This window comes from Tropicimonas sp. IMCC34043, assembly GCF_003390845.1.
Lineage (GTDB): Bacteria > Pseudomonadota > Alphaproteobacteria > Rhodobacterales > Rhodobacteraceae > Tropicimonas.
In genome coordinates, this window is sequence record NZ_QMEK01000001.1 from 1,246,431 (window position 1) to 1,358,848 (window position 112,418).

The window sequence follows — 112,418 nt, forward strand, 5'->3', positions numbered from 1 at the left end:
CCGCCTCGGTGCTGGCAGTGACCGTGGTCGAATGGCTCGCCACCGGCCGCGGCATCGGCAGCCTGATGGCCCTTTCGGCCTCGCTGTCCGATTATGACCTGCTGTGGAGCTCGGTGGTGATCGTCGCGCTGCTGTCGGTCCTCGGCTATGCCGGGATCGGCGTCATGGAACGGCGTATTCTGGCGGTCTACGCGGCCGAGCAGGTCACGCGATGAGGGCGCCTGCGGCCTTTGCGATACCGGGCGACATCGATACGCTGACGGGCGGCTACATCTATGAGCGGTCCCTTCTGGAAGGGCTGAGGGCTGTCGGCCATGATGTGCTGCACCTGCCGCTTGGCGCCAGCTTCCCCGAACCCTCGGACGCGGACATGGCAGAGGCCGTTGCGGCCCTCGCCGCCGTGGACAAGGACTGCCCGCTGATCCTCGACGGGCTTGTCTTTGGCGCAATCGACACGGCCGGGCTGGCGAAGGTGACGGCACCGATTGTCGCCATGATCCACCACCCGCTCGCGCTCGAAAGCGGACTGTCCGAGGACCTGCGCGACCATCTGTTCCGAACCGAATGGAACAACCTTCGCCTCGCAGACCATGTCCTGGTGCCAAGCGCCCACACCCGCTCGATCCTGATCGGCCGGTACAACGTGGAACCGGGAAAAATCACCATCGTCCGGCCCGGCGTGGTGCCGCCGTCGGGGCCCTCGATCCCCGTCGAACCGCCGCTGATCCTGTCGGTCGGCATCCTACATCCGCGCAAGGGGCACGACATCCTGATCGAGGCGCTCGGCCGGATCCGGCACCTCGACTGGACTGCGGTCATCGTCGGCAGCGCCTGGGATGCCGCACATGCCGAGGATCTGGCGCGCGAGGTGGCCCGCTTGACCCTTGGCGACAGGGTGCACCTTGCCGGCCGGATCTCGACAGAGGATTTGCAGGGCCTCTATCGCGCCGCGAGCATCTTCGCGCTGGCCACGCGCTACGAGGGCTATGGCATGGTGTTCGACGAGGCCGTGAGCTACGGCCTGCCCATCGTCTCCTGCCGGACCGGCGCCGTTCCCGACACCGTGCCGCGCGACGCGGGGCTGCTGGTACCGTCTGACAATCCCGTGGCATTCGCCGACGCCATGGCACGCCTGCTTGGGGATGGGGACCTGCGTCAGTTCATGTCCGATGCGGCCCTTCGTGCCGCCGCCAAGGCCCCGGACTGGGCCCAGCAATCGAGCATCGCCAGCAAGGTTCTGGACGGGCTGGCCGCGAAGGGCCGGTGACCCCTGCCCCGCACCTGTCCCGCGGGGACGTTAGAAGACCGCATGTGCGCCCCGGTCGTCCGGGAGATCTTCGGTGGCAAGTCGCCTGTAGTGATCGGCGAGCGTTTCGCTGCCGAACTCGGGAGTTGCATCGGCATCGTATCTTCCGGTCGCCTCGTTCCAGACCAACATGGATTCGGTGGCATAGTAGCGGCCGATGCGCGCCAGTTCGGCCTTGTCGCGAAGCCGCGGAGAAAACGTCCCCAAAACCGAGAGGCCGGCGATGATCGCCGACATCATCGCGACGGGCACATGTTTGAACCGCGGCGTCAGACCCAGGGCCTGAAACAGCATTTCGCCCTGCGCGCGCGGGGTGATGGCAGGCCCCGGACCACCGATCGGCAGGATGCGGTTCTGCAGATCGGGATCGGCCAGGCATTGCACCAGATAGCGTGCCAGATCGTCGTCGCCGATCGGCTTGCAGGCGGTCAACGCGCCATTGCCGAACAGCAGAAACGGCTTGCCCGCACGCAGACGGTTCAACTGGCCCGAGAGCGACTTGAAGTAGGCGGTGGGGCGCACGATGGACCAGACAATCGGCGCGGCCTGCAGCTCGGCCTCGAAGGCGAGCTTGGCGTGCTGGAAGGCCAGCGCAGGTTTCTGCACGCAGATCGCGGACAGAAGGACAAACTGCGCGACCCCGGCGCCTTGGGCCGCGCGCAGGGCTGCGCTGTTGAGGTGGTGGTCGACGGCGCGCGCCTCGGCCGGGGCGCCGCTACGCGACGCCAGGCAAGAGATCACGGCATCGCAAGCATGCTCTTTCATCAAGGTCGCAAGGACGGGTTGTGTCAGCGCGCTGGGGACAGATGACGGCAGGGCGCTGGTGTCAGCGCCCGGACGCACCGGCGCGATGACCCGGTGGCCAGCCGCCGTCAGGGCCTTGGCTGTGGCGCGGCCAATCGTTCCGGTAGCCCCGAGCAACAGCACCGATCTGGGTGAAGGTGTCATGCCGGCGACGCTACCTCAGACCCTTCACGCGGGACATGCGGGTTTTTCGCACCGAACTCAGAAGACGTCCGTTCGCCGCGGGCTCTGATCCCGTCACCGCACCCCGGCGGCGTCGACGTGCCCGCAAGCCGCCGCCCCAGGCAGCATGTCATTGCCGGCCATCCGATCACGATTGCGGTCGCTGTCCGGCTTCCCGGCATCCGCTGGACCCTCCGCACCAACCGCCAAGGCGGTCTCTCGACAGTACCTGCCGGGGTTGCAGCCCGCGGCGCATCAAGGCAAGGATCGCGGAGCCGTGAGGAGACCACCATGATCGAGACAGCCCAACACAGCCCCCGCGGCCTGCGCCTGAGCGGCCACATCGATGTGCCTGCGGCGCGGCTTGCGGCCGTAACGGCCGCGCTGCCCGATCATATCCGGCTGAGCCGTGCGGAACCGGGATGCCTGCTGTTCGATGTCACGCCCGATCCGGCCCGACCGGGACGTTTCAACGTCTCGGAACGTTTTGTCGACAGGGCTGCCTTCGAGGCGCACCAGGCCCGCGTAGGTGCATCGGACTGGGGAAAGATCACCGAGGGCCTGCCCCGCAGCTACCGGATCGAGGAGGACCGGGCATGAGCGCGACCCTGCGCGCCGCGCTCTGGATGGTCGGCGGCATCGCCTCGTTTTCGTTGATGGCGGTCGCTGGCCGGGTGCTGTCCTCGGCGCACGACACGTTCGAGATCATGCTCTATCGCTCGGTCGTCAGCTTCGTGATCCTGCTGGTTGCGGCGCGGGTCCTTGGCTCGCTCGGCCAGGTCACGACGCGCAAGATGGGGCTGCAGCTGACCCGCAACCTGTTTCACTTCGTGGCCCAGAACCTGTGGTTCCTGGCGCTGGCGCTGATCCCGCTGGCGCAGGTCATCGCGCTCGAATTCACCTCGCCGATCTGGGTGGCGCTGATGGCGCCGCTGGTGCTGGGCGAACGGCTGACCCGGGTGCGGGCGCTGGCTGCCGTCATCGGCTTTGCCGGGGTCCTGATAATCGTCCGCCCCGATGTCGGTGGCATCAGCCCGCCGATGTTGGCCGCAGCCTTGGCCGCCGTCGGCTTTGCGGCCTCGGCCCTGTTCACACGCAAGCTGACACGGACCGAGACCGTCACCTGCATCATGTTCTGGCTGACCTCGATGCAGGCTGTCATGGCGCTGATCTGCGCGGGCGCCGACGGACAGATCGCGCTGCCTCCCGCCTGGGCCCTGCCCTGGTTCCTGATCATCGGAGCGACCGGACTTTCGGCCCATGTCTGCCTGTCCTCGGCGCTGGCGCTCGCCCCGGCCGCCGTCGTCATGCCGATGGATTTCCTGCGGCTACCGGTAATGGCGCTGATCGGCGCGCTGTTTTTCCACGAACCGCTGCAGATCACCGTCCTGATCGGCGCCGCGATCATCTTCGGGGCGAATGCGCTCAATTTGCGATCTCGGAGTCCGGAGGATATGCCGCAAGGTCATGTTGGCAAAACATAACTTGACAGCAAATCACCTCCCCGTGCCAAAGTGTCTCTGCGTAGAAAATAATCCCGATGATGAGTGTTTCCAACATTTCGGAACACAAAATCAGGTATTCAGGGGCACAAAGAGACGGCTGCGCATTTTGCGGGGGACAGAATACCATGAAGATCATTATCGCCAGCGTGTCAGCGGCCCTAGTGACGGCAGGTGCAGCATCTGCCGGCGGACTCGACCGGACCGGACAACCTATCGGTGTTCTTTTCGAGGATGGCGGGGCGACGGGCGGATATGCCGAGATCTCGTTGTCCTTCACCAACCCCAGCGTTTCCGGAACCGGCGAGGGCGTGCCAGCGACCCCGCCGTTTCTGCCGGGCAACGAGGCGGGCTTCGACTATGACGACATGGTCAACGATTTCTACACTGCCGGCGTTGCGCTGAAATTCAGGTTCAGCGACGCGTGGTCAGGCGCGCTGATCTTTGAAGAGCCCTTCGGTACCGACCTGCTTTACAACGGCAATCCCGCGACCACCGACCTTGGCGGCACCAAGGCCGACGCCGAAACCTCGACCCTCACCGCCCTGTTGCGCTACAAGTTCTCCGACAACTGGAGCGCCTATGGCGGGGTGCGGATCCAGCGGATCAAGGGCCAGATCTCGCTTGGCGGCCAGGCCTATGGCTATGTCAACGGCTACAACGTCGATCTCGATGGCAGCACGGCGGCCGGTTACGTCATAGGCGGCGCCTACGAGATCCCCGAGATCGCGCTCCGGATCGCGCTGACCTACAACTCGGCGATCACGCACAGCATGAACACGACCGAATCGGGCCCCGACATCCCGGTCGCAATTCCGGGCTACGGCGTCGTGATGGCCGATCTGCTGAACGGATCGTCCGTTACCGAGGTCAAGACGCCACAATCGATCAACCTCGACTTTCAAACCGGTGTCGCCCGCGACACGCTGCTGTTCGGCTCGGTCCGCTGGGTGGACTGGAGCCAGTTCCTGGTCGACCCGGTGCTGTTCACCTCTGTCACAGGCGTTGGCCTGGTCGAGATCGAGGATACCACCACCTACACGCTCGGCGTCGGGCGGCAGTTCACCGACAAACTCGCCGCCTCGGTCTCGGCCAGCTACGAGGCCAGCGCCGACGAGATGATCTCGCCGCTGCAGCCCTACACCGGGTTTTTCGCGCTGGCGCTCGGCGCCTCTTATGACGTCGGGGATTTCGTTATCTCGGCCGGGGTCCGGCACGCCTGGCTTGGCGACGCCAAGCCCTCGACCGGCGATCCCCTGGTCGCCCGCGCGGTGTTCGAGGACAATACCGCCACCTCCTTCGGTTTCCGCGTCGGCTATAATTTCTAGGCGCGGCGTCCGGTCGTCGCCTTGTCCTTCAGCGGCCTGCGATCCTTCCGGATCCTGCGCTGTGGCGCCCGCCCGCGAGCCGCGGGATTTCGCCGCTGCAGTGCGGCAGGTGTCGCAACCCCCCTAGTGAATCCCGCGTGGCCCGGCTACCACCGGGGCATGAGCTTCGTCCCACGCCTTTACCCCGATGCGGCCTCCTGGCATGCCGCGCCCGAGAAACGGATCCTGCTGTTCGGCATGTCCGGCCTTGGCAAGACACACGCGTCAACCATGCTGCGGGCTGGTGGCGACTGGTTCCACTATTCCGTCGATTACCGGATCGGCACCCGCTACATGGGCGAGCTGATCGCGGACGATTTCAAGCGCGAGGCGATGAAAGTGCCGCGCCTGCGCGAGTTGTTGCTGTCGGATTCGATCTTCATCGGCTCCAACATCACTTTCAACAACCTCACGCCGCTGTCCAACTATCTGGGCAAGCCCGGCGATCCGGCCCTGGGCGGGTTGCCGATCGACGAATACCGTAAGCGCCAGGATCAGCACCACACGGCCGAGGTTGCGGCCCTGCTCGACGCCCCGCGCTTTATCGAGCGCGCCGACACGATCTATGGCTATCCGCATTTCGTCTGCGATTCCGGCGGCTCGATCTGCGAGGTGGTCAACCCCGACGATCCCGAGGACCCGGTGCTGCGCGCGCTTGCGGGCTCGATGCTGATGGTCTGGATCGAAGGCTCCGAAGCGCACCGGCAGGAGCTGATCCGCCGTTTCGACCGGGCGCCGAAACCGATGTGCTATCGCCCCGAGTTCACCGACGCCTGCTGGCAGGACTACCTGAAGGAAAGCGGCTCCGAGCCGGAGGCCGTCGACCCCAATGCCTTCGTGCGCTTCGCCTATGGCCGCGCGCTTGCCGCCCGCCAGCCCGCCTATGCCGCCATGGCGCGCAACTGGGGGGTCAGCCTGCGCGCCGACGAGGTCGCGGCCGCACAAACCGCCGGGGCCTTCCTCGACCTGATCGGCGAGGCCCTCGACCGGTTGTGATCGCCCGCGTCCGCTGACGTCGGGAGGCAATGGTGCTGCGACTGTCGCCTGCGCAGTCCTGGCACGGACCGCTGTCGATTCCCGCACATGCGCTTGCGCTTGAGAACCGTTCGTGACTGACCTATGTCTGCGATCTGTTCAAAAGGACCTTGACGATGCCGATAACCCTGCCTGAAAACCTGCCCGCCTTCGACGTTCTGCAGAACGAAGGCGTGATGGTCATGGGCGAGGGTCGTGCCGCGCGCCAGGACATCCGCCCCCTGCGCATCGGGCTGCTGAACCTGATGCCCAAGAAAATCCAGACCGAGACCCAGTTTGCCCGGCTGATCGGCGCGACGCCGCTGCAGATCGACCTGAAACTGATCCGGATCTCGAGCCACGAGACCCGGAACACCGCAGCCGAGCACATGGAAGAATTCTATCGGCCCTGGACCGAGGTCGCCGACGAGAAGCTTGACGGGCTGATCATCACCGGCGCCCCGATCGAACACCTGCCCTACGAAGAGGTCACCTACTGGGACGAGATGAAGCAGATCTTCGACTGGACCCAGACCAACGTGCATTCGACCGTCGGTGTCTGCTGGGGCGGCATGGCGATGATCAACTATTTTCACGGTGTGCCGAAACATCTGCTGGACCAGAAGGCGTTCGGCTGTTTCCGGCACCGCAATCTTGCCCCGGCCTCGCCCTATCTCAGCGGCTTTTCGGACGACCTGCTGATGCCGGTCAGCCGCTGGACCGAGGTGCGCCAGCACGAGGTCGACGCGGTCGCCGACCTGATCCCGCTGATCGGCTCGGACGAGACCGGCCCGGCGCTGGTCTCGGATCCGGGGCGCCGTGCGCTCTATGTTTTCAACCACTTCGAATACGACAGCAACACGTTGAAGGAAGAATACGACCGCGACGTTGTCGAGGGAAAGGCGATCTCCGTGCCGGTGAACTACTATCCCGACGACGATCCCGAACTGCCGCCGACCAACCGCTGGCGCAGCCACGCTCACCTTTTCTATGGCAACTGGATCAACCAGATCTATCAGAGCACGCCGTTCGACATGGAACGGATCGGGCTCGAATCGATGTGAGGGTGTGATGGGACGACGCACGGCGCGCACCACGAGGCACCGCCCGTGACCGGATCGAAGGCCGAACAGGACTATCCGCCCGAGGGCGAATTCCTGACCATCGACGGCCGGCGGCTGCATGTTCTGGTGCAGGGCAGCGGCCCCGACGTGGTGCTGATCCACGGCGCCTCGGGCAACCTGCGCGATTTCACCTATGACCTCGTGGACCGGCTGGTACCGCGGTACCGGGTGATCGCCGTCGACCGGCCGGGACTGGGACATTCCGACCGGTTGCACGACGACGGCGAAAGCCCCGCCGAACAGGCCGCAGTGCTCGACCGTGCCGCGGCGATGCTGGGCGTCGAACGCGCCGTTGTCGTCGGCCATTCCTATGGCGGGGCGGTGGCCCTGTCCTGGGCGCTCGACCATCCGGACCGCGTCGCCGCCGTCGTCTCGCTGGCCGGCGCCGCAATGCCCTGGCCGGGCGAGCTTGGCCCCTGGTACCGCGTCGCCTCGACCGGGATGGGCGGGGCGACGCTGGTTCCCATGGTCGCGGCATTGCTGCCATCCGTGGTTGTGCGCCGGCTGATCGGCAAGATCTTTTCGCCGCAGGATGCGCCCGCCGGCTATGCCGACCATGTCGGCGTCGATCTGAGCCTGCAGCCCGACGTGCTGCGCGCGAATGTCCGTCAGGTCGGCACGCTCAAGGACCACCTTGCCGTCATGGCGCCGCGATACCCCACGCTGCGGCTGCCGATCGAGATCCTGCAGGGCACGGCCGACACGATCGTGCCCGCCGTTGTCCATGCCCGGCCGCTGCGCGAGATCGCTCCCGATGCCCGGCTGACCGAACTGCCCGGGGTCGGCCACATGCTTCACCATGTCGATCCTGCGGCCACGGTCGCGGCAATCGACAATGCGGCACGACGGGGCGGATTGAACTGACCGGGTCCTCCTGCCAAGATCGGTCCGATACCGGAGGTACCTACGATGAATATGCCATTCGATGGTGCGATCAGCACCTTCTACAAGAAAAAGGCACCGAAGGATGTCCGCGAGGCCATAGATGAGGCCAAGGGGCACACGATCCTGAACGGCAGCTATCCCTACAAGACGCGGATGGATGCTGACGACTATGAAAAGACGCTGCTTTTGCTGCAGATCGAACTGGTCAAGCTGCAGGCCTGGGCACGCGAGTCCGGCGCCAGAATCGCGATCCTGTTCGAGGGTCGCGATGCGGCCGGCAAGGGCGGCACGATCAAGCGGTTCCGCGAACATCTGAACCCGCGCAGCGCGCGCGTGGTCGCCCTGCCCGCACCCTCGGACCGCGAGGCCTCGCAATGGTATTTCCAGCGCTATATCGAACACATGCCGGCAGGCGGCGAGATCGTCATGTTCGACCGGTCCTGGTACAACCGCGGCGTGGTCGAACCGGTGTTCGGATTCTGCACCAAGCCGGAACGCCAGGCGTTCTTCAAGCAGCTTCCGGATTTCGAAAAGCTGCTGGTCGAGGACGGGATCACCCTGTTCAAGATCTGGCTGAACGTCGGCCAGGCCGAACAGCTCAACCGGATGCTGGCACGCGAAAGCGATCCGCTCAAGCAATGGAAGCTGAGCCGTATCGACGTCGAAGGGCTGAGTCTGTGGGAGGAATACACCCAGGCCATCACCGAAACGCTGCACCTGAGCCACGAAATATACGCCCCCTGGACGGTCATCCGCTCGGACGACAAGCGCCGGGCCCGGATCCAGGCCATGAAACAGGTGCTGAGCCAGATCGACTACAAGGGCAAGATCGACAAGGTCGTGGGCGAGATCGATCCGCTGATCTGCGGGGGTCCTGCCCTGCTTCATGCCTAAGCGCGGCTATCATCACGGCAACCTGCGCCAGGCGCTGGTCGATGCCGCGCTCATCCTGATCGAGAGCAAGGGCCCGCAGGGCTTCACGCTGACCGAAGCCGCCAAGGCGGCGGGCGTCACGCCCGCTGCGGTATATCGCCATTTTCAGGGCCGCGAAGAGCTGATCGCCGAGGCGGCGCACCAGGGATTCGAGATCTTCGGCGACCTGATGGAATACGCCTTTCAAAAGGGACAGCCCTCGGCGCTTGCCAGTTTCGAGGCCACGGGGCGCGCCTATCTGGCCTTCGCCGAAAAATATCCCGGTCATTATCAGGCGATGTTCGAAAGCGGCATCCCGATCCGCGCCACGCCCGAGCTTGCCTCGGTCGCCGACCGTGCGATGGGGGTGCTTGAACGTGCCGCGCGCGAGCTGTCGGCCCATATCCCGGCCGACAAGCGGCCGCCCGCACAGATGGTCGCGGCGCATATCTGGGCAATGTGCCACGGCGTGGTCGAGCTTTATGCCCGTGGCAGCCCCGGCCGCCGCACCCCCTTTCCGCCCGAGGATCTGCTGGAAAGCGGCATCGGCATCTACCTGCGCGGCCTCGGCCTGCTGCCTCCCGACGACTGATCGGCGCCGCCCGCGTGGGCAAATGCGCAACACATCGGCATTCATCCAATCCGCCCCCAGACACCGGCAAAATTCCGCTCAAATGCAGCAATTCTGACGGCCCGGGCGGCTGTTTTTACTGGAAGAACTTCGCCAGAATCGCCACGCTGTCACTCAGTTGAGTTCTTTGTTTGCCAGTGTGTCGTGCGACCCCGCCGGATCGCGCCCCGTTTTGTGGCGGCGCAGGTGCCGGCCAGAACAGAGGATCATACGGATGACCTGGAGCGATATCCTGACGGAATGGACCGACCACCTCGCGCAACTCGGTCAGATCTTTCCCCATGCCGACGCTGCCGCTTTGGCACGGTTTCGCGGCAACAAGCTGCTGCTTGCCGAATATATCGCCGACACCCATGATCTGACGTTCCGCGAAGGGCTCGAAGCTGTCGAGATGCGCCTGCTTCCCTGCGCCCGCCCGCTGCGCGACGCCGCCTGAGCGGCACAGCCCGCAAATCGTTCCTGTCAGACCCACAAAGGCGGGATAAGGCGCGCTATCCCGGGCTCATTCCATGGGTGAAAGGATCTCGACTTCGTCGCCCTGACGGATCGCAGTATAGAAGCAGCTGCGGCGATTGGTGTGGCAGGCCGGACCGCTCTGATGCACCAGAACCAGCAGGCAGTCGCGGTCGCAATCGACGCGCATTTCGACCAGCTCCTGCACATGCCCCGAAGTCTCGCCCTTGACCCAGAACGATTGTCTTGATCTAGACCAATATGTTACACGGCCTTCTTCATGCGTTTTCTGAACGGCCGCGGCGTTCATCCAGGCCATCATCAGCACCTCGCCGGACTCGGCGTCCTGGGCGATGGCTGGGATCAGCCCCTGTGCATCAAAGCACAGGCTTTGCGGATCGAAGGCCATGGCTGCTCCTTTTCTTTGCCGGAAGGCGCTACTATGTTTGTCGCTATTGTCTCTGAAGACAGTCTGAGGACGGACAGCAAATGGCCAGCGATATCGACCTCGTCAAGCTTTATTCCGGGCGGATCCTTGCGCTTGCGGCCGAGATTCCGCATCTCGGACGGATCGAGCGGCCCTCGGCCACAGCGCGCCGCCGCGCACCGATGTGCGGGTCGACCGTGACGGTGGACCTGGTCATACGCGACGGCCGGATCGCCGATTTCGCTCAGGACGTGAAGGCCTGTGCCCTGGGCCAGGCGGCAGCCTCGGTGCTGGGTGCCCATGTGATCGGGCGCAGCCGGGCCGAGGTCGAGGCGGCGCGCGACCAGTTGCACGCCATGCTGACCGCCGAAGGCCCCGTGCCCGACGCGCCGTTCGAAGACCTTGAGGTGCTGCTGCCGGCCCGCGAGTTCCGCAATCGTCACGGCTCGATCCTGCTGGCCTTCGATGCGACCGCAGAGGCGATGGCCGAGGCCGAGAAGGCCGCCTGACGCCACCGTCTCCGCCCCTCCCCCAAACGGCGATTTTTCCCGGCCGACCGGGCCGGTGCGACGGGTTTTGTCCGGTTTCGTCATATCCGTTTCACATGCGGGGTCTTGGATCGCCCTGCGGGGTCGCCTGTACCCCGGAGTGAAACAAGGAGCCTCCCCGAAATGCGAATGATCCTCGCCGCCACCGCCACCGCCATTGCCGTTCTGACAACCGGCGCCCATGCCGAGGTTCCCGCCTTCGATGCCCAGTGCCCGGGCGGCGTCAACGTGCGTGCCGAGGCCGGTGGCCCGGTCACCTTCGACGGCCGCGCGGCCGAGGTCGAGATGACGGGCGATACCACCTATGAGGCGACCCGCAAGAAGGACACCGCTACCATCACAGTCCATGAAGACGGCTCGGCCGCGGTTTCGTTCGAAGGCGGGCACACGATTGGCGGGGCCTGCACGCTCATCCGTTCTTCATCCCCGACAGAGAGCGACAGCTAGGCACCGTTCCTGAAGAACCCCCTGCGCGGCGCAGTCGCTGCCGGGATGGGCCTGCCCGAGGACTGGTCCCGGGCGATCCGGCGAGCCATGGACGCGCCACGGGTCCGAGCGACCATGGTGAGGAATTGATCCGATCGCTTCATGAGGGCCTTCTGGCGGACGCAATCGCGGTGCCGCTGACCAAGCTCTGCGCGTGGTTCGGTGTTCCGTGTCGGACGGTCTACTACAGGCCGAGCAAGGCGGCGGCGAAGGTCGATCCCCGCTTCGCAGACCCTATCAAGGCAATGATCGAGGCGGAGCCGTCTTGGTTTCGGGACGACCGCATGGCTGCTCGGGCTGAACAAAAATACGGTGCCGCGACTATTCCAGATCAAGGGCTGGCAGGTCAGGAAACGGGCTGTCGGCATGCGCCCAGGTATCCAGGCCGTGCCTTCTGTCGCGTCGCCACTGTCGCTCGGACCAATGGCACAATCATGGCGACCGCCGAATGAACGTTGGTCCACTGATCTGGCGCGCGTCTGGACCGGAAAGGATGGCTTGGCCTCGCCGGCTCTGGTGATCGACTGCCACACAGGCAAGCTTCTGGGCCGGCACCTGTCGCGGTCCGGAAAGGCAACCGCGGCAAGCGCAGCCCTCGAGCATGCCCTGAATGCCAGGGTCGGCGCTCTCCGCCGGGTCGCGGAAGAGTTCCTTCTGAGGTCGGGCAATGGGCTGGTCTTCGCAAGTCGCCACTTCACGGCCATCGTCCGCAGCCATGGCCTGAAGCAGGCGTTCATCACGCTGCACTGCCCCCGGCAGAATGGCATGGTCGAGCGCGTGATCCGGACCCTCAAGGAACAACGCATCCACCGTCATCGCTTCGAGAGCATCCGACACGCAACCCGCATCAACGGCGACTGGATCAGTTTCCTCAACAACCGCCGCCCTCATCAGGCTCTTGCCATGCGCAGGCCTGCCCGGGCATTCAGATTGGCGGCTTAACCCGCGCGGAGTCCGCTGGGCCGATACAGAATTGCATCCTCAGACCGGGATCAAATACCTAATAGGCGCGACGCGTGTCGAGCAGGCTGATCGGCGTTCGCAGCAGGATCATCAGGTCAAACCACAGCGACCAGTTCTCGATGTAATAGATATCATGGGCAAATCGCGCGCGGAGGCTGTCGGGATCGTCCACCTCCCCCCGCCAGCCATTGATCTGCGCCCAGCCGGTGATCCCCGGCGGCATCCGGTGGCGCGCCGAATACCCGTCCACGATCCGGTCGAACGCCTCCTGCCGCGAGGACCGCGCCGCCACGGCATGCGGGCGCGGCCCCACCAGCGACAGCGTCCCGCCCATCACGTTGAAGAGCTGCGGCAGCTCGTCGATCGAGGTCTTGCGCAGAAACCGCCCGACCCGCGTCACCCGCGCGTCGCCCCTGACCACCACCTGCGCTGCCGTCGGGTCGGTCTGGTCGGCGCGCATGCTGCGGAACTTCCATACCCGGACCGGATGGTTGTTGAACCCGTACCGCTCCTGCCTGAAAAAGACCGGACCGGGGCTGTCCAGCCGCACCGCCAGCGCAGCAACCAGCATCACCGGCGAGAGCAGCACCAACAGGACAGCCCCAAGGCAGAGATCGAACGCCCGCTTCACCGCCCGCCGCTCCGGCTGGAAACTTGCGGGCAACAGCGCGCTCAGGCCCTCCGGTCCGTCTTCGAACCGGAAGTCCTGACTGAAGGCCGACAGGTGCACCGGCACCGGCAGAACCCGAAACCGTGCCAGCAACTGAGCGATCCGGGTCGCTGCCTCGGGCGGGAGCGTCACGATGATCAAATCGACCTCCGCCTGCCGACAAAAGCCGACCAACTCGGCAAAGCGGCCGATCTTCGGCACGTCGAGCACTAGGTCGGGCGACCGGTCGCGACCGCGGTCGTCGAAGATCCCGCAGATCCGGATGTCGTTGCCGGGCCGCTGTGCGAGCCCCCGGATCAACGCCGTGGCCCCCGCTCCGCCGCCGACCAGCACTGCCCGCCGTTCCGTCAGGCCTTGCTGCACCGCCCATTTCGTTGCACTGGCCAGCGCCAGTCGAAGCACAACCAGTGCGGGCACACAGGCCACCGCAATGACGACCCCCGGCCCGTCCGCGAACCAAACAAGCGCCGTGCCCGCCGCAAGCCCTGCGAGTGCGGACAGCACGCCCCGCCGGACATGCAGCATCCTGTCCAGCCGGTAGCCCCTGAGCACCGCGGTCAGCGGCACGGCGCACCCCGCGACCAGCAGCGCCAGGAGAAGACCATGACCGCCGGAGAACTCATACACCACAGCATATTGCGCGAACCACGCGGCCAGCACGATCGCCGACGCCTCTGCCCCCGCCGCCAGAAGCGCGATGCGCACCGGCGCAAGCGATGACCGTCGCATCCGCCAGGCGACGTTCCGTGCAGCCTCGGTCAGTCCTTTGTCCAATGACGCCTCCAGGCGAGATCACAGGGTTCCGGTTTCGACACCGCGTTCAGATCCGGGCAGGAAGGGTCAGGCATGGGACCTGACCGGAGTTCCCGCAGTGGGGCGCCCATACTTGCACGTGGGGTCTGCCTCGTCCGCTCGGATCGGGCCGCCGGGTATGCCGCAAAAGGCTCGAACGCTGAAGTCCCCGGAGCCCCGGGACGGGTCATATTCGCGGTCGACGCGCTCGGGCCGACCTTCGAGCCGGTTGCGGTTGTTGTCGTCGGTCCCGGTGGGTTTCCCTCAGCCAGAAAATTCGACGCTCTCAAATCCCCACCACATTGCCGCCCCGACCGAAGGCCGCCACGCCAGCAGCGTCCTGCGCCTTGAAGATCTTTTCGACCTCGCTGTTCGGGCGGGGTTTGCTGAACAAGAGCCCCTGGTACAGGTTGCAGCCTTCGCTGGCGATGATGGCGCGTTGCTCCTCGGTTTCGACGCCCTCGGCGATGGTCGCGATGCCCAGGCTGCCGCTCAGCCCGACGACCGCCCGCACAATGGCGAGGCTGTCTTCCTTGCGCGGCAGATCATGTATGAAGGATTGATCGATCTTGATTGTGCTGAACGGGAAACTCTGCAGGTAGCCCAGCGAAGAATAGCCCGTGCCGAAATCGTCCATCGAGATTCGGATCCCCAGATCGCGGAACCGATGCAGCGTGGCAAAGGCGCCGTCGCGTTCGTCGATCAGCACAAGTTCGGTTATTTCGAGTTCAAGCCTGCTGGCCGAAAGCCCCGATTCCGCAAGCGCGTCCTCGACAGATTGCACGAGGTTCCTGTTTTTGAATTGAACCGGCGAAAGATTGACTGCGACCGAGAAATGCTTTGGCCACCGCGCGGCGTCGGCACAGGCTTGCCGCAATACCCAATCGCCCAAAGGCACGATCAGCCCTGTGGCCTCTGCCACCGGAATGAAGACGTCCGGCATTACCATTCCCCGCTCGGGGCTGCGCCAGCGCAGCAATGCCTCGCAACTGACGACCTTGCCGGTTTTGACATTGACCACCGGCTGGTAGAGCAATTCGAATTCGCCGCCGGCATGGAGCGCCCTGCGCAGGTCGAGCTCGATCCCGAGCCGGGCCTGCATGCGCGCATCCATTTCCGCCTCGAAGAAGCGGCAGACACTGCCCCCGTCGGCCTTTGCGCGATAGAGCGACAGATCGGCGTGCTTCATCAGGATATCGGGCGCCGTGCCGTCAACGGGCGCGACGGCAACACCGACGCTGACCCCTATGATTACCTGACGGCCGTCGAAATCATAAGGCGCCCCGACAGTCTCTATCACCCGATTTGCAAGTGCGGTGATATCCGATGCGTCCCCAGCCGGGATCTGGAGGATGGCGAACTCGTCGCCGCCCAGCCTTGCGGCAATGTCCCCCTTGCGCAGACAGCTTCGAATCCGCGCGGCCGCTTCCTGCAAAAGCCGGTCGCCGACGGGATGCCCGAATATATCGTTGACAGCCTTGAACTTATCCAGATCCAGGCTCAGCACGGCGACGGATTCTGCGCGCCGCCGGTGCTTCATGGTGACGTCTATCTGTTCGTAAAAGCTCGCGCGGTTCGGCAGGTTGGTCAGGGCATCGAAATTGGCCATGTGCCGGATCTTTGCCTCGGCGGCGAGCCGCTCGGTAATGTCCTCGAACGTTAGCACGAGTCCGCCGCCGGCAATCGGCCGATAGGAAATGGCAATGCTCCGGCCGTCGCTCAGATTCTGGATGTGGGATCCTTCGGTTTGCTGAATGCGGGCAGTCCTGATCTTGGTGAGCGTGCCCTCGCCGTCCAGATCGTCCAGGCCAGAGTGTGAAACCGAGATCGCCATGAGATCCTGCGCTGTCATGCCCAGCACAACCTGCTCGGGGGGCAGGCCGTAAATCTCGATGTAGCGAGGATTGAACAGCACCAGCTTGGCCTCTGAATCAATCGTCATGAGGCCATGCGACATGTTTGCCAGCGTGGTCCTGAGGTTCGCTTTCGAGGCCAGGAGGGCCTGCTCCACCGACTTCTGCCTGGTTATGTCCTGATTGACGCCATACGTCTTTATCGCCCGCCCTTCCGCGTCCTTGACGATGACGAGACGTACCGCAACAAAGCCCGGCGTTCCGTCACCGTAGGACATGCGGTGCTCGAACGTGCGGGCGCCGTCGGGAACGGTTGCCTCGAAAGCTGCCTTCACTTCAGAGTCCACATAGTCCACGTCTTCAGGATGAATGAACCTTCGGTCGAAGTCGGCGGAACTCAATGTATAGCCGCCGACCGCCGCAGCGGTCGTGCGGTATACGTCGTAGAACATGTCGTTCAAGGTGAAGCGGTCCGTCGCAACGTCATATTCCCAGCCGCCGGCCCCCATGATTTCGAGCGCAATCGCGTATTTGGCCTCGCTGGCGCGCAGGTCGTTTTCCACCTGCTTACGGTCGCTGATGTCGATCATCACACCGACGACGGCAGGGTCTCCTTGAAAATTTCCGACGAAGGCATTGACGAGAAGGTCGACGGTCTTGCCGTTTTGGTCAACGATCGCGCTCTCGAACTGAACGGAACGGCGCTCGCCGGATACCAGGGTCTGCAGGATTCTGGCATCGGCCACCTTGTTGCGATCCGAAACGAAATCGAAAAGACGCTTCCCTAGCAGGTCCTCCGGCGAACCGCCGATCAGGTTGGCGAAATAGGTGTTGATATGGACGATGGTGCTGTCACTGCGGACTATGACCACGCCGACGATGCTCTGGTCGAACTGGTCATAGCGTTTTTTTCCACCCCAGAATCGCGTTCTCTCAACGTTCGGCAAGGACCGAATCACCTTCGCAGGCCGTGAATTTGGCCCCTTGGGTCGATTGCCCCCACCGGATTCCGTCATGTGCCGCCCCTCCTTATGCCAGGTTAAAAGATCGCCGTTTTTCAGCCTCTACGTATTACGCTCCGATTTGAACCGATTTAGACCGCATTAAACCCGGACGCTTCCGGCAAAACCATGCAGCGCGCGGTCGTCATTCTCGCCGCGCGCGGTCGTCATTCTCGGGCAATGCAGAAATTCATCCATAACAGGACTGCCGTCCCGTACTCTAATTGTTCCGTTAGCGCCCGACAATGATACAGATTGGAGTGCAGCCTGCATTCCCCACAGCCGCGTCGACAAAAGAGATTCACGTCGGGCGGCGGCCGTTGCTCTGCCCCTGGAAACTGGAGCGCCTGAAGTTCGAGGTTTCCTCGATCGCCTTGAGACGTCTGGCATCCGAGACCTCAAGCCCGCCGAACCGAGCCTTGTATTTGTCGAACGTCGCCGTGCTGACCCCGTGCTTGCGGCAGACATCGGCCGTCGCATGCCCGCCTCATGCTCCTTCGGCATCCCGATGATCTGCTCTTCCGTGACCCTTGGTCGCTTCATCGTCCGTCTCCTGGTTGGGGCGGACTCTACCTCAAGAGGGAGGAAGAAACGGGCCGCAGGTCAGGTGCTACCATCATTCACGAAGGATCTCGCAACGCACAGGCAACTCAGGTTTGAAGGGTTTCTCGATCCCTGTCGGTTCGGATCGCTCCTCAGGACAACCTTGTCGGGTGTTCGGTCAATTTCCACCAAGTTTGATTATTGCCCAATCCGGCACGCTGAGGTTCCATCGAATTGCGGCAGCTCGAATTGCAAAAATGATCAGGGCGCAAACGGTGCCGAGGGCGACCTCGCTTTCCGGGAAGTATGGCAGTGCCACGACATAGATCACGGTGCCGAGCGTAACGGGCACGGCGTAAAGCTCCTTCTTCATCAGCAGGGTTTCGTTGCCCGACAGCACATCCCGAATGAGCCCGCCACCGATGGCGGTGACGATACCGAGAAGGATCGGGGCGAGCGGTACGCCGAACTCCTGCGCGACCACCTTGGACGCCGCCTGGATTGCAAACATCGCGACCGCAATGCCGTCGAGATAGAGCATGAGGCCGTAGACATGCTTGCTCGCCATCATTTGCTGGGCGTAATAGGCGATCACGCTGGCGCCGAGCGCAACCCAAATATAGCTCAGGTCGCTGGCCCAGAAGACGGGAACGTCGAGGATCACGTCTCGGATCGTCCCGCCACCCACGGCGGTAATGATTCCCATGATGCAGGCGCCGAACAGGTCGATGCCTTTGGGCGCGACAGCCAGAACGGCGGTCACGGCAAAGGCCACTGTGCCGCCCATGGCGATCCACACCACGAACGCATTCAGGGCCGGACTGATTTCCTGCATGATCGGGGGCTTCCTGTATCGGCAGAGGAGCTTGCTTTGCTTCGGTGATCGGGGGCTATCTGAAGGCACGGCGCATCATCTGTCCACTGACCGTCAGGGAACCAGAGGCCGCAAGTTGGCGGATCAAAGACCATCCCGACATCGCGGCCATGTTCCGGAACAGTTTCAACAGCCGCTGTCAGAAATCGACAGCGATGGGCTGTTTGAGGTCCCACCCCGTTCGTTGCTTTCACTCTTGCGTCGGCACGCCTTGGCAGGCGCTGAGTTCGATGCGTTCATTTCTTTGCAAGCGTCTGGACGATCGCGCGCGCCATGATCTCTTCCTGCTGCTTGCCGGTGCTGAACCACACGACCACCGTGTCGGTCGAAGGCGAGATATAGATGCCCTGACCGCCGACACCGCCCTTGTAGAAATCGCCATCGGGGAAGACGATGTCCCACTGATAACGATTGGCGAGCCCCTTGATGTCGGGGAAGGACGCCTGCATTTCCCTGCCGACGAAGCCATTGAGATAGATTTCCGGCTTGCCGCCGTTCTGGATCGTATCGATCAGTGAATCCGGAATGATCTGTTCCTTGCTGACCTTGTTCCAGCTGGGCGAGAACAGCATGGCGAACCGGCCCATGTCGCGCAGGGTGCTGTTCGTGAAGCCCCATGAATTGCCCAGCCCGTATTTGGTCACGCCTACAAAGGCATCGTTCTGTGCGCCCATCTTGCGCCAGACCCTGTCGCCGAACACCTCATTGATCGTCTTGCCCGTGACTTCGTTGACGATCAGTTCGAGCACGAAGGTGTTGATCGAATTGTACTCGAAGGCGGTATGGCCAGGCTTGACCTTCTTCATGCCGCGAAGCACGTCGAAGGGCGACTGGTTAAGGTTGTCCTTGTCCTCGAAGAGGCCGATGCTGACGGCCCATTTGTACCACCCGCGCTCGGGATTGGTGCGGGCATCGTCATTGGGTTCCTCGTGCTCGGTGGAATCGAGACCGGTCGCCATGTCGAGAGTTTCCTCAACCGTAACCTTGTCCCAATCCGAGCCCTTGAGTTCCTTGACATAGTCCGACACCGGCTTCTTGACGTCGATCTTGCCCTCGCTGGCGAGCAATTCGACCATGGTGCCGGCAATCACCTTGCCGCTCGAGAACCACTGGTGTTTGTCAAAGGGGCGCATCGAGGTGTAGCGCTCGAACACGACATCGCCCTTATGCAGCACCAACAGCCCATCCATCGTGGCGGTATCGAGATGCTGGTTCACGGTTTCCGGCGACATACCCGGGCGGGTGAATGAAATCTCGCCGATTGCCGGGTCGATCCTGGCGGGCAGTTCGCTGATCGGCCCATCCCGCTCGATCTGCATGGTGTACTGGAACCCGGACATGTTCTGCCAGGCATAGTGCGTCTTGTCGCTGGGGACCTGAATCTGCACCACGTTCGCTGGAGTGTGGAAATAGCTGAAGATGTCGCGGATGGTCTGCAACGGTGTGTCGGTCGATACGACCGGGTGATCGAGTTGTTCAGAGGAGGCGTCGTTTGCATGTCCTTGGGTGCTGGCCGCGATTGTCCCCGCAAGGATTGTCGACACCAAAAGTGCGGCTCCAGTACGTTTCATGTTCAAGTCCTTTTTTTTGGTCATTTCCGGTGTCATGCATTGGTGAAGTATTTTCGCAGATCGATCTCCTGCCAGGGGCCGCGGGTGGGAATCCGCCACCACACCTTGCGCTCGGCCGGCTTGGTCGCCACCTGGTAGGCCGTCCAACTATCAAGTCCCAAGGTATTGTTGAGGAAAAACGCCGAGCCGTCGTGCAGCTCCCGGTTCTGGAATAACTCCTTGCTGAGGTAGGCCCGGTGCTTCGCGTCGTCGTTGGTCTTCGGATCCTTCTGGAAATGGGCTACGAAATTCTCGCGGCGCGGCTTCGAGTATTCGGCCGTGCGTGTGGGGTACGAATCCGGCAACTGCCACTCGTCGTTGAGCGCGAGGTTCGAACGGCTGGTCATCGTGCCAAATTCCGGCTCGGTCTTGACCGTCCTGAAGTGCGACACCTCGTAGTAGCGCGCTTGCGTGGGATCGGCTCCCATGACGTTGAGCCCGGCTGAGGAACTGATGTTCGGCATGACGTAGTCGAGTTCGTCGACGCTGGTGTAGTCCTCGATGAGCTGCACCATCCAGTTGCCCATGGAACGTTCCTTCGAATACACGTAGGAGATGACGTTCCAGGCGTTGTTGCATTCGATGTAGAGCCCGGCGCTGTTCATGGCGTCGACCGAAAAGGTGATCTGGCCGGCGCGGGCGGCAATACTGTGCGAAAGAATCGCGCCGGTGGGGTTCATCACCACCCACACGCCGGCCGCTTCGAGGTTGTCCCGCCAACTCATGCTGAAGTCGTGGTTGCGACCGGTGTAGAGCGCCCCCTCGCGGCTATGTTCACCCCAGCAGGCCAGGCGGGAGCACATGTTGACACTCCGGCCCCACATAACGACGTTCATCATCTCATCGAGGATGGCATGCTCCATGCGTCTCATTGCCGAGTTCTGCGTCGGACATGTCCCTGCCGAATGCATCGTGAGTTCCGCGAACAAGGCGATCCCGCGCTGCGTTTCGGCAAGGACTGCTGTCCGGCGCCCCGGATCAGGCCGCCGGCCTCCAGGTGACGACGGTGCCGGCCTTCTGGAACACCAGCGGGTCCGTGGGCTTGAACTTCCCTGAGACCTCGCCCGAGGCTTCGAGATCCGCAGCCAGGTCGAAGATCAGGGTCGGGGCGCCTGCGTCGAGATTCAGGTTGGCCAGATCGACCCATACGACGTTGGGCATGTCGCAGAACTCGAAGTAGTAGCGCTTGTTGGTGCAATCGCTGATCGAGCGCCAGATGGTCGCCGAGATGTTGGGGCGGACGGGATCGTTTGCGCCGAAGGGTGTGGCCATGTTCCGGATCACGCTCAGCACGCCGGCCACCGCCGCCTGATACGACCCGGGGTCATCGGGCAGTTTCGTCAGGTAGAAGGCACCGCGTGCGAAGCGGTCTTCGGCCTCCATCGTGCCGGGAATGGGTTTTTTCCCGCCCAGGCCCTCGTACTGCTTCAACAGCACCAGTTGCTCGTCGAATGGCGGCGAATTTGTCATCACGTTGTACTGGGGGCCGTGGTGAATCTGCGTTTCACCATCGAGAACCTCGACGATTGCGGAGTCGCCGCTTGGATCCGAAAACGACAGGTGAACCGGGGCGTCCGCCTTTTCCCCCTTGTGGATCAGTTCGATCGGCTGGATCTGAAATGACTTCGCGGCCTCCACCGCCTCGGCTACCGTCGCGCAGGTGTCGAGGAAATACTGGACCCAAAGAGCGACCGAAAGGCCGGGGCGGGACGGATCCCTCTCACCGTACTTCGACTCTGCCAGATACAGGAGATTGACGTTCAGCCCTGCGTCGTTAAGCCCGTCGGCCGTTGCGCAGTCCCAGACCGCGGATACCACGCTGCCGTATTTCGAGGTCCACTGGAGCGGGTTCACGTCTGTCAGCCCGTCACGCTCGATACCCCTCGGCATCGCCATGAGCTTGGTTCCCATTCTCGCCGTCCAGTCCATGTTCCGTCCGACGATGACGGGCTGTCCGTCTGCCTTCCACTGAATGCGTGAGCACATTTTCTTCTCTCCTAGATGATGTAAAACTGGGCGGCTGCAGCGTCATGGGACGAGTTATCTCAATTGACTGCCCTATCCCTCAGAGGTTGGCCTACCACGGCATATAGCAGCGCCGGATAGGCGCGCAGGGCTCTCTCCCAACTGGTGAGACGCATGTATTCATTGTTACCATGAAAGTTCTCATCCGCCTGCTGAAAGCCGAAAGAGATGAGCTTCGGGCCACCGGCGTCTGCAATGAAAGAGGCCGGACCGACTCCGCCCCCCACATAGAGAATCTGCGGCGGCTTGCCGAACACCTCGGTCTGGACAGCCTTGCTGATCTGCAAGCCTCGCTCGTTTGTATCGATCCATACAGGGTTGCAATTCTGCACGTTCGTCATTTCGACTCTCAGGCCCCATGGAACATTTTTCCTGATATGTGCCATAATTTGTTCACGGGTCTTCACGGCATCCATTCCGGGGCCCAGTCTGGCCATGACCCGGAACCAGGCGGTCTCAGGAATAATGGACGCAGCACCTTCAGTGTAACCGCTCTTTAGTCCGGTGACGTCCAATGATCCCCGAATCCACGTCCTTTCAATTGGCGAATAGTCCGCTTCACCGATAAACTGGGGTACCTTGTGGTTTGTGAGAAACGCGTCAAAATCCATGGTGGCCGAAATGTCAGAAATTTCCAGACGTATCTCTTCCGGCATCTTCATTTGATCGTCGTACCAGCCCTCAATCGCCACGGTGCCGTCATCGTTGTACATAGATGCGATGACTTTTGCTGCGGCAATGGCCGAATTCGGGACCGCACCGCCGAACCCGCCTGAATGCAGGGGGCCGCTGGCAGAAGTCAGCGTGACCTCAACATCGGTAAATCCGCGAAAGCTCCTCCAGATCAACCCTTGGCTATCGCTTTGAATAGCAGCATCGACGTTGAAGCCATAATCGGCCTTCGAGATCCATTCTTTCATCTCGGGCTCAGCCAGCCATTTCGGCCAGGTCGCGCTGCCGTATTCCTCGGAGCCGTCCAACGTCAGCATGACGTTGACCGGCAATTTTCCGTCGAGTTTCAACATCGCTTCGAGTGAACTAAGCAGTGCAACAACCGGTCCCTTGTCATCGGTTGCGCCGCGGCCATACATCTTGCCGTCATGGATCTCTGCCGTCCAGGGATCGGTATTCCACTGGCTCGCGTCCACAGGCTGGACATCGAAGTGGCCATAAAACAATGCGGTCGGCTGGCCCGGAGCGTTCATCCATTCGGCCGTCAAGGTATAGTACCCATCCGTATTGTGAATGGTGGCATTCTGCATGCCCATGTCGTCCAGTCGTTTCTTGACCCATTCTGCGGCTTTCAGCACGTCAGGAGCGTGTTCAGGCGCCATGGCCAAGGACTGGATAGCTACCAACTCTTTCAAGTTATTGAGGTGACGCTCATCATTGTCCTTGAAGAAGGTATCATAGGCCCTGATCTGTTCTTCGCTGGCATGATTGACTTTCAGCAGGCTACCGGCAGCTCCGGGAGCGCCAGGCTGGTCCATTGGCTTGGCATACCCTGGGTCAACATTGTCGTACGCGCCCGCTTTTTTAAGTGCGTCTGCGTTTCTGGGATCCTGGGCGAAGGTGGCGCCTGTCCCCAGGATGGTCAGGAAGGCTGACACGGCGATTGCGGTGAATACCCGTTTCATCGTTTTCTCCTCCGTATTATCGTATCTTCGTCCGATAATCATTTGACGGTGTTCTTGTAGATCTTCCCGTCCTTCATGATCACCAGGAAGTTCTTCCAGGGGTCGGCGATCAACTGGATGTTCTCGAGCGGGTTGCCATCCACGAGCAGTAGATCGGCGAGTGCGCCTTCTTCGACGACACCGTTCTTGCCGGGATAAGGATCGCGGGGGCCAGACATCTTGAAGATTTCCTGGTTCAGGCTGGTGCCGATCCGGAGGACCTCGGCCGGCTCATACCAGCGCGTCAGCTTGGCGAGTTGGGCGCCTTGTCGGCGCGTCAATTCGGGGTCGTTCTGACTATCGGTGCCGAACCCGGCCTTGATGCCGTACTTCTTGGCGAGTTCATAGGCATTGTCGGTGCCAGAGATCATCTGCTGATATTTCTGTTCCTGGAACGAGCCCGGCGGGAACTGGATCGCATCCTGATCGTCGAGGAAGGGCTGCAAGCACAGGACGGCGCTGTTTTCAGCGATCATCTTCGCGGTCTCTTCGTCCAGCAACTGTCCGTGCTCGATGCTCTTGACGCCGGCGCGCAGGGCCGCCTGTATTGCCTTCGGTGTGTAGGCGTGTACGGCGACATATGTGTTCCATGTCTCTGCCACCTCGACTGCGGCTTTGAGTTCGTCACCGACGAACTGGCTGACGTCGAGCGGATCCGATGGAGACGCAACGCCGCCGCCGGCGGTCAACTTGATCTGCGATGCCCCCTTCATCAGGTTTTCGCGAACCCGCTGCATCACGGCGGGGACGCCGTCCGTAACCGCCATCAGACCAAACTGCTCTTGGGGAGTGAGGTCGCGCCCAAGCCCCCTTGGAACTTCGATCGGGTTGCGGAAATCGGCGTGGCCGGATGTTTGTGTGATAAGTGCCCCGGATGGGTAGATTCGAGGTCCCTCATACAGCCCCTCGTCGATTGCTCTCTTAAGGCCGAAGACGGGACCGCCCATGTCGCGGACTGTCGTGAAGCCTCGCATGAGCGTATCTCTCGCCCCGGCGGCCGCGACGAGAGTGAAGTAGTCGAGGCCGGAGGCCAGTAACACATTGTTTGTGGTGTTTGCCTGAACGACGTGCCAGTGGCAGTCCGACAGCCCTGGCATCAGCGTTCGGCCGCCGCCATCAATGACGGTGGCGCCGTCCGCGGCAATGGCCTCGGCGGAGACCAACTTGATCAGGTTGCCCTCGACCAGCACGTTGACGTTCTCCGTCAGCGCTTCGCTCATGCCGTCGAAGACGTTGACGTTGGTGAACAGCGTTTTCGGCTCAGGCGCGGACTGCTGGGCGGCCGCCGGGACGGTAATTGCGGTGGCCAGCGCTGCAAACAGACATTTGAACGAATTCATCGGACGTACTCCGTGCTTACGTTGGTAGTTTGGTTCCCGCTTTACGTGTCGTGACGACAGCCGCAGCCCTCGCCGATCGCGGGTTTCGATCCGTCGCGCTCCATCGGTCCCGGGCTCGGGCCTTGGCCGACGGTGACCGCGCCCGTCGTGCTAGGGACAGGCGAGGAGATTTCTCAGCGTTGGCCGAGACCGAATGGCTGGCCGCTGCGATGGGCGAGAAAAACGTGTTCATCGACGAGATCCTTTGTCGTCGTGCGGGTTCTGAAGCGCGCAGAACTCGGCTTTCCCAGACGTTGCTGGTCCTGCCGTATCGGTGTCTGGGCGTCGCAGGTGCGCCGCGAGTTCCCCAGCGAGTTCGCCGACCAGCATCCTGTACTGCGCGGCCTTGGCCGTGCCTTCCGGGCCGGCAGCCTCCCAGTAGCGCAGGGCACCTAGGGCGTCGCAGAAATCGCAGCAGATGGTCCGCAGGCATTCATCCGTCTTCAGTCTCCGGCGGATTGCGAATTCCTGATCGGGGAAATGTTGATAGAGGGCCGTAAAGGTTGACATGGTGGACTACCGCCGCAGCCAGACTCATGGTCTTAATCGTCTACGGTCAAAGTCCGGTCGCCAACGTGCGAACATGTTACATCGCCTCTGTTTCCCAGCGAAAAATTCCACTATCATACTGAAACTAATATATAATTCATGATATCGTTAATGGTGCGCAATGCCTTCCGGAGTGGCGCCCGAGGCCGGACTATGTTAGGATCGGGCAGTCACGAACCTGCCGGTGGACGTGATCGTCGCGCGGCCCAAGCCATGCCATTCGGAGGGGGAGTTGAGATCCGATCAAACCCATCCCTCGTCAACGGCGAAGGTGGAACCCGGCAAGGACGAGATCCGCGAGCAGTTGGAGCGAATCCTGGCCAACCGCGGTTTCGTGTCCAGTCCCGCGCGGCGAGAGATGCTGCGCTACGTGGTGGAGCAGACGCTTGCTGGCCACGACGATCTGCTGAAGGGCACGGCGATCGGGTTGGCAGTCTTTGGCCGCGACGCGGATTTCGACCAGACCTCTGACCCGATTGTGCGCATCGAGGCCCGTCGTCTGCGCCGAGATCTGGACACCTACTACATGGGATCGGGCACGGACGATCCCGTGCGGATCAGCATCCCGAAAGGCGGATATCGCCCGCAGTTCGACGTCCGGCCAGCGGTATCGGCGGTCAGCCCGCCCGATCCACCGGCGCCGGTCGGCGGCGCACAGTCTGCCCGTCGAAGCGGCGCAGGCGCCTGGGTGGGCCGCATGGCAGCGGGGCTGCTGGCCGTCGTCTTGCTTGGCCTCGGCGCGTCCCTCCTCCTGCAGGGACGGGAAGAGGGTCGCGTGGACCCCGTCGCGGCGTCGGCGGTCTCGCCGCCGTCCGTGCTGGTGCGCCCGTTCGAAGCTCGGAGTGCGGATGCTTCGGATCAGTATCTCGCCGACGGGGTAACTGAGACCCTGATCGCCAGTCTCATGCACTTTCCGGATCTCCGCCTCTATTCCGTTGGAGACAGCTTCCGCCTGAGGGACGGAGAAGACACGAGCCTTTCGCCCTCGGAAGACGCCACTTTCACGGTCGAGGGCAGCGTTCGGACCGAGGCGGGCCGGGTTCAGGTCCTGGCCCGAATGACCGATGGCAACCAGCGCGTGCTCTGGAGCGGATCCTTCCTCCGCGAGCTAACCGGAAGGAACTTTCTGGCCCTGCAGGACGAAATTGCTTCCGAGATCGCAAGCGCCCTCGGCCAGCCCTATGGTGTGATCCGCACCACATTGGCGCGCGATCTCTCAGACCTGCCCGACCCCGACCTCTCCGGCTTTGCCTGCGTGCTGAAGGCCTACGACTACAGACGAACGAGCAAGACCGAGCTTTACCGCCCGACCAGGGATTGCCTCGAAGCCGCCGTCAAGGCGGATCCCGAATATGCCGAAGCCTGGGCAATGCTGACCTACCTGCGCATGGATGCGGGACGGTATGGATACGATGAGGGCGTCAGCCGTGAGAGCGCCTTCAAGCTTGCAAGCGACGCGGGTGTACGGGCGCTCGCCCTCGACCCCCAGAACGTTCAGGCCCTGAAGGCCCTTTCATTCATCTCGCACTACACGGGCAATTACGCGCAGGCCCAGGAGCTTGCGCGGCGCGCGCTGGACGCTAACCCCTACGATCCCGATACGATGGCGCAATTGGGCTGGCGTCTTGCCGTTCGAGGCAACTTCGCAGAGGGCATTCCGTATATGCGCGACGCCGTGGAGCGGTCAATCAATCCTGCCCCGTGGTATTTCCACATGATCGCGATCGATCACCTGATGCGGCAGGAATACCCTCAGATGCTGGAGGCTGCCGAGCGCGCGTCGGCCGACGGATCCAGCATCAGCCAGTCGCTGTTGGCCATCGCTCACGGCGCCCTTGGCCACCAGTTGGAAGCAGACAAGGCGCTGGAGCTGATGGCCCGGAAATGGCCCCTGCTCGGAGAGGATCCAGCCGCCGCCTACGCCGTCCATCACGTGAGCGATGAGATTTCGGCAGCAATCGTGTCCGGTCTCGAGCAGGCTGGCTGGGATTCCCCCAAGCGCTGAGAAGGGTGCTGAAAGCCGAATTTCTTGCGACCGGTGCCGCTCCGAAGCCGCAGACGCCGCGGGCCGGAGCCACGATTGCGTGGTGTTGCCGTCAACCGCCATTTGACTGCGCACTGATCGCTGAGGGTCGCGTTGGCCGGCTGTCGTTCGTCAGAGATATCTGCAGTAACCGGAAGAGCCGTGAAGATCCCGGAAGAGCGCGCACCGAGGCCTCTCATCGTGCCGCGTCTGTCCCTGAAGGGTACTTGACCGGCCCGAATGGTCGCCATATCTACGGTCGGGCGCGGGTGTAGTTCAATGGTAGAACGGCAGCTTCCCAAACATACGCGTTTACCCCCGACACCTTTGAGAACGTTGCAAGACGGTTGATTTCATTGCACTAATCGCCGCAACGTCACCACGACGTGTTATACCGCGTCCCAATCGGCGACCTACAAAGCGCCTACAAAGTGGTGATGAGAGATGTCCAAACGCACAACGGTCAAGCTGACCGAAACCTCCTGCAAAGGTGCGCCTGCAAACGCGAAGCTCTGGGACTCAGAGATCAAGGGGTTCGCGCTGTTCACAGGCAAGACGACGAAGACCTTCTACTTTCAGAAGGACGTTCACGGCAGAACGACGCGCGTGAAGATCGGCAACTTCCCCGAGGTGTCGGCGGGCATCGCGCGCGGCGAAGCGATCCAGCTTGCCGCCGAACATGCGACGGGCGTCGCAGCGAAGAAGCTGCGGGCCAAGCGGATACCCACGCTTGAGGACGCAACGACGGCTTACCTCGCGCGCCCGAAACTGCGGTCTGAGCACAACAAGGACTCCGTTCAGCGGCAGGTTCACAACCACTTGAAAGACTGGCTCAAGAAGCCGCTCGACGAGATCACGAAGGACATGTGTGTGAAGGCACACGCGCGCATCGCACCGAACGGTCAACGGGCGGCGAACCATGTCCTCAAGTCATTCCGTTCAATCTACAACCACGCGCGGCGTGTCCACGATCTGCCCGAATGCCCGACGATGGCGATTGAGTGGTTCCCTGAACTGCCGTCGCAAGAGATCATCGACGATCTCGGCGCGTGGCGCGATGCCGTGTCAGCCCTCGAAAACCCTGTTCACACGGCCTACTATCGCTTCTTGCTGTTCACGGGCCTTCGCTTCGACGAGGCGCGTTCTCTGCGGTGGGATCAGGTTCACGATGACCACCTGCACCTGCCCATGACGAAGAACGGACGCGCTTTCGACCTGCCCCTGTTCGACCTGCACCACGAGGTGTTGAAGCCGATGCGGCAGTTTCACAGCGAGTATGTTTTCCCCGGCACGCGTCACGCCGTGCACCTGAAATCGCCTGAGCGCATCGCATGGTCGGCACACACGCATCGGCGCACCTTCGCGACCATCGCGACGACGGAGGCAGAACTGCTTGAGGAAACAGTCGGTCGGCTGCTGAACCACACGCCCGCATCTGTGACAGGGGCACATTATATCGTGGTTGACCACCAGAAACTCCGCAAGCCAATGGGTCAGGTCGTCGAGGCGTTTAAACGCATGGACCTGATCTGACTGCGCGTTTAAACGCAACTACCTGATTTAGTGAGATTTTCTACTTGATAAGACTTGCAGGACGGTCGAAGGCGCGCTATCTTTCGACTCGTTAGAAACCCGTCTTGGCCGTGATGGAACGTGCACGGCTCAAGGCTGCGGATTGACCCGAGAGGGTTGACCACGGGGATCAACAGAGTTGGGTGGTTGTGGGTCAGCCAATAGTGATCCCATCCAAGCTTATGGAAAGCTGAGAAGCCAAGCTCTGCCTCGGGACGCGCAGCGAGACATCCAACCCTTGAACGGGAGATGTCTACTATGCGTGCATCCACGACTGAACTGATCGACCCTGCCTTCGATACGGCGCAAGCCGCTCACTACATCGGCTACTCCAAATCCACCCTCGAATGGTGGCGCACGGATGGTCGCGGTCCCCGCTACTACAAGGCCGCTGGCCGCGTTCGCTATCGTAAGTCCCATCTCGATGAATGGCTCGCGAGAGGCCTCGTCGAAACGCGGGGCTGATCATGGAAATCATCAAACAGTTGGCAGCCCTCGGTAACACGGGGGCGCACACCGAAGGCTATGTTGACCGTGCGAAGGGCAAGTTTGCCTATCGCAAGGTCGATGGGCCTATCACGGTGGACATGATCGCGGCACACCTCAACGGCACACAGCCGCTCGGCATGTATCTGAACGTGGACGAGGCGCAGCAGAAGTCACACTTCCTCGTGCTCGACTTCGACGATCACGACAAGAAAGGCATCGCCTATCAGCCGACGCTCGAAGTCGCGATGCACCTTGCCGCGCGCGAAATCCCGTTCCTCGTGTTCCGCTCCGGCGGAGGGCATGGCTATCACATCTGGCTTGCCTTCGAGAATTCGCGCCGCGTCGATACGATCAAGGAGGACGCGAAACGCCTGCTCGCAGGCGTGGAAAGCGACGGCGCGACCTTTGTCGCCGTGTCGTCGGGCAATCTCAACCGCGCCGTCATGAACGCCAAAGGGCAGAAGATCGGTGTTGAGCATGGCGTCGAAGTTCTGCCCAAGGGCTTCGGCGAGCAGAACGTCGCTCTGCCTTGCTCACGCGCGAGTGTGCCCATGCGCCTCGAAAAGGACGGCACGACGGTCAGCCTTGTCGAGTGCGCGCTTGACGACCTCGAATTGCAGTTCGTGCCGACAAAGAAAGCTGGCCGCAAGAAAGCAGACGACGCCGCAGGCGTGGACAACGACGCGGCCTTCGATGCCTTCATTCAGAAATATGATCCCGACAACCGCGACGAATGGGGCGCTGCGGGCATCTGCCTGCAAGCGGCGTTTGGCAAGGAAAACGCATGGGCGCGCGGGCGATGGGTCGAATGGTCGAAGACCTCGCCGAAATATCGCGCAGGCGATGAAACCGAATGGGACGGCCTGTCAGGCGCGAACCAATACTCACCCCTGTCGTTCTGGCGCATCGCGAAGGAACACGGCTACAGCGGCGATTGGCCGTTCAAGGCGGCAGAGCAGCGAAAACTGCTCGCGCTCGACTTCCTCGCCGACACGCGGATTCTGCGCGACCAATCCGACGTTGCCTATGCCGAGTTGAAGCCGCGCGAGTGGGTTCGCATCGACACCAACGACTTCAAGAACCGCTGCGCCTACGGAATGCTTCGCGAATACGGCAAGCTGCCGCAAGAGCAGGACGTGAAAGGCGCGCAGATGATCGCACTTGCACAGGCAGCAGAGACCGCGCCTGAGCATGTCGATTTGCGGTTCGCGCGTGTCGGCGGCAAGCGATATGTCTTTCTCGCCGATCCTGCCCGCACGATCATCGAGATCGACGACGAGGGTTGGCGCGTCAACAACGATGCCCCTGTGCAGTTCCGCAAAGGCGTCGGCTTGCCCATGTCGCTGCCCGAACAAGGCGAGTTGTCAGACCTGATCAACTTCTTGAACGTGGACGATGACTCGATGGTGTTCCTGCTTGCGTGGATGGTCACGGCGATCATCAACCCCGGCCAACAATGCCCTATCGCCATTCTCGACGGTTCGGCTGGCTCGGCCAAGTCATCGACCCTAGCAACCCTGATCGAAATCCTCGATCCGCGCGTCGGTGCGCAGGCAGGCGAACCTGGCTCGGAAGATGACCTCGTCGTGACTGCCTATCAATCGGCTGTCATGTCCTTCGACAACGTTGAAGCCCTAGCGCGCCTGTCTGACGCCTTGTGCCGCCTCTCGACGGGCGGCGGGTTGAGCAAGCGAAAGCTGTATTCTGACGGTGACGTGTTCGCGGTCGATGCGATGCGGCCTTTGCTGATCGCGGGCCTCGATCCAACGTTCTACAAGCAAGACCTCATCGAGCGGATCGTTCGCGTCACCCTGACACGCCCCAAAGCCTACATGGACGAGGACGAGTTTCGCGCCTATCGGGCGGCGAACATGGCGCGGTGGCGCGGCGCGCTTTACAGCCTCGTCTCGCGCGTGCTGCGCGACGTTCATTCGGTCAAGCAGACGAGTTCGCGTTTCGGCGTGTTCTCTCGGGCAGGCGAGTGTGTCGCGCGCGCGCTCGGCAAGCCTGACGGCTGGTTCGGCCTCGCCTATGCCAAGATGCGCCTTGAAATGGCCGAGGAAGCAGCGACGGCGGATAGCGTCTACATCTTCCTCGTCGATTACCTTGCCGCAGGTGACAACTTCATCGGCACCAAGGTCACGGCGACGGCGGCTGAGTTGTTCCTTGAGATGAAAAGCACGCTCGCCGATCTGTCGAACCTGATCTCGATGAAAGACGTTCCGGGGAACGCGCGGGCGATCTCGCCGCGCATCGTGCAGGCATCGACGCTGCTTGAGAAGGCCCACGGCTGGCGCGTGTCGCGTGGTCGGCATCGCGAGTTCATCTTTGAGAAGGTCGCGAAGGTCGAGGCAACGGCAGACGACATTCTTGCCCTGATGCGTGACCATCAGAACGGCATCGCTGACGCCGCAGGCTTCTGATCCAAATTGGTTGGATCGAAATAGTTGGATCGCGGTTTTCGCGGTCCGACGCCTTTTCGCGGGCAGCGTTGTAACAGTTCGTGACCTGCGGTCGATCCAACTAATTCATGGATCGGTTGGGGCACGTTCGGGCTGGCTATGACGCGGTGCGATGCGCTCGGGCGTTGGGCGCAACGCAAAAACGCAAATCGGGGTGGATTTCAAATCTATATACGCGAAATCAATGGATGGATGGATCGCAGGTCACAGCTTTGTTTCATCCATCCATCCAACTATTACGCGCAAGGGATTTTAAAACCCATGGTGGTTTGCCGTTTTGCGTTGCGCCTGACGGATTCTCTCAGGATCGCCCGAACCGAATACGGGGCAGCGACTCCACCTTCTTTCGTGCTCGCTGCCTGCCCGATGATCGCTCACCTACAAGCCACCTACAAACCGCATTACCGCACCAAGCAATATCAATAGGTTAGCGGGCCAGAACGTATGTTGTCTGACCATACGTCAGAAGGCAGGCACAACATGTCGTGGTGGGTGGATCATAGCACCACAATACTCACCCGATGCAACAGAAGGCCCGAAGGGGACCCCCTCCCACTGAGAAGCGGACCCCCGCACCACCCTCGGACAGAATTTTTCAGAATTTTTCGCACAACCGCATCAAACATCGTCAGGTGGTCCCGGCCAAGCCCACGTCCTGCCTGAGACCTTGGTGAGGTGCGCAAGCTGAGCATGGACCGTATCTGAGACATGGGCATTGACCCAATCCACCAAATCCTCCCAATGGCGCGGTGCACCTAGGCAGAGTGTCATGTTGATGGTGAACTTTACGTCCACCCGATCCGGCTGAACATCATAGTCGATAGCGGTGCCCACGGTTTCGTGGTCGCCATGATGTGCATGACGCTTGTGCCGAAGGTCCATCAGTTCATCGTGAGTGGGTTGAAGGCGTTCGGGAACTTGCGCGCGGGTCAGTTTGGTTACACCCGTTGTCTCCGTGAAAAGTCGGCCATACGCGGTGACAAGCGCGGAAGTCAAAGTCTCGACCTCGAGCATGAATTCCATCGTCAGTTCGACTTCGAGGGATTTCAACCGCCCATACGCATACGCGACTTGCTGCGCTGCATTCATCATAAGGATCGCTCGCTCTAAGCGTTTACGCTCCCTATCGAATTGAGCCAAGAATTCATCGTTTGACATCACCCCTCCCTTTGTCCGCCCAAATTCGGCGAAGCAATGTTTCTTCGCGATTGCAGCATTTTAGGACGATCTGGCCTGAACTCTGGTCGAGATTCAATCGAAGTTTGCCGATGATCGAAATGCGCAGCGACTGGCCCCTGTGGGCGGCGGTTTCGCGCGCCTAGCTCCTTCTGGCCGCCGCCCACAACCCTTGTGAGGAAACATGCAGATCATCATCGAAGACAAAGGCGACGCGGTCGCGCTGATCGAGAAAACGGACTCGTCCTCGTCGCAACTCGTCATCCCCGTGTCGAAGGCACAACTCATCCACGGGATGAAGGAAGTCCTCGGCGATCCCTTCAAGACGGACGTGTTCATCGGCGACGTGATGCTCGCGAAAACCCGTGACGGCTTGGCCGTTCACACGCAGGTCGGGCGGTTCTCGATCCCCTACGTTCACGCGTTCCCGCTGCTGTCGGAGGCGTGATCATGAGGCCGCAGAAGCCCCGGCACGACCGCCGTATGCAGGACTACTACCTGATCCGCGACTGTCTCGAAGGCGAGCGGCAAATCAAGGATCAAGGGGAACTCTACACCCCGAAGCCTGACGGCATGTCGTCCACCAACTATCAGCATTACATCGACCGTGGGTCGTTCTACGGCGCGCCCGAGATGACCCTTCGCGCCCTCGTCGGCCTCGCGCTGCGCAAGGATCCCGTCATTCGCCTGCCTTCGCGCCTCGAACCGATGCGGCTGCGCGCGACCAACGACAAAGCGCCGTTGCAGGTGCTCATCGAAGACATGGTGCGCGAAGTCACGTCGATGGGGCGTTTTGGGCTGATGCTCGACTTCCCGCGCGCAGGCACAACGGCTATCACGACGCCGCACTTCGTGACATGGACTGCCGAGACGATTGCGGATTGGGACACGCAGTATGTCAATGGTCAGAAGGAACTGACCCGCGTCGTGCTCGTGTCAGACGAGGACTTCGACGGTGCCGACGTTTTCGTTGAACTCGTCCTTGAAGACACGATCTACAAGATTCGCCGCTTCATCCGTGAAGGTCAGCCCGAGCGCCGCGTGGACATTGGCGACGAGATCATTCCGACGATCAACGGGAAGGCGCTGAACTACATTCCCTTCCTGATGGTCAGCCACGAAAGCTTGCGGCCCTCGGACGTGAAACCGCCGCTGCTCGATCTGTGCAACCTCGCCATCTCGCACTTCAAGAATTCCTGCGACCGCGAGCACGCAATCTTTCTGAGCGGATCGCCGACGCCGTGGATCGCGGGCAGCGTGCCGATTGACCGCGTGCCGAAGGCAATCGGTTCGGGCACGGTGTGGAACCTGCCCGAAGGCACGCAGGTCGGTATGCTCGAATACACAGGCGCGGGCGTCGCCTCCATGAAGGAGTTGATGCAGGAGAAAATCGACATGATGGCGACGCTCGGCGCGCGGATGTTGTCGGTCAACATGAACCGCAACGAGACCATCGACACAGCGACGCAGCGCACGCGGTCAGAGCTGTCGTTGCTGCACTCGACGGTCGTCATGGTGGAGGCGGCGCTTACCCGCCTGCTGCGCCTCGCTGCTGAGTGGCTTGCGGCATCGCCGGACGACGTGTCCGTTTCGTTCTCGCGCGACTTCATCGAGATCGCGATGGAACCGAAGATGGTCGAGGCGCAGTTGAAACTGTGGCAAGGCGGCATGATCTCCCGTGCGACCCTCTACGAAAACCTCCAGCGCGGCGAGATCGCGCGGGCAGACCGCCCGTGGGAGGACGAGAAAGACATGATCGACGAGGAAGGCGGCGATCTGTCTGCGCCTATCATTCGCCCCGTGGCGTGACGCGGAGCGAACGGCATGACGCCAGAGCAACACCTGTTTCTCGCCGTGATGCGTCAGAGCTTGGTCGATTTGTTCATCGGCACGCCGTCGTCGTCAAACCCCCAAGAGGGTGATTTGATCCGACGCGAAGCCCTCGCCTTCTTCACCGATGCGACAGGCGGTTGGGCGCGCAGCCGTCAGCACATTTGCACGATCATCGACCGAGACCCCGATGCCGTGCGCCTCTCGATCATCGCGATACTTGAAGGGGCAGAACTGCCCTACATGGGCGACGTGCGCGGGAACGGCCTCGAAAAAGCGCGTGCATTGTGGGCGGAACAAAAGGACCGGGAGGCAGCGGCACAGGCCGAACGCCTGAGACGGGCGACACCAACGACCGTCGCGCCGCCTGCCGCCCCTGCTGCTCCCGTTGCGCCGAAGACGGCCCGCATCAAGGAGTCGAGGAAGGCGGCAAAGCCTTGGTTGTGCCCTCCGCTCGCTCCCGAAGACTGGGCGGCCTATGACGGAATCGAAGTAACTGTCTGATACTGCAATCGTATTCTGCCCCCTGTGTCCCGCATAATGACGGTGCAAGGCAGGGAGCCCGGCATCTCTCACGTTCAGGGGGAGGCAGGTCTTCGGGCCTGCCTCTTTTCTTTTGAACGTGGAGATGACGAATGAGCGAACAGAACGACAAGCTGATGGAGCAGTTCATCGAAAAGGCAGCGCCGCGCCTGCTCGATGCCCTGAAAGACTCCATCGCGAAGCAGATCGAGGAAAGCACGCGCGGGCTGAAAGAGTCGGCGACGCGGATGCTCGACGAGATCAAGGACACGAAGCGCGCAGCAGCCGAGAAGGACGACGCGCTGGCCGCGACGACGAAACTGCTCGCGGCCCTCGACGAGAACGACCGCAAGCGCGCAGCCGAAAACGCTGGTCTCGACCGTTTCTTCAAAGCAGCCGACACGGTGCGCCTGACGCGCACGCAGGCGCGCGACCCGAAAATCTATCGCGAAGCGAAAGCGGCGGCCGAGAAAGCGGGCACGCGGCTGGAGATCACCGACGATGAATGAAAGTCATCTCGCGCGATTGCTCGCCTCCTACTTCCTGTTTCACCACACGGACCCAACCATGACGCGGGATCGCATTCGGATCGACGAATACGGGGGTCTTTTCGTCGATGGTGAACCGATGGACGACAAGACGCGCCTGCGCGTCGGCGTGCTGACCTGCATCATCCTCGATTGCGTCGGCGGCGACACTGACCCCGACATCTCGAACCGTCTCGGCGATCATTTCGCCTATCGCGACGCGACGCTCTGGGTCGCGAAACTGCTGCGGAAAGGGGCATTCATTCACGTTCTCGGTGAGTTTCTGCACAGGCGGGGGCAAGCCGCATGAACATGCACCGTGTCCTGTCAGTTCTGCCGAAAGAGACGGGCACCGGGCGTCGGGGCGTTCTTCGGAACCGTCCCGACGTAGGCGAGATCGTCGTCGATCTCGTCCTTGGCCGCCGTTCAGGTGCAGACATCGCGAAGCGCACGGGCGTCGATTACGAGACGGTTCAGCGGTTCAAGAAGCGTTTCCTGACCGACGAGGTTCGCAAGGTCGTTCTCGCGGAGTCGCAGCAGGCCGAGGCGAACAAGCTCGATGCGCAGATCAACGCGGGACAGGACGAAGTGCAGCACGGCCTTCGGTCGATCATCGACGAGCAGAAGAAGCTCTACAAGGAAATCCGCGCGAACCGCGACCTCGACGGCAACGAAGGCATCCTCGCGATGCTGTTGCGCGACCAAGGGCAATCCCTCGAACGCCTGCTCAAGTCCTACACCGCCTTGAAGGAGAAAACGACCATCGTGCTTTCGATCAACGAAAGCCCCGAATGGTCCAAGTTGCAGGAAGTGCTCTACGCGACCTTCGCCGAACACCCCGAGGCATTCGACACCTTCCGCGCCCTCACGCGTGAGCGGAGGTTGCGGCTTGAATGAACTCGGCCTGTTCCTTCGCACCCTTGAGGAACGCGTCGATCCGACCGCGCTGTTCGAGCGTGTCGTCGGCTCGGCCTGCGATCCGTGGCAGCATCAAATGCTCACGAACACGTCGCCCTTCGCGATGGTGCTGGCCTCCCGTCGTATCGGCAAGTCGCAGACGACAGCCATTCTTGCGGCACAAACCGTTGCGGCACCTAACCAAACCGTTCTGATCCTCTCCTATACCCTCAATCAGTCGCAGTTGCTGTTCAAGAAATGCCTGCAAGCTTGGGAGGCCATGAACTTACCCATCCAGAAAACGCGCCTGACGCAGCAAGTCATGGACCTAGAGAACGGCTCGACCATCGTCTGCGTTCCTGCGGGACAAGACGGGGCATCGGCTCGTGGCTATGGCGTCAAGGACGGCGGCATTTTGATCTACGAGGAAGGCGCGTTCATCGCGGATGAGGTTTTCGACGCGACGCTGCCCATTCGCGAAGATGGAGGTCGCATCCTCCTTATCACGACGCCGGGGCGGAAGGGCGGCTTCGCCCACAAGCTCTGGACCGAAAACGACGACGTTGAGAAGATTACGGCTCGCTCAACAGATTTGCCGCGCATGGCCGAGAAGATCGCCTTCGACCGCCGCTTCATGCCGCCGATGCAATTCGCGGTCGAGCATGAACTGCGGTGGATGGGCGGCGGCACACCCTTTTTCGACACTGACACCATCACCAATGCCTTCACCGACACCCCTGAACTGATCCTTGGAGACTTCTATGCAGGAACTCACGCAAATCGGTGAGCGGCTTGTCTTGCCCTGTTCTGACCCCGCCGTGACCGTCGTCCCCGGCTATCGCCGTTACCTCGTCGGTCTCGACATTGCGCAGTCACGCGACCAGAACGCCTTTTCGATCATACTCGACGAGCGCGTGCCGCAGTGGACAAAGTATGCGCAAGAACTCGGGCCGCGTCGCCGTGTCGTCGTCCGCGCCGAGCGCATCCCGCTCATGGCCTACACGGAACTTGCCGTTGTGGTGCGCAACCTGATGATGGACAAGATGCTGACCGACCGTGCCTATCTCGTGGTGGACGCGGGCGGGCCGGATCGCGCGTTCTGCGATCTGCTGAACACGAAGGCCGTGATGCACACGCGGATGCAGATCGTCGGCGGCGAAAACGAGAATGAGACCCGCGAGCGCGACATCCGCTTCAACAACGTCGGCAAGAACTTCTTGATCGGTTCGCTCAACTCGGCCCTCCACACGAGCGAATTGCAAATCGGCAATTTTCCGATGCGGCGTGAGTTGCAGACCGAACTCGAGTCCTTCGAGATGACCGTGGGCACGTCGGGGCGCGTTCGCATCGAAGGCGGCACGGACGCTGGGCACGCGGACATCGCCATGGCAACCGCGATGGCCTACTGGCTGTCCGATCATCGAAGCGTCGGCGCGCATATCGGCGAGACGCCGCTGCGCGGCTATTGGTGAGCGCCGCAGCGAAACCGGTGTAGCGCGGGCGTTGTGGTGTCGGCGGGTATCATCGCAGGGCAAACGGCGGAACCGCCTTCGCTGACGCACTGCTGCGCCTCGTGCGGGCGGCAACGTTCTCGAATGTTAAGCAACACCCTCTGATGGCGAGGCTTTTCGCGTCGTGAGACTTTCTCTTTGTCCACTGAACACAAGGAGCAAGGACAACATGAAGAAGTCTTACGACGAAACTTGGAGGGAAATCGAGACGCTGCGCGACTTCCTGACGGAATGTGGCACTCGTTTCAGCGTCGGCAAGGAGGTCTCGGCATGAGCCCCAGCGTTCGCAACAGGCTGCGCATCATCAGCCGGGGCCTCGACCGCAGCTGCCACGTTCGGCTGACCTATCTCGGTCGCACCTACATTTTCATGGAAGGTCGGTGGTGGACCGCGCCCGACCTCTGACGGCATCAAAAAAATGTCACGCGAAGGGGCGGCCATCGAGCCGCCCCTTTCATATTCTAAGTTCGCGATCTCAACCAGCGGGCTTCGCCGCCGCGCGCAAAGGCACGACGTTCGACCCCTTCGGCAGCATCAGGTGCAGTACGCCATTCTCACGTCGCACGCCGAGGCCAGCGGCCTTGAGGTCGGTGTAGATCGCAGCCGAAGCCACGTCGCGTTTCCAGCCCGTGGCCGTCGCGAGTTGATCCAACGTGCAGCCGTTCAGAAGGGCCTGAACCATCGCGTGCCGCTTCGTGCCTTCCCGGATCGGGCGGACATTCGACAGATCGGTTGTCGGCTCGACGAGAACGCGGTCTGCTAAGGCGCGAACTTTTCTGATCTTCGGCATGTCAACACCGCCAGCGGCGCGGGCGTCCTGCCGCGCGTCAGCAAGCACCTTGACGGCCTTGCGAGCAGCAGCAATTGCCGCCGTCTTCGACTTCGCGCCCGTGATGGCGTTCGCAATGTCATCGTCCGTCCAGCACTCGACGAGGAAGTCGAAGCCGTCCTTGTCATAGTTGGCGACTGCGTACTCGCGGACGGCGGCGATGAGGTCTGCTTTCGAGATGGTCATGTCAGTTGCTCCGTTGCTGGGGCCGCAGATGGCCCGTGACATGACGTTCGGACCTTCCGTAGAAGCGATGCAACCGAAATATTCGGTCGTTAGTTCTATCGTGACTTGACTCGTGAACAGAAGTGCCTATCTGGTGGGGACAGAAGAAGGAGCTTCTCATGCTGACCCAGATGACCAACGAAGAACTGATGACCATTCCGAAATACGACCGCATTGCGGTTTACCTGTTTCGGCACCTGACCAAGGGATACAGCGCCGCCACGCTCCCCAATGAAATGCTTTTCGATCAGGAGACTGTCCGGCAGGCGATGCGGCAGGCGGTGGCTGATGGCGTCATTGACCGCGAGGTCGCGAACGTGCCTGACATCAAGTATACCTACGACGCCCGCCGGAATTTGCCGACCGAAATGGAGCAAGCGGGACCGATGACTTGGTTGCAGAACGGCAAAGGAAAGTACGTCTTGCGGCGCACGCGTCGGAAAAATGTGATCGACTTTGACGCCCTCGGTGTCGATCCTGCACTTGAGCCTGTGGTCGATCAGACGCCCAAGTTTATCTCTGCGCTGCTCGGGCAGGACGAGCAGGCGGTGTTCACGCGGGTTCGCAACGCTCACCTGATTTCCACCTTCCTCGGCTTCCAGTCGATGGCCATCCAAGGCCACCATCGCACAACTGTCAGCTACGGGCAGATCGAGATTGACGAAGTTCAGGCGGGTATCGACGGCACGCAGGAGACCATTGTCCCGATCTCGGGCAAGGGCGGGCAGGATCATTTGTCATGGTCGCAGGCGTTGAACCTGAACACCTATGGGGTTCAGAAGGCGCCGATCCCCGGCCTCGCTGTTCGCAGTCTCGGCCTTTGGCGCGATGATCTCAACACCGTCTGGATCGTCGAGTTCAGCCCCCACACCGACATTGACGAGATCGAAATCGTCAAGGTGCGGCGTTTCACTTTCCGCTAAAGCGAAGCCTCGATTTCGTGTTGCTTCCGCTTCGTCGCGCCACTCTTGCGATCCCGCCGCCCGATGGGGTTTTCAATCGACCAGAAGGCGGCGGCTTGCGACATGTCCATGCGCAGCAGCGCATCGTCGCCCAGAGCGACGGCTACACTCGGTCGCGTCGGTTTTACGCCCAAAGCCTCGATGACCTTCCCAGCGATTGCTCGGGCAAGCGGCGGAGGAACCGCGTTACCGATTTGCCGCGCCCCATGCCATTTGGTCTCGTGGAAGCGGAACCAGTCGGGGAAACCGTGGAGGCGTGCCATTTCGCGCACCGTGACACAGCGGGCAAATGCGTAATGGATCGGCCGCGGGCTAGTGAACGCGCCTCGCGCAGCATCGGTGCCCGCGCGGAGGGTGTTCGAGACGCCATTGGGTGGCAGTTTGAAGAAACGCGAGATCGGTTCGACTTTGCCGGGTTCAGTCGAGGCAAAGCGGCGTCGAGAGATTTCGGTGTGGTCGGTGCGCAAGCTGGAAGTCAACAGCGCAGGGTTCCAGAGCCGAGGGTGGCCGAAGTGCCATGCGTCATTCCCGATGCAGCGCAGTTCCTTAGCGTAGTCGCTTGGTTCCCCAAGGGCCTCGACAGACACCTCATCCGTCGCAAGCAAGGCGTCGAAGGCCTCGGCGTCAGGCAGATCGCCAAGTGCATCGCAACAGGTCGGGCCACTAGGACTGCCGCAGTTGGTCGTTCCTGCCGCGTGCGTCGTCTGCGCGGGGTATTCGGGAATAGGTGTGTCGCCGCGCGCGCCGAGTAGGATGAACCTCTTACGGTCCTGCGGCACACCGTGATCTGCGGCGTTCAAGACCTTCCACTCGCGCCGCACGCGATAGCCGCGCGCCTCGAATGCCTCGATGAGTTCGACGAGGAACTTCCGGTGCTTCCCGACTGTCAGCCCCTTCACATTCTCGAAAACAAAGGTCTTCGCCTTCAACTGATCGACGATCCGCACGAAGTCGAGCACGAGCGAGTTGCGAGGATCGTCGAGGGCACGCTGCCCGATCATCGAAAACCCTTGGCAAGGTGCGCCGCCGAACACCACGTCAACGTCACGGTCGCCGATGCCTGCAAGCGAACGAATCTCGTCGCCCGTCAGGTCGGTGACGGAACGAGCGATAACCGCGCAGTCTGGGAAGTTGAACTTGTGGATCGCAGCATGAACAGGGTCGATCTCGACAGCGGCAACGACATCGAATCCAGCCTGCTCGAAGCCGAGGCTCATCCCGCCTGCGCCCGCGAATAGGTCGATTCCGATAGGCCGCTTCATCCTGCCCCTCCGTTGATGCGTTTTGCGCAACGTATCGTGGGCGACGCGATTTGCCCACCGAAATCTAGGCGTCGAGGAACGCGGCGACGCGCTCGACTGTGGAAGAAAGGTCGCGTAGCTCACACTGCCAGACCACCATCGCCTGCCAGCCTTTGTCGCCGAGCAGGGTTAATACTCGGTTGTCTCGGGCCTTGTTCGCCTCGATCTTCGGCAACCAGTATTCTGCTCGTGACTTGGGGGCCTTGCCCCACCGACACCCGTGCCCATGCCAGAAGCAGCCGTGAACGAAGATCGCCTTGCGCCGTGCGGGAAAAACCAGGTCAGGCGATCCGGGCAGGTCGCGCCGATGAAGTCGATACCGATAGCCCTGCGCGTGCAAGGCACGCCGCAGGATCAACTCGGGTTTGGTGTCTTTCTGACCGACCTTCGACATGATGAAGGATCGACGGTCGGGCGTGACGTGATCGGTCATGCGGAAAGAATAGTGTCTCCGGTCGCTGGCATGAAGGCGCTTTGTGCTTGAAGCCGCCACACTGAAACGGTATTCAGATCGACGTTGCGGGTGTAGCTCAATGGTAGAGCATTTGCTTCCCAAGCAAGTGACGAGGGTTCGATTCCCTTCACCCGCTCCAAATTTTTGTAGGTGGCACGCGCTGCCTACAAAACGCCTACAAAACGCCTACAAAACACGCGGAGCGTCTGATCTAACCGCTTGATGATGCAGACGGTTTTTGGCTGAGAACGTATGTTTCCCAAGCTGCATACGAGGGTTCAATTCCCTTCACCCGCTCCAACCACCCTGCCATGCTGCGTCGCGGGACCACCCGCTGGTCAAACCGCCGTTTCGGCGCGTAGGCTCTGGCACATGACAAAGCGGATTCGCCTTCTTATCCTCGTTCCTGCCACCTTGGCGCTGTTTGCGGCCGCAGTTCCCCTGCCCGCTGCCGACCGGCCCGTTCCCGATCTGCCCGCGCCGGTCACCGATGCCGACTATATGGCCACCGATCCGGCCATGGTCGCACTGGGGCGGCTGCTGTTCTGGGATCCGGTCCTGTCGGGCAACCGCAACATCGCCTGCGCCACGTGCCACCATCCGCGCTTTGGCACCTCGGACGGGGTATCGCTGTCGATGGGCGAAGGCGGCATCGGGCTTGGCCCCGAGCGCCGTGGCGACCCGGCCGACCTGCCCGAACAGCGGATCCCGCGCAATGCGCCGGCGCTGTTCAACCTTGGTGCAACGGCCTTTACCACGCTGTTTCACGACGGCCGGATCGAGGCCGATCCGGCCAAGCCGAACGGCCTGAGGACACCGCTCGACGACGAGATGGTGCAGGGGTTCTCGGGCGTGCTGTCGGCCCAGACCATGTTCCCGGTGCTGGCGCCTGACGAGATGGCCGGGCACTATGGCGAGAACGACGTCTCGAAGGCCGTGCGCTCGGGGCAACTGACCGGGCCGGGCGGCGCCTGGGATCTGATCGCGGCCCGGGTGGCAGCGATCCCGGCCTATCGGCAGGGGTTCGAGGCAGCCCTTCCCGAGGTTGCGGCCGGGCGGCCGATTGCCTTTACCGACATCTCGAACGCCATCGCCGAATTCATGGCGGTCGAATGGCGCTCGGACGACAGCCCCTTTGATAGCCACCTGCGGGGCGAGGCGCCGCTGACCGGGGCTGCGGCCCGCGGGATGGCATTGTTCTATGGTCCGGCGGGCTGCAGCAACTGCCATTCCGGGCCGTTTCAGACCGATCACGGATTTCACGCCATGGGGGTGCCGCAACTTGGCCCCGGCAAGGCCGAGCGGTTCGAAAGCCATTCGCGCGACGAGGGACGGTTTCGCGTGACCGGCCGGGCCGAGGATTTCGCGGCCTTCCGCACGCCATCGCTGCGCAACGTGATCGCGACCGCCCCCTATGGCCACGACGGCTCGCACCGGGACCTGACGGCTTTCCTGCGGTTCCACGCCGACCCGGTGGCGGGACTGGCCGGTTACGACCGCGCCCAGCCGGTGCTGCCGCCGCTGGAGAGCAAGCCAGACTGGGCCGAAATGGACAACCCCGAGGAACGCGCCCGGCTTGCCGCCGCCGTCGTCACCCCGCCCGTCGTGCTGAGCGAGGCGGAGATCGCGGACCTTATGGCCTTTCTGGCCAGCCTGACCGACCCCGTGGCGCTGTCGGGCCGGATGGGCATCCCCGAAACGGTGCCAAGCGGGCTGCCGGTCGACCGCTAGGCGACGCCCGCGCCTAGGGACCGAGCAGATCCGGCACGATTGTCACCACGCCCGGGAACAGCCACAGCAGCCCCAGCGTCGCGATCTGGATCAGGACGAAGGGCAGCACGCCGCGATAGATGTGGCCGGTCGTCACCTCTTTCGGGGCGACGCCGCGCAGATAGAACAGGGCAAAGCCGAAGGGCGGCGTCAGGAAGCTGGTCTGAAGGTTGACCGCGATCATGATCGTCACCCATTTCGGATCCATGGTGCCGCCATAGATCACCGGGCCGACAATCGGGACGACGATATAGATGATCTCGAGGAAATCGAGCACGAAGCCCAGGATGAACAGCACCAGCATGACGATCAGGAAGACCGCCAGTTCGCTGTCATAGCTGCGCAGGAAGCTCTGGATATAGTGCTCGCCGCCGAACGAGATCACGACGAGGTTCAGAAGCTGCGATCCGATGAGGATCGTGAAGACCATCGAGGTGACCTTGGCGGTCTCGCGCACAACCGGTCCCAGCACGCCCTTGCCGAGCAATACCCAGCAGGCATAGGCGATGCCGAACATCGCAAACAGGTAGGTGCCCTGGGCCACCACGAAGGCGATCCAGTTCTCCACCGCGACAGTGTCCTGGTTCATCCGCAGATCGAAGTTCACGCCGACCAGCAGCATGACGATGATCGAGAAGGTCGCCCAGATGACGATCTGGCCCTTGCCGTCCTCCTCGGCCAGCCGGCGATAGGCGGCGAGCATCAGGGCGCCGCCGGCGCCAAGTGCCGCAGCCGGCGTCGGGTTGGTAATGCCGCCCAGAATCGAGCCGAGCACCGCGACGATCAGCACGAGCGGCGGGAAGACCACCCGCAACAGCTCGTTCTTCCCCAGCATCCGGGCCGCCCCACGGCACCCCCAGAGCGTCAGCGCCAGCGGCAGGGCAAGGATCGCGACGGTCGTGCCGGGGCTGGTCAGCGGCCCGATCCAGAGCCAGTCGGCGACAAGTGCCAGCGCGACCCCGGCGGCCCCGACCAGCAGCGGCGCGGGATCGTCCCTCGGTGCGACCCCGCGCGCCGTGCTCAGCACCAGTGCGAGCAGCAGGAAGCCCGTGACGATGGCGCTTGAAAGCGGCGCGACCCCGGCGATCTTTTCGATCCTCGCTGCGTCCATCTGGTCGTCGGTCAGGCGGTGGGCCTGTTCGGATCCGCCTGCGGCATTGATCTGGTCCTGTTCGGCAACCGCGCGGTCCCAGGCCGCCTGCCCGTGCAGTTCGATCATCGCGGCCTGGCATTGCGGGCTGACATTGGTGCGCAGGCTGGCGGTGCTCCCGGCCTCGGAAAAGCTCGAGACCGTCACGTCCTGCGAACCGATCACCTGCACCTGCCCCAGAAGGATCGCGCCGCAGATCAACGCCGCCGGAACCCCGAGAAACCAGATCAATCCGTGGCTCCGCCCGATGGGATCGCCCGCGCCGTGACCCAGTTCGACCGGCGGCGCCTTGTCGGGGTTCAAAAGCGCATAGCCAAGCGCATAGGCGGCATAGAGCACCGCCAGCAGGATGCCGGGCAGCATCGCCGACTGGAACAGCGTTCCGACCGACACCACCGCAGGTTCGCCCAGATAGGTCAGCGCATCGCTGCAACCGGCAAGCTGGGCGCGCGCCTCCTGTGCCGTTGAATAGATGTCGCCGGCAAGCGTGCCGAGCAGCACGATGACGATCGAGGGCGGGATGATCTGGCCAAGCGTCCCCGAGGCGGCGATGACGCCGGTCGCAAGCTCGGGCGAATAGCGGTTGCGCAGCATGGTCGGCAGCGCAAGCAGGCCCATGGTAACGACGGTGGCGCCGACGATGCCGGTCGAGGCGGCAAGGAAAGCGCCGACAACGACGATGGAAACCGCAAGGCCGCCGGGCATCGGCCCGAAGACCCGCGCCATCGTGGTCAGCAGATCGTTGGCAATCTTCGAACGTTCAAGCGTGATGCCCATCATCACGAACATCAGCACCGCCAGCAGGGTCTCGATCGACTGCCCCGCCAGCACGCGCTCGTTCATCCGGTTGACGATGAAGCTGAGGTTGCGGTCCATCGCCTGTTCCCAGCCGCCGGGAAACAGCGGCTCGGCCAGCCGCGGCAGGTCGGGGTATCGAAAGGTCGAGATCGCGTCGGGATGAACCCCCTGCCCGGTCAGCGCGCGGTACGCCTCGGACCCGGTGTCGACGGCCTGATGGATCAACAGCCCCGATCCGTCGAGCGCTGCAATGACGCCAAAGGCGATGATGCCCGCGCCCCCGATGGCGAAGGCGACCGGAAAGCCCGACAGGATCGCCCCGAAGAGGCAGAGAAAGACGATGATCAGGCCGATCTCGACCCCGTCCAGTCCGAAAATCATGCTCGCCCTCTAGTGAATTTCCGCCGCGCGTTCGGACTGCGGATCGCCCAGCCGGTCCTTGTCGAGGTATCTGCCTTCGGCCGCCTCGCCCTCGACCAGTTCCAGCCATGATCGCCAGACCACCGCCATGGCCTGCAGGAACACGAGGCCCGCGAAGGCGACGAGCAGGATCTTGAACAGGAAATAGGCGTCGAAGCCATTCGGGCTGAACCCGATCGTCTCGACGTTCCATTTCACGATCCGCGCCTTCTTCAGCATCAGTTCGAGCTTGTCGGAGGCCGAGATCTTGGGCGTTATCAGGTGCCGCCACATGAAGAACCAGCCGTACATCCAGATCAGGGTCGCCATCGGCATCATCAAGACCAGCGCACCGACGATATCGATGATCTTGCGGGTCCGGTAACGGACCACGGCATAGACCAGATCGACCCGCACATGGCCGCCCTGAACATAGGTCCAGGTGGCGCAGAGCGCGACGATCATGGCGTTGTAAAGCTTGAGCTGTTCAGACCACCACGACACGTCGTGGCTGATCATGGTGCCGAAGCCGAAGGAGATCTGCGCGGAGGCAAATACCCGCTGCACGAAGATGATGACGATCTGCTGCACCACCATCAGGAGCCCGACCCAGGCGACGACGCGTCCCAACGTGTTGGCGAGCGCTTCCAGTCCGATCACCATCCCCCACATGAAGCGGCGCGAGGCAAGGCCGATCCCGGTCAGGATCAGGAACAGCGTGAAGACGACGAAAAAGAACTGCACCGACCCGCCGTAATAGGCAAAGCGCATGATCGCCGCGGGATCGCTCCAGTTCAGCCACAGCGCGGGATGGGCCAGCGCGCGCACGACGTTGACGAAGGATTCGATGATGTTGGCCAGGGCCCATCCGGGGATGGTGCCGCCCCCTGCCTCGACTGGTTCCATGGTCGGGCTCTCCTGCGGTCGCGTCGCAACGTCTGCCGGGGATGGGCGGCGGGCGGTCCCTCCCCCGCCCGCCCGCCGCCCGACCCCGCAGCGCTCAGCCGAGCACGCGGTTGCGCTGCCGGGTAAAGACACCCTCGGATTGCTGGATCCAGCTCGAGGACGAGCGCAGCGACGCCTGATAGCTGTCGAAGATCCGCTTGTAGAGCTCGTCGCTCATGTTCTCCTGGAAGACCTCGCTGGCGGCGGCGCCAAAGGCATCCCAGACCGGGTCGGAGAACTCCATCACCTGTACGCCGCCCGACTTCAGCCGTTCGAGCGCCGCACCGTTGTTCTTGAGAAACAGCGTCAGGGTCCAGAGGTTCGACGCGATGGCCACCTGTTCGATCACCGCCTGCTGCGACGGCGTCAGGCTGTCCCAGACCTCGCGGTTCATCGCAAGCGACAGGCCCGGGCCCGGCTCGTGGAACCCTGCGGTATAATAGATCTTGGTGATCTCCTGGAATCCCGCTTTCTCGTCGGCCCAGGGACCGATCCATTCGGTGCCGTCGATCGCGCCCGAGGCAAGCGCCTGATAGACCTCGGCACCCGGCAGGTTCTGTACCGAGACGCCAAGCTTGCCCAGCACCTCGCCGCCCTGCCCCGGCATGCGGAACTTCAGCCCCTGGAAATCTTCGGGTCCGTTGATCGGCTTGCGGAACCATCCGCCGGACTGGGCGCCGGTGTTGCCGGCAAGGAAGGATTTCAGGCCAAAGATCTCGCCCAGCTCGTCGTGAAACTCGCGGCCGCCGTCGTGATAGTACCAGGTGTTCAGCTCCAGCGCCGTCATGCCGAACGGCAGCGATCCGAAAAACTGATAGCCCGGGTGCTGACCGACGAAGTAATAGTCGACGCCGTGATACATGTCGGCCTGTCCGGCGGTGACCGCATCGAACACCTCGAAGGCTCCGACAAGCTCGCCCGCCGCTTTCATCTCGACGGTCAACTGGCCATCGGTCCCGGCGGTGATCATGTCGGCACAATACTGCGCGCTGTCATGCACCCCGGCCAGACCCCGGCCCCAGGTGGTGACCAGCGTTAGCGTGCGTTTGCCCTGCGCAAGGGCCGGCGTGGCAAGAGCGGTCGCGGCGGCGGCCGACCCGCCAAGCGCCGAGGTCCTCAGAAATGAACGGCGATCCATGTTTCCCTCCCTGGAACGTGCGCGCCCACCCTTTGGAAGGGCGGATCCTTTTTGAGTGGAAGTCACCATAGTTGCGCGAGGGCCGTCGAAAAATACCGGAAATTGCGTAGAAGCCGCGAGAAAGTTGGCTTCTGACGCAACGGAATCTGCGATTTCAGCCGCCGGCAGCCAGACCGCCACAGGGACAGGCGCCGCGGCAAAGCCTTGCCAGCGGGACGTTCGCATGAATAACCTGCGCGCCAGAGGGGCCAAAATGCCCGCCGCGTCGCACAGCCTGGGAGGAGCTCTGCTGACCGTTTTCCACCGCCTTGCGCGCCTGCGCGCCGCCCTCAGCCCGGGCTGTGACCGGAGGGTGTTCCTTCTGGCCGCGGTGCCGCTGATCCTGGCACTGGCGGCGGTCGCGGTTCTTTTCGCCTTCCAGTCGCGCCAGCTTGCCGACCGCGAGATCGCCGATCTGGAAACCCGGCTGATCGAGGCGAAGAAACGCGAATTGCAGAATTATCTCTCGCTGGCGCGCAGCGCGATCTCGATCGACTATGGCCGCGCCGCGCCCGACGATGCCACGGCCAAGGAACGGGTAATCCAGACCCTTGCCGCCATGGTCTATGGCCAGGACGGCTATTTCTTTGTCTTCGACTATGACGGCACGAACCTTGTGGCGCCGCGCCAGACCGGGCTGATCGGGCGCAACTGGTCGGGGCTGACCGACGCCGAAGGCACGCCGGTCACCGACCGGTTGATTGCCATCGCCCGAAACGGCGCCGGCTATCACAGCTATCTCTGGCCCAAACCCTCGACCGGCGACGTGGCGCGGATGGTCGCCTATGTCGCCGGGCTTCAGGACTGGCAATGGGCGCTTGGTACTGGGATCTTCATCGACGATGTGCTCGACACCGTCGCCACCGCCCGGGCCGAGACCGAGGCACGGGTGCGCCAGACTTTCCTGTGGATCGCGCTGATCGCCGCGGCAGCGCTGCTGGCGGTGTTCCTGTCGGGGCTTGCGATGAACCTGCGCGACCGCAGTCGCGCCGACGCCAAGCTGAAGGCCTTGACCCAGCGCATCTTTGACACCCAGGAGGAAGAACGCGGCCGGGTGGCGCGCGAGCTGCACGATTCGATCAGCCAGATCCTTGTCGGCATCCGCTATGCGCTCGAACTCGCACGGCGGCGGCTGCGTTCGGGCGATGCGCGCGCCGAGGCCAATCTCGATACCGGGATCGATGCGCTGGGACAGGCGATCCACGAGGTGCGCCGGATCAGCCGCGACCTGCGGCCCGGTGTGCTCGACGATCTCGGGCTTGGCCCGGCGCTGCAGGCGCTGGTCGAGGATTTCGGGCAGCGCACCGGCATCGCGGTCGACTTCGAGACCGTGGTGTTCCGCAACCGGCTGGACCAGGAGGCACGGATCGCGCTCTACCGCATCGCCCAGGAGGCGCTGACCAATATCGAACGCCACGCCGGCGCCAGCCGGATCAGCCTGCGCGTCTTCGGCCATCCCGCCGGCGCGACGCTCCGGATCGAGGACAACGGCCGCGGCATGGCCGAGGCCCGCGCGGCCACCGGCCGGGGACAGGGCCTCGGGCTGCGCAACATGCAGGAACGGATCGACCGGCTGGACGGAAGCCTGCGCATCCAGTCCTCGCGCAGCGGCACGATGATCGAGGCGCAGGTGCCGCTCAGCCACCTGCTGCCGCCCGAAACCGAGGCCCCGCACGGCGGCGACACCGAAAGGCGGCTGGCATGAGACCGACCCGGGTGCTGGTGGTCGACGATCATCCGATGGTCGCCGAAGGGCTCGAGGCGATCCTCGAAAGCTATCCCGACATCGAGGTGGTGGGCACGCTCTCGAACGGGCGCGAGGCGGTCGAGCGGGTGGCCGCGCTTGCCCCCGATGTGGTGCTGATGGATCTGAACATGCCGGGCATGAACGGGTTGCACGCCACCGAGATCATGCTCGAAAAGAACGCCGATCTGCGGGTGGTGATCCTGTCGATGCACGACAGCCCGGAATACATCTCGACCGCCCTCGACCACGGCGCCCGCGGCTATATCCTCAAGGAGGTGGCCTCCGAAAGGATCAAGGAGGCGATCGACCGGGTGATGGCGGGCGAGCAATACCTCTGCACCGGCGCCCGCGCGGCGCTGCGCCCGGCAAGCCCGGCGGGGCGCGAACCGCTGACCAACCGCGAACAGACGATTCTGCTGCAACTGGCACAGGGGCGCTCGAACAAGGAGGTGGCGCAGGCGCTCGACATCTCGGTGCGCACGGTCGAAACCCACCGCAAGAACATCCGTCGCAAGCTCGGCATCAGTTCGACCGCCGGGCTGACCCGCTATGCGATGGAACACGGGGTACTGCAGGGCACCGGACGATCGTTGCGCTGATCCCGCCCCGACCACCGAGATCCCGCCGGGAATGACGCAGAACGCCGCCGCCCTCCCCCATTCTCGGCACAGCGCCAACGTCGCAACGGGCGTCGCATTCGGGCAAACGGGGTGCGGCGCCGGGGCGGGAATTGACCGGCCGCTGCCTCGGCGCCGGAGGCGCAAAGCCGGAGCGGTGCGCCCCTCCATACTCTCCAGACCCGCGACCTCAGCCGCCCCGCCCGCCCCGCTCCAGCAGCGACAAAAGGTTCGCGCGGACCGATGGCCAGTCCGAGGCCGTGACCGAATAGACCGCTGTGTCCCGGATCGTGCCGTTCGGCAGGATCTTGTGGGCGCGCAGGATCCCGTCGAGCCTTGCCCCCAGGCGTTCGATCGCGGCCCGGCTCTGCCGGTTCATCACATGGGTCCGGAATTCGACCGCGATGCAGTCAAGGTCCTCGAAGGCATGGCCAAGCAGCAAGAGCTTCGCCTCGGTGTTCAGCCCGCTGCGCTGGACCGAGGCTGCGTACCAGGTCGACCCGATCTCGAGCCGGCGGTTCGGGGCGTCTATGTTCATGTAGGTGGTCATGCCGATGGCGGCGCCATCGTCGGGCCGCAGCACCGCGAAGGGCAGCATGGTGCCGGCCGCCTGCTGGGCAAGCCGGCTGTCGATCTCGCCCGCGACCTGCCCCGGGGCAGGCACTGCGGTGTACCACAGCCGATGCAGCGCCCCGTCGGCCACGGCGGTTTCCAGATCGGGGCCATGCGCCGGCGCAAGCGGCGCCAATACGACGCGCGAGCCCCGCAACGTCACAGGTGTGATCCAGTCCTTCAAAGGTGATCCTCTCGGTGCAGGAAAGCCGGCGCAGAAAACACGATTGCCAACGGCCCCGCAACGAGTTTCCGCCGCCGCGGGGGACGCGGCGGCGGCAGTGCCGGATCGGGCACTCGACCGGACCGGTCGGTCCTGTCAGGTCTGGTCTGGCCTTGCCGGTCAGGCCCTAGGGCTGCGGACGCGGCGTATCGGCCGTGCTGGGAGGCAGGGTCGGATAGATCACCTGCGGCATCCGTCCGGTCAGGGCGCCAAGGAAGGCGACGATCTGGCCGACCTGGGCATCGTCAAGCTCTTCGCCCAGCTGCGCCGTTCCCATGATCGCCACCGCATCGTTCAGGTCCCAGACCGACCCCGAATGGAAATAGGGCGGCGTCAGGACGATGTTGCGCAGCGTCGGAACCTTGAAGACATATTCGTCGCCCTCGGTCCGGGTCACGGCAAACCGGCCCTTGTCGTCAGGCGGCAGCACCGCGGCATCCGGCGCCGCCATCACGCCGAAGGGTTGATAGCTGTCACCGCCGACGTTGATGCCGTTGTGGCAGGCCACGCAGCCGCTGTCGATGAAGGTTCTCAGTCCCGCCATCTGCTCGGCGTTCATCGCCGTATCGTCGCCCTTGAGGAACAGGTCGAACGGCGCATCGGGCGTGATCAGCGTGTCCTCGAAAGCGGCGATGGCACTGGTCGCGTTTTCGAAGGTCAGCGGATCGTCACCGGGGAAGGCGGCGGCGAAATAGGCTTCATAGCCCGGGATGCCCTTGAGCTGCTCGACCACATGTTCCGGGGTCGAGCCCATCTCGACCGGGTTCACCATCGGCCCGCCGGCCTGCGCCTGCAGGTCCGCGGCGCGGCCGTCCCAGAACTGTGCCAGGTTGTAGACCGAGTTCAGGACTGTCGGGCTGTTGCGCCCGCCTTCCTGCCAGCGGTGGCCAAGCGACACCCGCGCCAGATCGGCGCCGCCGGTCCCGAGGTTGTGGCAGGTATTGCAGCTTATGTTGTGCCCCTCCGAGAGCCGAGGCTCGAAGTAAAGCATCTTGCCCAGTTCCACCCGTGCCGCGTCCGGGGCAGGATCGGGGGTTTCGGGGATCGGTTCGAAAATCGCGATGGCCTCTTCGCGCAGCGCCGCGGGATCCTCTGCCGCGACCGCGGCGCCGGCTCCCGCAGCGAATGCTGCAATCGCATATCCGAGATGACGCATGGAATCTCTCCACAATAGCGTTTCGACGGGTCGCACATGTCCGTTCGACCACGAAACATATTAACATATGAATGTAATATGGGGGCGATCCGCAATGTCGCGGGGGCCATGAAATCTGCGCCGCCGCCCGTGCAGAGACCGGAACGCGACAGGTGCCGCGAAAGAATGTTTCAACAGGCGCGTCACCCGCGCCACTTTGTCCAGAAAAGCCGTTGACGCCCTCCGGCGAGACTCCTATGGTCCCGCGCACGAAACCGAAGGATCCCTGAGAATGATTGGCATTCTTGTACTCGTAGTGGAAAGGCGCATGGGCCGGTAACGGTTGACCCCATTTGGTTCCCATGCGCCCTCGTTCTACGGACGGGGGTTTTTTATTGCCGCGAAGCCTGACGATGGAGAGATGAGATGGCGCAGCAGATGACCGGAGCAAGAATGGTGGTTCAGGCCCTGAAGGATCAGGGTGTGGACGTCGTGTTCGGCTACCCCGGCGGCGCCGTACTTCCGATCTATGACGAGCTTTTCCAGGATCAGGGGATCAAGCACATTCTGGTCCGCCACGAACAGGGCGCGGCCCACGCGGCCGAAGGTTATGCCCGCTCGACCGGCAAGCCCGGCGTCGTGATCGTCACCTCGGGCCCGGGCGCAACCAATGCTGTCACCGGCATTACCGATGCGCTGATGGATTCGATCCCGATGGTCGTTCTGACCGGACAGGTCCCGACCTTCATGATCGGCTCGGATGCCTTCCAGGAGGCCGACACGGTCGGCATCACCCGGCCCTGCACCAAGCACAACTGGCTGGTCAAGGACACCGACGCCCTGGCGGCGACGATCCACCAGGGCTTTCACGTCGCAACCTCGGGCCGTCCCGGTCCGGTGCTGATCGACATCCCGAAGGACGTCCAGTTCGCCACCGGCACCTATCTGAGCCCGACCGAAGCGCCGGTCGGACATTATCAGCCGCGCGTCCGTGGCGATGTCGAGATGATCACCGCGCTGGTCGAGGCGCTGGAAACCGCCGAGCGGCCGATCTTCTATACCGGCGGCGGCGTGATCAACTCCGGCGTTCTGGCAAGCCAGCTGCTGCGCGACTTCGTCGACGCGACGGGCTTCCCGATCACCTCGACGCTGATGGGGCTCGGCGCCTATCCGGCCAGTGGCAAGCGCTGGCTCGGGATGCTGGGGATGCACGGCCTCTACGAGGCCAACATGGCGATGCACGACTGCGACCTGATGATCAACATCGGGGCGCGGTTCGACGACCGCATCACCGGCCGGATCGCCGATTTCAGCCCCGAGTCGCGCAAGGCCCATATCGACATCGACCCAAGCTCGATCAACAAGGTCGTGCGCACCGACTTCCCCATTGTCGGCGATGTCGCCCACGTGCTGGAAGACGCGCTCAGGATCTGGAAGGCACGCGGGCGTCGGCTCAACAAACCGGCACTGGCAAAGTGGTGGGCGCAGATCGAGGAGTGGAAGGCGATCCGCTGCCTTACTTACAAGCGTTCCGAAACCACGATCAAACCGCAATATGCGCTCGAACGGCTGGAGGCGCTGACCAAGAAGTACGACCGCTTCATCTGCACCGATGTCGGCCAGCATCAGATGTGGGCGGCGCAGTTCCTGAACTTCGACGCGCCGAACCGCTGGATGACCAGTGGCGGGCTCGGCACCATGGGCTATGGCCTGCCGGCCTCGATCGGGGTGCAGGTCGCGCATCCCGACGCGCTTGTCATCAACGTCGCAGGCGACGCCAGCTTCCTGATGAACATCCAGGAGATGGGCACGGCGCGGCAGTACGACCTGCCGGTCAAGCAGTTCATCCTCAACAACGAACGCCTCGGCATGGTGCGCCAGTGGCAGGAACTGCTGCACGGCCAGCGCTATTCGCACAGCTGGTCCGAGGCGCTGCCCGACTTCGTGAAACTGGCCGAGGCCTTTGGCGGCAAGGGCTTCCTGGTCTCGGACCCGAAGGATCTGGACGATGCGATCATGGAAATGATCGCCTATGACGGCCCCGTGATCTTCGACTGTCTGGTCGAAAAGCACGAGAACTGCTTCCCGATGATCCCCTCGGGCGAGCCGCACAACAAGATGCTGATGGGCGACGCGAAGACCCAGGACGCAATCAGCACCTCGGGCGCGGTGCTGGTCTGACACGCGTCAGGCGCAGTGGCGGGGACCTTACCCCGCCACTGCATCGCTCTTCCCAATTCCCTGCGATCCTCCAGCCTTCTTCTGCCGCAGCGTGAACGAGGCCAGACACCGGAGCGCAGCCGCAAATTGCCGCCGCAGGCGGCACAAATCCGAGGAACGAAGATGTCCGCACTCAAGATCGAAAAGGGCTCGTCCAGGCATTCTGCCTACGACCTGCGCAATCCCAACGACGAGATCATCGAGACCCACACCCTGGCGGTCGTGGTCGACAACGAGGCCGGGGTGCTGGCGCGCGTCATCGGCCTGTTCTCGGGGCGCGGATACAACATCGACAGTCTGACCGTGGCCGAGGTCGACCATATGGGTCATCGCTCGCGCATCACCGTGGTCACCAGCGGCACGCCCGAGGTGATCGTGCAGATCAAGGCCCAGCTTGGCCGCATGGTGCCGGTTCACGCCGTGCACGACCTGACCGCCGATGGCCCCTCGGTCGAACGCGAACTGGCGCTGCTGAAGGTCACGGGCACCGGCGAAAAGCGGGTCGAGGCGCTGCGGCTTGCCGACATCTTCCGCGCCAACGCGGTCGACTCGACGCTCGAAAGCTTCATCTTCTCGATTGCCGGCTCGCCCGACAAGATCGACGCCTTCACCGAACTGATGCGACCGCTCGGCCTGACCGAGATTGCCCGCACCGGTGTTGCCGCGCTGACCCGCGGCCCGAAATAACCCGCGGTCCCATTGCGGCGGCGCCCGCCCGCGTCGCCGCAATGGCCCGGCAGCGGCTGACAAAAACGACCATTTCATCGATTTGACGACCTTCTTGCGCCAAAACCCACAGCCGTGGTGCGGTTGTTACCGCCAACTTGCGCGGCTTTGACGAGGCGGGCGCAGTCTGAAGGGGCTCGAAGGCATTCCATGAACGGATCGCCCGGGCACCAACCAGCACCGGAGGTCCCGATGACATGCACCCCCACGACCCGCCCCGCGATCTTTTCGGCAAAGCCTGCCGCAATTGCGCTTTTCGCCGCTCTCCTTGCCGCCCCGGCGCTTCAGGCCGATCCGATGACCTCAGGCCCGGCCGTCACCGGCGACACCATCATCGTCCTTGAGTCCGCGACCGAGGGCACCGCCCTTGCCAGCGCCCGGATCGTCACCGAAACCGAATTTACCTGCCGTCCGCGGTCGGGCAGCTGCCGCCGCGTCGGACATCGCGCCGCGGTCGTCGCCGAAGCGACCCCGACCGCGGCGCCCAGTGTCTATCCGGCCTGCCGGACGCGCTCTGGCTCCTGCACGCGCAACCGGGCGCTGGAGGAAACGTCGGTCCTGGCGGGCCCTACCGTTGAACCTGTCAAAGCCTCCACGACCTGCCGTCGTCGCGGTGGCGGCTGCGCGCACAGCCAATAGCGATTTCGCCCGCACCCCTGATCGGCCGGCAGCCGTGGCTGCTGGCCAGGCGCCCCCAAGGGTCAGCCGTTCGGCGCCGATGCCTTGGCAATCGCCGGCATGATGATGCCGTCCATAATATCGCTGGTGATCGGACCGGCAAACCGCAAAACGACTTTGCCCGTGCCGTCGATCACGAAGGTTTCGGGCACGCCATAGACGCCCCAGTCAAGCCCGGTCCGGCCTTGCGGATCGGCGGCCGAAAGCTGGAAGGGATCGCCGAGGTCGTTCAGGAAACCCAGCGCCTTGTCGTCCTTGTCCTTGTAGTTGATCCCGAACACCGGGATCCCCTGCTCGGTCATCCGCATCAGCTGCGGATGCTCGGCCCGGCAGGGCGCACACCAGCTGGCCCAGAAATTGACCAGCGTCACCTTGCCCTCGCGCAGCGCCGCATCGGTCAGAAGCGGCGCATCGCCCAGCGGCACGACCGCCAGCGCCGGAGCCTCCTGACCCTGCAGCGCCGTTGGCAGCGAATCCGGGTTGTCGCGGATCATGCCGGCATAGAACAGGCCTGCCACGGCCAGAAACAGGACCGGCGGCAGCACCATCAGGGGGGACAGCCTAGCCATGCAATTCCGTCTCCTTCTTCGTGTCGGGGGTCACTTCTTTCGACATCCGGGCATTCTCGACCTCGCGCAGCGCCTGCCGGGTGCGAATGGACTGCCGCAGCGACACCCCGATCAGCACCAGAATCAGGGCAATCGTCACCCCATAGGCCGAAACCACCGCAACCGCGTATTTTCCGAGATCGGGGATCATGCCATGCGTTCCCGCTGCAGCAGCGCCTTCAACCGCCGCGACCGGACCTCGGTCCGGGTCCGGATCAGCACCAGCATGACGAAAAGCCCGACAAAGCCCGCAATCGACACCAGCAGCGGCCAATAGAACACATCCGCCACGTTTTCCTCCGCATCCATCGACAGCGACGCCCCCTGATGCAGCCCCTGGTTCCAGAACACCAGGGCATAGCGGCTTAGGATGGCAAAGACCGAGCCGACGATGCAGAGAACCGATGTCAGTTCCGCCGCGGTGTCGGGATTGTCGATGGCGGCCCAGAGCGCCATGTAGCCGAGATAGAACAGGAACAGGATCAGGAACGAGGTCAGCCGCGGATCCCAGGCCCACCAGGTGCCCCACATCGGCTGGCCCCAGATCGCCCCGGTGATCAGCGCGATCAGCGTCATCGTCGCCCCGATGGGAGCCGCCGCCTTGGCGGCGAGCGCCGAGACGTGGTGGCGGCGGATCAGCCAGACAAGCGATGTCACCAGCATCATCAACCAGGCGTTGATCGCCACCATGGCCGAGGGCACGTGGATATAGATGATCTTGACGGTCGAGCCTTGTCGGAAATCGTCCGGGGTCAGGAAGAATCCCCAGCCCAGCCCAATGACCAGCGCAGCGATCGCGCCGACAGACACCCATGGCAGCACGGCCCCCGAGAGAGCCATGAAACGTCTCGGATTTGCGTATTCCCAAAGCGACATCGACGGGACCCTATTCCTTCCTTCCGGCACGCTCAACGCACCCTAACCCCGGCGCGTCAGCGCAGGTTGATACGGATTGCCGCAGCCGAGGCGAAGGGCAGGAGTGCAATCGTCGCAAGCGTGATCCCGGCCAGAAGTGCAAGCGGAGTCGTGGGTGCCATGCCCGCGGCACCGCGCCGCGCGACCTCGGCGCCGAAAATAAGTGTCGGTACGTAAAGCGGCAGCACGATCAGCGACAGCAGCAGCCCGCCACGCTTCAACCCCACCGTCAGCGCCGCCCCGAAGGTGCCGATGACCGACAGCGCCGGGGTGCCGATGGCCAGCGACAGGGTCAGCCAGAAGTATCCCGGCCCCGGCAGGTTCAGCAGCACGCCCAGAACCGGCGCGACCAGCGTCAGCGGCAGCCCGGTGGTCAGCCAGTGCGCCAGCGCCTTGACCGAGGCCACAGCCTCGAGCGGGATCGGCGCCGTCGCGAGCAGTTCCAGCGAGCCGTCCTCGTAATCGAGCGCCAGGATCCGGTCGAGCGACAGCAGGCAGCTCAGCAGCGCGCCGATCCAGAGAATGCCGGCGGCAATCCCCGCAAGAATCGCGGAGTCGGGACCGACCGCAAACGGGGTCAGCGTGACCACGATCAAGAAGAAGACGAGCGCGAGGCCAAAGCCGCCGCCTGCCCGCACCGAAAGGGCAAGGTCGCGCTGCAGCAGGGCGATCACAGGAAAGCCTCGTCAAAGGCCGCGTGCTCGGGCGGCGGAACGGCGCGGAACGGCGCAAGCTCCAGCAATCTCGCGCCTGCCAGCCCAAGGTCGATATGGGTGGCAATCACCGCAAGCCCGCCCGCCGCCAGATGCGCCGCGACCGCCGCGGCAAACAGCCCGACGCTGTCGGTATCAAGGGAAACGGTGGGTTCGTCGAACAGCCAGACCGGCCGCCCGGTCACGACCATGCGGGCCAGCCCCAGCCGCCGCTTCTGCCCGGCCGAAAGGCTGCCGGCGGGACGCTCGGACAGGCTTTCGAGGTTGAAGCCGGCAAGGGCTGCGCCGATGTCGCCGGTGCCGTGCAGCCTCGCCCAGAAGGTCAGGTTTTCAGCCACGCTCAGCGTCGCCTTGATCCCGTCGGCGTGCGAGGCATAGGCCATCGCCTCGGGTCCGGGGTCAAAGCTCCCCTCGTCGGCCGGCTGCAGCCCGGCAAGGGTCCGCAAGAGCGTCGTCTTGCCGACGCCGTTCGGCCCCCGCAACACCAGCACCTGACCCGGCGCCAGCCGAAAGCCCACGCCTTCGAGAACGCGCATCCCACCGCGAACACAGGCCAGATTCGTTACTGTCAGTTCCATGATCCGCGCTTACCGCAAGACTGGAGCAGGCGAAAGCGCTCCGGCCAACTGCTGTCGGGTCGCATCAATCCCGCCGGTATGGCAGGGCACCCAGGACGCCTTCATGAGCCCGACAGGCATTTTGGCGACGCTAGATCGCGATCACTGCCGCCGCGACGCGACGGCCTTCGGACAGCAGCACATTATAGGTGCGGCAGGCCGAGGGGGTGGACATGATTTCAACCCCGATCCCGGCTGCCTCGACCGCCCGGCGCAAGACTGCGGGAATTTGCCCCATCTCGCCGCCGGTGCCGAGCAGAACGAAGTCGATCCGCGAGGCGAGCGCAACGATGGCGTCGGCATCGTCGTAGCCGCCCCAGGCGGCAACGCCCGCATCCGACACCAGCAGGTGACCCTCGCGAACCTCGCCGCCAAGCCGGAAAAACCCGGGGCCGTAGCCCTCGAAATGCCGCGCCCCTGAAAACGAGACCTCGTTGATCCGCATCACGTCCTCCTTGCCCCGGCACTGCGCCGCGGCTACGCCCGCTCGGCCAATCAGGCGTCGATGTTGGCGTACTGGGTGCCTGCACCGGCACTGGGCTTCGACCAGTCGCGTTTGACCCCGAGCTTGAGCACAATCGTCGAGGCGATGAAGATCGACGAATACGTCCCGACCACAATGCCCCAGATCATCGCGAAAACGAAGCCCCGGATCACGTCGCCGCCAAGCGTAAACATCGCGATCAGCGCGATCAGCGTCGTGAACGAGGTCATGGTGGTCCGGCTGAGCGTCTCGTTGATCGAAAGGTTCAGCACGTCCCGCAGTTCCATCTTCTTGAAACGGCGCAGGTTTTCGCGCACCCGGTCAAAGACCACGACGGTGTCGTTCAGCGAATAGCCGATGATGGTCAGAAGGGCGGCGATGATCGTCAGGTCGAACCGGATCTGCAGCATGCAGAAGACCCCGATCGTCAGCGTCACGTCGTGCACCAGCGACAGCACCGCGCCGACCGAGAACTGCCACTCGAACCGCAGCCAGATATAGATCAGACAGGCCGCAATCGCCAGCACGACCGACAGCACTGCGACCTGCACCAATTCGCCCGAGACCTTCGGCCCGACACTTTCGACAGAGGGGAAGGTGATCGAGGGATCGAAGGTCTGCAGCGCCGCCTCGATCTGCGCGATGACCTCCGGCGTGATCGACTCGTCGCCGCCCTGTTCCTGAATGCGGATCTGGGAAACGTGCTGCCCGGCACTGGCCGCGGCATCGAAGACCTCGGTGATCGACACATCGCCAAGGTTCAGCGGGGCAAGCGCCTGCCGATAGGCACCGACATCCACGGTCTGGACGCTTGCGGTGCGGATCGTCGTGCCGCCCAGAAAGTCGATGCCGAAGTTCAGCCCGACGGTGAAGAACAGCACCACCGAGGCCGCCATTGCCAGCACCGAAAGGCCGGCGAAGACCTTCCAGAACCTGAAGAAATCGATGTTGGTGTTTTGGGGAACCAGTCTCAGGCGCATCTCAGACCTCGATCGTCTTGGGGCGACGGCGTTCGAACCACATCACGATGATCAGACGGGTCACATAGACCGCGCAGAAGACCGAGGTGACGATGCCGATGGCCAGCGTGACCGCAAACCCGCGGACCGGGCCGGTGCCGAGCGCATAGAGGATGCCGGCAGTGATGAGGGTGGTGATGTTGGCGTCGATGATCGCCGACATTGCCTTTTCATAGCCGATCTCGATGGCGCGTGCCGGGCCGCGGGCGGTCCGCAACTCCTCGCGGATCCGTTCGAAGATCAGCACGTTCGCATCGACCGCCATACCGACGGTCAGCGCGATACCGGCGATGCCGGGCAGCGTCAGCGTCGCACCGATCAGCGACAGCAGGCCAAAGATCATGCCGATGTTGATGACCAGAGCGACATTGGCGAACAGACCGAACAGACCATAGCTCGCCCACATGAAGAACAGCACCGCGACGAAGGCGACCGCGGTGGCGGTACGACCGGCGTCGATGCTGTCCTGCCCCAGTTCGGGGCCGATGGTGCGTTCCTGCAGGAAGGTCATCTTGGCCGGCAGGGCACCGGCGCGCAGCAGCACGGCAAGCTGGGTCGAATCCTCGATCGTGAAGCTGCCGGTGATGATCCCCGAGCCGCCGGCGATGTGGTCCTGGATCACCGGCGCCGAAATCACCTCGTTGTCGAGCACGATGGCGAAGGGCTCGCCGATGTGGCCGGCCGTGTAATCCCCGAACTTGCGCGCGCCCGCCGGGTTGAAGCGGAAGCTCACCGCCGGTCGGCCATTCTGGTCGAACGAGGGCTGGGCGTCGGTCAGATCCTCGCCCGACACCACCGAGCCGCGCTCGACAATGTAATAGACCCCCTGGTCGTCCATCGAGGGCAGCACCTCGTTGCCGACGCCGGGATCGGCCTGCGGGTCCGGGGTGCGGCCGACGACGCCGCGGAAGGTCAGCTGTGCCGTGGTGCCGATCAGCGCCTTCAATTCGTCGGCGGATCCGATGCCGGGCACCTGGATCACGATCCGGTCCTCGCCCTGACGCTGGATCGACGGCTCGCGGGTGCCGACCTCGTCGACCCGCCGGCGCACGATCTCGAGCGTCTGGCGAATGGTGCGGTCGTCGGTCGCCTGCTTTTCGGCGTCCGAAAGCTGGACGGTCAGCACATCGCCCTGCCCGCTGACCACGATGTCGTTCGATCCGACGCCGGTCAGGTTCAGGATCGGACGCTGCAGCTTGCGCACGACTTCAAGCGCCCGCTCCATCCCCTCGGGGTTACCGATCCGGATTTCCAGCACACCCGGCGCGCCCTCGACCCGGCGGATCGCGCCGACGGTGTCGCGCTCGGCGCGCAGTGCGTCGCGAACCTCGGGCCAATAGCCGTCCATGCGGTCGGCATAGACGTCCTGCACCTGGACCTCGCCCAGCAGATAGGCGCCGCCGCGAAGGTCGAGCCCGAGGTTCACAAGGTTCGATGGCAGGAACGACGGCCAGCCCGCGACGGCAGCCTCGCGCTCGGGCGTCTCGCCCTGCTTCTCGATCGCCTTGATCGCATCGTTGTGCTGCTCGACCCGGTTATAGAACAGGTTCGGCAGCGCCATGGCCAACGTCAGGGCAACAACGCCCCAGATCAGCAGGCGTTTCCAGAAAGGAATATTCAGCATCGGATGGGGCCTTTCAGCCTCGGATCATCGGCGAACGAGCGTCTGGGGCCTCAGGCCTCCGCGGCGGGCTCGGTCTTGCTCAGGACCTGAGCGACCGTGCTGCGCACGATGCGCACCTTGACGCCCTCGGCGATCTCGACCTCAAGCTCGCCCTCGTCGCGGACCTTGCTGACCTTGCCGATAATGCCGCCCTGGGTGACGATTTGATCGCCCCGGCGCAGTTCACTCACCATCTTCTGGTGCTGCTTCACCTTCTTCTGCTGCGGACGGATCAGCAGGAAATACATGATCGCGAAGATCAGGATAAGCGGCAGGAACTGCATGATGGCGCCAGCGCCACCGGCGCCTCCGGCGGCCTGAGCATAGGCGGGCGTTGCGAACATGGGGAAACCCTCGTTTGGACTGCGGGGGATGCCCCCCTTTGATTGGCGCGGAACTTATGTGCGGCGCGGGGCAATGGCAAGGCGAAGGGTTCAAGGTATCACAGCGGCGTGGAACGCGGGTGGACGCAGGTGCCGCCGGAGACTAGCGTCGCCGCATCCGGATAGGACGAATGCGGCGAAATCTGTTTATGCAAGAGCTTTACCTGAGTGCCGTGACCTCGCCGTTGCTTTGGTTCGCCATTGGCTGCGTCGGTTTTGCGAGTGTCGTCGCGCTCATGGTATGGCTGAGCCGGCGATTGGGCCTTTGGTTCTCCCCCGGCCTCTGGATTCGCGCTCATTACTGGAAGGTGATGCTGGTCGCCGGGCTGCTGCTGGGGGCCACCGCAGGTTTCTATTACCTGATCGAGATTGCCCGGGCGGTTCACGGACTTGTCAGGCAGCTTGGCGAAGCGGTCGATGGCGACGCCACGACCTCCTCCTATGACTTCCGCAATTACGCCACCGCCGTCGCTGTCTTGCTCGGTGCTCTCGCGGCCTCGGCCACGCTGATCTTTCAGCTCGTCCGGGTCTGGATCGCCGAACGCACCACCGCAACCTCGGAACAGGCGCTGATCACCGACCTGATCACCAAGGCGGTCGCGGGACTGGGCGCCGAGAAGACAGTGAAGCGCCAGGCAACCGATGCCGCGGGCAAGCCGCTTGTCGACGACAAAGGGCACCCGGTCATGGAGGAGATTACCCGCCCCAATATCGAGGTCCGGGTCGGCGCCATCTATACGCTGGAACGCATTGCCCAGGACAGCGACCGCGACCACGTCCAGATCATGGAGATCCTGACCGCCTATATCCGGGAAAACGCCCCCGCGACTGCGGCCAGCGAGAAAATTTCCAACTCGGACGGCGAACGCAGGTGTCCCACTGATATTCAGGCGGCAGCCCAGGTCCTTGGACGGCGCAGCGCGCGGCAGATTCGGCTGGAAGCGCGCGACAGGCGCTATGGCCCGAAGGGCTATCGCCTCGACCTGCGTCAGACCTGTCTTCAATCAGTGGACATATCGCTGCTGAATTTCTGCAATGCCCTTTTGAATGGGGCGCATCTCGAAGGAGCGCGGCTCGTCGGGGCGCATCTGGAAGGGGCGCGGCTCCACCGGGCGCATTTGGAAGCGGCGTTGCTCGACGGGGCGCATCTGGAAGGGGCGTCGCTCGACGAGGCGCATCTGGAAGGGACGGAGCTCCGCGGGGCGCATCTGGAAGGGGCGTCGCTCGACGAGGCGCATCTGGAAGGGGCGTCGCTCCACCGGGCGCATCTGGAAGAAGCGCGGCTCTACCGGGTGCATCTGGAAGGGGCGTCGCTCCACCGGGCGCATCTGGAAGGGGCGTGGCTCCGCGGGGCGCATCTGGAAGGGGCGTCGCTCCACCGGGCGCATCTGGAAGGGGCGTTGCTCGACGGGGCGCATCTGGAAGGGGCGCGTCTCGACGGGGCGCATCTGGAAGGGGCGCGTCTCGACGGGGCGCATCTGGAAGGGGCGTGGCTCCACGAGGCGCATCTCGATGCTTCGACCTCCTTCCAGCCGGCTACTCTCCGAGCTGCCGGCTGGAAGGAGGTCGATTGTACCAACCTTACCACGGATTGCGCCGAACTGGAGACGCTGCTGGCCACGTCCTTCGGCGATGGCAGCGTGAAACTGCCCTGCGGCCTGAAGGCAGGCGAAGGCGCACTGGCGCATTGGCCGACGGAATACCTCGATTTCTATGAGTTCGACGAAAGGTGGCGGGACTGGCAGACATCCATCGGCTACGCACCGCCTGGATGATCCGCCTCGCCGCCCTTCTGAGCCTCGGCCTCGCCCTGCCCGCCATCGCCCAGGACCCCCGGATCCTGCCCGAAGCCGAGCAATCGCAGTGGAACGCCGTGGGGCGGGTCAACGTGGCGGGGCTGAAGACGACCACCATGTGTAGCGGCACGCTGATTGCCGCCGATCTGGTGCTGACGGCGGCCCATTGCCTGTATCGCGGCACCCGCCCCGCCCGGCCCGAGGATGTCCATTTCGTCGCCGGCTGGCGCAGCGGCGCCTATGCCGCGCATCGGGTGGCGACCGAGCTGATGGTCGATCCGCGTCACGATCCCGCGCTGCCGCCGCTCGCCGCGCTCGCCCCCCGCGACATTGCATTTCTGCGTCTGGCCGCCCCGATCCCGGACACCGAGGTTGCGCCGATGGCGCTGGCCGCCCTGCCCGATCCGGCGCCGCCGCTGGTCATCGTCGGCTATCGCCGCGACCGGCCGCACGCGCTGTCGCGTCAGGCGCCCTGCGCGGTGGTCTATCGCGAACCCGACCAGATCGGGCTCGACTGCGCGGTGATCCCGGGCAGTTCGGGCGCGCCGGTGCTGTGGCTGTCACCGCAGGGCTGGCGAGTGGTGGCGCTGGTCTCGGCCTCGGTCGCGGGCGCGGGGCCGGTCGGCGCGCTGGCGCCGCTCGTCCCGCTGGCCCCTTCCCCGCAAGGCCCCGGCGACTGAGCGCCCCTGTCGCGGCGCCTTTGCCCCTTTCCTCGCGGCAACGATTGGGGCAGAACCCGGCACGACCGCCCGGCGCCCGTTGCGCCCCGCGGCCCGAGTAAGGAGTGACCGATGCACGACATTCGCATGATCCGCGAGACCCCTGACGTCTTTGACGCTGGCCTGGCCCGGCTGGGCGTGGCCGCGATGTCGTCGCAGATCCTTTCCGTCGACGCGGCACGGCGCGAGAAGATCGCCGCCGCCGAAGCCGCCCAGGCCGACCGCAACGCCGCCTCGAAGCAGGTGGGTGCGGCCAAGGCAAAGGGCGACGAGGCCGAATTCGAACGCCTGCGCGCGCTGGTTGCCGACAAGAAGGACGAGGTCGCCCGGCTGGAAGAGGAAGCCAAGGCCGAGGATGCCCGCCTGCGCGAGATCCTCGTCAGCCTGCCCAACCTGCCCTTCGACGACGTGCCCGACGGCAAGGACGAGGCAGACAACGTCGAGCTGCGCCGCTGGGGCACGCCGCGCAGCTTCGATTTCGCTCCGAAAGAGCATTTTCAGCTGGCCGCCGTTCAGGACGGTATGGATTTCGAGACCGCGGCCAAGCTTGCCGGATCGCGCTTTGTCCTGATGTCGGGTGCGGTTGCCCGGCTGCACCGGGCGCTGGCGCAGTTCATGCTCGACGTCCACACCACCGAACACGGGCTGACCGAAGTGAACGGCCCGGTGATGGTGCGCGAAGAGATGATGTTCGGCACCGGGCAACTGCCGAAGTTCGGCGAAGACAGCTATCTGCTGCGCGAAGGCTGGTGGCTGATCCCGACCTCCGAAGTGACGCTGACCAATATCGTCAACGACTGCGTTCTGGACGAACGCCAGTTGCCGCGCCGTTTCACCGCCCATTCGCTGTGCTTCCGCTCCGAAGCTGGAAGCGCGGGCAAGGACACCTCGGGCATGTTGCGCCAGCACCAGTTCGAGAAGGTCGAGATGGTCTCGGTTACACACCCTGACCGAAGCCGCGACGAGCACGAACGCATGACGCGCTGCGCCGAGAGCATCCTCGAACGGCTGGAACTGCCCTATCGCACCATCGTGCTTTGCACCGGCGACATGGGATTCGGCGCCCGGCGCACCCATGACATCGAGGTCTGGCTGCCGGGGCAGAACAGCTATCGCGAGATCTCCTCGGTCTCGGTCTGCGGCGATTTTCAGGCCCGGCGAATGAACGCACGGTTCCGTCCCGAAGGCGGCGGCAAGCCCGAGTTCGTCCATACCCTGAACGGCTCTGGCCTCGCCGTGGGGCGTTGCCTGATCGCGGTGCTGGAAAACGGCCAGCAGGCCGACGGCTCGGTCGATCTGCCGCAGGCGTTGGTGCCCTGGCTTGGCGGCAAGACCCGGATCTCGGCCGAAGGGGTGCTGGAATGAGCGATTTCGAGGATCCCGAGGCCGAAAGCCCCGGCCGGATGAAATCGGCCATGGTCGCGACCGCGGCGGTGGCCTTTGTCGTCGCCCCGCTTGCGGTGCCGTTCAGCGGCTTTGACCCCGCCCTGTTCCCGATCCCGCAGGTCGACCCGCCGGCGCAGCCCGCGGGCTATGCCTTTGCGATCTGGAGCGTGATCTATCTGTGGATGCTCGGCCATGCCGTCTATGGCCTCGGGATGCGGGCCGACGACCCGAGGTGGGATGCGACGCGCTGGCCGCTGATCCTGTCGCTGATGCTGGGGGCGATCTGGACTGCGGTCGCGTCCTTCAGCCCGACCTGGGCGGTGATCCTGATGGCGCTGATGCTCGGGGGCGCGCTCGCGTCGCTGCGCGCCGCACCGGAGGGCCTTGACCGCTGGTGGCTGCGGGCGCCGATCGCGCTCTATGCCGGCTGGCTGACAGCCGCCTTCTTTGCCGGGCTCGCCATCGTCGCGGCCGGCAACGGCATCCTGTTCGGCGCCGTCGGCTGGGCCTGGATTGCGTTGATTGCAGCGACCGCGCTGGCCGTCGTGGTGCAGTACCGGCTTTCCGGCACCCCCGAATACGGGCTCGGCGTGATCTGGGCGCTGGTCGCGATTGCGGTCCGGAACTGGGGCAGCGACTGGGGTCTGGTGGTTCTGGCGGTGTGCGCCGCGGTTGCGGTTGCCATCGCCTGGCACCGCGGCCGGACCTGACCCGCAGCAACCGCGTACTCTCTGCCCGCACAAAGGCCGGTCCGGCGCCCCGGAGGGCGCCAGTTTCCGTTATCCCAGCGGCGGCTTGCCCAGATGCTTGCGCAACCGCGAGGGCGTCGATTTCTTGCGGTTCTTGTAGGGGTTCTGGTCGGACTGACTGCGGAAGGTCAGCCGGATCGGCGTTCCCGGCATGTCAAAATCCGTTCGCAACCCGTTGACGAGATAGCGTTTATAGCTTTCCGGCAGCTTCTCGGGGTACGAGGCCATGACCACGAAGGCCGGTGGCCGTGTCTTGACCTGGGTCATATAGCGCAGCTTGACCCGCTTGCCCTGTGGCGCGGGTGGCGGATGCGACTCCATCATCCCGGCAAGCCAGAGGTTCAGCTTGGCCGTCGGCACCCGCCGGTTCCAGACCGCATGGGCGCGCAGGATCGCCTCGTGCAGCCGGTCAAGGCCGCGCCCCGTCGTCGCCGATACCGTTACCAGCGGCGCGCCGCGCAACTGCGGCAGCAGGCGCTCGAAGGCCTCCTTCAGTTCGGACAGCCGGCCCTGCTTGTCATCTGCAAGGTCCCACTTGTTGATCGCAACCACCACCGCGCGACCCTCGCGTTCGGCCAGATCGGCGATTCGCAGGTCCTGCTGCTCGAACGGGATCTCGACATCGAGCAGGACCACCACGACCTCGGCGAACTTGGTCGCGCGCAGCCCGTCCGAAACCGACAGCTTCTCGAGCTTTTCCTGAACCTTGGCCTTCTTGCGCATGCCCGCGGTGTCGAAGATCCGCATCGGCGTGCCGTTCCAGGTGATCGGCAGCGAGATCGCGTCGCGGGTGATCCCGGCCTCGGGGCCGGTCAACAGCCGCTCTTCGCCGACAATGCGGTTGATCAGGGTCGACTTGCCGGCATTGGGCCGGCCCACAACGGCGACCTGCAGCGGCTTTGCCGTAGTGATCCGCGGCGGCGCGTCGTCGTCCTCGTCGTCCTCGGACAACTCGACATCGACCTCGGGCGTCTCGGCCAGCGCATTCTCGGCATAGGCATCGGCAAGCGGCATCAGCGCGGCGTGCAGATCCGACATCCCCTCGCCATGTTCGGCCGAGATCCGGATCGGCTCGCCCAGCCCCAGCGAATAGGCCTCGAGCACGCCCGCCTCGCTGGCGTTGCTTTCCGACTTGTTGGCCGCCAGCAGCACATGGGCCGACTTGCGGCGCAGAATCTCGGCAAAGACCTGATCGGTCGGGGTGACGCCGACGCGGGCGTCGAGCATGAACAGGCAGACATCGGCCATCTCGACCGCGCGTTCGGTCAGCCGCCGCATCCGGCCCTGCAGGCTGTCGTCGGTCACTTCCTCGAGCCCGGCGGTATCGATCACGGTAAAGCGCAGATCCCCCAACCGTGCCTTGCCCTCGCGCAGGTCACGTGTCACGCCCGGCTGGTCGTCGACCAGCGCCAGGCGCCTGCCGACCAGGCGATTGAATAGGGTCGACTTGCCGACGTTCGGGCGGCCGACCAGGGCCAGTGTAAAGGTCATCTTGCGCTCGCGCGGTTCGGAATTTCGGATCGGGATTGAGGCCCCGGATTCGTCCCGGGACCCGTCCCCTTACACGAAGCCCGAGCTAACGGAAAGCGACGAGTTGCCCGGCCGTTGTGACGACATAGAGCGTGCGGTCGACAACGACCGGGTTGGTCGTCGCCCCGCCCGGCAGCGCGATGGTCGAGATCAGCGCACCGTTCCGGGGATTGAAGCTGCGGATATAGCCGTCGTCGGAGGCAACGATCAGGCGCCCGCCGGCCAGCACCGGGCCATAATGGGCGAAGACGTCGCGACGCTTGCGCGGGCGTTCCTTCTTGAAGCGCGGCATGTCGATGCGCCAGATCACTTCGCCGGTCTTAGCGTCAAGCCGCGCCAGCTGCTGCAGGTCGGTGACCGCAAAGACCGAGCCGCCCTCGACCCAGACCGGGCTCATCGCGCCTTCGGTCGCGGTCCAGATCCGTTCGCCGCTGGTCACGTTGATCGCGGCAATGCGTCCGGCGGGCGAACCGGCATAGGCGATGCCGTTGACGATCACCGGATCGGCCGAGATGTCGCCGATGCCCGCAAAGGCAAAGCCGCGGCGCTGGCCGGCCAGCATGGCGCCCCAGACCCGCACCCCGCCAAGCCGCAGCGCGGCCACCAGCTCGGACGAGCCGAAGGGGAACACCGCAATCCTGTTGTCGACCGCGGGTCCCGAGCCGTTGATCGTTGCTGCAACCGTGGGGGCGGTCGTCAGCTCCCACTGCAGGCGGCCATTGTCGGTGCGCACCGCGAACCCGCGGTTGTCGCGGCTGGAGACATAGACCAGATCGCCGACGACGGTTGGCGAACCCGCGACGGGAGAATCGAAATTCTGTGTCCAGAGCACCTGTCCGTTGGCCGGGTTCAACGCCATCAACAGGCCGAATCCTGTGGTCACGAACAGCTTGCCGCCGCCAAACGCCAACCCGCCGCCCGAAGCGTCGCGCGCCCTGTCCTCGGGCGGCACCAGGGTCTGCGACCACAGCGTCGCGCCACCGGTCGAATGAGCCATGACCTGACTGCGGGAATCGAGGGTAAAGATCCGGCCCTCGGCAACGATCGGGTCGGCGGTGACCTTGTAGCGGCGGCTGTCGCCGGCGCCGATCGAGGCCGACCAGACCTTGGTCAGGCCGCTGCCGAGTGCCGGATGGCTGATCCAGTGGGTCGGTGTGCCGCCGCGATGGGTCCAGGATGTATGATTGACCTGCGCGGGCATCGGGAAGGCCACGTCGCGCAGGATCGGATCGAGCGGTCCCGGGGGATTGAGCTTGGCCGCGGTCGCGCCGGGTTCTGCCGTCGCATCGAGCGGCGCGGTCACGTCGAAGCGCTCGCCCGGAAGGATCTCTTCCCGGGCACAGCCCGCGACCAGAAAGGCCGCCGCAATCAAGCCTGCCGTCACTGCCCTTGCCGTCACTGCCCGTTCCCCCAATTCGCGGCGCTCGCTGCCGGATGCATGGTCCCGCCGGTTTGCGCCGGCACGATTGCCACCGGCATTCAGCCGGCGTTGGCGTCACCGGGGAGATCTCCCCCCAGTACAACCAGCAGTTGCGTCACCCGGCGTGCCAGGTTCGGTGTCACGCCCGGTTCCTGCAGCAGCGCCTGGGCAGTGGCGATCGCCTCGTCCCGCTGGCCGGCAGCGGCAAGTTCCATTGCCTTCTGCTCCATCGCCAGCACCCGGAACGGCCCGCCGGGCCGCGCCAGACGGTCCAGCACCTGCACGCGCGTCGCGGCATCCATGGCCGGATCGCCGATCAATACCATCTTGAACGCCGCAAGGTCGCCGTAGACCTCCGATTCGGCCGAGCTTTCGGCCAGCGGGCGCAGGGTTTCCGCGGCAGCCGCCGCATCGCCGGTGACCATCTGTTCGGCCGAGATCATCATCTGAACGACCGGGGCCGTCCTGCCCCCGGCTGGGATTGCCTGCAGCGCGGCAAGGCGTGCCGCATCGTCGGGCGCGCCGATCGCGGCGAGGATCTGATCGCCCATGGCCTGCGCGGCCGACTCCGCCCGCGCCTTGCGGAACTCGTAGAACGCGGCGCCGCCGACCAGCAGCACAACCGCCAGAATACCGATCCAGCCATAGCGGCGCATCATGGCGAACAGCCGGTCGCGGCGGACCGCGTCGGTGACCTCTTCAATGAAACTGTCTGTCTGGCTCATGCGCCCCGCCCGATTCTGCCCGCTTATTCGACCGCGGCCAATTCATCGCCGGCCCGGCCCGATCTCCGGCCGCGCCCCGATGCCGGTGCAGCCACCCTAGGGCGGCGCAATCCGGGCTGGGCCGCACTGGAAACCGCCTTCTCATACCCCGAAGCCCGAGGCCATGCCAAGCCCCGGAGGTGCCGCGGTTTTAGGCCCGTCCTCCGGGCGCGCTCCACGGCCTCGGCAGGCATCCGCCAAATCGGCCGATTGCGCCCTCCGGGGCACAGCGACAACGGTTGCAGCCAAAGCGCATTGGCCGTAATCTGAACTGGCTGGTTCGGACTTTGACGGATTGGGAGCCTCGCTGAAAGACGCCGGCCGACGTAAGTCGTAGTATTTTATAATTTGCAGGACATGTGCCTGATGCGGGTGCGTTCCGGGGCTTCGCAAACTGAGGACGTATCGGAAAGGCCCGGCTAGATGCGTTGGTTTTCGGTTATATTGGCCCTGATGGTGTCGGGGATAATCTATTTGCTGGTCATGAATAGGCAGGCTCTGTTCGAATTCACCGGGCGTTCCGCCGAGACCGAGGTGATTGCGTCGACCGAGGCCGACGCGCCGCTTTTGCCGGTCGCGCGGGAAGGCACCGTTTCAGTCGTCGCCATGACATCGACCGCGCAGCAGATCGACTCGGCCGTGCTCGTGCGCGGTCGTACCGAGGCCGCGCGGCAGGTCGTGGTCAAGGCCGAGACCTCGGGGCTCATCCTGTCCGAACCGCTGCGCAAGGGCACCATCGTCGAGGCCGGCCAGACGCTGTGCAAACTCGACCCCGGCACCCGCGACGCCCAGCTTTCCCAGGCCAGGGCCTCCCTGGCCGAGGCCAGCGCCGGTATCCCGGTGTCGCAGGCCCGGCTGCTCGAGGCAGAAGCGGCGTTGAGCGAAGCCCAGATCAACGACCGTGCCGCAAGCAAACTGATCGAGGGCGGATTTGCCTCGGAAACCCGGCTCGCTGCAACTCGTTCGGCGGTCACCTCGGCGCAGGCAAACCTCGAGGCGGCGCGCTCCGGGCTCGAGGCGGCCCATGCCTCGGTCGAGGCCGCTCAGGCCAGTGTCGCCGTGGTCGAGAAGGACATCGACCGGCTGACCCTTGTCGCGCCGTTCGGCGGGCTGCTCGAAACCGACACCGCCGAGCTTGGCGCACTGATGCAGTCGGGCTCGGACTGCGCCACGGTGATCCAGCTTGCGCCGATGAAGCTTGTCGGTTTCGTGTCGGAAACCCAGATCGAGCGGGTCGAACCGGATGCCATGGCGCAGGCGCGTCTGGTCTCCGGGCGTCAGGTCGCGGGCAAGGTCAGTTTCCTGTCGCGCTCGGCCGATCCCCAGACCCGGACCTTCCGGGTCGAGGTCGAAGTGCCCAATGCCGATCTGTCGCTGCGCGACGGACAGACCGTCGAGATCGCCATCGCAGCAGACGGCGAAACCGCGCATCTTGTGCCCGCTTCGGCCCTGACGCTGGACGATTCGGGCCAGCTCGGGTTGCGCATTGTGGAAAAGGACGACGACGGTCAGGACATCGCCTGCTTCGTGCCGGTCAAGTTGCTGCGCGACACGCTCGACGGCGTCTTTGTGTCGGGTCTGCCCGAGACAGCCCGGATCATCATCGTCGGGCAGGAATACGTGACCGACGGCGTACCCGTCGATGTCACTCTCGCCTCCGAGGAGGTGAGCCAGTGAGGTTGCGCCCGACACCGAGCGGAGCCGCTGCATGACCGGTATTGTCGACTGGGCTGCAGCGCGATCGCGCATGGTCCTTGCGTTCATCCTGCTGACCATCGCCGTCGGCACCATCAGCTATCTGGCCCTGCCCAAGGAGGGCGAGCCCGATATCGAGATCCCGGCTGTCTTCATCTCGGTCCCCTTCCCCGGCATTTCGGCCGAAGACGCCGAAAAGCTGCTGCTGGAGCCGATGGAGACCGAAATGTCGGGGCTCGACGGGCTCGACAAGATGACCGGCACGGCGACCGAAGGCTATGCCAACCTGGTGCTCGAATTCAACTTCGGCTGGGACAAGTCGGCGACGCTGGCAGACGTGCGCGCAGCGATGACCAAGGCGGAATCGAAATTTCCCGATGGCGCCGACAATTATACCGTCGACGAGGTCAACTTCTCGGAATTCCCGATCATCATCGTCAACCTCGCGGGGGCGCTGCCCGAACGCACGCTGCTGCAGGTTGCCAACGACCTGCAAAGCACGCTCGAAGGGCTGGAACCGGTGCTGGAGGTGGCGCTCGCAGGCCACCGCGACGAGATGGTCGAGGTGACCATCGACCCGCTGAAGCTCGAATCCTACAACGTCACGGCGGCCGAGTTGATCGGCGCGGTGGTGAACAACAACCAGCTGATCGCGGCCGGCGAGGTCGAGACCGATGGCGGTGCCTTCTCGGTCAAGATCCCCTCGTCCTTCGACAGTCCGCGCGACATCTATGACCTGCCGGTCAAGGTCAACGGCGACAGCGTTGTCACGCTCGGCGACCTCGCCACGATCTCGCTGACCTATGAGGACCGCGCCGGTACGGCGCAGTTCAACGGCGAAACGACGGTTGCGCTGCAGGTGGTCAAGCGCAAGGGCTACAACGTCATCGACACCGCGAAACTGGTGCGCAAGACGGTGGCCGCCGAACAGGCGAAGTGGCCGCCCGAACTGCAGCAGGCGATTGTTGTCGGCACCTCGAACGACCAGTCCGAACAGGTCGAATCGATGGTGGTCCAGCTCGAAGGCTCGGTTCTGACCGCGATTGCGCTGGTGATGATCGTGATCCTGGCGACGCTGGGGCCGCGGCCCTCGTTCCTCGTTGGATTCGCGATCCCGACATCGTTCCTGCTGACCTTCGCCCTTCTGGGCGTGATGGATATCGCGATCAACAACATCGTCATGTTCGGGCTCATTCTGGCCGTGGGGATGCTGGTCGACGGCGCCATCGTGGTGGTCGAATACGCCGACACCCGTATCGCCCAAGGGACGGGACCGATGCACGCCTATGTCGAGGCGGCAAAGCGGATGTTCTGGCCCATCGTCAGTTCGACCGCGACCACGCTCTGCGCCTTCCTGCCGATGCTGTTCTGGCCCGGGGTGGTCGGCCAGTTCATGGGGCTGCTGCCGGTCACCATGATCTTCGTGCTGTCCGCCTCTCTGGTGGTGGCGCTGATCTATCTGCCTGTCATGGGCGGGGTCACGGGGCGGATGGCGCGCATATTCCACCGGATCGCCAATGTCCTGCGCCCCTGGCCCTGGGCGCTGCGCGCAAGCCTTGTGCTGCCGTCGGCTGCGCTGCTGTTTCTTGGCGGGATGCAGTCGCTCAACCCCGGATACCTCTTCGGCGGCGAGACCCCGTTGCCGTCACGGATCGAATGGCTGCCGGGCGTGGTACTGTTCATGGCCGGTGCCTTCGCCACCTCGATCACGATGGATGCCGCCAAGATCGTGTGGCGGCGCCCGCGGATCCGCGCCGGCTATCGCCGCACACCTTTTGGCCGGGTGATCCGGCTGCTGACCGGAAACCCGGTGATGCCGCTGGTCACGATCGTCGCCGTCAGCGTGTTCGTCATATCGACCTTCAGCTATTTCGGCACCCACAACAACGGGGTCGAATTCTTCGTCGATTCGGATCCCGAACAGGCCATCGTCTATGTCCGCGCCCGCGGCAACCTTTCGGTCGACGAGAAGGACGCGCTGGTGCGCGAGGTCGAGCGCAAGGTCGCCGACACCCCGGGGGTCCGCAGCATTTTCAGCTTCGCCGGCGAGGGCGGGCTGAACGCCAATACCGGCGGCGCCAGCGCGCCCCGCGACACCATTGGCCAGATCCAGATCGAGATGATCCCCTGGGAAGAGCGCAAGGACGACCCGACGCTGCAGGGGACCTATGTGCTGGATCAGCTCGAGGAAAAATTTGCCACGATCCCAGGCATCTATACCGAAATCCTCAATCTCTCGATGGGGCCTAGCTCGGGCAAGCCGGTGCACCTGCGGCTTACCGGCGACGACAGGGACGCGCTGATCAGTGCAGTCGGCATCATCGAGGCCAAGTTCCACGAGACACCGGGGCTGGTTGGCATCGACGATACGCTGCCGCTGCCCGGCATCGACTGGCAGATCGACGTCGATGTCGAAAAGGCAGGCCGCTATGGCGCCGACGTCGCGACCGTGGGCGCCATGGTCCAGCTTGTCACCCGCGGCGTGCTGCTTGACACCATGCGGGTGCCAAGCTCGGACGAGGAAGTCGACATCCGGGTCCGGCTGCCGCGCGAGGACCGGCTGCTGTCGACCCTCGATTCGCTGAAGGTGCGCACCGCCGACGGGCTGGTGCCGCTGTCGAACTTCATCACCCGCAAGCCGGTGCCAAAGCTGGCGCGGATCGACCGCATCGACGGGCACCGCTATTTTGACGTCCGGGCAGATGTGACGCCAGATCTGGTCAAGCTGACCGACCGCGACGGCGCGACCGTCGACATCGTTCCGGCGGCGGCCGAAGATGACCCCGCACTGGCAGACCGGATCCGGACCGAACACCTGAACATCGTGCCAATAAACCCGAACGAACGCATTGCCGTGTTGACCGACTGGCTGACCTCGGCCCAGCCGCTGCCCTCCGGGGTCAACTGGCAATGGACCGGAGACCAGGAGGATCAGACCGAAAGCGAGACGTTCCTCGCCAAGGCCTTCGCCATGTCGCTGGCGCTGATGTTCATTATCCTGCTGACGCAGTTCGACAGCTTCTACAACTCGGTGCTGGTGCTGCTGGCGGTAGTGCTGTCGGCGGCGGGTGTACTGATCGGCATGATGGTGATGCACCAGCCGTTCTCGATCATCATGACAGGCACGGGGCTCGTCGCGCTGGCGGGAATTGTCGTCAACAACAACATCGTGCTGATCGACACCTATCAGGAATTCAGCCGCTACATGCCGCGGATCGAGGCGATCATCCGCACCGCCGAACAGCGCCTGCGACCGGTGCTGCTGACCACGGTGACCACGATTGCCGGGCTGACGCCGATGATGTTCGGGATCTCGTTCGACCTCGCGGCGGGGGGCTATTCGATCGACAGTCCGACCTCGCTCTGGTGGAAGCAACTGGCGACCGCCGTCGTCTTCGGCCTTGGCACCGCGACGGTGCTGACGCTGATCTTCACCCCGGCGATGCTGGCGCTGAGGGTCTGGATCGCCGAGGGCGCCTATCGCGGAACCCGTGGCATCGGCGCGCTGGCCTTCGGCCGGTCGAGCCGGATGGCGCGGGACATCGCGCTTGGCCATGCCGCCGGCCAGTTGCGCAGCCCCGAGTTGATCTGGGAACCCGACGAACCGGACCGGCGCGACCTGCTGGAAACGGTCCCGCCCCCGTCCGGGGTCTCCCGCGCGGCACCGGCAAGCATCGACCGCGACCAGAATGTTGCCGGCAGCGCCCCGGCCGTCGATCCGGAAAAGCCCGGCACCGGAAATCCAGGCTCCGGCTCTCCACTTCGCGCGGCCGAATAGCCGACCGCCGCCTCGTCGGTGCCGCCCTCCCCGGGCGCGCAGCCTTGTGCCCCAGTCCTCCGCCTGCCATCTTGCCCCGGATTGGCCCGAGCAGGCCGACCCCAAGCGATGACAGGAGCCCGCGATGGACATCGGACTTGCCTTGCAGGGCGGTGGCGCGCTTGGCGCCTACGAATGGGGGGCGGTGGCCCGTCTGGTCGAGGCCGGGCTGCGGCCGGTTGCGATTGCGGGCGTCAGCATCGGCGCGATCAATGCCGCCGCAATCGCCGGCGCCCGGGAGGGCGATATCGTCGAAAGCCTGAACCAGCTGTGGCAGTCGATCACCCTGCCCGCGATGCCATTCGTCAGCCCGCGGATACAGGCGCAGATGTCGATGCTGGGCCTGCCGAACTTCTTCCAGCCGCGGCTCGATTATTGGCACATGCCGGCCTGGGACAGCCTTTATTCCGTCGCACCGATGTATGCCACGCTCGACACGCTGATCGACTGGGAGAGGCTGAACGACCCTGCCCTGCAACGGGTGACGGTGACCGCAACACGGGTCGAGGACGGCGCGGGCGTACATTTCTCGAACGTCGAGAGACGCCTCGATGCCCGCCACATCCTCGCCAGCGGCTCGCTGCCGCCGGGGTTTCCGATGACCGAAATCGACGGGCACAGCTATATGGATGGCGGGATCTTCTCGAACACGCCGCTGCCGCAGCTGCTGGAAATGCTCGACGAGGATCAGCTCGACAGCCTGCCGATCTTCGTGATCAATCTGTTCCCGATCCTCGACGATGTTCCGGGCACGCTGTTCGAGATCCAGAACCGGGTCAAGGAAATCACCTACGAGAACCGGATCGAGGCGGATTTCGGCGGCGCCGAAGCGCTGCGCGAGCACGGGCAGATGGTCCGGGCGGTGGCCGAAACCCTGCGCACCCACCCCGAGCTTGGCGGTTCGCCCGCCGCCCAACGGATGCTGCGCCGCCGTGCCTATGCCAACGTGAACGTCATCGATGCCGGTCACGCCCCGGGCAGCGGCGACCACGATTTCTCGTACCCCGGCGTGATGGACCGCCACGCCAAGGGCCGTGCCGCGGCCGAACAGTGGCTGCAGCTGAACCTGCCCGAAAGCCTCTCGCCAGCCGAATGACGCCCCGCAGGGTCGGCTCGCTTCCGGCGCGAATTGCGCCCGGCGCCGCGCAGATGCCCCATGCGCCGACACAATCGCCCGGCAGGTGCCGCAACGCCCGCCGCCAGCACCTCATTTCTCGGCAAATCAGCGCGGCGCCGGGGCGGGAAGCGACCGGCCGCTGCCTCAATGCCGGAGGCATGAACGCGGAACTGCGACCAATCCAAGCCCTTCCCCTCACTCCCGCGCGGTGGGAACCAGCCCGCAGGGCCCGGCAAGGTCAGGCCGCACTCGCCCCCGCCGCCTCGGCGCGCTGCGCGGTCCACATCGCGGCATAGCGCCCGTTGCGCGCCATCAGCGCGGCGTGGCTGCCACGCTCGACCACCCGGCCTGCGTCCAGCACCGCAATCTCGTCGGCATCAACGACCGTCGACAGACGGTGCGCGATCATGATGACGGTCCGGCCCCGGCCCATCGCGGCAAGGCTCTTCTGGATCTCCTGCTCGGTGCGGGTGTCGAGCGCCGATGTCGCCTCGTCGAGCAGCAGGATCGGCGGGTTCTTCAGGATCGTGCGGGCGATGCCCACCCGCTGTTTCTCGCCGCCCGACAGCTTCAGGCCACGCTCGCCCACCTGGGTTTCGTAGCCGCGCGGCAGCCCGACGATGAAATCGTGGATCTCGGCCGCCCGCGCCGCTGCCTCGACCTCGGCGCGCGAGGCTTCGGGCCGGCCATAGGCGATGTTGTAGAAGATCGTGTCGTTGAACAGCACCGTGTCCTGCGGCACGACGCCGATTGCCGCCTGCAGGCTCTCGCGCGTGACCTCGCGCACGTCCTGGCCGTCAATCAGCACCGCGCCCTGTTGCACGTCATAGAACCGGAACAACAGCCGCCCGATGGTCGACTTGCCCGACCCGGTCGGCCCGACGATGGCAAGGCTGCCGCCGGCGGGCACCCGCAAGGTCACGCCGTGCAGGATCGGCCGGTCCGCGTCATAGGCGAAATGCACATCCTCGAGCGCGACCGCCCCGCCCCGCGGTTGCAGCGCCCGCGCATCCGGCGCGTCGACGATCTCGGCCGGCTGTTCGAGAAGATCGAACATCTCGCCCATGTCGACAAGGCTTTGGCGGATCTCGCGATAGACCGTGCCGAGAAAGCCGAGCGGCGCGATGATCTGCAGCATGTAGGCGTTGACCATGACGAAATCGCCGACCGTATGGGTGCCCGCCGCAACGCCCCGCGCCGCCATCACCATCACCGCCACAAGCCCTGCGTTGATAATCAGGCCCTGCCCGACATTGATCGCGGCCAGCGAATAGGCGGTCTTCAGCGCCGCCTCCTGATAGCCCTCCATCGCCTGATCATAGCGCGCGGCCTCGCGCCCGGCGGCACCGAAATAGGCCACGGTCTCGAAGTTCAGCAGCGAGTCGACCGCACGCTGGTTGGCCTCGTTGTCCTGATCGTTCATCTGGCGGCGGATCCGCACCCGCCATTCGGTGATCGCCAGCGTGAACCAGACATAGAGCCCGATGGTGACGGCCAGCACCACTAGGAACCGCCAGTCGAACAGCCGCGCGAGGATGATCGCGACCAACAGCAGTTCGAACACCAGCGGGCCGATCGAGAACAGCAGGAAGCGCAGCAGGAAGGACACCCCCTTCACCCCCCGCTCCATCACCCGGCTCAGCGCCCCGGTCTTGCGGCTGATGTGAAAGCGCAGCGACAGCGCGTGGATGTGCTGGAAGGTCTGCAGCGCCAGCTTGCGCAGCGCGCCCTGCGCCACCCGGGCAAAGACCACGTCGCGCAGTTCGCTGAACAGCAGGTTGCCCAGCCGCGCCATGCCATAGCCGACCGTCAGCCCGACCGCCCCGAGCGTCAGGATGGTCGCAGCACCCGGCGTGTCGCCCGCCAGCGCATCGACTGCCTGTTTGTAGAACAATGGCACCGTGACCGCGATCAGCTTGGCCACGATCAGGACGACCATCGCCACCACCACACGGACCTTCACGCCGGTCTCGCCCGGCGGCCACAGATAGGGGCCGACAGAGCGCATGACCCGCAGCCCGCGCTGACGCTCTTCGCGCCTGATCTGATCTGTCATGGCTGGCCGGTGTCCCGCTGGCGTTGATCGGAAAGCCGAGGCTATCGCGGCGCCATGGATTTGGCCAGCGACCGCAGAGGGTCGGAAGCCATCGCAGCGGGCAAATCGCCCCGGCTTGCCACCGCCCGCGGACCCGGCCTAGGTTGCGGCGTTGCAGCGAGAAAGCCCGACCTCATGACCTCGTTCCCAATCCATGCCGGCAGTCCTGTCAGCTTTCCCGGCCCGCCGCCCAAGGCGGCCGATGTGGTGGTGATCGGTGGTGGCGTGGTGGGCGTCACGGCCGCGCTGTTTCTGGCCCGCCGCGGTCTGCGGGTGGTGCTGGTCGAAAAGGGCCGGATCGCGGGTGAACAATCCTCGCGCAACTGGGGCTGGATCCGACAGCAGGGGCGCGACCCGGATGAGCTGCCGATCATGATCGAATCGCGCCGGTTGTGGCAGCAGCTTGCCGCGGAGACCGGCGAGGACATCGGCCTTGTCGAGGCCGGGGTGACCTATCTTGCCACGACCGAACGCAAGCTTGCCGCCTTCGAGGCATGGCTACCCCACGCCCGTGCCCACGGGCTCGACACCCGGATCCTCGATGCGGCGGCGACCGCCGTGTTGATCCCCGGCGCCTCGCGGCGTTTTTCCGGGGCCCTGACGACGCCCTCGGACATGAAGGCCGAGCCCTGGTGCGCGGTCCCCGCCCTTGCCCGCCTCGCTGCGCGCGAAGGCGTCTCAGTGATCGAATCCTGCGCAGCCCGCCTGATCGACACCGCGGCGGGAAGGGTCGCGGGCGTGCTGACCGAGGCCGGCCGCATCGCCGCTCCCGCCGTGCTGGTTGCCGGAGGCGCCTGGTCCTCGCTGTTGCTGCGCGCCCATGGCATCGCGATCCCGCAACTCTCGGTGCGCTCGACCGTCGCTGCAACCGAACCACTGGCGCGCGTTCATGCCGGTGCCGCCGCCGACGACCGCATCGCCTTTCGCCTGCGCCGCGACGGTGGCTTCACGCTGGCCGGTGCCGGGGCGCAGGATTTCTACCTCGGTCCCGACGCGGTCCGGCTGGCTTCGAAATACCTGCCCACGTTGCGCAGCGAGCCGCTGAGCGTGCGACCGCGCCCGGCCGCGCCGCATCACTTTCCCGACGCCTGGGGAACCAGACGCCACTGGCAGGGCGACGAGGAAAGCCCGTTCGAGCGGATGCGGGTGCTGGACCCGGCGCCGAACCCCGGCAACATTGCAAGGCTCGCCCGCAACTTTGCCGACCTGTTCCCGAGGCTCGGCCCCGTGCGGCTGAGAACCTGCTGGGCCGGGATGATCGACACCATGCCCGACGTGGTGCCGATCATCGACCATTGCGACCGCCTGCCGGGCCTGACCATCGGCACCGGGCTCAGCGGCCATGGCTTTGGCATCGGCCCCGGCGTCGGCCGGGTGCTGGCGGACCTGATCGCGGGCGGCGAGTTGGGCCACGACCTGACCCGGTTCCGGTTCGGTCGATTCTCGGATGGCAGCCGGATCCGCCCCGGACCGGCGCTGTGACAGCCGACGGGGTCGCGACCGAACGCCTTCCAGCGTCCAGCTGGCACGATCGCGCGCGCCGGCGCCACAGGGCAAAGCGGCGCTTTCGTGCCACGGCCCTTGCCGCCTTCGCGGCCCGCTGCTAGGCAACCTTAAACCTGACCGAAACAATCAACAGACTTGCCCGTGCCCACGCCACCCCGCCTCGAGATTCTATCCATCACCCGGCATTTCGACGGCCGCGACGTGGTCGCCGGCGTCTCGCTGACGGTGGCGCCGGGTCAGGTGACCTGCCTGCTCGGTCCTTCGGGCTGTGGCAAGTCGACCACGCTGCGGATCGTTGCCGGGGTCGACCGGCAGACCACGGGGCGGATTCTGGTCGACGGCAGGGTCGTTGCCGACGAAACCCGCCACATGCCGCCCGAACGCCGCGGCATCGGCCTGATGTTTCAGGATTTCGCGCTGTTCCCGCATTTGAGCGTCGGCGAGAACGTGGCCTTCGGGCTGCACGGCGGGCTCCGTGCCAACCGCGCCCGGGTCGTCGAATTGCTGGCACGCGTCGATCTGGGCAGTTTCGTCGAGGCCTATCCGCACCAGTTGTCGGGCGGGGAACAGCAGCGCGTCGCGCTGGTGCGCGCGCTTGCGCCGCGACCCTCGATCATGCTGATGGACGAACCGTTCTCGGGCCTCGACAACCGCCTGCGCGACGACATCCGCGACCGCACCCTCAGCCTTCTGAAGGAAGAGAACACGGCCGTTCTGCTGGTGACCCACGAACCCGACGAAGCGATGCGCATGGCCGACGAGATCGCGCTGATGCGGGCTGGCCGGATCGTTCAGCAGGGCGCGCCCTATTCCATCTACAACAACCCCGTCGATCGCGCGGCGGCAGGGTTTTTCAGCGATATCAACATCGTGAAAGGGTTTTCGCGGGGCGCGCTCACCGACACGCCGTTCGGCAGGTTCCTGACGCCGGGCCATCCCGACGGCGCCGCGGTCGAGATCGTGATCCGCCCCCAGCACCTGAGGATCGACTTCGACCGGCAGGGCCGCGGCCCGCTCGCAACGCCCTCGGACGGGGTCGCGGCCCGCGGCATCGTCGAACGCGCCCGCTTCATGGGCCGCGAGAGCCTGATCGAGTTCCGGATGGAACACGACGGCACGATCCTGAAGGCGACGGTGCCGGCGGTCTTCCTGCCCAAACGTGGCACGGCGCTGTGGCTGACCCTGCGCCGTGACCGCTGTCACGTGTTCCCGGCAGGGTGCCAAGGTTGATTGCCCGTCCCGCTCCGCCGCGCAATTTCCCGCGCGTTGCCGCGTTTGGGGCTTTGAACTCCTCCCCGAAACCCATAAGTAATTTTGGACGCCACCGCAGGCGGATCGGTTGACGGGTTCAAGGCCCGGGTCCGCGATGGGAGAAAGAAGATGCTGAATAACATCGGCCCCATGGGCCTGATCCTGATTGCAGTAGTTGTGCTGGTCCTGTTCGGACGCGGCAAGGTCTCGTCGCTGATGGGCGAAGTCGGAAAGGGCATCACGGCCTTCAAGAAGGGTGTCAACGAGGGCAAGAAGGAAATCGAGGATGAGTCCGCCGAGGCGGCCCGCGATGTGACGCCCGAAAAGATCACCGAGAAGTCCCCCGGGGTTACCGCGATGGAAACCGCCGAAAAGGACAAGGTCTGAGCGCCGGTTGCGCCGGAGCTGATCCGATATGTTCGACCTAGGATGGACCGAGCTTTTGCTGATCGGCGTGGTCGCGCTGATCGTGGTGGGTCCAAAGGACCTGCCGGTGATGTTCCGCACACTGGGACGGACGACCGCCCGGCTGCGGGCCATGGCACGTGAATTCACCCGGGCAATGGAAGACGCGGCCGACGAATCCGGTGCCCGCGATATAGCCCGCGACCTGCGCAACCTGAGCTCGCCCAAGACGATGGGCGTCGACGCGCTGAAGAAAGCGACCAGCCTCGACTTTGATCCGCTCGGCGAGGACGACGAGGTGGCGGACGAGGAATCGGCGACCCCGGCCAAGCCTGCCGCCCCGCGCGGCCCCGAGACCACCAGGATTGCCGAGGAACGCGCCGCGACCACCAGCAGCCTGCGCGAGGCCGCCGCCGCCCGCGCCGCCGATGCAGCCGCCGCCGCCTCGGCCACAGTGACAGAAACACCCGCCGAAACGGCCCCCGGCCCCGTGCCGACCGCCAGCGGCGACAAGCCATGAGCCATCCTTCATGAGCGCCGACGACACTCCCGAGACCGACGAGATCGAAGACAGCTCGGCCCCGCTGGTCGAGCACCTGGCCGAGTTGCGCACCCGCCTGATCCATTCGGTTCTGGCATTCGTCGTCGCGATGCTGATCTGCTTTACCGTCGCCAATCCGATCCTCGACATTCTGGTCGAGCCGATCGCCCAGGTGCTGCGTGCCCGCGGCGAGAACCCGCAACTGATCTTCACCGCGCCGCAGGAAAAGTTCTTCGTGCTGGTGCGGATCTCGATGGTGTTCGGACTGGGCCTGTCGTTCCCCTATATCGGCTTTCAGATGTGGCGCTTCGTGGCGCCGGGCCTTTATAGATCCGAACGCGCCGCGTTCCTTCCGTTCCTGATCGCCTCGCCGGCGCTGTTCCTGGCCGGCGCAGCCTTTGCGCATCTGGTGGTCACACCGATGGCGATGAACTTCTTCATCGGGTTTTCCGATGCTGTGCCAGCGCTTGCCGCGATCCTGTCGGGTCAGGACATGCCCGCCGACGTCCAGAACGCCGAGCTGCGGACGGTGTTCCTCGGCTCCGTGCGCGAAAGCCTCGATCTGTCGCTCAAGTTCATCATCGCCTTTGGCCTCTGCTTCCAGTTGCCCGTGCTGCTGACGCTGATGGGTCAGGCGGGGCTGGTTTCCGTCGCAGGGCTGCGCCACATGCGCAAATACGCCATCGTCGGGATCCTGACGCTGGCCGCCGTGCTGACGCCGCCCGACGTGGTCAGCCAGGTAATCCTGTTCACCGTGGTCTATGGGCTTTACGAGATCTCGATCCTTCTCGTGGTCCGTGTCGAAAGGCGCCGCAAGGAGGCGTTGCGCGCCGCCGGTCTGGACGATGACGACGAGGATGAAGACGAGGCTGCGGAGGCACCGAAGTGACGCCCACGGACTTCACCGCCGAAGAACTCGACCGGATCGCGGCAGCGCTGGAACGGATCGCGCCCGCCCCGGCCAGGGCGCCCGATTTCGACGCGGCCGAGGCCTTTGTCTGGCACACCGGCCCCGACCGTCTGGCACCGGTGTCAAAGGTCTCGCGGGTCGCGCTCGACCTGCTGATCGGCATCGATCTGGCGCGCACGATCCTGCTCGAGAACACGCTGCAGTTCGCCCGCGGGCTGCCTGCGAACAACGCCCTTCTCTGGGGCGCGCGCGGGATGGGAAAATCAAGCCTCGTCAAGGCGGTACATGCCGAAGTTCGCGAACTTGGCGAGGATCTCAAGATTGTCGAGCTGCAGCGCGAGGATCTGCCCTCGCTGCAGCGGCTGCTGGCGCTGTTGCGCGCGGCCCCGACGCATCGGTTCCTGCTGTTCTGCGATGACCTGTCGTTTTCGCACGACGATCAGCACTACAAGTCGCTGAAGGCGGTGCTCGACGGCGGGATCGAGGGGCGGCCCGATAACGTGTTGTTCTATGCCACCTCGAACCGTCGCCACCTGATGCCGCGCGACATGATCGAGAACGAACGGTCGAGCGCGATCAGCCCCTCCGAGGCGACCGAGGAGAAGGTCTCGCTGTCAGACCGCTTCGGTCTGTGGCTCGGGTTCCATCCCTGCAGCCAGGACGAATACCTCGCAATGATCCGCGGCTATTGTGCGGCCTATGGGCTTGCGATCGACGAGGCGACATTGCGCGCCGAAGCGATCGAATGGCAGGCCACGCGCGGCGCCCGGTCGGGCCGGGTCGCCTGGCAGTTCTTCACCGATCTGGCCGGGCGCAACGGACTGCACCTCTAGTATGTCCAGACTCGGTTTGTGGCGACGAGTGCCCCGGCAATGGGCTGCCGGGCCGCCAGAACTGACGCCTGCCCCCCATCTGACGACCGACAAGGAAAAACCCGCCGTCCGGGGCCGGACGGCGGGTTCATTGGAAAACCGGACCAGAGGCGCCAGCCGTCGTCAGCCGACCGTGGCGCCCTTGTTGTTGTTCTCGGAATAGATCAGCAGCGGCGCCGCAGCCGAGGTTGCGGCCTCTTCGTTCACCACCACTTCGTCGACGCCTTCAAGGCCCGGTAGTTCGAACATCGTGTCGAGCAGGATGTCTTCCATGATCGAACGCAGGCCACGCGCACCGGTCTTGCGGTTGATCGCCCGGCGCGCAATCGCACGAAGCGCGTCGTCGGTGAAGGCAAGCTGAACATCCTCGAGATCGAACAGGCGCTGGTACTGCTTGACGATGGCGTTCTTCGGCTCGGTCAGGATGGTGACGAGCGCGTCCTCGTCGAGGTTCTCGAGCGTCGCAATTACCGGAAGGCGGCCGACGAATTCCGGGATCAGGCCGAATTTCAACAGGTCCTCGGGTTCGAGCTGGGTGAACAGCTGACCGGCGTCCTGGTTGCCCTCTTCCTTGACGTCAGCGCCAAAGCCGATGGCCGACCCCTTGCCCCGCTGGGCGATGATCTTGTCGAGACCCGAGAAGGCACCGCCGCAGATGAACAGGATGTTGGTGGTATCGACCTGCAGGAATTCCTGCTGGGGATGCTTGCGCCCGCCCTGCGGCGGCACCGAGGCTACGGTGCCTTCCATGATCTTCAGAAGCGCCTGCTGCACGCCCTCGCCCGATACGTCGCGGGTGATCGAGGGATTGTCGGACTTGCGGGTGATCTTGTCGACCTCGTCGATATAGACGATGCCGCGCTGCGCACGTTCGACGTTGTATTCGCTCGCCTGCAACAGCTTGAGAATGATGTTCTCGACATCCTCGCCCACGTAACCGGCCTCGGTCAGGGTGGTTGCATCGGCCATGGTGAACGGCACGTCGAGGATGCGTGCCAGCGTCTGGGCAAGATAGGTCTTGCCGCAGCCGGTCGGTCCGATCAGCAGGATGTTCGATTTCTGCAGCTCGATATCGGCGGACTTGCCGGCATGATTGAGCCGTTTGTAGTGGTTGTGCACGGCCACGGACAGAACCCGTTTGGCCCGCACCTGACCGATCACGTAGTCGTCGAGGACCGCGCAGATTTCCTTGGGCGTGGGAACCCCGTCGGCGGATTTCAACCCGGCCGTCTTGGTCTCCTCGCGGATAATGTCCATACACAGCTCGACGCATTCATCGCAGATGAACACCGTCGGGCCGGCAATCAGCTTGCGCACCTCATGCTGGCTCTTGCCGCAGAAAGAGCAGTAAAGGGTGTTTTTGCTGTCGCCACCGGATGCGTTCGCCATGCCAATCCTCTCGGGCCTCGTGCCCGCTTTTCTCGCCGAAATGCCGGCGCCACGGGGGGCCGATATTCCTGCCCCGTCCTGTAAAGACTATGGCAGCCCCCAGCGGGGTACAATGCCGAATTGACCCAGGGGCCAACCGCAGCCTACGGTCGCCCCCGGGGTATGCAAAGGTTTCAGCTTTCGGTCGTGTCGGTCTCGGTTTTCCGGCTTGCCACGATCTCGTCGATCAGGCCGAATTCCTTGGCATCTTCGGCCGACATGAAGTTGTCGCGCTCGAGCGCTGCCTCGACCTTCTTCAGCGGCTGGCCGGTGTGCCTCACGTAGATCTGATTGAGCCGGTCCTTCAGCTTCTGGGTCTCGGCGGCATGAATCATGATGTCCGTCGCCTGGCCCTGATACCCTCCCGAGGGCTGGTGCACCATGATCCGGCTGTTGGGCAGCGAGAACCGCATTCCCTTTTCGCCCGCGGTCAGCAGCAGCGAGCCCATCGAGGCCGCCTGACCCACCACAAGGGTGGAAACCTTGGGCTTGATGTACTGCATTGTGTCATAGATCGACAGCCCGCTCGTCACCACGCCGCCGGGGCTGTTGATATACATCGAGATTTCCTTCGAGGGATTCTCGGCCTCGAGGTGCAGAAGCTGGGCAACGACGAGCTGGCTCATCCCGTCGTGGACCGGTCCGTTGACGAAAACGATGCGCTCTTTCAGCAGGCGCGAGAAGATGTCGTAGGCCCGCTCGCCGCGGCTGGTCTGTTCCACGACCATCGGGACGAGGTTCATGTAGGTCTCAACGGGATCTTTCATGGGGTCTGCCTCGTTTGGGGGCGGTTGCTCGGGCAAACGCCACTGCGGTTATCCGAGAGTCTTAGTGCCGCCCTCGGGGGGCTTCAAGGGCAGCCGGACCGGGCCAGGCCAGCAAAACACCGGCAGTGACGAAAGCCGGCACTTCGCGTAAACTGTGCACAGCCCCGAAGCCCGGAGACCGGCACCAGACCGGTCGGGCGGCGGTGGCGTCAGAACGCCGGTTCGAACCGGCGGCCGCGAGCCGCGCGGCAGTGGAGGTCCCCCGGGCGGAAATGCCCCGCACGGACCGCGTTTTGGGTTCGCGGCGCTTCATCCACTCAGGGAGGACATACGATGATCGCAACGATCGCTCCGATCCGGAAAAAGCTGAAGGTCCCGGTCTCGCCCGAGCGGGCCTTCGAGATCTTCACCGCGCGGCTGGGAAAATGGTGGCCGCTCGGCTCGCACTCGCTGTCGGCCAACGAAGGCAAACCGGCGCTTTCGGCAGAGCTCGAACCACGCAACGGCGGCAAGGTCTTCGAAACACGTCACGACGGCAGCCGCGCGGACTGGGCCACGATCACGGTCTGGGATCCGGGCCGGACCCTTGCCATGGACTGGTATGTCGGGCGCGACCCGGCGCAGGCAACGCTGGTCGAGATCGGCTTCGCCCCCGACGGCAGCGGTGGCACCGAGGTTGTGCTGGTCCATTCGCGGTTCGAGCGCCGCGGCCAGGGCGCGGCGGCCGAGGCGGCGCGCGACCGGTACGAAGAGGGCTGGGACTTTGTTCTCGAAGACGGGTTCAGCCCGGCCTGCGGCGGAGCATGACCCTGGAGTATCTTCACCTGACCGAGGATGACGCGGGGGTCTCGCATTTCAACGTGGGGCAGATTGCCATGCGCAAGGGCGACTTCGCCCCGCCCGCCCCGCCGATGATGCTGTCGGATTATGAACCGTCGCGGGCGCTGGTGTTCCTGACCTTGCCGGCCGGTTGGGTCGGCGATCAACACCCCTCGCCGGCCCGCCAAGTGGCCTTCTGCCTTGCCGGGCGGATGCGGATCGAGGCAGGCGACGGCGAGGTGCGCGAGATCGGGCCGGGCGGGATCTGGCGGATGGAGGATGTAGCGGGCGCAGGCCATATCAGTTCGGTGCTGGGCCACGAGGCCGTTCAGCTCGCCATCGTCCAGATCTGAGCCGCCGGGGGGGCCAAGGCCCAGCGGCAGATCGGTCAGGGACCCGCGGTCTGCCTCGGCGCCGTGGCTGACCTTACGCCGAAGCCGCGGATCCTGACATTGGGCGACTGCGACGCCCCCCCGTGCGAGCGCGGTCTGGCCCGAACGGCGGTCAGGCGGTCGTCCTGCGCAACGATGGCCGGGTCCGGTCGCCCGACGGCCCCCCTGAACCCCGGTACGAATTCGACCCGTCTTTGCGCCGGTCCGGAATGCGACGGATTTCCGGGCAATTCGGCGCCGACGCAACCGTCCTTCCCGCCGGACCCGGGGGGATGCCGGCAAATCCGGGGTCCCGCACCGGTTCAGCGCGTTCTCTGCGTTGGCTTTTCCCCGGCGAGGCCCTAAGTACTTTGCGGGGATAGTGCGGCAACGTCCGCACGGCAACTTCTGGAAGGGCTTGCGCCTTTCCGTCCGAGCCAGATGGGGAGATGACGTGACAGCGCATTTGGATGTTACCCTTGCACTGATCGCAGCCCTTCCATTCATTGGCGCCGTGTTCCCCGGATTGATGATCCGTGCCGGGCGCGATGCCTGCGCCATGTCGGCCGGCTGGGCAACGCTGAGCGCCTTCATCCTGCTGATGACGCTGGCCCCTGCCGTCTGGCACGGCGAAACCTACAGCTTCCGCATCAACTGGATGCCGATGCTGGGGCTCAACGCCAACTTCCGGCTCGACGGACTGGGGTTTCTGTTCGCCACCATGATCCTCGGGATCGGGATGCTGATCATCCTCTATGCCCGGTTCTATCTGTCGCGCTCTGACCCGATGGGGCAGTTCTATGTCTATCTGATGCTTTTTCAGGGCGCGATGCTGGGCATCGTGTTGTCCGACAACGTGCTGATGATGGTGGTTTTCTGGGAACTGACCTCGCTGAGTTCGTTCCTGCTGATCGGTTATTGGAAACATACGCCGGATGGCCGGCAAGGCGCGCGTATGGCGCTGGCCGTCACCGGCATGGGCGGGCTTGCCCTGATCGCGGGGATGCTGCTGCTGGGCGAGGCGGCGGGATCCTATGACCTGACCGACATCCTGCAGCGGCGCGAGGCGATCCAGGCCTCGCCGCTTTATCTGCCGATGCTGATCCTGATCCTGCTCGGCGCCTTCACCAAGTCGGCGCAGTTCCCGTTCCATTTCTGGCTGCCGCACGCGATGGCAGCACCAACGCCGGTGTCGGCCTATCTGCATTCGGCAACCATGGTGAAGGCGGGGCTGTTCCTGATGGCGCGGCTGTGGCCGGTGCTGTCTGGAACCGACGCCTGGTTCTACATCGTCTCGACCACGGGCCTTGTCACCATGGTGCTTGGCGCGGCGATCGCGATCTTCAAGGACGACCTCAAGGCGCTGCTGGCCTATTCGACGGTCAGCCACCTTGGCCTGATCACCATGTTGCTGGGGTTCGGCACCACGGCCGCGGCGACGGCCGCGGGGTTTCACATCATCAACCACACGATCTTCAAGGCCGCGCTGTTCATGACCGCGGGGATTGTCGATCACGAAACCCATACCCGGTCGATCAAGCGGCTTGGCGGGCTGAGGCACCTGATGCCGATCACCGCGACGCTGGCGATCATCACGGCCGCGTCGATGGCAGGCATCCCCTATTTCAACGGGTTCCTGTCGAAGGAAATGATGCTCGAATCCGCGGCGCACACGACCTGGGACGGCAACGGCCTGCTGGTGCCGGTTTTGGCCACCATCGGAGCGCTGCTGTCGGCGGCCTATTCGTTCCGTTACATCGGGCATGTCTTCCTTGGCCCGGTGCGCGACGACTATCCGCACAAACCGCACGACCCGGGGTTCGGGCTCTGGGCGGCGCCTGCCTTCCTGTCGGTACTGGTGCTGGCAATCGGGATCTTTCCCCAGGCGGTGGTCGGCAGCTTCCTGCAGATCGTGGCCGATGCGATCACCGGGCAGCATCTGCACATGCATCCGCTGAAGGTCTGGCACGGCCTGACACCCGCGCTGCTGATGAGCGCCATCGCCACCGTGGGGGGCCTTGCCGTTCTGCTGGCATTCACCCCGCTCGACCGGCTCTGGGAGAGCTTGCCGAAGCCCGATGCCAAGCGGATCTTTGACCGCATGGTCGAGACCTCGCACGATATCTGCGGCACCATTGCCAACCACATGCACGACGGCCAGCTGACCCGCTATGTCGCGATCTTCGCCACCGGCACGGTGGCTGCGGGGATCATTGCCTTTGTCACCGGCGACTATCTGCCCGGAACCCGCGACATGCTGCCGGTCGACCTGATCGACGTCGTCGGCACGATCCTCGTGATCGCCGCCACGGCCAGCATCGTCGTCTTCCACCGCTCGCGCCTGCTGGTGCTGGTGCTGATCGGGATCAACGGGCTGGTTGTGTCGCTGATCTTCGTTCGGTTCTCGGCGCCCGATCTGGCGATGACCCAGGTCACGGTCGAGGTGGTGACACTGATCCTGCTGCTGCTGGCGCTGCACTTCCTGCCAAAGATCACCCCGCGCGAAACCAGCTGGGCCCGGCGCGGTCGCGACGGCGCCATCGCGATTGCGGCAGGGCTCGCGGTGGGCGGGCTGGCATTCGCGCTGATGACCCGCGATTTCTCGACCATCTCGGGCTATTACTGGGAAAACGCCAAACCCGGCGGCGGCGGCACCAATGTGGTCAACGTGATCCTTGTCGATTTCCGCGGCTATGACACCTTTGGCGAGATCATCGTGCTGGGGATTGCCGCGTTGGTGATCTTTGCCCTCGCGGAGGCGCTGATGAACGGGCGCGCCTCACGCCGGCTTGCCAACTGGGAGGTCACGCAGCGCTATTCCCGCGATCGCCACCCGTTGATGATGGTGGTGGCGACGCGGGTGATGATGCCGATCGTGCTGATGGTCGGGGTCTATATCTTCCTGCGTGGCCACAACCAGCCGGGCGGCGGCTTCATCGCCGGGCTTGTCGTCGCCATCGCACTTCTGATGCAATACATGGCCTCGGGCTTTGCCTGGGCGCAGGACCGGATGAAGTTCGCCTATCACACCTTCATCGGCTGGGGGGTGATGATCGCCGGGCTGACCGGGATCGGCGCCTGGTTCGTCGGCCGTCCGTTCCTGACCAGCGCCTATGGCTATGTCCATATCGAACCGATCGAGGAATTCGAGCTGGCAACCGCCATGGCGTTCGACCTCGGGGTGTTCCTTGCGGTCGTCGGCGCGGTGATGCTGGCGCTCTACTGCCTGAGCCGGATCGCCCGGCGTACCGGCGAGACGGTCAACGTGACACCAATGGATTTCGACCCGTCCCACCCGACCGAGACCACGCAGGAGAACGGCTGACATGGAAGCGCTTCTCGCCCTTGTCATCGGCCTGCAGACGGCAGCCGGAACCTATCTGATGCTGCGGCTGCGCAGCTTCTCGGTCATCATCGGAACCGCGCTGCTGACCTATGCGGTCAACCTGTTCCTGTTTGCCAGCGGCAGGCTCGCCATCAACCTGCCGCCGATCTATTCGAAATACGCCGAAGGCTATACCGACCCGCTGCCCCAGGCGCTGGTGCTGACAGCAATCGTGATTTCGTTCGGGATGACCGCGGTCGTGGTGCTGATCGCGCTTGGCGGTTACCTCGAAGCCGACAGCGACAGGATCGATCTGGCGGGCAACCCCGGCGAGATCGACACCGACGAGTTCCCCGTGCCGGAGACGGAGGGCGAAGCCCCGAACTCTGACCGCGCCGAGGGGGATCCGTCATGAACCACTGGATCGTCGCCCCGGTGCTGCTGCCGGCAATGCTGGCCGCGCTGATGGTCATGGCAATGCGCCACGATCTGGTGCTGCAGCGGGTGTTTTCGGTCGCGGGCAGCGTCGCGCTGGTCGCGATTGCTGCCGGGCTTTACTGGCTTGCCTCGGACGGCACCATCGAGGTCTACAAGCTTGGCAACTGGCAGCCGCCGTTCGGGATCGTGCTGGTGCTCGACCGGCTGTCGGCAACCATGCTGCTGCTGACCTCGGGGCTGGGCCTTGGCGTCGTGCTATACGCCATCGGCAGCGGCTGGGACGGCCGGGGATGGCATTTCCACCCGCTGTTCTCGTTCCAGCTCATGGGGATCAACGGCGCCTTCCTGACCGGCGATGCCTTCAACCTGTTCGTGTTCTTCGAGGTGCTGCTGATCGCCTCCTACGGGCTGATGATCCACGGCGGCGGCGGCATGCGGCTGCGCTCGGGGCTGCAATATGTGGTGATGAACCTCGCCGGGTCGACCCTGTTCCTGTTTGCCATGGGCACGCTCTATGCCGTCACCGGCACGCTCAACATGGCCGACATGGCGGTCAAGGTGCGCAGCCTTGCCCCCGGCGACGAGGCGCTGATGATGGTCGGCGCAACGCTTTTGCTGATCGTCTTCGCGATCAAGGCCGCGGCCTTTCCGGTGCAGTTCTGGCTGCCCGGCACCTATGCCAACGCCCCTGCCCCGGTCGCGGCGTTGTTTGCCATCCTGACCAAGGTCGGCGCCTATGCGATCCTGCGGATGTACACGCTGGTGTTCGGCGCCGACGTCCCGGCGGTCGGCAGCTATTTTTCGGAACTGCTGATGGCCTCGGCGCTTGTGTCGCTGGTCGTCGGTTCGATCGGCGTGCTGGGGGCCAAGCAATTGCCACGGCAGGCGGCCTTTGCGGTGCTGGCCTCGATGGGCACGCTCCTGATCGCGATCGGGCTGAACACCAGCGCCGGCACCGGGGCCGCGCTGTTCTATCTGGTGCATTCGACGCTGGCCGCCGCAGCGCTGTTTCTGGCCATCGATCTGGTGCGCGACGCCCAGGGGCCGACGACGCGGGCGCCGGGCGGGCTTGTCGCCACGCTGTTCTTCATTGCCGCGATTGCCGTCGCGGGGATGCCGCCGCTCAGCGGGTTCCTCGGCAAGCTGCTGATCCTCGACGCCAGCCGCAATACCCCGCACATGGTGCTGATCTGGAGCGTGATCCTTGTGACATCGCTGATGCTGATCGTGGGCTTCACCCTGCGCGGCAGCCGGTATTTCTGGAAACCGCTCGACCCGAACTGGCACGATCCGGGCAATTTCGACGAGGATGGCAACCCGGTTCCGGCGCTTCCGCTGAACCCGCTCGCGCTGGCTGCGGCCTGCATCCCGCCGGCGCTGATGGTGATCTTCACGCTGGCCGCCGGCCCCGCGATGCGCGAGCTGGAGGCGACCGCGCAGCAGCTTCGCGCCAGAACCCCCTATGTCGAGGCGGTGCTGGGCCCGGGCGCCTTTGCCACACCGCCGGCGGAGGAGTGAGCCGATGCTTGGACGGATCCTGAACAGACTGTTCCCGCACCCGCAACTGACCGCGTTTCTGGTGCTGATCTGGCTGTTGCTGGTCAACAAGGTGACCCCGGGCAACGTGCTGCTGGGCCTCATCCTCGGCATCGCGATCCCGGGCATCACGCAGCCGTTCTGGCCGAATCGTCCCAGTTTCCGCCGCCCGCTGCGGATCGCCTCCTATCTGCTGATCGTGATCTGGGACATCTGCCTTGCGAACATCACTGTGGCGCGGGTGGTGTTGTTCCGGCCGAACCGCAAGATCCGCAGCCACTGGATCGTGGTCCCGCTCGATCTCAACTCGCCCGAGGCGATCACGGTGCTGGCGGGCACGATCACCATGACACCGGGCACGGTTACGGCGATGCTGTCGGCCGATGCGACCTGCCTGCTGGTCCATTGCCTCGATGCCGCGGATCCCGACGCGGTCCGCGACGAGATCAAGCACCGCTATGAGAGACGGCTGAAGGAGATCTTCGAATGATAACCTATGCGCTCTGGTTCGCGGCGACCTGCTTTTCGGTGGCGCTGCTGCTCAACGTCTGGCGGATCGGCGTCGCGCCGGGGGTGGTCGACCGGATCCTGGCGCTCGACACCATGGTCGTCAACGCCATCGCCTTGCTGAACATCTACGGCCTGCTCGAGGGCACGGCAGTCTATTTCGAGGTCTCGCTGCTGATCGCCATGTTCGGATTCGTTTCAACCGTCGCCTATTGCCGCTTCATCCTGCGCGGCAACATCATCGAGTGAGGAAGACATGGAGCTTCTTGCACAAATCGTCATCTCAGCGTTGCTGGTGATCGCCGGCATCTTCGGGTTTCTGGGCAGCTATGGCCTGCTCAAGCTCGACGATACCATGCGGCGGCTGCACGCGCCGACCAAGGCCACAACGATTGGCGTCGGCGGAGTGCTGATCGCGGCGATGATCTATTTCGCGGTGTTCCAGGACAAGATTTCGCTGCACGAGCTGCTGATTACGGTGTTCCTGTTCATCACCGCGCCGATCACCGCCAATTTCGTCGCCAAGGCGCACCTGCACCGCGACGTCAAGCCAAGCGAGCTGCCGCCGACCGGCGGCAAGTACGGCTGGGCCGCCTACGACTCGGTCAGCCCGGACAAGCAGCCGATCGACACCGACTAGCGCCGGGCAGAAGGCGACGCCTTGATCTTGCGGGCGGTTGCGCGTTTGGTGTGCAGACATTTGGAAGAGGAAGCCCCGCCATGACCCAATGCGTGTTCGTCCAGATCCGCTGCACCCCCGGACATACCTACAAGGTGGCGGATGCCCTGGCGCTGAAGGAACTTCACTCTGAACTGTATTCGACCTCGGGCGAGTTTGACCTGCTGATGAAGGTCTATGTCCCCGACGACAGCGACGTCGGGCATTTCATCAACGAGCATGTCGCGGACATCGCAGGGATCGAACGGACCCTGACAACGATGACCTTTCGCGCCTTCTGATTGTTTCTAAACACAGGAAATTCTGGCAAATTCCCTGGTCTACCGGCCCCGGGAAGTCCGGTATTCCGGACATAGTACCCATACAACTTTATGCTATTTCTACGCGTGTTTCATTACGGACATTGAGGTCCCAACCCATGTTTCAAGTACAGGATGTTACCAGTTTTACCATGATCGAGACAAAACAGATCAACCTTCGCGCGCGCCCGACGCATCACGCATTGCTGCGCCGCATCAACGACCGTCTCAAGGCCGATCCAGGATTCGAGGGCGTGCTTCGCCAGATGTTGGACGATCAGTCGGCGTGCAACTTCATGCCCGAGCGCGAGGCCCGGGCAGAGCTTCACCAGATCAACCGGCGGATCGAGGCGTTGGAACGCGCCGTCGGACTTTAGCGCAGCACGCCGCACCGGGCGGGTCCGTCATCTGCCGTCCCGCCCCTCGGCGCGCGCGGGGGGGCTACCGAGGCCGTGATCGCGCTTGCCCTGTCCTTCTCGGGGCGAGCGCGTCTGCGGCGCAGCGGAGCAGCCCGGCCGGTTCGCCAAGCCGAGGGGCAAGATCAAGAGCGCTTCCGCCCCAGAAGCGCGAGGCCCAGCAGCGGCACCAGCAGCAGCGCGCCCCCTGCCGGCAGCGGGACAGGCGGCGGCGTATAGATCATCCCGTCAACGGGGAGCACCGCCTTTGGAAAGGAATCCGCCACGGCAACCACGACCGAGCACCCATAGGGCGGTTCTTCATAAACTCTTTCGATGTAAACGCCAGTCAGGGACGCACTGCTCTCCCAGGGAAACGTGCTGCTGGTCCCCTCAACGTCGTTGTAGCAGGTCTCGCTTCCGCTGATGCCAAAGCTCAGGAACTCGTCCGCATCGTCGCCGAGAGCGCCGTCGAGGTTGTACCTGATCGAGAAATAGGGGTTGTTTGCTGACGATGTACTTTTGACACTGACGCCCCAGCCGCTGGGCGACCCGAGGCTGCCGTTTCCATAGTACATCTGATAGCCGACGATGTCCGACGTGGTAACGACACTACCGGTGAAGCTTTCGGCGACCGAAAAATTCCCCTCGAACACTCCGAAGCCGGCGAAGGTCTCATTGATGGTGAAGGTCAAGGGAACCGCTGTTGCAGCCCCCGGGATGGCCAGCAACGCAGTCGCAATCACAGATCGAAAGAACATGTCAAACCTCTCGCACAGTCACGTCAATGTGAGAAAGACGTTACCCGGAGATGGCCCATTCAGTCCAGTGAATGTTCTGTCGCGCGCGTGCCGAAATCGCGGCGGGATGCCATGCGTCAGTGCGAATCCTGTCTTCCGCTTCCCCGGCGGACTCGTCCGGGAAAGCGGGATCGAATGGGCGCAATGGCTGCCGCCGGATCAGCCTCTTGAGCGATAATAGGCGACAAGCTGGGCGGTCGAACCGTCCTTGCCATCGGTGCCGGTCTCGCCCGACAGAACGGGTTCCAGCGCCTTGGCCAGTTCCTTGCCAAGTTCGACGCCCCATTGGTCGAAGCTGTTGATGCCAAGGATCACGCCCTCGACAAAGACCCGGTGTTCGTAAAGCGCCACGATCTGGCCCAGGACCTCGGGCGTCAGCAGCGGATAGACCAGCGTGGTCGAGGGCCGGTTGCCCGGGAACACGCGATGGCGCGCCTGGCGTTCCAGCTCGGCGCCCTCCAGCCCCTTGGCCGCCATGATCGCGGTGGCTTCCTCCAGCGACCGGCCGCGCAGCAGCGCCTCGGATTGCGCCAGACAATTGGCAACCAGCAGCCGGTGCATGTGGGCAAGCTCGCGTTCGTGGCCACGGGCTGCGACCATGAATTCGCAGGGAACGACGCCGGTTCCCTGATGGATCAGTTGATAGAAGGCGTGCTGACCGTTGGTGCCGGGCTCGCCCCAGACCACCGGTCCCGAGACGACCTCCAGATCCGCCCCGTCCATCGACACCCTCTTGCCGTTGCTTTCCATCTCAAGCTGCTGAAGGTAGGCGGGCAGCCGGATCAGCCGCTGTTCATAGGGCAGCACGGCGCGGGTCGGATAGCCGCAGATCTGATGGTGCCATATCCCGACGAGCGCCAGCAGAACCGGCAGGTTCTCGCGCAGATCGGTCTCGCGGAAATGCCGGTCCATCGACTGCGCGCCGCGCAGGAAGTCGCGGAAGGCCGGGCCGCCGACGGCCAGCATGACCGACAGGCCGATCGGCCCCCACATCGAATAGCGCCCGCCGACCCAGTCGGCGAAGCCGAAGACGCGGGCCGGGTCGATGCCAAACGCGGCAGTCAGATCGAGGTTCGACGAAAGTGCGGCGAACTGGCCCGCGGGATTGTCGACCTTGCCGGCCATCCATGCCTTGGCGGCCTCGGCATTGGTCATGGTCTCGATGGTGGTGAAGGTCTTCGATGCCACGATCACCAGCGTGGTGCGGGGATCGAGCGGCGCCAGAACATCGGCGATATGGGCGCCATCGACGTTCGACACGAAATGGCAGCGCGGCCCGTCGTGATAGGGCGCAAGCGCCAGCGTCGCCATGACGGGGCCAAGGTCCGAACCGCCGATACCGATGTTGACCACATCGGTGATGTTGCCGCCTTGCCCGAGGAATGCGCCGGTGCGCACGTCGGTCGCGAATGCCTCCATCCGTTCAAGGGTATGCCGGACCTCGGGCATCACGTCGGCACCGTCGACCATCACCGGCCCGCCATCGAGGTTGCGCAGTGCGGTATGCAGCACTGCCCTCCCCTCGGTCTCGTTGATCTTCTCGCCGGTGAACATCGCCTCGCGCCGGCCCGCAACGTCGGCGGTTTCGGCCAGCGCGATCAACAGATCGAGCGCTGTGGCGTCGATGTTGGTCTTCGAGAAATCGAACAGCAGGTCGCCGACCCGCGTCGAGAAGGCGTCGGCGCGGCCCTTGTCCTCGAACAGCGACAGGATGGAACGGTCGGCAACGCCGGCCTGATAGGTCTTGAGATCAGTCCACATGGGGTTTCCTATTCTGCCCAATGTACGGTTGCTTCGTTCAGCACGATCCGCACCGGCGCCTTGATCGGCGGCAGGCTGCGGGCGCGTTCCAGCGCCGCCCGTTTCTCGGCGCCGGTGATGAGGATATGGATCGACATCGCCCCGCTCAGCACGGGTGCGGTCAGCGTCATGCGCGGCTCGCCCGCCGCCTCGGCACGCAGCGCCATCAGCGGCGGCGCATCGGCCGACAGCGCCTGTTCCAGCTTGTCGGCACCGGGGAATAGCGAGGCGGTGTGCATGTCGGCCCCCATCCCCAGCAGCAACACGTTGATCGGCATGAGTTTCTTGATCTGCGCGCCGAGAGTGTCGAGCGATTCCTCGGGCGTGACGGTGTCGGCATGCAGCGGCTGGTATTGCGCGGCCGCGGCCTCGTTCACCAGCAGGCGTTCGCGCAGCAGCCGGGTGTTCGAGCGCGGATGATCCTCGGGCACCCAGCGTTCGTCGTTCAGCAGCACCGTGACCCGGGCCCAATCGAGTTTCGAGGCCGAGAGCGAATCGAACGCCGGCCCCGGCGTGGTCCCGCCCGGGACGCAGAGCGTGGCATGATCCTGGATCAGCAGCGCCGACTTGAGTTCGCTCGACAAGCGGTCGGCGAGGTTGACCATCATCAGGTCGCGGTCGGGGTATTCGACGAATTTCATGCCCGGATCTCCCGCCAGCGGCGGCCATCGCGATGCATCAGCATCAGCGCATCGTCGGGGCCGGCGCTGCCCTGATCGTAGGGCATCGGCGTGTCGCCGCGGCCCTCCCATCCGCCGATCAGCGGATCGGTCCAGGCCCAGGCGGCCTCGACCTCGTCGCCGCGCATGAACAGCGTCTGGTTGCCGCGGATCACATCCATGATCAGCCGCTCGTAGGCATCGGGTGCCTCGGCCGCATCGGGCCCCAGCGCCTCGGCAAAGGACATGTCGAGCGGCACGTCGAGCAGGCGCATGCCCCCCGGCCCCGGCTCCTTAATCGTCACACCGAGCTCCATCCCCTCGTTCGGCTGCAACCTGATCGACAGCACGTTCGAATGCAGCCCGTGGTCTTCCTCGAAAATGTTGTGCGGCGCGGCCTTGAAGACCACGGCGATCTCGCTCGCCCGCGCCTTCAGCCGCTTGCCGGTCCGTATGTAGAACGGGGTCCCGTTCCAGCGCCAGTTCGAGATCCCGACCCGCATGGCGACGAAGCATTCGGTCTTGCTGGCCGGGTCGCCGACGTCCTGGCGATAGCTTGGCTGGCCGTCGGCGGCCGAATACTGGCCGCGCACGATTTCGCGGGGATCGACCGAGTCGAGGGCGCGGATCACCTTGAGCTTTTCGTCGCGCACCGAATCGGGTTCGAACCGCGACGGCGGTTCCATCGCGATCAGGCACAGAAGCTGCAGCATGTGGTTTTGGACCATGTCGCGCATTGCGCCCGAGCGGTCATAATATTCGCCCCTGCCGCCAACCCCCACGGTTTCGGCCACCGTGATCTGGATATGGTCGATGTACTTGTTGTTCCACAGCGGCTCGAACAGCATGTTGCCGAACCGGACCGCCATCAGGTTCTGGACGGTTTCCTTGCCGAGATAATGGTCGATCCGGTAGATCTGGCTTTCGTCGAAATGCGCCGCGAGGTTGCGGTTCAGCTCCCGGGCCGACTCGAGATCCTTGCCAAAGGGTTTTTCCGCGACAATGCGGCTGGTTTCGTCGGCGATGCCGCGCGCGTTCAGCCGTTCCGCAATCGGGCCGAAAAGCGACGGCGCGACCGAGAAATAGAAGGCCCGGATCACGCCCTCGCGCATGTGCGCGCGAAGGTCGTCCCAGCCGTTTTCGCCGGTGGCATCGACCTGGACGTAGGAGATCTGGGACAGGAACTGCGCGATGGTCTCTTCATCGCGCTGCTCGGCGGGCAGGAATTCGTCGAGCGCCTCGCGCACCAGCGCGCGAAAGCCGTCGTCGTCGCTTTCGCTGCGGGCGGCACCGATCACCCGCGCCTCGGCGGGCATCTGGCCATCGGCGAGACGGCGATAGAGCCCCGGCAGGATCTTGCGACGCGCCAGATCGCCGGTTCCGCCGAAAATCACGAGGTCGAAGGGATCGACCGGAATGATGCGTGCAACCATCTCTTTTGCTCCTGCTTCCGCCGCACCTGCGGCTTCCGGCGTTTGTTAGCGCAAACAGACGCCCCCACCAAGGCTTCACAAGCCCGTCAGGCAGGGCGTCTCCCCTTTTGTCCCGGCTTAGCAGGGATTAGACCAATGCGGAACAGAACGCATTGAAGCATCTCACCTATCGGACATGCCGTGAAGGATCTGCCGACATCCAATCAGGGGAAGTTCCGCGATCCGGCACGGACCGCGGATGGATCGCCCCGGGCCGTGGTCGCGCTGAGCGACCCGCAGACGCTGTGGTTCAACACCGGCACGCTTTGCAACATCACCTGCCGAAACTGCTATATCGAGTCCTCGCCCACCAACGATGCGCTGGTCTATCTGGCAGCCGACGAGGTCACCGACTTCCTCGACCAGATCGAGACCCGCAACTGGGGCGTGCGCGAGATCGGTTTTACCGGCGGCGAGCCCTTTGCGAACCCCGAAATGATCGAAATGGCGCGGCGGGCGCTGGTGCGGCGCTTCGAGGTGCTGATCCTGACCAATGCGATGCGTCCGATGATGCGGCCGGCGGTGCAGGCGGGACTCGTGGCGCTGCAGGCCCGGCATGGCGGGCGTCTGACATTGCGGGTCTCGCTCGACCATCACAGCGCGCCCGGCCACGATGCCGAACGGGGCGCGGGCAGTTTCGATGTCACACTGGCCGGGATGGACTGGCTGCGTGATGCAGGCATCCGGATCGCGGTAGCCGGGCGCACGATCTGGGGCGAGGCCGAGGCGGAGGCCCGCGAAGGCTATGCCCGGCTGTTTGCGGCGCGCGGCTATGCCATCGACGCGGCCAACCCCGCAGAGCTGGTGCTGTTTCCCGAGATCGACGAAGGCGTCGAGGTGCCCGAGATCACCACCGCCTGCTGGGGAATCCTGGGGCGTGACCCGAGGTCGGTCATGTGCGCCTCCGCGCGCATGGTGGTGCGGCGCAAGGGATCGGTGCGCGCGAGCGTCGTCGCCTGCACCCTGCTGCCCTATGATCCGCAGTTCGAGCTTGGCAGCACGCTGGCCGAGGCGGAGCGGCCCGTGGCGCTGAACCACCCCCATTGTGCCAAGTTCTGCGTGCTTGGCGGAGCGAGCTGTTCGGGCTGAGGCCCGGCCGCGGCGCCGATGGTGCCTGCGGGAGCCTCCGGCGGAGGTATTTGGGCCAAGAAGAAACGCTGAGTTCGGCGGTGTCGGGTGGGGTTCGGCCCGGGTCGAACAGGCGGAAAGCTGCCGATGCGGTCGTCCGGGGCCGCCGCGGCGCGCCAGCCCGCGCTTGTCCGCTGCGGGGCCGAAGCGCTATCCCGGCTGCAGGACCGCTGCAGGAGCCGCCATGCGCCGACGACCGACCCTCGCCGCTTTCGTTCTTCTTGCAACTCTGGCGCTTGGCGCTTGCGCCGGGCACGACAGGGTGGAACGCCGCCAGCCGGCGAATTTCTCCGGGGCTGGCGGGCCGCTTTATCCAAACGAGACGCCGGAGCTGCGCCAGCTGATCAACCATTATTGCGCCGTCTATCAGGTGCCGCCCGATCTGGTGCACCGGCTGGCGATCCGCGAGAGCAGCCACAATCCGACCGCCCGCAACGGCCCCTATTACGGATTGTTGCAGATCCTGCCCCAGACCGCGCGGACCATGGGTCACAGCGGGCCACCCACAGAGCTGCTGGATGCCGACACCAATCTGAAATACGGGGTGAAATATCTGCGTGGCGCCTGGCTTTTGTCGGACGGAAGCTATGACCGGGCGATCTCCTGGTATGCCAGCGGATATTACTATGAGGCCAAGCGGCGCGGCATGCTGGAAGAGACCGGCCTGCGCTGAGAAAGGTGCAGGAATGCTCGAGATCTGGGGCCGGGCGGATTCGTCCAATGTGCAGGCGGTGATGTGGTGTGTGGGCGAACTGGGCCTGCCGTTCCTGCGCCATGACGTGGGCCAGCGCTATGGCGGCACCGACACGCCCGATTTCATCGCCATGAACCCCAACCGCAAGATCCCGGTGCTGCGCGACGGCGGTGGCCCGGCGCTTTGGGAATCGGCGGCGATCATGCGCTATCTGGCCGGCAGCTATGGCCACGGGGCCTTCTGGCCCGAGGATCTGGTGGCACGAAGCGAGGTCGACCGCTGGGCCGAATGGGCCAAGATCAACGTGGCGATCCCGTTCATGGACGAGGTGTTTTTCCCGCTGATCCGGCGGCCCGCCGCCGAGCGCGACCCGGCAGCGATCGCCCGAGCGGTGACGGATCTGGAACAGACCCTCGGGATCGCCGAAAGCCGGCTGGCCGAGCATCCCTATCTTGTCGGCAGCGACTTCTCGCTGGCAGATATCCTGCTCGGGCATGTGCTCTATCGCTATTACGACATCGATATCGCGCGCGCGGAGTTGCCCGCACTGGCCGCCTATTACCAGCGTCTGACCGAACGGCCGCCGTTCCGCGAGCATGTGATGATCGGCTACGACGCATTGCGGGCCGGGTAGAGGCCTGCCGTATCAGCGGCGGGAATAGCGGCTTTCCATGGCGTAGTCCTTGCGCGGGCCCTGTGCCCGCCAGAGGCTGGCCCAGCCATCGGGCCAGGTCGTGAAGTCATAGGTCACGCGATAGGCGTCTGGGTCGCACCAGTGGCTTGCCTCGGCCGCCGCCACAGTGGGATCGAAGCGATGGAACGGTCGGCCGTCGGCGAACAGCACCGCGATGCCGCCGCGATCCGCCCGCCAGAGCCAGTCGCGCGCAGCCGTCATCGGCCGGATCCCGGGGCCGCCGAGGATGCCGGTCTCGCGACAGATCAGGCCGTGGGCCTCGGGGGTGAAGACCGCCTGCCCGGAGAAATCGAGGATCCGGCCCTCGCGGCGATCCTCGATCCGGCGGGCGAGGTGCCATTGGCCCGCGAAATCGGCGAGGTCTGGGGGCATCTGCCGGCTCCGATCTGGTTTTGCGCCCGGGGTCGTTGCCGGGGCGTCGCCCGGACAGCGGATTCGGGATGGCAGGCCCGCCCGCGGGGCGCAACTGCCCCCGGCGCTTGTCGCCGGGGCGGGGCTTGGCTAGAAGCGCGCAGCGCCCCGACCGAACATACGACGAAACAGCCGCGAAAGGCCCGCAATGATCCCCCGCTATTCCCGCCCCGAGATGGTCGCCCTCTGGTCGCCCGAAACCAAGTTCCGCATCTGGTTCGAGATCGAGGCCCATGCCTGCGATGCCCAGGCCGACCTTGGCGTGATCCCGCGGGCAAATGCCGAGGCGGTGTGGAAGGCGAAGGACGTCGATTTCGACGTGGCCCGGATCGACGAGATCGAGGCGGTGACAAAACACGACGTGATCGCCTTCCTGACCCATCTGGCCGAGATCGTGGGCGCCGATGCGGCCCGCTTCGTCCATCAGGGGATGACCTCGTCGGACGTGCTCGACACCACGTTCAACGTGCAGCTGGTGCGCGCGTCCGACATCCTTCTGGCCGACATGGACGCGCTGCTGGCCGCGCTGAAGCGGCGCGCCTTCGAGCACAAGGATACCGTCCGGATCGGCCGCAGCCACGGCATCCATGCCGAGCCGACCACCATGGGCCTGACCTTCGCCCGGTTCTATGCCGAGATGGAGCGCAACCGGAACCGGCTGGAAAAGGCGCGGTACGAGGTGGCGACGGGTGCAATTTCGGGCGCGGTCGGCACATTTGCCAATATCGATCCGGCAGTGGAGGAATACGTCTGCGAGAAGCTCGGCCTGCGGCCCGAGCCGATCTCGACCCAGGTCATCCCGCGCGACCGGCACGCGATGTTCTTTGCCACGCTCGGGGTCATCGCCTCGTCGATCGAGAACGTTTCGACCGAGATCCGGCACATGCAGCGCACCGAGGTTCTGGAGGCCGAGGAATTCTTCTCGAAGGGCCAGAAGGGATCCTCGGCCATGCCGCACAAGAGGAACCCGGTGCTGACCGAGAACCTGACGGGTCTGGCCCGTCTGGTGCGCGGCGCCGTGACCCCGGCGCTCGAGAATGTGGCGCTCTGGCACGAGCGGGACATCTCGCATTCCTCGGTCGAACGCGCGATCGGGCCCGATGCGACCGTGACGCTCGATTTTGCGCTGGCCCGCCTGACCGGCGTGATCGACAAGATGGTGATCTACCCTGACAACATGCTGGCCAACATGAACAAGTTCCGCGGCCTTGTGATGTCGCAGCGGGTGCTTCTGGCGCTGACCCAGGCCGGTGTCAGCCGCGAGGATTCCTATCGGCTGGTACAGCGCAATGCGATGAAGGTCTGGGAACAGGGCTGCGATTTCAAAACCGAGCTGCTGGCCGACCCGGAGGTCACGGCGGCGTTGAGCCCGGCCGAGATCGAGGAGAAGTTCGACCTTGGCTATCACACCAAGAACGTCGACACGATCTTCCGGCGGGTGTTTGGCGAAAGCTGAGCGGCCCGGCGCGAAACTTGCCCGGCATCCCGAGCCATTCATGGGGCGGCGGCCACGGCTTGGCCGCCCCATCCGTTGCAGGACACGTGATCGCCGCGGCAGGGCTATGCCATCCCTGCCCGCGAAACCCGGAGCGGAGCCGATGCCGCAAGATATGTCCCTGACACCGCTGACCGCGACGCTGCTGTTTCTGGTGCTGGTGTTTGCCGGCCGCGGGTTCCGTCAGGCCTGGAAGGCACAGGCACCGGGGTGGAAGGCCAGGGCCTGGGTCTATGGCGCGGCGGCCGCGGCTGCCTTTGTGGCGCTTGCCGGCCTGCCGCTGCACGGCTGAGACACCCCGCGCCAAACAGCCGAAGAATGGCCGCCGTCAGCCCTGCATCTGCTCGGCCATCCTGCGCGCCCGCGGGCATTGCAGACGCTCGTGCAGGGGGCTGTCGGGGTCGACGTCCTTCTTGCAGACCACGCATTTGTCGGCGCCGGCGATGGCGTTCAGGCCACCGCAACTGCCCTTGATCCGCATCCGCTGGCCGACCAGCATCACGCCGACCGCCATGGCGGCCATGGCAACGGCGAGGATCAGGAAGCTGAGGAGGAACGTGGCCATGGGGCGCCTTTCTTGGGTGCGTCTTGTCCCAGACTACTCGCCTGCGAGCAGCTTTTCAAACGCCGGGCTTTCGTGCTTGAGATAGGCCTCGTCCGGGCCCTCGGCGCGCGAGATGAAGAACACCGCCAGATCGTTGGCGGCAGCGACCTTCATGCCCTCGTCCTCGCCCATCACGATCATCGCGGTCGCCAGCGCATCGGCCATCATGCCGTTTTCCGCCAGCACGGTAACCGAAGTCGCCCGGTGGGTGATCGGCCGGCCCGTCGTCGGGTCGATCAGGTGGGAATAACGCACGCCGTCCTGTTCGAAGAAGTTGCGATAATCGCCCGAGGTTGCCATGCCAAGGTCGCTGACCGGAACCACCATCTCGAGCGAATGACTGCCGGTGTCGGGCGATTCGATGCCGATCTGCCAGGGATCGCCCGCCTCGTTGGTGCCGGCGGCCACCAGATCGCCGCCGATCTCGATCATGTAGCGCTCGATCCCCTGGTCGCGCAGGGTCTTCGCCACCGCGTCGCCGCCGTATCCCTTGGCGATGGCCGACAGGTTGACCGAAACCGCCGGGTCGGTCTTGGCCAGGGTCTGACCGTCGAGCACCAGCAGACCGCCCTGCCCCACATGCGCCAGTGCCACGGCGATATCACTGTCCGAGGGCACCGGATCCTCGGGCTTGCGGGTGCCGAATCCCCAAAGCTCGATCAGCGGGGACAGGGTCACGTCGAACTTGCCTTCGGACAGGGCGTGGACCTTGTTCGCCGCCGCGATCACCTGCGCAAGCTCGGGCGAGATCGCGATGGGATCGGTGCTGGCATCGGCGTTGAACAGCGACACTTCCGAGGTCTTGTCCCAGTTCGACATCGCGTGGTTGACAGCTGCCAGCGTCGCGTCGACCGCCTGTGACAGGTCTTCCTCGCTCACCCGTTTCGGCACGTCGACGGCGGTGATGTGATAGGTCGTCCCCATGGTCTCGCCGGACAGTTTCAGCACCCTTCCCGCGCTGTCGGGCCAACAGCCCGAAAGTGCCACAAACAGCGGAAGCAGGAGCAGGATTCGCATGGAATGGGTCCCTCTTGCGGCCAAACGCAGCGGGTCTTGCACTTCCACCGCCACCTGTCAACGACAGCAGACTCTGCCAGAGACATTGGCACAGCAGCAATTCCATTGCCCTGCGCCAAGTCTGCCAATAATACGAAAGCCAGTGTATGCGAAGGCATTCCATGGCGCGATCTGGGCGCCTGGTTTGCCTTGGCATTGCAGCCAGGGACCGAAACAAGACCGAAACGGACACCGCAGCGAGTTCATGCCCGAGTTTTCATTCCGAAAGGGGCTCGACCTGCCGATTACCGGCGCGCCCGAGCAAGTCATTCACCCCGGGCCGCAGGTCGGCTCGGTCGCCCTCGTCGGGCCGGACTATCTGGGGCTGAAGCCGCGGATGCTGGTTGCCGAGGGCGATGCCGTCGACCGCGGCACGCCGCTGTTCTGCGACAAGGATTCGCCCGAGGTCGTGTTCGTGTCGCCGGTCACGGGACGGGTTGGCGCAATCAACCGCGGCGACCGCCGGGTGCTGGAAAGCGTGGTGATCGAGGTCACCGATGCCGCCGCCGAGGGCGTCGATTTCGGTGTGCTGCCGCAAGGTGCCGGCGCCGACGAGATCGCAGCCCGGATCTGTGCCGCGGGTCTCTGGACCGGATTCCGCGCCCGGCCCTATTCCCGGATCCCGGCGGCCGGTGACCGGCCCGCCGCGATCTATGTCACCGCGATGGATACTGAGCCGCTCTCCCCCGATGCCGCTGTAGTGATCGGCGAGCGGGGCGAGGATTTCACCGCCGGGCTTGCCGCCATCGCGAAGCTTGCCGAAGGGCACACCTATCTGTGCCACGCCCCGGGGGCTGCGATCCCCAGTGTCGCGGGCGTTGTGGTGGCAACCTTCGCCGGGCCGCATCCGGCCGGGCTTGCCGGCACCCACATGCATTTCCTTGAGCCGCCATCGAACAGCAAGACGGTCTGGAGCATCGGCTATCAGGACGTTCTGGCGATTGGCGCACTGATGCGGACGGGCCGTCTGAACCCCGAACGGGTGATCGCGATCTCGGGTCCGCGGGCGGCCAATCCGCGGCTGGTGCGCACCCTTGCCGGGGCCGCGTTGAACGAGATTCTGGCGGGCGAAGCCGCGGGCGAGGCGCCGCTGCGGGTGATCTCGGGCTCGGTGCTGACGGGCCGGCATTCCGAAGGGACACTTGCCTATCTCGGGCGATATGCCCGGGCGGTGACGCTGATCACAGAGGATCGCGAACAGATTCTGTTCGGCTGGATCGCCCCCCAATCCGACAAGTTCGCACAGATGCCGGTACTGGCATCGGCGCGCGACCGGCTGAAGAAGTTCCAGATGGGCACCAACCTGAATGGCAGCCGGCGCGCGATGGTGCCGACAGGCGTGTTCGAGGAACTGATGCCGCAGGACCTGCTGCCGACGCAGTTGCTGCGGGCGCTGCTAGTGATGGACACCGACACCGCCCAGTCGCTTGGCGCGCTCGAACTCGACGAGGAAGATCTGGCGCTTTGCACCTTCGCCTGCCCGGCGAAATACGAATACGGGGCGGCGCTGCGCGACTGCCTGGCCAAGATCGAGAAGGAGGGCTGATCCATGAGCCTTCGGCAAATCTTCGACCGCATCGAGCCGCAGTTCCAGAAGGGCGGCAAGCTCGAAAAGTACTTCACGCTTTACGAGATGGTGGAGTCGGTCTTTTACACCCAGAAGTCCGTGACAACGGTGGCGCCGCACGCGCGGACCTTCACCGACATGAAGCGGATCATGTCCTACGTGGTCATCGCCACGATCCCCTGCATCCTGTTCGGGCTCTACAACACCGGGCTTCAGGCCAATATGGCGCTGGCGTCCTTGGGCGAGCCGGCAATGACCGGTTGGCGGATCGGGCTGATGCAGGCGCTTGGCGGTTTCGGGCTGAACCCTGCCAATCCGCTCGCCTGCATGTTCCACGGGCTGCTCTGGTTCCTGCCAATCTATATTGTCACGCTCATCGTCGGCGGCATCTGGGAGGTGATCTTTGCCCTCGTGCGCGGACACGAGGTCAACGAGGGCTTTCTGGTCACCTCGATGCTGTTCGTGCTGATCCTGCCCGCGTCGACGCCGCTGTGGCAGGTCGCACTTGGCATTTCCTTCGGCGTGGTGATCGGCAAGGAAGTGTTCGGCGGCACCGGCAAGAACTTCCTCAACCCTGCCCTCGTCGGGCGGGCATTCCTGTATTTCGCCTATCCCGCGCAACTGTCCGGCGATTCCGTCTGGACCCCGGTCGACGGGTTTTCGGGCGCCACGGCGCTGTCGATCACCTCGACCGACGGCATGACCGCCCTCGCGAGCCACGGCATCACCTGGTGGCAGGCGTTCTGGGGCACCATACAGGGGTCGATGGGCGAAACCTCGGCCCTCGCCTGCATGATCGGGCTTGCGTTCCTGCTGGTCACGAAAATCGCCAACTGGCGGCTGGTGGTCGGCTGCCTTGCCGGCATGATCGGCTTTTCGCTGCTGCTGAACGTCATCGGATCCTCGACCAACCCGATGTTCGCCATGCCCTGGTACTGGCACTTCGTTCTGGGCGGCTATGCCTTTGGCCTCGCCTTCATGGTGACCGAGCCGGTGTCGGCCAGCCACACCAACGCCGGGCGCTATTGGTACGGCGGGCTGATCGGGTTCATGGTGGTGATGATCCGGGTCATCAACCCGGCCTTCCCCGAAGGCATGATGCTCGCCATCCTGTTCGGCAACATCTTCGCCCCGCTGATCGACTGGTTCGTCGTCCGGGCCAACATCGCACGGAGGGCAAAGCGCAATGCCTGAGCCAGAAACCAACGGGGGCTTTGTTGCCCGCTGGAAGGCGCTGCCGGTCGATTCGGTGCCAAAGACGCTGTTCGTCGCCATCACGCTGTGCCTGTTCTGTTCGATGATCGTGGCCGCCGCCGCCGTGGCGCTGCGCCCGGTGCAGGAGGCCAACAAGCTGCGCGACAAGCAGCTGAACATCCTGCAGGTCGCGGGACTCTACGAGCCCGGCATCAACGTGGCCGAGGCGTTCAAGGCGTTCGAGCCGCGGGTGGTGGACCTGGAGACCGGGACCTTCACCGACCGGTTCGATGCCGCGTCCTTTGACGACCGCGCCGCCGCCAGCGACCCGGACCTGAGCCAGCCGCTGACGGACGATCCGGCCGGGATCGGCCGGCAGGGTCGCTATCAGGTCGTCTATCTGCTGAACGACGCCCAGGGCGATCTGGAGCGGATCATCCTGCCGATCCACGGCTATGGGCTCTGGTCCACGCTCTGGGGGTTCATCGCGCTCGGGCCCGACGGCAACGAGATCTATGGCCTGCAGTTCTATGACCAGGCCGAAACGCCGGGTCTGGGTGCCGAGGTCGACAATCCGCGCTGGAAGGCGCTGTGGCACGGCAAGAAGCTGCGCGACGAGGATGGCGCGCTGCAGATCAACGTCTCGAAAGGCGCGCCAAACGCCGCGATGGCACCCTATCATGTCGACGCGCTGGCGGGTGCCACGCTGACCTCGCGCGGGGTCGACAACCTTGTCCGCTTCTGGATGGGCGAAGCAGGCTTCGCCCCCTTCCTCGAAAACCTCAAGACAGGAGCCGTCTGATGGCCGAGACGCGACGCAGCTACCTGGTCGATCCGCTGGTCGACAACAACCCGATCACCCTGCAGGTGCTGGGCATCTGCTCGGCGCTTGCCGTCACCTCCTCGCTGAAGGTTGCCTTCGTGATGGCGCTGGCGGTGACGCTGGTGACCGCCTTTTCGTCGATGTTCATCTCGATGCTGCGCAACCAGATCCCCAGTTCGATCCGGATCATCGTGCAGATGGTGATTATCGCCAGCCTCGTGATCGTGGTCGACCAGTTCCTCAAGGCGTTCCTGTTCGACATCTCGAAAACGCTGTCGGTCTTTGTCGGGCTGATCATCACCAACTGCATCGTGATGGGCCGTGCCGAGGCATTCGCGATGAAGAACCCGCCCATCGACAGCTTTGTCGACGGGATCGGCAACGGCATGGGATACGGGCTGATCCTGATGATGGTCGGCGTCGTGCGCGAGCTGTTCGGATCGGGTTCGCTGTTCGGGATCACGATCTTCCAGACCGTCAACAACGGCGGCTGGTACGTGCCGAACGGCCTGCTGCTGCTGCCGCCCTCGGCCTTTTTCATCATCGGGCTGTTCATCTGGGCCTTCCGCACCTGGAAACCGGAACAGGTCGAGGAACGCGATTTCAAGATCCAGACGGCGGAGGCGCACTGATGGAGGGTCTGCTTTCCCTTGCCGTCAAGGCGGTCTTTGTCGAGAATCTGGCGCTGTCGTTCTTCCTTGGCATGTGCACCTTCATCGCCGTCTCGAAGAAGATCTCGACCGCGATCGGGCTCGGCGTTTCGGTCATGGTGGTGCAGGCGATCACGGTGCCCGCGAACAACCTGATCCTGAACGGGCTGCTGAAACCCGGCGCGCTGGCCTGGGCCGGGTTCCCGGACGTCGATCTGACCTTTCTTGGCCTCATCTCCTATATCGGGATGATCGCGGCCATCGTGCAGATCCTCGAGATGTTCCTCGATAAGTACATCCCGGCGCTCTACAACGCGCTCGGGATCTTCCTGCCGCTGATCACGGTGAACTGCGCGATCATGGGTGGATCGCTGTTCATGGTCGAGCGCGACTATAACTTCCCCGAAGCGGTGACCTACGGCATCAGCTCGGGCTTCGGCTGGGCGCTTGCCATCACCGCCATGGCGGGCGTGCGCGAAAAGCTGAAATATTCCGACGTCCCCGCCGGTTTGCAGGGATTGGGGATCACCTTCATCACCGCGGGTCTGATGGCCATGGGCTTCATGTCCTTCAGCGGCGTCAAGCTGTAGGGGGCGGACATGCAGACCTTCGTTCTGGGCGTCGCCCTGTTCACCCTGATCGTGCTGGCGCTGGTCACAATCATCATCCTGGCGCGCGCGCGGCTGGTGTCGTCGGGCAGCGTCAGCATCACCATCAACGGCGAGAAGACGATCTCGGTTCCCGCAGGCGGCAAGCTGCTGCAGACGCTGGCGGGACAGCACCTGTTCGTGCCCTCGGCCTGCGGCGGTGGCGGAACCTGCGCGCAGTGCCGGGTGCGGGTACATTCCGGGGGCGGGTCGATCCTGGCCACCGAAGAGACCCACATCACCAAGCGCGAGGCCGCCCGCGGCGACCGTCTGTCGTGCCAGGTGGCGGTCAAGCAGGACATGGAGATCGAGGTCCCCGAAGAGGTCTTCGGGGTCAAGAAATGGGAATGTACCGTCGTCTCGAACGACAACGTCGCCACCTTCATCAAGGCGCTGGTGCTGAAACTGCCCGAAGGCGAGCACGTGAACTTCCGCGCCGGCGGCTACATCCAGATCGCGGCGCCGGCGCACGAACTCAAGTTCTCGGAATTCGAGGTGGCCGAGGAATATCGGGAAGACTGGGACAAGTTCGATTTGTGGAAGATCGAATCGGTCGTCGACGAGCCGATCGAGCGTGCCTATTCGATGGCGAACTATCCCGAGGAACGCGGCATCATCATGCTCAACGTCCGGGTCGCCACGCCCCCGCCCG

110 protein-coding genes, 1 tRNA gene and 1 pseudogene (2 of these 112 cut by a window edge) are annotated in these 112,418 nt (G+C 64.3%); 69 read left to right on the top strand and 43 right to left on the bottom strand.

What is annotated here, in order from left to right:
* Both DQG17_RS05835 and DQG17_RS05840 read left to right on the top strand, forming a co-directional pair.
* Positions 1-215, top strand: partial view of an ABC transporter permease gene (locus DQG17_RS05835; RefSeq protein WP_116131784.1) — the final stretch only. 1,363 nt of this gene lie to the left of the window's left edge; 215 of the gene's 1,578 nt are visible here — the last part of the coding sequence; its start codon lies beyond the left edge, outside the window; the stop codon is at positions 213-215.
* Complete coding sequence (locus DQG17_RS05840; protein ID WP_116131785.1) at positions 212-1,267, top strand: glycosyltransferase family 4 protein; 1,056 nt, start codon at positions 212-214, stop codon at positions 1,265-1,267. Before DQG17_RS05835 ends, DQG17_RS05840 begins: the two co-directional genes overlap by 4 nt.
* A 30-nt stretch (positions 1,268-1,297) precedes the next feature.
* Here the strand turns inward: DQG17_RS05840 and DQG17_RS05845 are convergent, their stop codons facing one another.
* On the bottom strand, positions 1,298-2,254 hold the full coding sequence (locus DQG17_RS05845) for an NAD(P)H-binding protein (RefSeq protein WP_116131786.1): 957 nt from the start codon (positions 2,252-2,254) through the stop codon (positions 1,298-1,300).
* A 309-nt stretch (positions 2,255-2,563) separates the two neighbouring features.
* Between DQG17_RS05845 and DQG17_RS05850 the strand changes: the two genes are divergently transcribed.
* From DQG17_RS05850 to DQG17_RS05890, 9 genes are all read left to right on the top strand, one after another.
* Positions 2,564-2,872, top strand: coding sequence for a putative quinol monooxygenase (locus DQG17_RS05850; RefSeq protein ID WP_116131787.1), 309 nt, complete (start codon positions 2,564-2,566; stop codon positions 2,870-2,872).
* Complete coding sequence (locus DQG17_RS05855) at positions 2,869-3,756, top strand: DMT family transporter (RefSeq protein ID WP_116131788.1); 888 nt, start codon at positions 2,869-2,871, stop codon at positions 3,754-3,756. Before DQG17_RS05850 ends, DQG17_RS05855 begins: the two co-directional genes overlap by 4 nt.
* Before the next feature lie 146 nt (positions 3,757-3,902).
* Positions 3,903-5,102 (top strand): OmpP1/FadL family transporter, encoded by a 1,200-nt coding sequence (locus tag DQG17_RS05860; protein WP_116131789.1) that lies wholly within the window; start codon positions 3,903-3,905, stop codon positions 5,100-5,102.
* A 159-nt stretch (positions 5,103-5,261) separates the two neighbouring features.
* Positions 5,262-6,137 (top strand): ATPase, encoded by an 876-nt coding sequence (locus DQG17_RS05865; RefSeq protein ID WP_116131790.1) that lies wholly within the window; start codon positions 5,262-5,264, stop codon positions 6,135-6,137.
* Positions 6,138-6,292: 155 nt separating this feature from the next.
* Positions 6,293-7,219, top strand: coding sequence for a homoserine O-succinyltransferase (gene metA, locus DQG17_RS05870; RefSeq protein WP_116131791.1), 927 nt, complete (start codon positions 6,293-6,295; stop codon positions 7,217-7,219).
* A gap of 45 nt (positions 7,220-7,264) precedes the next feature.
* Positions 7,265-8,143 carry an alpha/beta fold hydrolase gene (locus DQG17_RS05875; protein WP_116131792.1) on the top strand — a complete coding sequence of 293 codons (879 nt, stop codon included), beginning with the start codon at positions 7,265-7,267 and terminating at the stop codon, positions 8,141-8,143.
* 45 nt (positions 8,144-8,188) lie between these two features.
* A complete protein-coding gene (gene ppk2, locus DQG17_RS05880; RefSeq protein ID WP_116131793.1) occupies positions 8,189-9,058 on the top strand; it encodes a polyphosphate kinase 2 in 870 nt (289 codons plus the stop codon).
* Entirely contained in the window at positions 9,051-9,668 is a 618-nt protein-coding gene (locus DQG17_RS05885; RefSeq protein ID WP_116131794.1) for a TetR/AcrR family transcriptional regulator, read from the top strand. Before ppk2 ends, DQG17_RS05885 begins: the two co-directional genes overlap by 8 nt.
* Before the next feature lie 253 nt (positions 9,669-9,921).
* Positions 9,922-10,143, top strand: a complete 222-nt coding sequence (locus tag DQG17_RS05890) for a hypothetical protein (RefSeq protein WP_116131795.1) — start codon at positions 9,922-9,924, stop codon at positions 10,141-10,143.
* A gap of 66 nt (positions 10,144-10,209) precedes the next feature.
* Here DQG17_RS05890 and hisI read toward each other — a convergent pair whose 3' ends face one another.
* Positions 10,210-10,569, bottom strand: a complete 360-nt coding sequence (gene hisI, locus DQG17_RS05895) for a phosphoribosyl-AMP cyclohydrolase (RefSeq protein WP_116131796.1) — start codon at positions 10,567-10,569, stop codon at positions 10,210-10,212.
* Positions 10,570-10,649: 80 nt separating this feature from the next.
* Between hisI and DQG17_RS05900 the strand changes: the two genes are divergently transcribed.
* From DQG17_RS05900 to DQG17_RS05910, 3 genes are all read left to right on the top strand, one after another.
* On the top strand, positions 10,650-11,096 hold the full coding sequence (locus DQG17_RS05900) for an iron-sulfur cluster assembly scaffold protein (protein ID WP_116131797.1): 447 nt from the start codon (positions 10,650-10,652) through the stop codon (positions 11,094-11,096).
* A 162-nt stretch (positions 11,097-11,258) separates the two neighbouring features.
* A complete protein-coding gene (locus DQG17_RS05905) occupies positions 11,259-11,582 on the top strand; it encodes a hypothetical protein (RefSeq protein ID WP_157973533.1) in 324 nt (107 codons plus the stop codon).
* A 405-nt stretch (positions 11,583-11,987) separates the two neighbouring features.
* Positions 11,988-12,563 carry an integrase core domain-containing protein gene (locus DQG17_RS05910; RefSeq protein WP_198666034.1) on the top strand — a complete coding sequence of 192 codons (576 nt, stop codon included), beginning with the start codon at positions 11,988-11,990 and terminating at the stop codon, positions 12,561-12,563.
* 58 nt (positions 12,564-12,621) lie between these two features.
* On the opposite strand, the gene DQG17_RS05915 is transcribed toward DQG17_RS05910, so the two are convergent.
* From DQG17_RS05915 to DQG17_RS21625, 10 genes and pseudogenes are all read right to left on the bottom strand, one after another.
* On the bottom strand, positions 12,622-14,028 hold the full coding sequence (locus DQG17_RS05915; RefSeq protein ID WP_232829338.1) for an exopolysaccharide biosynthesis polyprenyl glycosylphosphotransferase: 1,407 nt from the start codon (positions 14,026-14,028) through the stop codon (positions 12,622-12,624).
* Positions 14,029-14,332: 304 nt separating this feature from the next.
* The gene (locus DQG17_RS05920) at positions 14,333-16,915 is read right to left on the bottom strand and encodes an EAL domain-containing protein (RefSeq protein ID WP_116131800.1); all 2,583 of its coding nucleotides are present in this window, start codon (positions 16,913-16,915) and stop codon (positions 14,333-14,335) included.
* A gap of 346 nt (positions 16,916-17,261) precedes the next feature.
* A pseudogene (locus DQG17_RS05925) lies at positions 17,262-17,443 on the bottom strand (transposase); the annotation flags it as partial.
* 178 nt (positions 17,444-17,621) lie between these two features.
* Entirely contained in the window at positions 17,622-18,278 is a 657-nt protein-coding gene (locus DQG17_RS05930) for a trimeric intracellular cation channel family protein (protein ID WP_116131801.1), read from the bottom strand.
* A gap of 275 nt (positions 18,279-18,553) precedes the next feature.
* Entirely contained in the window at positions 18,554-19,888 is a 1,335-nt protein-coding gene (locus DQG17_RS05935) for a serine hydrolase (protein WP_157973534.1), read from the bottom strand.
* Positions 19,889-19,920: 32 nt separating this feature from the next.
* Complete coding sequence (locus DQG17_RS05940) at positions 19,921-20,790, bottom strand: hypothetical protein (RefSeq protein WP_116131803.1); 870 nt, start codon at positions 20,788-20,790, stop codon at positions 19,921-19,923.
* 115 nt (positions 20,791-20,905) lie between these two features.
* Positions 20,906-21,913, bottom strand: a complete 1,008-nt coding sequence (locus tag DQG17_RS05945; protein ID WP_116131804.1) for a linear amide C-N hydrolase — start codon at positions 21,911-21,913, stop codon at positions 20,906-20,908.
* A gap of 59 nt (positions 21,914-21,972) precedes the next feature.
* Complete coding sequence (locus DQG17_RS05950) at positions 21,973-23,589, bottom strand: M20/M25/M40 family metallo-hydrolase (RefSeq protein WP_157973535.1); 1,617 nt, start codon at positions 23,587-23,589, stop codon at positions 21,973-21,975.
* Positions 23,590-23,627: 38 nt separating this feature from the next.
* Positions 23,628-24,968: an amidohydrolase family protein gene (locus DQG17_RS05955; RefSeq protein WP_116131806.1), complete on the bottom strand. Its 1,341-nt coding sequence runs from the start codon at positions 24,966-24,968 to the stop codon at positions 23,628-23,630.
* 228 nt (positions 24,969-25,196) lie between these two features.
* Positions 25,197-25,517: a hypothetical protein gene (locus tag DQG17_RS21625; RefSeq protein ID WP_157973536.1), complete on the bottom strand. Its 321-nt coding sequence runs from the start codon at positions 25,515-25,517 to the stop codon at positions 25,197-25,199.
* A 223-nt stretch (positions 25,518-25,740) separates the two neighbouring features.
* Between DQG17_RS21625 and DQG17_RS05960 the strand changes: the two genes are divergently transcribed.
* The 4 genes from DQG17_RS05960 to DQG17_RS05975 all read left to right on the top strand — a co-directional run bounded on the left by DQG17_RS05960 (position 25,741) and on the right by DQG17_RS05975 (position 32,063).
* On the top strand, positions 25,741-27,561 hold the full coding sequence (locus DQG17_RS05960; RefSeq protein WP_116131807.1) for a hypothetical protein: 1,821 nt from the start codon (positions 25,741-25,743) through the stop codon (positions 27,559-27,561).
* A 462-nt stretch (positions 27,562-28,023) separates the two neighbouring features.
* Positions 28,024-29,112, top strand: coding sequence for an integrase family protein (locus DQG17_RS05965; RefSeq protein ID WP_116131808.1), 1,089 nt, complete (start codon positions 28,024-28,026; stop codon positions 29,110-29,112).
* A gap of 297 nt (positions 29,113-29,409) precedes the next feature.
* Positions 29,410-29,616, top strand: coding sequence for an AlpA family transcriptional regulator (locus DQG17_RS05970; protein WP_116131809.1), 207 nt, complete (start codon positions 29,410-29,412; stop codon positions 29,614-29,616).
* A 2-nt stretch (positions 29,617-29,618) separates the two neighbouring features.
* Entirely contained in the window at positions 29,619-32,063 is a 2,445-nt protein-coding gene (locus tag DQG17_RS05975) for a PriCT-2 domain-containing protein (protein WP_157973537.1), read from the top strand.
* Positions 32,064-32,720: 657 nt separating this feature from the next.
* Here DQG17_RS05975 and DQG17_RS05980 read toward each other — a convergent pair.
* Positions 32,721-33,260: a hypothetical protein gene (locus DQG17_RS05980; protein ID WP_116131811.1), complete on the bottom strand. Its 540-nt coding sequence runs from the start codon at positions 33,258-33,260 to the stop codon at positions 32,721-32,723.
* Positions 33,261-33,462: 202 nt separating this feature from the next.
* Here DQG17_RS05980 and DQG17_RS05985 point away from each other — a divergent pair, with 202 nt between their 5' ends.
* The 9 genes from DQG17_RS05985 to DQG17_RS22065 all read left to right on the top strand — a co-directional run bounded on the left by DQG17_RS05985 (position 33,463) and on the right by DQG17_RS22065 (position 38,970).
* Positions 33,463-33,726 (top strand): hypothetical protein, encoded by a 264-nt coding sequence (locus DQG17_RS05985; protein WP_116131812.1) that lies wholly within the window; start codon positions 33,463-33,465, stop codon positions 33,724-33,726.
* Between the two features lie 35 nt (positions 33,727-33,761).
* Entirely contained in the window at positions 33,762-35,087 is a 1,326-nt protein-coding gene (locus DQG17_RS05990; RefSeq protein ID WP_232829339.1) for a DUF4055 domain-containing protein, read from the top strand.
* Positions 35,088-35,102: 15 nt separating this feature from the next.
* The gene (locus DQG17_RS05995; protein WP_116131814.1) at positions 35,103-35,612 is read left to right on the top strand and encodes a hypothetical protein; all 510 of its coding nucleotides are present in this window, start codon (positions 35,103-35,105) and stop codon (positions 35,610-35,612) included.
* 131 nt (positions 35,613-35,743) lie between these two features.
* Positions 35,744-36,139, top strand: a complete 396-nt coding sequence (locus DQG17_RS06000) for a hypothetical protein (protein WP_116131815.1) — start codon at positions 35,744-35,746, stop codon at positions 36,137-36,139.
* Positions 36,132-36,467 carry a hypothetical protein gene (locus tag DQG17_RS06005; RefSeq protein WP_157973538.1) on the top strand — a complete coding sequence of 112 codons (336 nt, stop codon included), beginning with the start codon at positions 36,132-36,134 and terminating at the stop codon, positions 36,465-36,467. The genes DQG17_RS06000 and DQG17_RS06005 overlap by 8 nt, the downstream gene beginning before the upstream one ends.
* A gap of 2 nt (positions 36,468-36,469) precedes the next feature.
* Positions 36,470-37,054 carry a hypothetical protein gene (locus DQG17_RS06010; RefSeq protein ID WP_157973539.1) on the top strand — a complete coding sequence of 195 codons (585 nt, stop codon included), beginning with the start codon at positions 36,470-36,472 and terminating at the stop codon, positions 37,052-37,054.
* A complete protein-coding gene (locus DQG17_RS06015; protein ID WP_116131818.1) occupies positions 37,047-37,841 on the top strand; it encodes a terminase large subunit domain-containing protein in 795 nt (264 codons plus the stop codon). The genes DQG17_RS06010 and DQG17_RS06015 overlap by 8 nt, the downstream gene beginning before the upstream one ends.
* Entirely contained in the window at positions 37,816-38,526 is a 711-nt protein-coding gene (locus DQG17_RS06020) for a hypothetical protein (RefSeq protein ID WP_116131819.1), read from the top strand. Before DQG17_RS06015 ends, DQG17_RS06020 begins: the two co-directional genes overlap by 26 nt.
* A gap of 309 nt (positions 38,527-38,835) precedes the next feature.
* Positions 38,836-38,970, top strand: a complete 135-nt coding sequence (locus tag DQG17_RS22065) for a hypothetical protein (RefSeq protein ID WP_255415637.1) — start codon at positions 38,836-38,838, stop codon at positions 38,968-38,970.
* Between the two features lie 70 nt (positions 38,971-39,040).
* Here the strand turns inward: DQG17_RS22065 and DQG17_RS06025 are convergent, their stop codons facing one another.
* Complete coding sequence (locus tag DQG17_RS06025; RefSeq protein WP_116131820.1) at positions 39,041-39,580, bottom strand: hypothetical protein; 540 nt, start codon at positions 39,578-39,580, stop codon at positions 39,041-39,043.
* A gap of 158 nt (positions 39,581-39,738) precedes the next feature.
* Between DQG17_RS06025 and DQG17_RS06030 the strand changes: the two genes are divergently transcribed.
* Positions 39,739-40,542, top strand: coding sequence for a hypothetical protein (locus DQG17_RS06030; RefSeq protein WP_116131821.1), 804 nt, complete (start codon positions 39,739-39,741; stop codon positions 40,540-40,542).
* Here DQG17_RS06030 and DQG17_RS06035 read toward each other — a convergent pair.
* Both DQG17_RS06035 and DQG17_RS06040 read right to left on the bottom strand, forming a co-directional pair.
* Complete coding sequence (locus DQG17_RS06035) at positions 40,539-41,843, bottom strand: DNA cytosine methyltransferase (protein ID WP_116131822.1); 1,305 nt, start codon at positions 41,841-41,843, stop codon at positions 40,539-40,541. The genes DQG17_RS06030 and DQG17_RS06035 overlap by 4 nt on opposite strands.
* A 64-nt stretch (positions 41,844-41,907) precedes the next feature.
* Positions 41,908-42,315 carry a very short patch repair endonuclease gene (locus tag DQG17_RS06040; protein WP_116131823.1) on the bottom strand — a complete coding sequence of 136 codons (408 nt, stop codon included), beginning with the start codon at positions 42,313-42,315 and terminating at the stop codon, positions 41,908-41,910.
* Positions 42,316-42,401: 86 nt separating this feature from the next.
* On the opposite strand from DQG17_RS06040, the gene DQG17_RS06045 reads away from it, so the two are divergent.
* Together DQG17_RS06045 and DQG17_RS06050 are read left to right on the top strand one after the other, a co-directional pair.
* Positions 42,402-42,475: transfer RNA gene (locus tag DQG17_RS06045), tRNA-Gly, on the top strand.
* 233 nt (positions 42,476-42,708) lie between these two features.
* A complete protein-coding gene (locus DQG17_RS06050; protein ID WP_116131824.1) occupies positions 42,709-44,067 on the top strand; it encodes a cytochrome c peroxidase in 1,359 nt (452 codons plus the stop codon).
* A gap of 13 nt (positions 44,068-44,080) precedes the next feature.
* Here DQG17_RS06050 and DQG17_RS06055 read toward each other — a convergent pair whose 3' ends face one another.
* From DQG17_RS06055 to DQG17_RS06065, 3 genes are all read right to left on the bottom strand, one after another.
* A complete protein-coding gene (locus DQG17_RS06055; protein WP_116131825.1) occupies positions 44,081-46,435 on the bottom strand; it encodes a TRAP transporter large permease subunit in 2,355 nt (784 codons plus the stop codon).
* Positions 46,436-46,444: 9 nt separating this feature from the next.
* Complete coding sequence (locus tag DQG17_RS06060) at positions 46,445-47,359, bottom strand: TRAP transporter small permease subunit (protein ID WP_116131826.1); 915 nt, start codon at positions 47,357-47,359, stop codon at positions 46,445-46,447.
* Between the two features lie 94 nt (positions 47,360-47,453).
* Positions 47,454-48,536: a TRAP transporter substrate-binding protein gene (locus tag DQG17_RS06065; RefSeq protein WP_116131827.1), complete on the bottom strand. Its 1,083-nt coding sequence runs from the start codon at positions 48,534-48,536 to the stop codon at positions 47,454-47,456.
* Positions 48,537-48,789: 253 nt separating this feature from the next.
* On the opposite strand from DQG17_RS06065, the gene DQG17_RS06070 reads away from it, so the two are divergent.
* Both DQG17_RS06070 and DQG17_RS06075 read left to right on the top strand, forming a co-directional pair.
* Positions 48,790-50,280, top strand: coding sequence for a cache domain-containing protein (locus tag DQG17_RS06070; protein WP_116131828.1), 1,491 nt, complete (start codon positions 48,790-48,792; stop codon positions 50,278-50,280).
* Positions 50,277-50,921, top strand: a complete 645-nt coding sequence (locus DQG17_RS06075; protein ID WP_116131829.1) for a response regulator transcription factor — start codon at positions 50,277-50,279, stop codon at positions 50,919-50,921. Before DQG17_RS06070 ends, DQG17_RS06075 begins: the two co-directional genes overlap by 4 nt.
* A gap of 208 nt (positions 50,922-51,129) precedes the next feature.
* On the opposite strand, the gene DQG17_RS06080 is transcribed toward DQG17_RS06075, so the two are convergent.
* Positions 51,130-51,735, bottom strand: coding sequence for a GNAT family N-acetyltransferase (locus tag DQG17_RS06080; protein WP_116131830.1), 606 nt, complete (start codon positions 51,733-51,735; stop codon positions 51,130-51,132).
* 166 nt (positions 51,736-51,901) lie between these two features.
* Positions 51,902-52,930, bottom strand: a complete 1,029-nt coding sequence (locus DQG17_RS06085) for a cytochrome-c peroxidase (RefSeq protein ID WP_116131831.1) — start codon at positions 52,928-52,930, stop codon at positions 51,902-51,904.
* A gap of 405 nt (positions 52,931-53,335) precedes the next feature.
* Between DQG17_RS06085 and DQG17_RS06090 the strand changes: the two genes are divergently transcribed.
* From DQG17_RS06090 to DQG17_RS06100, 3 genes are all read left to right on the top strand, one after another.
* Entirely contained in the window at positions 53,336-55,090 is a 1,755-nt protein-coding gene (locus DQG17_RS06090) for an acetolactate synthase 3 large subunit (RefSeq protein ID WP_116131832.1), read from the top strand.
* Positions 55,091-55,252: 162 nt separating this feature from the next.
* Positions 55,253-55,816 carry an acetolactate synthase small subunit gene (ilvN, locus tag DQG17_RS06095; RefSeq protein WP_116131833.1) on the top strand — a complete coding sequence of 188 codons (564 nt, stop codon included), beginning with the start codon at positions 55,253-55,255 and terminating at the stop codon, positions 55,814-55,816.
* Positions 55,817-56,047: 231 nt separating this feature from the next.
* Positions 56,048-56,494, top strand: a complete 447-nt coding sequence (locus DQG17_RS06100; protein WP_116131834.1) for a hypothetical protein — start codon at positions 56,048-56,050, stop codon at positions 56,492-56,494.
* Between the two features lie 62 nt (positions 56,495-56,556).
* On the opposite strand, the gene DQG17_RS06105 is transcribed toward DQG17_RS06100, so the two are convergent.
* From DQG17_RS06105 to yajC, 9 genes are all read right to left on the bottom strand, one after another.
* Positions 56,557-57,102 (bottom strand): DsbE family thiol:disulfide interchange protein, encoded by a 546-nt coding sequence (locus DQG17_RS06105; protein ID WP_116131835.1) that lies wholly within the window; start codon positions 57,100-57,102, stop codon positions 56,557-56,559.
* Positions 57,095-57,292 (bottom strand): heme exporter protein CcmD, encoded by a 198-nt coding sequence (ccmD, locus tag DQG17_RS06110; protein ID WP_116131836.1) that lies wholly within the window; start codon positions 57,290-57,292, stop codon positions 57,095-57,097. The genes DQG17_RS06105 and ccmD overlap by 8 nt, the downstream gene beginning before the upstream one ends.
* Positions 57,289-58,017 carry a heme ABC transporter permease gene (locus tag DQG17_RS06115; RefSeq protein WP_116131837.1) on the bottom strand — a complete coding sequence of 243 codons (729 nt, stop codon included), beginning with the start codon at positions 58,015-58,017 and terminating at the stop codon, positions 57,289-57,291. Before DQG17_RS06115 ends, ccmD begins: the two co-directional genes overlap by 4 nt.
* A gap of 56 nt (positions 58,018-58,073) precedes the next feature.
* Positions 58,074-58,730 (bottom strand): heme exporter protein CcmB, encoded by a 657-nt coding sequence (gene ccmB, locus DQG17_RS06120; protein ID WP_116131838.1) that lies wholly within the window; start codon positions 58,728-58,730, stop codon positions 58,074-58,076.
* Positions 58,727-59,347, bottom strand: coding sequence for a heme ABC exporter ATP-binding protein CcmA (gene ccmA, locus DQG17_RS06125; protein WP_116131839.1), 621 nt, complete (start codon positions 59,345-59,347; stop codon positions 58,727-58,729). Before ccmA ends, ccmB begins: the two co-directional genes overlap by 4 nt.
* 130 nt (positions 59,348-59,477) lie before the next feature.
* Positions 59,478-59,831 (bottom strand): Mth938-like domain-containing protein, encoded by a 354-nt coding sequence (locus DQG17_RS06130; protein ID WP_116131840.1) that lies wholly within the window; start codon positions 59,829-59,831, stop codon positions 59,478-59,480.
* Positions 59,832-59,881: 50 nt separating this feature from the next.
* Positions 59,882-60,850: a protein translocase subunit SecF gene (gene secF, locus DQG17_RS06135; protein ID WP_116131841.1), complete on the bottom strand. Its 969-nt coding sequence runs from the start codon at positions 60,848-60,850 to the stop codon at positions 59,882-59,884.
* A 1-nt stretch (position 60,851) separates the two neighbouring features.
* Positions 60,852-62,513 carry a protein translocase subunit SecD gene (gene secD, locus DQG17_RS06140; protein ID WP_116131842.1) on the bottom strand — a complete coding sequence of 554 codons (1,662 nt, stop codon included), beginning with the start codon at positions 62,511-62,513 and terminating at the stop codon, positions 60,852-60,854.
* A gap of 50 nt (positions 62,514-62,563) precedes the next feature.
* A complete protein-coding gene (gene yajC / locus DQG17_RS06145; protein WP_116131843.1) occupies positions 62,564-62,896 on the bottom strand; it encodes a preprotein translocase subunit YajC in 333 nt (110 codons plus the stop codon).
* A 170-nt stretch (positions 62,897-63,066) separates the two neighbouring features.
* On the opposite strand from yajC, the gene DQG17_RS06150 reads away from it, so the two are divergent.
* The 4 genes from DQG17_RS06150 to DQG17_RS06165 all read left to right on the top strand — a co-directional run bounded on the left by DQG17_RS06150 (position 63,067) and on the right by DQG17_RS06165 (position 67,546).
* Positions 63,067-64,710: a pentapeptide repeat-containing protein gene (locus tag DQG17_RS06150; RefSeq protein WP_116131844.1), complete on the top strand. Its 1,644-nt coding sequence runs from the start codon at positions 63,067-63,069 to the stop codon at positions 64,708-64,710.
* On the top strand, positions 64,707-65,411 hold the full coding sequence (locus tag DQG17_RS06155; RefSeq protein WP_116131845.1) for a serine protease: 705 nt from the start codon (positions 64,707-64,709) through the stop codon (positions 65,409-65,411). Before DQG17_RS06150 ends, DQG17_RS06155 begins: the two co-directional genes overlap by 4 nt.
* 111 nt (positions 65,412-65,522) lie before the next feature.
* A complete protein-coding gene (serS, locus tag DQG17_RS06160; RefSeq protein WP_116131846.1) occupies positions 65,523-66,815 on the top strand; it encodes a serine--tRNA ligase in 1,293 nt (430 codons plus the stop codon).
* Entirely contained in the window at positions 66,812-67,546 is a 735-nt protein-coding gene (locus DQG17_RS06165) for a hypothetical protein (RefSeq protein WP_116131847.1), read from the top strand. The genes serS and DQG17_RS06165 overlap by 4 nt, the downstream gene beginning before the upstream one ends.
* A gap of 69 nt (positions 67,547-67,615) precedes the next feature.
* Here DQG17_RS06165 and der read toward each other — a convergent pair whose 3' ends face one another.
* The 3 genes from der to DQG17_RS06180 all read right to left on the bottom strand — a co-directional run bounded on the left by der (position 67,616) and on the right by DQG17_RS06180 (position 71,260).
* Positions 67,616-69,076, bottom strand: coding sequence for a ribosome biogenesis GTPase Der (gene der, locus DQG17_RS06170; RefSeq protein ID WP_116131848.1), 1,461 nt, complete (start codon positions 69,074-69,076; stop codon positions 67,616-67,618).
* Positions 69,077-69,161: 85 nt separating this feature from the next.
* Complete coding sequence (locus tag DQG17_RS06175; RefSeq protein WP_198666035.1) at positions 69,162-70,514, bottom strand: PQQ-like beta-propeller repeat protein; 1,353 nt, start codon at positions 70,512-70,514, stop codon at positions 69,162-69,164.
* Between the two features lie 80 nt (positions 70,515-70,594).
* The gene (locus DQG17_RS06180; RefSeq protein WP_116131850.1) at positions 70,595-71,260 is read right to left on the bottom strand and encodes a hypothetical protein; all 666 of its coding nucleotides are present in this window, start codon (positions 71,258-71,260) and stop codon (positions 70,595-70,597) included.
* Between the two features lie 462 nt (positions 71,261-71,722).
* On the opposite strand from DQG17_RS06180, the gene DQG17_RS06185 reads away from it, so the two are divergent.
* From DQG17_RS06185 to DQG17_RS06195, 3 genes are all read left to right on the top strand, one after another.
* A complete protein-coding gene (locus DQG17_RS06185) occupies positions 71,723-72,976 on the top strand; it encodes an efflux RND transporter periplasmic adaptor subunit (RefSeq protein WP_116131851.1) in 1,254 nt (417 codons plus the stop codon).
* Between the two features lie 31 nt (positions 72,977-73,007).
* Positions 73,008-76,772: an efflux RND transporter permease subunit gene (locus tag DQG17_RS06190; RefSeq protein ID WP_116131852.1), complete on the top strand. Its 3,765-nt coding sequence runs from the start codon at positions 73,008-73,010 to the stop codon at positions 76,770-76,772.
* Between the two features lie 124 nt (positions 76,773-76,896).
* Positions 76,897-77,907 (top strand): patatin-like phospholipase family protein, encoded by a 1,011-nt coding sequence (locus DQG17_RS06195; RefSeq protein ID WP_116131853.1) that lies wholly within the window; start codon positions 76,897-76,899, stop codon positions 77,905-77,907.
* Between the two features lie 259 nt (positions 77,908-78,166).
* Here the strand turns inward: DQG17_RS06195 and DQG17_RS06200 are convergent, their stop codons facing one another.
* The gene (locus DQG17_RS06200; RefSeq protein WP_232829340.1) at positions 78,167-79,984 is read right to left on the bottom strand and encodes an ABC transporter ATP-binding protein/permease; all 1,818 of its coding nucleotides are present in this window, start codon (positions 79,982-79,984) and stop codon (positions 78,167-78,169) included.
* Positions 79,985-80,158: 174 nt separating this feature from the next.
* Between DQG17_RS06200 and DQG17_RS06205 the strand changes: the two genes are divergently transcribed.
* The 6 genes from DQG17_RS06205 to DQG17_RS06230 all read left to right on the top strand — a co-directional run bounded on the left by DQG17_RS06205 (position 80,159) and on the right by DQG17_RS06230 (position 85,469).
* Positions 80,159-81,505: an FAD-binding oxidoreductase gene (locus DQG17_RS06205; RefSeq protein WP_116131854.1), complete on the top strand. Its 1,347-nt coding sequence runs from the start codon at positions 80,159-80,161 to the stop codon at positions 81,503-81,505.
* Between the two features lie 165 nt (positions 81,506-81,670).
* Positions 81,671-82,759 (top strand): ABC transporter ATP-binding protein, encoded by a 1,089-nt coding sequence (locus DQG17_RS06210; RefSeq protein WP_116131855.1) that lies wholly within the window; start codon positions 81,671-81,673, stop codon positions 82,757-82,759.
* Between the two features lie 150 nt (positions 82,760-82,909).
* Positions 82,910-83,167: a twin-arginine translocase TatA/TatE family subunit gene (locus DQG17_RS06215; RefSeq protein ID WP_116132617.1), complete on the top strand. Its 258-nt coding sequence runs from the start codon at positions 82,910-82,912 to the stop codon at positions 83,165-83,167.
* 28 nt (positions 83,168-83,195) lie between these two features.
* Positions 83,196-83,705, top strand: a complete 510-nt coding sequence (gene tatB, locus DQG17_RS06220; RefSeq protein ID WP_116131856.1) for a Sec-independent protein translocase protein TatB — start codon at positions 83,196-83,198, stop codon at positions 83,703-83,705.
* Between the two features lie 10 nt (positions 83,706-83,715).
* Complete coding sequence (gene tatC / locus DQG17_RS06225) at positions 83,716-84,615, top strand: twin-arginine translocase subunit TatC (RefSeq protein ID WP_116131857.1); 900 nt, start codon at positions 83,716-83,718, stop codon at positions 84,613-84,615.
* Positions 84,612-85,469 carry an ATP-binding protein gene (locus DQG17_RS06230; RefSeq protein WP_116131858.1) on the top strand — a complete coding sequence of 286 codons (858 nt, stop codon included), beginning with the start codon at positions 84,612-84,614 and terminating at the stop codon, positions 85,467-85,469. Before tatC ends, DQG17_RS06230 begins: the two co-directional genes overlap by 4 nt.
* A 162-nt stretch (positions 85,470-85,631) precedes the next feature.
* Here DQG17_RS06230 and clpX read toward each other — a convergent pair whose 3' ends face one another.
* Together clpX and DQG17_RS06240 are read right to left on the bottom strand one after the other, a co-directional pair.
* On the bottom strand, positions 85,632-86,897 hold the full coding sequence (clpX, locus tag DQG17_RS06235; RefSeq protein ID WP_116131859.1) for an ATP-dependent Clp protease ATP-binding subunit ClpX: 1,266 nt from the start codon (positions 86,895-86,897) through the stop codon (positions 85,632-85,634).
* A gap of 173 nt (positions 86,898-87,070) precedes the next feature.
* Positions 87,071-87,703 carry an ATP-dependent Clp protease proteolytic subunit gene (locus tag DQG17_RS06240; RefSeq protein ID WP_116131860.1) on the bottom strand — a complete coding sequence of 211 codons (633 nt, stop codon included), beginning with the start codon at positions 87,701-87,703 and terminating at the stop codon, positions 87,071-87,073.
* A 333-nt stretch (positions 87,704-88,036) separates the two neighbouring features.
* On the opposite strand from DQG17_RS06240, the gene DQG17_RS06245 reads away from it, so the two are divergent.
* The 10 genes from DQG17_RS06245 (at position 88,037) to DQG17_RS06290 (ending at position 96,054) form a co-directional block, all read left to right on the top strand.
* The gene (locus DQG17_RS06245) at positions 88,037-88,510 is read left to right on the top strand and encodes an SRPBCC domain-containing protein (RefSeq protein ID WP_116131861.1); all 474 of its coding nucleotides are present in this window, start codon (positions 88,037-88,039) and stop codon (positions 88,508-88,510) included.
* A complete protein-coding gene (locus DQG17_RS06250; protein WP_116131862.1) occupies positions 88,507-88,875 on the top strand; it encodes a cupin domain-containing protein in 369 nt (122 codons plus the stop codon). The genes DQG17_RS06245 and DQG17_RS06250 overlap by 4 nt, the downstream gene beginning before the upstream one ends.
* A 472-nt stretch (positions 88,876-89,347) precedes the next feature.
* Entirely contained in the window at positions 89,348-92,218 is a 2,871-nt protein-coding gene (locus DQG17_RS06255) for a monovalent cation/H+ antiporter subunit A (RefSeq protein ID WP_255415638.1), read from the top strand.
* A 1-nt stretch (position 92,219) separates the two neighbouring features.
* A complete protein-coding gene (locus DQG17_RS06260) occupies positions 92,220-92,633 on the top strand; it encodes a Na+/H+ antiporter subunit C (protein WP_116131864.1) in 414 nt (137 codons plus the stop codon).
* Positions 92,630-94,174, top strand: coding sequence for a monovalent cation/H+ antiporter subunit D (locus DQG17_RS06265; protein WP_116131865.1), 1,545 nt, complete (start codon positions 92,630-92,632; stop codon positions 94,172-94,174). Before DQG17_RS06260 ends, DQG17_RS06265 begins: the two co-directional genes overlap by 4 nt.
* 4 nt (positions 94,175-94,178) lie before the next feature.
* The gene (locus DQG17_RS06270; protein WP_116131866.1) at positions 94,179-94,682 is read left to right on the top strand and encodes a Na+/H+ antiporter subunit E; all 504 of its coding nucleotides are present in this window, start codon (positions 94,179-94,181) and stop codon (positions 94,680-94,682) included.
* Positions 94,679-94,948 (top strand): K+/H+ antiporter subunit F, encoded by a 270-nt coding sequence (locus DQG17_RS06275; RefSeq protein WP_116131867.1) that lies wholly within the window; start codon positions 94,679-94,681, stop codon positions 94,946-94,948. The genes DQG17_RS06270 and DQG17_RS06275 overlap by 4 nt, the downstream gene beginning before the upstream one ends.
* Positions 94,949-94,955: 7 nt before the next feature.
* Positions 94,956-95,339, top strand: coding sequence for a Na+/H+ antiporter subunit G (locus DQG17_RS06280; protein ID WP_116131868.1), 384 nt, complete (start codon positions 94,956-94,958; stop codon positions 95,337-95,339).
* A gap of 80 nt (positions 95,340-95,419) precedes the next feature.
* Entirely contained in the window at positions 95,420-95,659 is a 240-nt protein-coding gene (locus DQG17_RS06285) for an Lrp/AsnC ligand binding domain-containing protein (RefSeq protein WP_116131869.1), read from the top strand.
* A 170-nt stretch (positions 95,660-95,829) separates the two neighbouring features.
* Entirely contained in the window at positions 95,830-96,054 is a 225-nt protein-coding gene (locus tag DQG17_RS06290; protein WP_116131870.1) for a hypothetical protein, read from the top strand.
* A 164-nt stretch (positions 96,055-96,218) separates the two neighbouring features.
* Here DQG17_RS06290 and DQG17_RS06295 read toward each other — a convergent pair whose 3' ends face one another.
* From DQG17_RS06295 to zwf, 4 genes are all read right to left on the bottom strand, one after another.
* Positions 96,219-96,833 (bottom strand): hypothetical protein, encoded by a 615-nt coding sequence (locus tag DQG17_RS06295; protein WP_116131871.1) that lies wholly within the window; start codon positions 96,831-96,833, stop codon positions 96,219-96,221.
* Between the two features lie 198 nt (positions 96,834-97,031).
* The gene (pgi, locus tag DQG17_RS06300) at positions 97,032-98,633 is read right to left on the bottom strand and encodes a glucose-6-phosphate isomerase (protein ID WP_116131872.1); all 1,602 of its coding nucleotides are present in this window, start codon (positions 98,631-98,633) and stop codon (positions 97,032-97,034) included.
* A gap of 8 nt (positions 98,634-98,641) precedes the next feature.
* Positions 98,642-99,313 carry a 6-phosphogluconolactonase gene (gene pgl / locus DQG17_RS06305; protein ID WP_116131873.1) on the bottom strand — a complete coding sequence of 224 codons (672 nt, stop codon included), beginning with the start codon at positions 99,311-99,313 and terminating at the stop codon, positions 98,642-98,644.
* Entirely contained in the window at positions 99,310-100,764 is a 1,455-nt protein-coding gene (gene zwf, locus DQG17_RS06310) for a glucose-6-phosphate dehydrogenase (RefSeq protein ID WP_116131874.1), read from the bottom strand. The genes pgl and zwf overlap by 4 nt, the downstream gene beginning before the upstream one ends.
* 180 nt (positions 100,765-100,944) lie before the next feature.
* Here zwf and DQG17_RS06315 point away from each other — a divergent pair, with 180 nt between their 5' ends.
* From DQG17_RS06315 to DQG17_RS06325, 3 genes are all read left to right on the top strand, one after another.
* Complete coding sequence (locus tag DQG17_RS06315) at positions 100,945-101,892, top strand: radical SAM protein (protein ID WP_116131875.1); 948 nt, start codon at positions 100,945-100,947, stop codon at positions 101,890-101,892.
* A gap of 223 nt (positions 101,893-102,115) precedes the next feature.
* Positions 102,116-102,604: a lytic transglycosylase domain-containing protein gene (locus tag DQG17_RS06320; protein WP_116131876.1), complete on the top strand. Its 489-nt coding sequence runs from the start codon at positions 102,116-102,118 to the stop codon at positions 102,602-102,604.
* Between the two features lie 13 nt (positions 102,605-102,617).
* The gene (locus DQG17_RS06325) at positions 102,618-103,259 is read left to right on the top strand and encodes a glutathione S-transferase family protein (protein WP_116131877.1); all 642 of its coding nucleotides are present in this window, start codon (positions 102,618-102,620) and stop codon (positions 103,257-103,259) included.
* Between the two features lie 12 nt (positions 103,260-103,271).
* Here the strand turns inward: DQG17_RS06325 and DQG17_RS06330 are convergent, their stop codons facing one another.
* Positions 103,272-103,691 carry a DUF6314 family protein gene (locus tag DQG17_RS06330; protein ID WP_116131878.1) on the bottom strand — a complete coding sequence of 140 codons (420 nt, stop codon included), beginning with the start codon at positions 103,689-103,691 and terminating at the stop codon, positions 103,272-103,274.
* Between the two features lie 187 nt (positions 103,692-103,878).
* Between DQG17_RS06330 and purB the strand changes: the two genes are divergently transcribed.
* On the top strand, positions 103,879-105,186 hold the full coding sequence (purB, locus tag DQG17_RS06335; RefSeq protein WP_116131879.1) for an adenylosuccinate lyase: 1,308 nt from the start codon (positions 103,879-103,881) through the stop codon (positions 105,184-105,186).
* Between the two features lie 142 nt (positions 105,187-105,328).
* Positions 105,329-105,517, top strand: coding sequence for a hypothetical protein (locus DQG17_RS06340; RefSeq protein WP_116131880.1), 189 nt, complete (start codon positions 105,329-105,331; stop codon positions 105,515-105,517).
* Positions 105,518-105,553: 36 nt separating this feature from the next.
* Here DQG17_RS06340 and nqrM read toward each other — a convergent pair whose 3' ends face one another.
* A complete protein-coding gene (gene nqrM / locus DQG17_RS06345; RefSeq protein WP_116131881.1) occupies positions 105,554-105,790 on the bottom strand; it encodes a (Na+)-NQR maturation NqrM in 237 nt (78 codons plus the stop codon).
* Between the two features lie 33 nt (positions 105,791-105,823).
* A complete protein-coding gene (locus tag DQG17_RS06350; RefSeq protein WP_116131882.1) occupies positions 105,824-106,846 on the bottom strand; it encodes an FAD:protein FMN transferase in 1,023 nt (340 codons plus the stop codon).
* Between the two features lie 244 nt (positions 106,847-107,090).
* Here DQG17_RS06350 and DQG17_RS06355 point away from each other — a divergent pair, with 244 nt between their 5' ends.
* The 6 genes in view from DQG17_RS06355 to nqrF are tightly spaced (at most 9 nt apart) and all read left to right on the top strand, a layout consistent with a single transcriptional unit that may run on beyond the window.
* Entirely contained in the window at positions 107,091-108,431 is a 1,341-nt protein-coding gene (locus tag DQG17_RS06355) for a Na(+)-translocating NADH-quinone reductase subunit A (protein ID WP_116131883.1), read from the top strand.
* Between the two features lie 3 nt (positions 108,432-108,434).
* Positions 108,435-109,646, top strand: a complete 1,212-nt coding sequence (locus DQG17_RS06360) for an NADH:ubiquinone reductase (Na(+)-transporting) subunit B (protein ID WP_116131884.1) — start codon at positions 108,435-108,437, stop codon at positions 109,644-109,646.
* Positions 109,639-110,448, top strand: a complete 810-nt coding sequence (locus tag DQG17_RS06365; RefSeq protein WP_116131885.1) for a Na(+)-translocating NADH-quinone reductase subunit C — start codon at positions 109,639-109,641, stop codon at positions 110,446-110,448. The genes DQG17_RS06360 and DQG17_RS06365 overlap by 8 nt, the downstream gene beginning before the upstream one ends.
* Positions 110,448-111,101, top strand: a complete 654-nt coding sequence (locus DQG17_RS06370) for an NADH:ubiquinone reductase (Na(+)-transporting) subunit D (RefSeq protein WP_116131886.1) — start codon at positions 110,448-110,450, stop codon at positions 111,099-111,101. Before DQG17_RS06365 ends, DQG17_RS06370 begins: the two co-directional genes overlap by 1 nt.
* Positions 111,101-111,709, top strand: coding sequence for an NADH:ubiquinone reductase (Na(+)-transporting) subunit E (nqrE, locus tag DQG17_RS06375; RefSeq protein WP_116131887.1), 609 nt, complete (start codon positions 111,101-111,103; stop codon positions 111,707-111,709). The genes DQG17_RS06370 and nqrE overlap by 1 nt, the downstream gene beginning before the upstream one ends.
* A gap of 9 nt (positions 111,710-111,718) precedes the next feature.
* Positions 111,719-112,418: the 5' portion of an NADH:ubiquinone reductase (Na(+)-transporting) subunit F gene (nqrF, locus tag DQG17_RS06380; protein ID WP_116131888.1), read on the top strand. 521 nt of this gene lie beyond the right edge of the window; the window shows 700 of its 1,221 coding nt (coding positions 1-700); it begins with the start codon at positions 111,719-111,721; the stop codon falls past the right edge of the window.

Bases quoted from the DNA above. Each gene is read 5' to 3' on its own strand.
- DQG17_RS06295 (WP_116131871.1), bottom strand. From the start codon at position 96,833: ATGTTCTTTCGATCTGTGATTGCGACTGCGTTGCTGGCCATCCCGGGG.
- DQG17_RS05975 (WP_157973537.1), top strand. From the start codon at position 29,619: ATGGAAATCATCAAACAGTTGGCAGCCCTCGGTAACACGGGGGCGCAC.
- secF (WP_116131841.1), bottom strand. From the start codon at position 60,850: ATGCGCCTGAGACTGGTTCCCCAAAACACCAACATCGATTTCTTCAGG.
- DQG17_RS05910 (WP_198666034.1), top strand. From the start codon at position 11,988: ATGCGCCCAGGTATCCAGGCCGTGCCTTCTGTCGCGTCGCCACTGTCG.
- DQG17_RS05890 (WP_116131795.1), top strand. From the start codon at position 9,922: ATGACCTGGAGCGATATCCTGACGGAATGGACCGACCACCTCGCGCAA.
- DQG17_RS05965 (WP_116131808.1), top strand. From the start codon at position 28,024: ATGTCCAAACGCACAACGGTCAAGCTGACCGAAACCTCCTGCAAAGGT.
- DQG17_RS06265 (WP_116131865.1), top strand. From the start codon at position 92,630: ATGAACCACTGGATCGTCGCCCCGGTGCTGCTGCCGGCAATGCTGGCC.
- DQG17_RS06020 (WP_116131819.1), top strand. From the start codon at position 37,816: ATGCAGGAACTCACGCAAATCGGTGAGCGGCTTGTCTTGCCCTGTTCT.
- serS (WP_116131846.1), top strand. From the start codon at position 65,523: ATGCACGACATTCGCATGATCCGCGAGACCCCTGACGTCTTTGACGCT.
- DQG17_RS05995 (WP_116131814.1), top strand. From the start codon at position 35,103: ATGACGCCAGAGCAACACCTGTTTCTCGCCGTGATGCGTCAGAGCTTG.
- DQG17_RS06195 (WP_116131853.1), top strand. From the start codon at position 76,897: ATGGACATCGGACTTGCCTTGCAGGGCGGTGGCGCGCTTGGCGCCTAC.
- DQG17_RS06025 (WP_116131820.1), bottom strand. From the start codon at position 39,580: ATGACCATCTCGAAAGCAGACCTCATCGCCGCCGTCCGCGAGTACGCA.
- DQG17_RS22065 (WP_255415637.1), top strand. From the start codon at position 38,836: ATGAGCCCCAGCGTTCGCAACAGGCTGCGCATCATCAGCCGGGGCCTC.
- DQG17_RS06355 (WP_116131883.1), top strand. From the start codon at position 107,091: ATGCCCGAGTTTTCATTCCGAAAGGGGCTCGACCTGCCGATTACCGGC.
- DQG17_RS06245 (WP_116131861.1), top strand. From the start codon at position 88,037: ATGATCGCAACGATCGCTCCGATCCGGAAAAAGCTGAAGGTCCCGGTC.
- DQG17_RS06010 (WP_157973539.1), top strand. From the start codon at position 36,470: ATGCACCGTGTCCTGTCAGTTCTGCCGAAAGAGACGGGCACCGGGCGT.
- metA (WP_116131791.1), top strand. From the start codon at position 6,293: ATGCCGATAACCCTGCCTGAAAACCTGCCCGCCTTCGACGTTCTGCAG.
- DQG17_RS06370 (WP_116131886.1), top strand. From the start codon at position 110,448: ATGGCCGAGACGCGACGCAGCTACCTGGTCGATCCGCTGGTCGACAAC.
- DQG17_RS06215 (WP_116132617.1), top strand. From the start codon at position 82,910: ATGCTGAATAACATCGGCCCCATGGGCCTGATCCTGATTGCAGTAGTT.
- pgl (WP_116131873.1), bottom strand. From the start codon at position 99,313: ATGAAATTCGTCGAATACCCCGACCGCGACCTGATGATGGTCAACCTC.
- DQG17_RS21625 (WP_157973536.1), bottom strand. From the start codon at position 25,517: ATGTCAACCTTTACGGCCCTCTATCAACATTTCCCCGATCAGGAATTC.
- DQG17_RS06360 (WP_116131884.1), top strand. From the start codon at position 108,435: ATGAGCCTTCGGCAAATCTTCGACCGCATCGAGCCGCAGTTCCAGAAG.
- DQG17_RS06155 (WP_116131845.1), top strand. From the start codon at position 64,707: ATGATCCGCCTCGCCGCCCTTCTGAGCCTCGGCCTCGCCCTGCCCGCC.
- DQG17_RS06200 (WP_232829340.1), bottom strand. From the start codon at position 79,984: ATGACAGATCAGATCAGGCGCGAAGAGCGTCAGCGCGGGCTGCGGGTC.
- yajC (WP_116131843.1), bottom strand. From the start codon at position 62,896: ATGTTCGCAACGCCCGCCTATGCTCAGGCCGCCGGAGGCGCCGGTGGC.
- ilvN (WP_116131833.1), top strand. From the start codon at position 55,253: ATGTCCGCACTCAAGATCGAAAAGGGCTCGTCCAGGCATTCTGCCTAC.
- DQG17_RS05855 (WP_116131788.1), top strand. From the start codon at position 2,869: ATGAGCGCGACCCTGCGCGCCGCGCTCTGGATGGTCGGCGGCATCGCC.
- DQG17_RS06350 (WP_116131882.1), bottom strand. From the start codon at position 106,846: ATGCGAATCCTGCTCCTGCTTCCGCTGTTTGTGGCACTTTCGGGCTGT.
- DQG17_RS06150 (WP_116131844.1), top strand. From the start codon at position 63,067: ATGCGGCGAAATCTGTTTATGCAAGAGCTTTACCTGAGTGCCGTGACC.
- ccmA (WP_116131839.1), bottom strand. From the start codon at position 59,347: ATGGAACTGACAGTAACGAATCTGGCCTGTGTTCGCGGTGGGATGCGC.
- DQG17_RS06050 (WP_116131824.1), top strand. From the start codon at position 42,709: ATGACAAAGCGGATTCGCCTTCTTATCCTCGTTCCTGCCACCTTGGCG.
- purB (WP_116131879.1), top strand. From the start codon at position 103,879: ATGATCCCCCGCTATTCCCGCCCCGAGATGGTCGCCCTCTGGTCGCCC.
- clpX (WP_116131859.1), bottom strand. From the start codon at position 86,897: ATGGCGAACGCATCCGGTGGCGACAGCAAAAACACCCTTTACTGCTCT.
- DQG17_RS06100 (WP_116131834.1), top strand. From the start codon at position 56,048: ATGACATGCACCCCCACGACCCGCCCCGCGATCTTTTCGGCAAAGCCT.
- hisI (WP_116131796.1), bottom strand. From the start codon at position 10,569: ATGGCCTTCGATCCGCAAAGCCTGTGCTTTGATGCACAGGGGCTGATC.
- ccmD (WP_116131836.1), bottom strand. From the start codon at position 57,292: ATGATCCCCGATCTCGGAAAATACGCGGTTGCGGTGGTTTCGGCCTAT.
- DQG17_RS05940 (WP_116131803.1), bottom strand. From the start codon at position 20,790: ATGGAGCATGCCATCCTCGATGAGATGATGAACGTCGTTATGTGGGGC.
- DQG17_RS06325 (WP_116131877.1), top strand. From the start codon at position 102,618: ATGCTCGAGATCTGGGGCCGGGCGGATTCGTCCAATGTGCAGGCGGTG.
- pgi (WP_116131872.1), bottom strand. From the start codon at position 98,633: ATGTGGACTGATCTCAAGACCTATCAGGCCGGCGTTGCCGACCGTTCC.
- DQG17_RS06275 (WP_116131867.1), top strand. From the start codon at position 94,679: ATGATAACCTATGCGCTCTGGTTCGCGGCGACCTGCTTTTCGGTGGCG.
- tatB (WP_116131856.1), top strand. From the start codon at position 83,196: ATGTTCGACCTAGGATGGACCGAGCTTTTGCTGATCGGCGTGGTCGCG.
- DQG17_RS05840 (WP_116131785.1), top strand. From the start codon at position 212: ATGAGGGCGCCTGCGGCCTTTGCGATACCGGGCGACATCGATACGCTG.
- DQG17_RS05945 (WP_116131804.1), bottom strand. From the start codon at position 21,913: ATGTGCTCACGCATTCAGTGGAAGGCAGACGGACAGCCCGTCATCGTC.
- DQG17_RS05860 (WP_116131789.1), top strand. From the start codon at position 3,903: ATGAAGATCATTATCGCCAGCGTGTCAGCGGCCCTAGTGACGGCAGGT.
- nqrM (WP_116131881.1), bottom strand. From the start codon at position 105,790: ATGGCCACGTTCCTCCTCAGCTTCCTGATCCTCGCCGTTGCCATGGCC.
- DQG17_RS05885 (WP_116131794.1), top strand. From the start codon at position 9,051: ATGCCTAAGCGCGGCTATCATCACGGCAACCTGCGCCAGGCGCTGGTC.
- DQG17_RS06070 (WP_116131828.1), top strand. From the start codon at position 48,790: ATGCCCGCCGCGTCGCACAGCCTGGGAGGAGCTCTGCTGACCGTTTTC.
- DQG17_RS05985 (WP_116131812.1), top strand. From the start codon at position 33,463: ATGCAGATCATCATCGAAGACAAAGGCGACGCGGTCGCGCTGATCGAG.
- DQG17_RS06060 (WP_116131826.1), bottom strand. From the start codon at position 47,359: ATGGAACCAGTCGAGGCAGGGGGCGGCACCATCCCCGGATGGGCCCTG.
- DQG17_RS05900 (WP_116131797.1), top strand. From the start codon at position 10,650: ATGGCCAGCGATATCGACCTCGTCAAGCTTTATTCCGGGCGGATCCTT.
- DQG17_RS05990 (WP_232829339.1), top strand. From the start codon at position 33,762: ATGCAGGACTACTACCTGATCCGCGACTGTCTCGAAGGCGAGCGGCAA.
- ppk2 (WP_116131793.1), top strand. From the start codon at position 8,189: ATGAATATGCCATTCGATGGTGCGATCAGCACCTTCTACAAGAAAAAG.
- DQG17_RS06030 (WP_116131821.1), top strand. From the start codon at position 39,739: ATGCTGACCCAGATGACCAACGAAGAACTGATGACCATTCCGAAATAC.
- DQG17_RS06065 (WP_116131827.1), bottom strand. From the start codon at position 48,536: ATGGATCGCCGTTCATTTCTGAGGACCTCGGCGCTTGGCGGGTCGGCC.
- DQG17_RS06260 (WP_116131864.1), top strand. From the start codon at position 92,220: ATGGAAGCGCTTCTCGCCCTTGTCATCGGCCTGCAGACGGCAGCCGGA.
- DQG17_RS06040 (WP_116131823.1), bottom strand. From the start codon at position 42,315: ATGACCGATCACGTCACGCCCGACCGTCGATCCTTCATCATGTCGAAG.
- DQG17_RS06280 (WP_116131868.1), top strand. From the start codon at position 94,956: ATGGAGCTTCTTGCACAAATCGTCATCTCAGCGTTGCTGGTGATCGCC.
- DQG17_RS06205 (WP_116131854.1), top strand. From the start codon at position 80,159: ATGACCTCGTTCCCAATCCATGCCGGCAGTCCTGTCAGCTTTCCCGGC.
- DQG17_RS06180 (WP_116131850.1), bottom strand. From the start codon at position 71,260: ATGAGCCAGACAGACAGTTTCATTGAAGAGGTCACCGACGCGGTCCGC.
- nqrE (WP_116131887.1), top strand. From the start codon at position 111,101: ATGGAGGGTCTGCTTTCCCTTGCCGTCAAGGCGGTCTTTGTCGAGAAT.
- DQG17_RS05865 (WP_116131790.1), top strand. From the start codon at position 5,262: ATGAGCTTCGTCCCACGCCTTTACCCCGATGCGGCCTCCTGGCATGCC.
- DQG17_RS05920 (WP_116131800.1), bottom strand. From the start codon at position 16,915: ATGACGGAATCCGGTGGGGGCAATCGACCCAAGGGGCCAAATTCACGG.
- tatC (WP_116131857.1), top strand. From the start codon at position 83,716: ATGAGCGCCGACGACACTCCCGAGACCGACGAGATCGAAGACAGCTCG.
- DQG17_RS06130 (WP_116131840.1), bottom strand. From the start codon at position 59,831: ATGCGGATCAACGAGGTCTCGTTTTCAGGGGCGCGGCATTTCGAGGGC.
- der (WP_116131848.1), bottom strand. From the start codon at position 69,076: ATGACCTTTACACTGGCCCTGGTCGGCCGCCCGAACGTCGGCAAGTCG.
- DQG17_RS06340 (WP_116131880.1), top strand. From the start codon at position 105,329: ATGCCGCAAGATATGTCCCTGACACCGCTGACCGCGACGCTGCTGTTT.
- DQG17_RS06085 (WP_116131831.1), bottom strand. From the start codon at position 52,930: ATGCGTCATCTCGGATATGCGATTGCAGCATTCGCTGCGGGAGCCGGC.
- DQG17_RS06285 (WP_116131869.1), top strand. From the start codon at position 95,420: ATGACCCAATGCGTGTTCGTCCAGATCCGCTGCACCCCCGGACATACC.
- DQG17_RS06005 (WP_157973538.1), top strand. From the start codon at position 36,132: ATGAATGAAAGTCATCTCGCGCGATTGCTCGCCTCCTACTTCCTGTTT.
- DQG17_RS05935 (WP_157973534.1), bottom strand. From the start codon at position 19,888: ATGAAACGTACTGGAGCCGCACTTTTGGTGTCGACAATCCTTGCGGGG.
- DQG17_RS05905 (WP_157973533.1), top strand. From the start codon at position 11,259: ATGCGAATGATCCTCGCCGCCACCGCCACCGCCATTGCCGTTCTGACA.
- DQG17_RS05950 (WP_157973535.1), bottom strand. From the start codon at position 23,589: ATGAAACGGGTATTCACCGCAATCGCCGTGTCAGCCTTCCTGACCATC.
- DQG17_RS06320 (WP_116131876.1), top strand. From the start codon at position 102,116: ATGCGCCGACGACCGACCCTCGCCGCTTTCGTTCTTCTTGCAACTCTG.
- zwf (WP_116131874.1), bottom strand. From the start codon at position 100,764: ATGGTTGCACGCATCATTCCGGTCGATCCCTTCGACCTCGTGATTTTC.
- DQG17_RS06250 (WP_116131862.1), top strand. From the start codon at position 88,507: ATGACCCTGGAGTATCTTCACCTGACCGAGGATGACGCGGGGGTCTCG.
- DQG17_RS05980 (WP_116131811.1), bottom strand. From the start codon at position 33,260: ATGTCAAACGATGAATTCTTGGCTCAATTCGATAGGGAGCGTAAACGC.
- DQG17_RS06290 (WP_116131870.1), top strand. From the start codon at position 95,830: ATGATCGAGACAAAACAGATCAACCTTCGCGCGCGCCCGACGCATCAC.
- DQG17_RS06000 (WP_116131815.1), top strand. From the start codon at position 35,744: ATGAGCGAACAGAACGACAAGCTGATGGAGCAGTTCATCGAAAAGGCA.
- DQG17_RS06330 (WP_116131878.1), bottom strand. From the start codon at position 103,691: ATGCCCCCAGACCTCGCCGATTTCGCGGGCCAATGGCACCTCGCCCGC.
- DQG17_RS06365 (WP_116131885.1), top strand. From the start codon at position 109,639: ATGCCTGAGCCAGAAACCAACGGGGGCTTTGTTGCCCGCTGGAAGGCG.
- DQG17_RS06055 (WP_116131825.1), bottom strand. From the start codon at position 46,435: ATGATTTTCGGACTGGACGGGGTCGAGATCGGCCTGATCATCGTCTTT.
- DQG17_RS06270 (WP_116131866.1), top strand. From the start codon at position 94,179: ATGCTTGGACGGATCCTGAACAGACTGTTCCCGCACCCGCAACTGACC.
- DQG17_RS05955 (WP_116131806.1), bottom strand. From the start codon at position 24,968: ATGAATTCGTTCAAATGTCTGTTTGCAGCGCTGGCCACCGCAATTACC.
- DQG17_RS06035 (WP_116131822.1), bottom strand. From the start codon at position 41,843: ATGAAGCGGCCTATCGGAATCGACCTATTCGCGGGCGCAGGCGGGATG.
- DQG17_RS06165 (WP_116131847.1), top strand. From the start codon at position 66,812: ATGAGCGATTTCGAGGATCCCGAGGCCGAAAGCCCCGGCCGGATGAAA.
- DQG17_RS06190 (WP_116131852.1), top strand. From the start codon at position 73,008: ATGACCGGTATTGTCGACTGGGCTGCAGCGCGATCGCGCATGGTCCTT.
- DQG17_RS05970 (WP_116131809.1), top strand. From the start codon at position 29,410: ATGCGTGCATCCACGACTGAACTGATCGACCCTGCCTTCGATACGGCG.
- DQG17_RS05930 (WP_116131801.1), bottom strand. From the start codon at position 18,278: ATGCAGGAAATCAGTCCGGCCCTGAATGCGTTCGTGGTGTGGATCGCC.
- DQG17_RS05850 (WP_116131787.1), top strand. From the start codon at position 2,564: ATGATCGAGACAGCCCAACACAGCCCCCGCGGCCTGCGCCTGAGCGGC.
- DQG17_RS06075 (WP_116131829.1), top strand. From the start codon at position 50,277: ATGAGACCGACCCGGGTGCTGGTGGTCGACGATCATCCGATGGTCGCC.
- DQG17_RS05845 (WP_116131786.1), bottom strand. From the start codon at position 2,254: ATGACACCTTCACCCAGATCGGTGCTGTTGCTCGGGGCTACCGGAACG.
- DQG17_RS06090 (WP_116131832.1), top strand. From the start codon at position 53,336: ATGGCGCAGCAGATGACCGGAGCAAGAATGGTGGTTCAGGCCCTGAAG.
- DQG17_RS06185 (WP_116131851.1), top strand. From the start codon at position 71,723: ATGCGTTGGTTTTCGGTTATATTGGCCCTGATGGTGTCGGGGATAATC.
- DQG17_RS06115 (WP_116131837.1), bottom strand. From the start codon at position 58,017: ATGTCGCTTTGGGAATACGCAAATCCGAGACGTTTCATGGCTCTCTCG.
- secD (WP_116131842.1), bottom strand. From the start codon at position 62,513: ATGCTGAATATTCCTTTCTGGAAACGCCTGCTGATCTGGGGCGTTGTT.
- DQG17_RS06105 (WP_116131835.1), bottom strand. From the start codon at position 57,102: ATGGCTAGGCTGTCCCCCCTGATGGTGCTGCCGCCGGTCCTGTTTCTG.
- DQG17_RS06240 (WP_116131860.1), bottom strand. From the start codon at position 87,703: ATGAAAGATCCCGTTGAGACCTACATGAACCTCGTCCCGATGGTCGTG.